110 protein-coding genes (1 of these 110 cut by a window edge) are annotated in these 111,391 nt (G+C 71.3%); 61 read left to right on the forward strand and 49 right to left on the reverse strand.

The annotated features are described in order from the left end of the window. Positions 1-101: 101 nt before the first annotated feature. On the reverse strand, positions 102-1,070 hold the full coding sequence (locus tag BCL76_RS21355; protein ID WP_258309827.1) for a hypothetical protein: 969 nt from the start codon (positions 1,068-1,070) through the stop codon (positions 102-104). Between the two features lie 92 nt (positions 1,071-1,162). On the opposite strand from BCL76_RS21355, the gene BCL76_RS21360 reads away from it, so the two are divergent. The 4 genes from BCL76_RS21360 to BCL76_RS21375 all read left to right on the forward strand — a co-directional run bounded on the left by BCL76_RS21360 (position 1,163) and on the right by BCL76_RS21375 (position 6,629). Further along, a complete protein-coding gene (locus tag BCL76_RS21360) occupies positions 1,163-3,454 on the forward strand; it encodes a HAMP domain-containing protein (RefSeq protein WP_309136861.1) in 2,292 nt (763 codons plus the stop codon). 3 nt (positions 3,455-3,457) lie between these two features. Continuing rightward, on the forward strand, positions 3,458-4,981 hold the full coding sequence (gene pgsB, locus BCL76_RS21365) for a poly-gamma-glutamate synthase PgsB (RefSeq protein ID WP_258309828.1): 1,524 nt from the start codon (positions 3,458-3,460) through the stop codon (positions 4,979-4,981). Continuing rightward, positions 4,978-5,460 carry a poly-gamma-glutamate biosynthesis protein PgsC/CapC gene (locus BCL76_RS21370; RefSeq protein ID WP_030009641.1) on the forward strand — a complete coding sequence of 161 codons (483 nt, stop codon included), beginning with the start codon at positions 4,978-4,980 and terminating at the stop codon, positions 5,458-5,460. The genes pgsB and BCL76_RS21370 overlap by 4 nt, the downstream gene beginning before the upstream one ends. Positions 5,461-5,558: 98 nt before the next feature. Beyond that, entirely contained in the window at positions 5,559-6,629 is a 1,071-nt protein-coding gene (locus tag BCL76_RS21375; RefSeq protein ID WP_109781075.1) for a C40 family peptidase, read from the forward strand. A gap of 181 nt (positions 6,630-6,810) precedes the next feature. Here the strand turns inward: BCL76_RS21375 and BCL76_RS21380 are convergent, their stop codons facing one another. Continuing rightward, positions 6,811-7,509, reverse strand: a complete 699-nt coding sequence (locus tag BCL76_RS21380; protein WP_030763371.1) for a SigE family RNA polymerase sigma factor — start codon at positions 7,507-7,509, stop codon at positions 6,811-6,813. Positions 7,510-7,698: 189 nt separating this feature from the next. On the opposite strand from BCL76_RS21380, the gene afsQ1 reads away from it, so the two are divergent. From afsQ1 to BCL76_RS21395, 3 genes are read left to right on the forward strand one after another with little or no spacing between them, the layout of a single operon-like run. Next, positions 7,699-8,376 carry a two-component system response regulator AfsQ1 gene (gene afsQ1, locus BCL76_RS21385; protein WP_063754818.1) on the forward strand — a complete coding sequence of 226 codons (678 nt, stop codon included), beginning with the start codon at positions 7,699-7,701 and terminating at the stop codon, positions 8,374-8,376. A 53-nt stretch (positions 8,377-8,429) separates the two neighbouring features. Continuing rightward, positions 8,430-9,860, forward strand: coding sequence for a sensor histidine kinase (locus tag BCL76_RS21390; RefSeq protein WP_258309854.1), 1,431 nt, complete (start codon positions 8,430-8,432; stop codon positions 9,858-9,860). Continuing rightward, entirely contained in the window at positions 9,853-10,488 is a 636-nt protein-coding gene (locus tag BCL76_RS21395; protein ID WP_109781077.1) for a hypothetical protein, read from the forward strand. Before BCL76_RS21390 ends, BCL76_RS21395 begins: the two co-directional genes overlap by 8 nt. 195 nt (positions 10,489-10,683) lie before the next feature. On the opposite strand, the gene BCL76_RS21400 is transcribed toward BCL76_RS21395, so the two are convergent. The 3 genes from BCL76_RS21400 to BCL76_RS21410 all read right to left on the reverse strand — a co-directional run bounded on the left by BCL76_RS21400 (position 10,684) and on the right by BCL76_RS21410 (position 13,783). After that, positions 10,684-12,342: a phospho-sugar mutase gene (locus BCL76_RS21400; RefSeq protein WP_109781078.1), complete on the reverse strand. Its 1,659-nt coding sequence runs from the start codon at positions 12,340-12,342 to the stop codon at positions 10,684-10,686. Between the two features lie 28 nt (positions 12,343-12,370). Then, positions 12,371-13,177: a purine-nucleoside phosphorylase gene (locus BCL76_RS21405; protein WP_030763378.1), complete on the reverse strand. Its 807-nt coding sequence runs from the start codon at positions 13,175-13,177 to the stop codon at positions 12,371-12,373. 168 nt (positions 13,178-13,345) lie between these two features. Continuing rightward, positions 13,346-13,783 carry a gamma-glutamylcyclotransferase gene (locus BCL76_RS21410; RefSeq protein ID WP_030012228.1) on the reverse strand — a complete coding sequence of 146 codons (438 nt, stop codon included), beginning with the start codon at positions 13,781-13,783 and terminating at the stop codon, positions 13,346-13,348. Between the two features lie 173 nt (positions 13,784-13,956). Between BCL76_RS21410 and BCL76_RS21415 the strand changes: the two genes are divergently transcribed. From BCL76_RS21415 to BCL76_RS21425, 3 genes are all read left to right on the forward strand, one after another. Further along, positions 13,957-15,396, forward strand: a complete 1,440-nt coding sequence (locus tag BCL76_RS21415) for an NAD(P)H-quinone dehydrogenase (RefSeq protein WP_030712437.1) — start codon at positions 13,957-13,959, stop codon at positions 15,394-15,396. Between the two features lie 175 nt (positions 15,397-15,571). Further along, positions 15,572-16,522 (forward strand): DeoR/GlpR family DNA-binding transcription regulator, encoded by a 951-nt coding sequence (locus tag BCL76_RS21420; RefSeq protein ID WP_109781079.1) that lies wholly within the window; start codon positions 15,572-15,574, stop codon positions 16,520-16,522. Positions 16,523-16,832: 310 nt separating this feature from the next. Next, a complete protein-coding gene (locus BCL76_RS21425) occupies positions 16,833-18,143 on the forward strand; it encodes a CHAP domain-containing protein (protein ID WP_181382647.1) in 1,311 nt (436 codons plus the stop codon). A 91-nt stretch (positions 18,144-18,234) separates the two neighbouring features. On the opposite strand, the gene BCL76_RS21430 is transcribed toward BCL76_RS21425, so the two are convergent. Next, entirely contained in the window at positions 18,235-19,998 is a 1,764-nt protein-coding gene (locus tag BCL76_RS21430) for an acetyl/propionyl/methylcrotonyl-CoA carboxylase subunit alpha (protein WP_109781081.1), read from the reverse strand. Between the two features lie 607 nt (positions 19,999-20,605). Here BCL76_RS21430 and BCL76_RS21435 point away from each other — a divergent pair. Together BCL76_RS21435 and BCL76_RS21440 are read left to right on the forward strand one after the other, a co-directional pair. Then, on the forward strand, positions 20,606-22,141 hold the full coding sequence (locus BCL76_RS21435; RefSeq protein ID WP_109781362.1) for an MFS transporter: 1,536 nt from the start codon (positions 20,606-20,608) through the stop codon (positions 22,139-22,141). Between the two features lie 133 nt (positions 22,142-22,274). Then, on the forward strand, positions 22,275-22,772 hold the full coding sequence (locus BCL76_RS21440; protein WP_258309829.1) for a hypothetical protein: 498 nt from the start codon (positions 22,275-22,277) through the stop codon (positions 22,770-22,772). Here the strand turns inward: BCL76_RS21440 and BCL76_RS21445 are convergent. From BCL76_RS21445 to BCL76_RS21455, 4 genes are all read right to left on the reverse strand, one after another. Beyond that, on the reverse strand, positions 22,753-23,376 hold the full coding sequence (locus BCL76_RS21445) for a nucleoside triphosphate pyrophosphatase (protein WP_109781363.1): 624 nt from the start codon (positions 23,374-23,376) through the stop codon (positions 22,753-22,755). The genes BCL76_RS21440 and BCL76_RS21445 overlap by 20 nt on opposite strands. Positions 23,377-23,417: 41 nt before the next feature. Next, positions 23,418-23,552 (reverse strand): morphogenic membrane protein MmpB, encoded by a 135-nt coding sequence (gene mmpB / locus BCL76_RS39875; protein ID WP_258309830.1) that lies wholly within the window; start codon positions 23,550-23,552, stop codon positions 23,418-23,420. 80 nt (positions 23,553-23,632) lie between these two features. Next, positions 23,633-23,842 (reverse strand): acyl-CoA carboxylase epsilon subunit, encoded by a 210-nt coding sequence (locus BCL76_RS21450; protein ID WP_109781082.1) that lies wholly within the window; start codon positions 23,840-23,842, stop codon positions 23,633-23,635. An 18-nt stretch (positions 23,843-23,860) separates the two neighbouring features. Further along, entirely contained in the window at positions 23,861-25,456 is a 1,596-nt protein-coding gene (locus tag BCL76_RS21455; RefSeq protein WP_109781083.1) for an acyl-CoA carboxylase subunit beta, read from the reverse strand. Between the two features lie 131 nt (positions 25,457-25,587). Between BCL76_RS21455 and BCL76_RS21460 the strand changes: the two genes are divergently transcribed. The 5 genes from BCL76_RS21460 (at position 25,588) to hutH (ending at position 31,604) form a co-directional block, all read left to right on the forward strand. Further along, positions 25,588-26,454, forward strand: coding sequence for a biotin--[acetyl-CoA-carboxylase] ligase (locus BCL76_RS21460; protein ID WP_109781084.1), 867 nt, complete (start codon positions 25,588-25,590; stop codon positions 26,452-26,454). Positions 26,455-26,650: 196 nt separating this feature from the next. After that, positions 26,651-27,814 (forward strand): adenylate/guanylate cyclase domain-containing protein, encoded by a 1,164-nt coding sequence (locus tag BCL76_RS21465; RefSeq protein ID WP_109781085.1) that lies wholly within the window; start codon positions 26,651-26,653, stop codon positions 27,812-27,814. 97 nt (positions 27,815-27,911) lie between these two features. Beyond that, the gene (locus tag BCL76_RS21470; RefSeq protein ID WP_109781086.1) at positions 27,912-28,715 is read left to right on the forward strand and encodes an enoyl-CoA hydratase/isomerase family protein; all 804 of its coding nucleotides are present in this window, start codon (positions 27,912-27,914) and stop codon (positions 28,713-28,715) included. 124 nt (positions 28,716-28,839) lie between these two features. Continuing rightward, positions 28,840-29,955, forward strand: a complete 1,116-nt coding sequence (locus BCL76_RS21475) for a GGDEF domain-containing protein (RefSeq protein ID WP_109781087.1) — start codon at positions 28,840-28,842, stop codon at positions 29,953-29,955. 107 nt (positions 29,956-30,062) lie between these two features. Continuing rightward, a complete protein-coding gene (hutH, locus tag BCL76_RS21480) occupies positions 30,063-31,604 on the forward strand; it encodes a histidine ammonia-lyase (RefSeq protein WP_109781088.1) in 1,542 nt (513 codons plus the stop codon). Positions 31,605-31,669: 65 nt separating this feature from the next. On the opposite strand, the gene BCL76_RS21485 is transcribed toward hutH, so the two are convergent. Beyond that, the gene (locus BCL76_RS21485) at positions 31,670-32,056 is read right to left on the reverse strand and encodes a hypothetical protein (RefSeq protein WP_109781089.1); all 387 of its coding nucleotides are present in this window, start codon (positions 32,054-32,056) and stop codon (positions 31,670-31,672) included. Positions 32,057-32,163: 107 nt separating this feature from the next. Here BCL76_RS21485 and BCL76_RS21490 point away from each other — a divergent pair, with 107 nt between their 5' ends. The 3 genes from BCL76_RS21490 to BCL76_RS21500 all read left to right on the forward strand — a co-directional run bounded on the left by BCL76_RS21490 (position 32,164) and on the right by BCL76_RS21500 (position 35,140). Continuing rightward, on the forward strand, positions 32,164-32,505 hold the full coding sequence (locus BCL76_RS21490) for a hypothetical protein (protein WP_052873263.1): 342 nt from the start codon (positions 32,164-32,166) through the stop codon (positions 32,503-32,505). Positions 32,506-32,639: 134 nt separating this feature from the next. Beyond that, positions 32,640-33,908: a L,D-transpeptidase gene (locus BCL76_RS21495; protein WP_109781090.1), complete on the forward strand. Its 1,269-nt coding sequence runs from the start codon at positions 32,640-32,642 to the stop codon at positions 33,906-33,908. 227 nt (positions 33,909-34,135) lie between these two features. Continuing rightward, on the forward strand, positions 34,136-35,140 hold the full coding sequence (locus BCL76_RS21500; RefSeq protein ID WP_181382649.1) for a GNAT family N-acetyltransferase: 1,005 nt from the start codon (positions 34,136-34,138) through the stop codon (positions 35,138-35,140). Here the strand turns inward: BCL76_RS21500 and BCL76_RS21505 are convergent. Continuing rightward, positions 35,130-36,014 (reverse strand): helix-turn-helix transcriptional regulator, encoded by an 885-nt coding sequence (locus tag BCL76_RS21505; RefSeq protein ID WP_109781092.1) that lies wholly within the window; start codon positions 36,012-36,014, stop codon positions 35,130-35,132. The two genes, BCL76_RS21500 and BCL76_RS21505, sit on opposite strands and share 11 nt — an antisense overlap. 162 nt (positions 36,015-36,176) lie before the next feature. Between BCL76_RS21505 and BCL76_RS21510 the strand changes: the two genes are divergently transcribed. Further along, complete coding sequence (locus BCL76_RS21510) at positions 36,177-37,241, forward strand: NAD(P)-dependent alcohol dehydrogenase (RefSeq protein WP_109781093.1); 1,065 nt, start codon at positions 36,177-36,179, stop codon at positions 37,239-37,241. Between the two features lie 144 nt (positions 37,242-37,385). Here the strand turns inward: BCL76_RS21510 and msrA are convergent, their stop codons facing one another. From msrA to BCL76_RS21530, 4 genes are all read right to left on the reverse strand, one after another. Then, the gene (gene msrA, locus BCL76_RS21515; RefSeq protein WP_030712379.1) at positions 37,386-38,054 is read right to left on the reverse strand and encodes a peptide-methionine (S)-S-oxide reductase MsrA; all 669 of its coding nucleotides are present in this window, start codon (positions 38,052-38,054) and stop codon (positions 37,386-37,388) included. Between the two features lie 78 nt (positions 38,055-38,132). Beyond that, the gene (locus BCL76_RS21520) at positions 38,133-39,293 is read right to left on the reverse strand and encodes a hypothetical protein (RefSeq protein ID WP_109781094.1); all 1,161 of its coding nucleotides are present in this window, start codon (positions 39,291-39,293) and stop codon (positions 38,133-38,135) included. Next, the gene (locus BCL76_RS21525) at positions 39,290-40,888 is read right to left on the reverse strand and encodes a M48 family metallopeptidase (RefSeq protein WP_109781095.1); all 1,599 of its coding nucleotides are present in this window, start codon (positions 40,886-40,888) and stop codon (positions 39,290-39,292) included. Before BCL76_RS21525 ends, BCL76_RS21520 begins: the two co-directional genes overlap by 4 nt. A gap of 196 nt (positions 40,889-41,084) precedes the next feature. After that, a complete protein-coding gene (locus BCL76_RS21530; protein WP_109781096.1) occupies positions 41,085-42,191 on the reverse strand; it encodes a hypothetical protein in 1,107 nt (368 codons plus the stop codon). 74 nt (positions 42,192-42,265) lie between these two features. Here BCL76_RS21530 and BCL76_RS21535 point away from each other — a divergent pair, with 74 nt between their 5' ends. Beyond that, positions 42,266-43,423 carry a cystathionine gamma-synthase gene (locus BCL76_RS21535; protein ID WP_030765172.1) on the forward strand — a complete coding sequence of 386 codons (1,158 nt, stop codon included), beginning with the start codon at positions 42,266-42,268 and terminating at the stop codon, positions 43,421-43,423. A 313-nt stretch (positions 43,424-43,736) separates the two neighbouring features. Here the strand turns inward: BCL76_RS21535 and BCL76_RS21540 are convergent, their stop codons facing one another. Genes BCL76_RS21540 through BCL76_RS21550 form a run of 3 tightly spaced genes read right to left on the reverse strand, consistent with a single transcriptional unit; the run spans position 43,737 to position 44,989 of the window. Further along, positions 43,737-43,991: a hypothetical protein gene (locus BCL76_RS21540; RefSeq protein ID WP_109781097.1), complete on the reverse strand. Its 255-nt coding sequence runs from the start codon at positions 43,989-43,991 to the stop codon at positions 43,737-43,739. After that, positions 43,988-44,410, reverse strand: coding sequence for a sigma factor-like helix-turn-helix DNA-binding protein (locus BCL76_RS21545; protein ID WP_109781098.1), 423 nt, complete (start codon positions 44,408-44,410; stop codon positions 43,988-43,990). The genes BCL76_RS21540 and BCL76_RS21545 overlap by 4 nt, the downstream gene beginning before the upstream one ends. A 57-nt stretch (positions 44,411-44,467) precedes the next feature. Further along, positions 44,468-44,989 carry a MarR family winged helix-turn-helix transcriptional regulator gene (locus tag BCL76_RS21550; RefSeq protein WP_030009956.1) on the reverse strand — a complete coding sequence of 174 codons (522 nt, stop codon included), beginning with the start codon at positions 44,987-44,989 and terminating at the stop codon, positions 44,468-44,470. Between the two features lie 173 nt (positions 44,990-45,162). On the opposite strand from BCL76_RS21550, the gene ilvA reads away from it, so the two are divergent. The 3 genes from ilvA to BCL76_RS21565 all read left to right on the forward strand — a co-directional run bounded on the left by ilvA (position 45,163) and on the right by BCL76_RS21565 (position 48,405). Then, positions 45,163-46,395 carry a threonine ammonia-lyase gene (gene ilvA, locus BCL76_RS21555; protein WP_109781099.1) on the forward strand — a complete coding sequence of 411 codons (1,233 nt, stop codon included), beginning with the start codon at positions 45,163-45,165 and terminating at the stop codon, positions 46,393-46,395. A gap of 121 nt (positions 46,396-46,516) precedes the next feature. After that, positions 46,517-47,539, forward strand: a complete 1,023-nt coding sequence (locus tag BCL76_RS21560) for an ATP-binding cassette domain-containing protein (protein WP_109781100.1) — start codon at positions 46,517-46,519, stop codon at positions 47,537-47,539. Next, positions 47,536-48,405 carry an ABC transporter permease gene (locus tag BCL76_RS21565; protein ID WP_109781101.1) on the forward strand — a complete coding sequence of 290 codons (870 nt, stop codon included), beginning with the start codon at positions 47,536-47,538 and terminating at the stop codon, positions 48,403-48,405. Before BCL76_RS21560 ends, BCL76_RS21565 begins: the two co-directional genes overlap by 4 nt. A 129-nt stretch (positions 48,406-48,534) precedes the next feature. Here the strand turns inward: BCL76_RS21565 and greA are convergent, their stop codons facing one another. Both greA and BCL76_RS21575 read right to left on the reverse strand, forming a co-directional pair. Next, the gene (greA, locus tag BCL76_RS21570) at positions 48,535-49,032 is read right to left on the reverse strand and encodes a transcription elongation factor GreA (RefSeq protein ID WP_030765152.1); all 498 of its coding nucleotides are present in this window, start codon (positions 49,030-49,032) and stop codon (positions 48,535-48,537) included. A 138-nt stretch (positions 49,033-49,170) separates the two neighbouring features. Then, the gene (locus tag BCL76_RS21575; RefSeq protein ID WP_109781102.1) at positions 49,171-49,584 is read right to left on the reverse strand and encodes a DUF4307 domain-containing protein; all 414 of its coding nucleotides are present in this window, start codon (positions 49,582-49,584) and stop codon (positions 49,171-49,173) included. A gap of 107 nt (positions 49,585-49,691) precedes the next feature. On the opposite strand from BCL76_RS21575, the gene mca reads away from it, so the two are divergent. Both mca and BCL76_RS21585 read left to right on the forward strand, forming a co-directional pair. Beyond that, a complete protein-coding gene (gene mca / locus BCL76_RS21580) occupies positions 49,692-50,573 on the forward strand; it encodes a mycothiol conjugate amidase Mca (protein WP_109781103.1) in 882 nt (293 codons plus the stop codon). Between the two features lie 2 nt (positions 50,574-50,575). Next, positions 50,576-50,809, forward strand: a complete 234-nt coding sequence (locus tag BCL76_RS21585) for a hypothetical protein (RefSeq protein ID WP_109781104.1) — start codon at positions 50,576-50,578, stop codon at positions 50,807-50,809. 346 nt (positions 50,810-51,155) lie between these two features. On the opposite strand, the gene BCL76_RS21590 is transcribed toward BCL76_RS21585, so the two are convergent. Next, entirely contained in the window at positions 51,156-54,437 is a 3,282-nt protein-coding gene (locus BCL76_RS21590; RefSeq protein ID WP_181382650.1) for a tetratricopeptide repeat protein, read from the reverse strand. A 152-nt stretch (positions 54,438-54,589) separates the two neighbouring features. Here BCL76_RS21590 and BCL76_RS21595 point away from each other — a divergent pair, with 152 nt between their 5' ends. The 3 genes from BCL76_RS21595 (at position 54,590) to BCL76_RS21605 (ending at position 59,339) form a co-directional block, all read left to right on the forward strand. Further along, a complete protein-coding gene (locus BCL76_RS21595) occupies positions 54,590-55,354 on the forward strand; it encodes a DUF4344 domain-containing metallopeptidase (protein WP_109781106.1) in 765 nt (254 codons plus the stop codon). Between the two features lie 126 nt (positions 55,355-55,480). Next, complete coding sequence (locus BCL76_RS21600; RefSeq protein ID WP_109781107.1) at positions 55,481-57,139, forward strand: recombinase family protein; 1,659 nt, start codon at positions 55,481-55,483, stop codon at positions 57,137-57,139. A gap of 133 nt (positions 57,140-57,272) precedes the next feature. Then, positions 57,273-59,339 carry a thioredoxin domain-containing protein gene (locus BCL76_RS21605; protein ID WP_109781108.1) on the forward strand — a complete coding sequence of 689 codons (2,067 nt, stop codon included), beginning with the start codon at positions 57,273-57,275 and terminating at the stop codon, positions 59,337-59,339. An 86-nt stretch (positions 59,340-59,425) separates the two neighbouring features. Here BCL76_RS21605 and trhA read toward each other — a convergent pair whose 3' ends face one another. Further along, positions 59,426-60,139 (reverse strand): PAQR family membrane homeostasis protein TrhA, encoded by a 714-nt coding sequence (trhA, locus tag BCL76_RS21610; RefSeq protein WP_030765123.1) that lies wholly within the window; start codon positions 60,137-60,139, stop codon positions 59,426-59,428. A gap of 220 nt (positions 60,140-60,359) precedes the next feature. Between trhA and BCL76_RS21615 the strand changes: the two genes are divergently transcribed. Next, positions 60,360-62,186: a phosphoenolpyruvate carboxykinase (GTP) gene (locus tag BCL76_RS21615; protein WP_109781109.1), complete on the forward strand. Its 1,827-nt coding sequence runs from the start codon at positions 60,360-60,362 to the stop codon at positions 62,184-62,186. A 110-nt stretch (positions 62,187-62,296) separates the two neighbouring features. On the opposite strand, the gene BCL76_RS21620 is transcribed toward BCL76_RS21615, so the two are convergent. The 4 genes from BCL76_RS21620 to BCL76_RS21635 all read right to left on the reverse strand — a co-directional run bounded on the left by BCL76_RS21620 (position 62,297) and on the right by BCL76_RS21635 (position 66,795). Further along, the gene (locus BCL76_RS21620; protein ID WP_181382652.1) at positions 62,297-62,911 is read right to left on the reverse strand and encodes a hypothetical protein; all 615 of its coding nucleotides are present in this window, start codon (positions 62,909-62,911) and stop codon (positions 62,297-62,299) included. Continuing rightward, complete coding sequence (locus BCL76_RS21625) at positions 62,898-64,457, reverse strand: substrate-binding and vWA domain-containing protein (protein ID WP_109781364.1); 1,560 nt, start codon at positions 64,455-64,457, stop codon at positions 62,898-62,900. The genes BCL76_RS21620 and BCL76_RS21625 overlap by 14 nt, the downstream gene beginning before the upstream one ends. A 62-nt stretch (positions 64,458-64,519) precedes the next feature. Then, positions 64,520-65,704, reverse strand: a complete 1,185-nt coding sequence (locus tag BCL76_RS21630) for a toxic anion resistance protein (RefSeq protein ID WP_109781111.1) — start codon at positions 65,702-65,704, stop codon at positions 64,520-64,522. After that, positions 65,701-66,795 carry a substrate-binding domain-containing protein gene (locus tag BCL76_RS21635; RefSeq protein WP_258309831.1) on the reverse strand — a complete coding sequence of 365 codons (1,095 nt, stop codon included), beginning with the start codon at positions 66,793-66,795 and terminating at the stop codon, positions 65,701-65,703. Before BCL76_RS21635 ends, BCL76_RS21630 begins: the two co-directional genes overlap by 4 nt. Positions 66,796-66,932: 137 nt before the next feature. Between BCL76_RS21635 and BCL76_RS21640 the strand changes: the two genes are divergently transcribed. Next, the gene (locus BCL76_RS21640) at positions 66,933-67,361 is read left to right on the forward strand and encodes a hypothetical protein (protein WP_146228409.1); all 429 of its coding nucleotides are present in this window, start codon (positions 66,933-66,935) and stop codon (positions 67,359-67,361) included. A 48-nt stretch (positions 67,362-67,409) separates the two neighbouring features. On the opposite strand, the gene BCL76_RS21645 is transcribed toward BCL76_RS21640, so the two are convergent. From BCL76_RS21645 to BCL76_RS21655, 3 genes are all read right to left on the reverse strand, one after another. After that, positions 67,410-68,063: an RDD family protein gene (locus BCL76_RS21645; RefSeq protein ID WP_109781114.1), complete on the reverse strand. Its 654-nt coding sequence runs from the start codon at positions 68,061-68,063 to the stop codon at positions 67,410-67,412. Between the two features lie 209 nt (positions 68,064-68,272). Further along, positions 68,273-68,665 (reverse strand): SCO4983 family protein, encoded by a 393-nt coding sequence (locus tag BCL76_RS21650; RefSeq protein WP_109781115.1) that lies wholly within the window; start codon positions 68,663-68,665, stop codon positions 68,273-68,275. 123 nt (positions 68,666-68,788) lie between these two features. Next, positions 68,789-70,000, reverse strand: coding sequence for a pyridoxal phosphate-dependent aminotransferase (locus tag BCL76_RS21655; protein ID WP_030765097.1), 1,212 nt, complete (start codon positions 69,998-70,000; stop codon positions 68,789-68,791). Between the two features lie 303 nt (positions 70,001-70,303). Here BCL76_RS21655 and BCL76_RS39055 point away from each other — a divergent pair, with 303 nt between their 5' ends. From BCL76_RS39055 to BCL76_RS21665, 3 genes are all read left to right on the forward strand, one after another. Continuing rightward, positions 70,304-70,453, forward strand: a complete 150-nt coding sequence (locus tag BCL76_RS39055; protein WP_181382653.1) for a hypothetical protein — start codon at positions 70,304-70,306, stop codon at positions 70,451-70,453. A gap of 13 nt (positions 70,454-70,466) precedes the next feature. Further along, entirely contained in the window at positions 70,467-70,700 is a 234-nt protein-coding gene (locus BCL76_RS21660; protein ID WP_146228410.1) for a hypothetical protein, read from the forward strand. A gap of 89 nt (positions 70,701-70,789) precedes the next feature. Then, a complete protein-coding gene (locus BCL76_RS21665) occupies positions 70,790-71,266 on the forward strand; it encodes a macro domain-containing protein (RefSeq protein WP_109781117.1) in 477 nt (158 codons plus the stop codon). A gap of 10 nt (positions 71,267-71,276) precedes the next feature. On the opposite strand, the gene BCL76_RS21670 is transcribed toward BCL76_RS21665, so the two are convergent. Further along, positions 71,277-71,636, reverse strand: a complete 360-nt coding sequence (locus BCL76_RS21670; protein WP_109781118.1) for a hypothetical protein — start codon at positions 71,634-71,636, stop codon at positions 71,277-71,279. Positions 71,637-71,827: 191 nt separating this feature from the next. On the opposite strand from BCL76_RS21670, the gene BCL76_RS21675 reads away from it, so the two are divergent. Further along, complete coding sequence (locus tag BCL76_RS21675; RefSeq protein WP_109781119.1) at positions 71,828-72,379, forward strand: GNAT family N-acetyltransferase; 552 nt, start codon at positions 71,828-71,830, stop codon at positions 72,377-72,379. A 35-nt stretch (positions 72,380-72,414) separates the two neighbouring features. Here BCL76_RS21675 and BCL76_RS21680 read toward each other — a convergent pair whose 3' ends face one another. The 5 genes from BCL76_RS21680 to BCL76_RS21700 all read right to left on the reverse strand — a co-directional run bounded on the left by BCL76_RS21680 (position 72,415) and on the right by BCL76_RS21700 (position 77,242). Further along, a complete protein-coding gene (locus tag BCL76_RS21680) occupies positions 72,415-72,867 on the reverse strand; it encodes a nitroreductase/quinone reductase family protein (protein WP_109781120.1) in 453 nt (150 codons plus the stop codon). A 188-nt stretch (positions 72,868-73,055) separates the two neighbouring features. Continuing rightward, positions 73,056-73,241: a hypothetical protein gene (locus tag BCL76_RS21685; RefSeq protein WP_030712263.1), complete on the reverse strand. Its 186-nt coding sequence runs from the start codon at positions 73,239-73,241 to the stop codon at positions 73,056-73,058. A 75-nt stretch (positions 73,242-73,316) separates the two neighbouring features. Then, a complete protein-coding gene (locus BCL76_RS21690; protein ID WP_109781365.1) occupies positions 73,317-74,333 on the reverse strand; it encodes a YdcF family protein in 1,017 nt (338 codons plus the stop codon). A 23-nt stretch (positions 74,334-74,356) separates the two neighbouring features. Then, positions 74,357-75,940: an N-acyl-D-amino-acid deacylase family protein gene (locus BCL76_RS21695; RefSeq protein WP_109781121.1), complete on the reverse strand. Its 1,584-nt coding sequence runs from the start codon at positions 75,938-75,940 to the stop codon at positions 74,357-74,359. 9 nt (positions 75,941-75,949) lie between these two features. After that, complete coding sequence (locus tag BCL76_RS21700) at positions 75,950-77,242, reverse strand: amino acid deaminase (protein ID WP_109781122.1); 1,293 nt, start codon at positions 77,240-77,242, stop codon at positions 75,950-75,952. Positions 77,243-77,482: 240 nt separating this feature from the next. Between BCL76_RS21700 and BCL76_RS21705 the strand changes: the two genes are divergently transcribed. Together BCL76_RS21705 and BCL76_RS21710 are read left to right on the forward strand one after the other, a co-directional pair. After that, entirely contained in the window at positions 77,483-78,235 is a 753-nt protein-coding gene (locus BCL76_RS21705; protein ID WP_109781123.1) for an IclR family transcriptional regulator, read from the forward strand. Continuing rightward, positions 78,232-78,642, forward strand: coding sequence for a RidA family protein (locus tag BCL76_RS21710; protein WP_109781124.1), 411 nt, complete (start codon positions 78,232-78,234; stop codon positions 78,640-78,642). Before BCL76_RS21705 ends, BCL76_RS21710 begins: the two co-directional genes overlap by 4 nt. Before the next feature lie 63 nt (positions 78,643-78,705). On the opposite strand, the gene BCL76_RS21715 is transcribed toward BCL76_RS21710, so the two are convergent. Beyond that, complete coding sequence (locus BCL76_RS21715) at positions 78,706-80,043, reverse strand: M14 family metallopeptidase (protein ID WP_109781125.1); 1,338 nt, start codon at positions 80,041-80,043, stop codon at positions 78,706-78,708. A gap of 126 nt (positions 80,044-80,169) precedes the next feature. After that, entirely contained in the window at positions 80,170-81,873 is a 1,704-nt protein-coding gene (locus tag BCL76_RS21720; protein WP_109781126.1) for a chitinase, read from the reverse strand. A gap of 421 nt (positions 81,874-82,294) precedes the next feature. Between BCL76_RS21720 and BCL76_RS21725 the strand changes: the two genes are divergently transcribed. Genes BCL76_RS21725 through BCL76_RS21785 form a run of 13 tightly spaced genes read left to right on the forward strand, consistent with a single transcriptional unit; the run spans position 82,295 to position 92,088 of the window. After that, positions 82,295-83,197: a hypothetical protein gene (locus BCL76_RS21725; RefSeq protein WP_109781127.1), complete on the forward strand. Its 903-nt coding sequence runs from the start codon at positions 82,295-82,297 to the stop codon at positions 83,195-83,197. Between the two features lie 48 nt (positions 83,198-83,245). Next, complete coding sequence (gene cpaB / locus BCL76_RS21730; protein ID WP_109781128.1) at positions 83,246-83,947, forward strand: Flp pilus assembly protein CpaB; 702 nt, start codon at positions 83,246-83,248, stop codon at positions 83,945-83,947. A 7-nt stretch (positions 83,948-83,954) separates the two neighbouring features. Further along, positions 83,955-85,229, forward strand: coding sequence for an AAA family ATPase (locus BCL76_RS21735; RefSeq protein ID WP_109781129.1), 1,275 nt, complete (start codon positions 83,955-83,957; stop codon positions 85,227-85,229). A 3-nt stretch (positions 85,230-85,232) separates the two neighbouring features. Then, entirely contained in the window at positions 85,233-85,595 is a 363-nt protein-coding gene (locus tag BCL76_RS21740; RefSeq protein WP_109781130.1) for a TadE/TadG family type IV pilus assembly protein, read from the forward strand. Position 85,596: 1 nt separating this feature from the next. Further along, positions 85,597-85,983: a TadE/TadG family type IV pilus assembly protein gene (locus BCL76_RS21745; RefSeq protein ID WP_258309832.1), complete on the forward strand. Its 387-nt coding sequence runs from the start codon at positions 85,597-85,599 to the stop codon at positions 85,981-85,983. Between the two features lie 2 nt (positions 85,984-85,985). Beyond that, entirely contained in the window at positions 85,986-87,329 is a 1,344-nt protein-coding gene (locus tag BCL76_RS21750; RefSeq protein ID WP_109781132.1) for a CpaF family protein, read from the forward strand. Next, a complete protein-coding gene (locus tag BCL76_RS21755; RefSeq protein WP_109781133.1) occupies positions 87,326-88,264 on the forward strand; it encodes a type II secretion system F family protein in 939 nt (312 codons plus the stop codon). Before BCL76_RS21750 ends, BCL76_RS21755 begins: the two co-directional genes overlap by 4 nt. A gap of 13 nt (positions 88,265-88,277) precedes the next feature. Beyond that, a complete protein-coding gene (locus BCL76_RS21760; RefSeq protein ID WP_109781366.1) occupies positions 88,278-89,168 on the forward strand; it encodes a DUF5936 domain-containing protein in 891 nt (296 codons plus the stop codon). Further along, positions 89,168-89,860, forward strand: a complete 693-nt coding sequence (locus BCL76_RS21765) for a response regulator (protein WP_109781367.1) — start codon at positions 89,168-89,170, stop codon at positions 89,858-89,860. Before BCL76_RS21760 ends, BCL76_RS21765 begins: the two co-directional genes overlap by 1 nt. Positions 89,861-89,901: 41 nt before the next feature. After that, entirely contained in the window at positions 89,902-90,168 is a 267-nt protein-coding gene (locus BCL76_RS21770; RefSeq protein ID WP_258309833.1) for a hypothetical protein, read from the forward strand. After that, on the forward strand, positions 90,168-90,830 hold the full coding sequence (locus tag BCL76_RS21775) for a pilus assembly protein TadG-related protein (RefSeq protein WP_109781135.1): 663 nt from the start codon (positions 90,168-90,170) through the stop codon (positions 90,828-90,830). The genes BCL76_RS21770 and BCL76_RS21775 overlap by 1 nt, the downstream gene beginning before the upstream one ends. A 30-nt stretch (positions 90,831-90,860) precedes the next feature. Then, positions 90,861-91,445: a hypothetical protein gene (locus tag BCL76_RS21780; protein WP_109781136.1), complete on the forward strand. Its 585-nt coding sequence runs from the start codon at positions 90,861-90,863 to the stop codon at positions 91,443-91,445. A gap of 4 nt (positions 91,446-91,449) precedes the next feature. Then, entirely contained in the window at positions 91,450-92,088 is a 639-nt protein-coding gene (locus BCL76_RS21785; RefSeq protein WP_109781137.1) for an OmpA family protein, read from the forward strand. A gap of 6 nt (positions 92,089-92,094) precedes the next feature. Here BCL76_RS21785 and BCL76_RS21790 read toward each other — a convergent pair whose 3' ends face one another. The 4 genes from BCL76_RS21790 to BCL76_RS21805 all read right to left on the reverse strand — a co-directional run bounded on the left by BCL76_RS21790 (position 92,095) and on the right by BCL76_RS21805 (position 94,257). Then, positions 92,095-92,619, reverse strand: coding sequence for an NUDIX hydrolase (locus BCL76_RS21790; protein WP_109781138.1), 525 nt, complete (start codon positions 92,617-92,619; stop codon positions 92,095-92,097). Positions 92,620-92,686: 67 nt separating this feature from the next. Further along, positions 92,687-93,031, reverse strand: a complete 345-nt coding sequence (locus BCL76_RS21795) for an SCO4225 family membrane protein (protein WP_109781139.1) — start codon at positions 93,029-93,031, stop codon at positions 92,687-92,689. A 130-nt stretch (positions 93,032-93,161) separates the two neighbouring features. Continuing rightward, the gene (locus BCL76_RS21800) at positions 93,162-93,635 is read right to left on the reverse strand and encodes a carboxymuconolactone decarboxylase family protein (protein ID WP_109781140.1); all 474 of its coding nucleotides are present in this window, start codon (positions 93,633-93,635) and stop codon (positions 93,162-93,164) included. A gap of 94 nt (positions 93,636-93,729) precedes the next feature. After that, positions 93,730-94,257 (reverse strand): TetR/AcrR family transcriptional regulator, encoded by a 528-nt coding sequence (locus BCL76_RS21805; RefSeq protein WP_109781141.1) that lies wholly within the window; start codon positions 94,255-94,257, stop codon positions 93,730-93,732. 102 nt (positions 94,258-94,359) lie between these two features. Here BCL76_RS21805 and BCL76_RS21810 point away from each other — a divergent pair, with 102 nt between their 5' ends. Continuing rightward, positions 94,360-94,785: a nuclear transport factor 2 family protein gene (locus BCL76_RS21810; RefSeq protein WP_109781368.1), complete on the forward strand. Its 426-nt coding sequence runs from the start codon at positions 94,360-94,362 to the stop codon at positions 94,783-94,785. Between the two features lie 97 nt (positions 94,786-94,882). On the opposite strand, the gene BCL76_RS21815 is transcribed toward BCL76_RS21810, so the two are convergent. Continuing rightward, on the reverse strand, positions 94,883-95,464 hold the full coding sequence (locus tag BCL76_RS21815) for a TetR/AcrR family transcriptional regulator (RefSeq protein ID WP_109781142.1): 582 nt from the start codon (positions 95,462-95,464) through the stop codon (positions 94,883-94,885). 140 nt (positions 95,465-95,604) lie between these two features. Here BCL76_RS21815 and BCL76_RS21820 point away from each other — a divergent pair, with 140 nt between their 5' ends. After that, complete coding sequence (locus BCL76_RS21820) at positions 95,605-97,191, forward strand: MDR family MFS transporter (RefSeq protein ID WP_109781143.1); 1,587 nt, start codon at positions 95,605-95,607, stop codon at positions 97,189-97,191. A gap of 270 nt (positions 97,192-97,461) precedes the next feature. Here BCL76_RS21820 and BCL76_RS21825 read toward each other — a convergent pair whose 3' ends face one another. Further along, entirely contained in the window at positions 97,462-97,848 is a 387-nt protein-coding gene (locus BCL76_RS21825; RefSeq protein ID WP_258309834.1) for a hypothetical protein, read from the reverse strand. A 263-nt stretch (positions 97,849-98,111) separates the two neighbouring features. Here BCL76_RS21825 and BCL76_RS21830 point away from each other — a divergent pair, with 263 nt between their 5' ends. Beyond that, positions 98,112-98,975: a polysaccharide deacetylase family protein gene (locus BCL76_RS21830; RefSeq protein ID WP_109781144.1), complete on the forward strand. Its 864-nt coding sequence runs from the start codon at positions 98,112-98,114 to the stop codon at positions 98,973-98,975. 145 nt (positions 98,976-99,120) lie between these two features. Then, on the forward strand, positions 99,121-99,450 hold the full coding sequence (locus BCL76_RS21835; RefSeq protein WP_109781145.1) for a hypothetical protein: 330 nt from the start codon (positions 99,121-99,123) through the stop codon (positions 99,448-99,450). Here BCL76_RS21835 and BCL76_RS21840 read toward each other — a convergent pair. Then, positions 99,441-100,613 (reverse strand): serine hydrolase domain-containing protein, encoded by a 1,173-nt coding sequence (locus BCL76_RS21840; RefSeq protein WP_109781370.1) that lies wholly within the window; start codon positions 100,611-100,613, stop codon positions 99,441-99,443. The genes BCL76_RS21835 and BCL76_RS21840 overlap by 10 nt on opposite strands. Before the next feature lie 206 nt (positions 100,614-100,819). On the opposite strand from BCL76_RS21840, the gene BCL76_RS21845 reads away from it, so the two are divergent. After that, positions 100,820-101,446, forward strand: coding sequence for a hypothetical protein (locus BCL76_RS21845; RefSeq protein ID WP_109781146.1), 627 nt, complete (start codon positions 100,820-100,822; stop codon positions 101,444-101,446). 162 nt (positions 101,447-101,608) lie between these two features. On the opposite strand, the gene BCL76_RS21850 is transcribed toward BCL76_RS21845, so the two are convergent. The 3 genes from BCL76_RS21850 to BCL76_RS21860 form a co-directional block, all read right to left on the reverse strand. Then, entirely contained in the window at positions 101,609-102,895 is a 1,287-nt protein-coding gene (locus BCL76_RS21850; RefSeq protein WP_258309835.1) for an extracellular solute-binding protein, read from the reverse strand. A gap of 332 nt (positions 102,896-103,227) precedes the next feature. Beyond that, positions 103,228-103,845, reverse strand: coding sequence for an SMI1/KNR4 family protein (locus tag BCL76_RS21855; protein WP_030712131.1), 618 nt, complete (start codon positions 103,843-103,845; stop codon positions 103,228-103,230). A gap of 59 nt (positions 103,846-103,904) precedes the next feature. Beyond that, on the reverse strand, positions 103,905-104,273 hold the full coding sequence (locus BCL76_RS21860; RefSeq protein WP_109781147.1) for a DUF192 domain-containing protein: 369 nt from the start codon (positions 104,271-104,273) through the stop codon (positions 103,905-103,907). Positions 104,274-104,371: 98 nt separating this feature from the next. Here BCL76_RS21860 and BCL76_RS21865 point away from each other — a divergent pair, with 98 nt between their 5' ends. After that, on the forward strand, positions 104,372-105,145 hold the full coding sequence (locus tag BCL76_RS21865; RefSeq protein ID WP_109781148.1) for a prepilin peptidase: 774 nt from the start codon (positions 104,372-104,374) through the stop codon (positions 105,143-105,145). A gap of 142 nt (positions 105,146-105,287) precedes the next feature. Here the strand turns inward: BCL76_RS21865 and mgrA are convergent, their stop codons facing one another. Next, the gene (mgrA, locus tag BCL76_RS21870; protein ID WP_109781149.1) at positions 105,288-106,325 is read right to left on the reverse strand and encodes an L-glyceraldehyde 3-phosphate reductase; all 1,038 of its coding nucleotides are present in this window, start codon (positions 106,323-106,325) and stop codon (positions 105,288-105,290) included. Positions 106,326-106,454: 129 nt separating this feature from the next. Between mgrA and BCL76_RS21875 the strand changes: the two genes are divergently transcribed. The 4 genes from BCL76_RS21875 to BCL76_RS21890 form a co-directional block, all read left to right on the forward strand. Then, entirely contained in the window at positions 106,455-107,216 is a 762-nt protein-coding gene (locus BCL76_RS21875) for an isoprenyl transferase (protein ID WP_030011184.1), read from the forward strand. A 312-nt stretch (positions 107,217-107,528) separates the two neighbouring features. Further along, the gene (locus BCL76_RS21880) at positions 107,529-108,845 is read left to right on the forward strand and encodes a PhoH family protein (RefSeq protein WP_109781150.1); all 1,317 of its coding nucleotides are present in this window, start codon (positions 107,529-107,531) and stop codon (positions 108,843-108,845) included. Positions 108,846-109,259: 414 nt separating this feature from the next. Then, positions 109,260-109,964: a lytic transglycosylase domain-containing protein gene (locus BCL76_RS21885; RefSeq protein WP_258309836.1), complete on the forward strand. Its 705-nt coding sequence runs from the start codon at positions 109,260-109,262 to the stop codon at positions 109,962-109,964. Between the two features lie 135 nt (positions 109,965-110,099). Next, on the forward strand, positions 110,100-111,391 hold the 5' portion of the coding sequence (locus BCL76_RS21890; protein WP_109781151.1) for an AI-2E family transporter. 103 nt of this gene lie beyond the right edge of the window; the window shows 1,292 of its 1,395 coding nt (coding positions 1-1,292); it begins with the start codon at positions 110,100-110,102; its stop codon lies beyond the right edge, outside the window.

Consider the following 111,391-nt stretch of genomic DNA (forward strand, 5'->3'; position numbering starts at 1 on the left):
CCCGAGTACGTCCAGTACACGGGCGCCCCTCCGCCTTGCGATGCACCGCACCGGACGACCCGGGCTCACCCGACAAGATCCGAAAGAGACGGCCTGACCCCTCAGCGGCGGGACCAGCGCTCCGTCAGGGTGGTGAGTGCGGCCGTGGCCCGGTCGAGGCCGCGGTCGTCGCCCCGGAGCGTCTTGTTCAGCTCGACGTGCAGGAAGCGGGACCGCCGGTCGGCGGCGGTCCGGCCCTGTTCGTTCTCCCGGCCGGCGAGCTTGCAGCGCGCGGAGTACGCCGTGCACACCTCCAGGCCGTCCCGCCGCAGCGCGGCGGTCAGCAGTTCGGCGTCCGCTACGGCGCTGTCGCCGGCTCCCGTGGAGACCACCGCGTCGCGGCCGCGGAACGACTCGTCGGCGAACCCGTGCAGCTGGACCCCCGGCAGGTTCCGCCGGGCCAGTTCCTCCACCACCCCGTGGAAGATCGAGTCGTCGCGGTGCGCCACGTCCGCCGCCCCGTCCTCGCCCGCGTCGCGGTGGGCCCCCGCGAGCACGAGCACCCCGCCGGGCGCGCTGCGCAGCACCCGTGCCCCCAGGAGTTCGGTGCGGGCGTCGGCGACGGGGTGGGGGACCTGGACCGACCAGCGCGCGGGCTCCTCCAGGTCGACGTACACCCGGCCCCAGCCGCGGCTGGTGTGGCCCGATTCACTCACCGCGTCCGCCACCTCGGCGTACCGGCGTCCGGTGGCGGAGTCCGTGACCACGCGGAGGGTGAAGTCGATCTCGGCGAGGCCGGTCCGGGCCGCTTCCGGATCCCCGTCGAGCAGGTGGGCGAACGCCTTGGTGAACGCCGATCGTTCCTGCTCGGTGGGGGTGCGGTAGCCGCCTTTCGCGCCGAAGCCGGCGGTGAGGTCGGCGATCCGCCGCTCCAGGTCGGTGCCGGCGGTGCGCTGGGGGGCGGGACCGGCCTGGCGGGCCGGGGGTGCGCTTCCCGGGCCCGACGGCCAAAAAGCCCAAACGGCACAAAACGCGACGAAGGTGCCGCACAGAACCGCGATCGTTATCCGCCTGGTCCGTGGAGCGTTCATAGTCGTACGAAAATAGCGGAGTGATGTCTTCCGTTTTTCATCACGCCCCCTAGGCCGCACCGGCTCCAGGACAGACCGAAGAGGAGCCCGCGTTGGCCGCGTTGCGACCGAAGCGGCGGCACCGGACCCGCCGTCGGGCCGACATGTCGCTGCTGGGCGGCATCCGCCCGCCCATCGCGGCCCTGTCCGCCGTGCTGCTGGCCCTCGCCGCCCTCACCGCGTTCCAACTCGGTCACGTGGGCCGGGAGAGCGTACCGCCGGCCGTCCGCACCTCCCAGCAGTACTTCGCCGAGGACGGTGCCATCGCCCTGCGCGCCTCCCTGGACGAGAGCATCACGGACATCGGCCGGACCGCCTCCCTGTTCCGCTCCGGCGAACCGGTCTCGCCCGACTCCGTGCTCGACAAGCTCGGCAGCGTCTACCAGAAGTGGCGCGGCACGGCCGTGATCGAGATCAAGTCGGGCCGACTGGAGGCGCAGCGCGGCGAGAACCTCCCGCTGACCGCCCTCGACCTGACCACCCTCGACGGGGACTCCGGCCTCGCCCCCCGCATGGTCCGGCTGGAGAACGGCGAGACCCGCCTGCTCACCCTCGCCCTGCTGTCCTGGCCCGACCGCCCCCAGCAGCTCCTGGTTGCCTCCAGCAGCCTGAAGGTCCCGGGCATCAGCCTCGGCAGGTCCCGCGCGATCGCCGTCCTCGACTCCTCCGGCCAGGTCCTCGGCAGCGACGGCGTCGGTGGGTCCGGGCAGGAGCGGAAGCAGCTCGCGAAGTTCGCGAAGACCGTCGCCCAGAAGGCCGACCGGCACCCCCTCCAGGCCAAGGAACCCGGCTCCGGCGGCTTCGCCGGCGTCAGCGGCAGCCTGCTCGGGGACGTCGAGGACGGCCACCGCTCCGTGGCCGGCTACGCGAAGCTCACCGGTTCGCAGCCCGGCGTGGGCACCGACGCTACCGCCCTCGGCCTCACCGTCGTCTCCTTCGTCGGCGTCACCGAGGAACGTTCGGCCGCCGTCGACTCCTTCTTCTGGATCGCCGCGTCCGCCGCCCTGCTGGTGCTCGGCGCACTGGCCGTCGCCCTGCTCGTGACCACCGTCCAGCGCCCGCTGCTCCAGCTGTTCCTGGAAAGCCGCCGGATCGGCCGCGGCGACCTGAACCGGCCGGTCACCCTGCCCAAGTACGGCGAGGCCGCCCGCATCGGCGCCGCCCTCGACCGACTGCGCCGGCAGCTCCTCGGCGAACCCGCGGCGCGGACCGAGGGCCCGCACGGCGGCCGCCGCTCCCGCATCGGCACCCGCGCCCTCCTCGCGGTGTGCGGGACCCTGCTCCTGGTGTGGTCGGCGCCGCTGCTGCTGACGCTCAACCGCGCGGGGGCCTCCGTAGCCGTGCCCAGGTCGATCGTCGACGACCAGCGCGAACGCACCGACACCCTGGCCGACCGGGTACGCCGCGCCCTCAACGAAGGACACGCCGACCTCACCTCCGTCGCCTCCGTCATCACCGCCGAGAACACCCCCGGCGAGCTGACCGAGCTGCTGGAACGCACCCGCAACCAGCACGGACGCTACGCGTCCCTCTACGTCCTGGGCGCCGACGGCACCGTCCTCGCCCGCACCGGCGGCGCACCCCACCACCCCGCCGGCCGAGGCCCCTCGAAACAGCCCGTCACCCTCGTCGACAGCGGCAACCGGCCGGTCATCACCGAGTACGCCGAGGCACCCGGCCTCGCCGGCGCCGCCGTGGTCGGCGAGCTGCGCATCGACTTCCTCAACGCCCTGCTCAAGCGACCCGGCCTCGGCGAGGTCCGCGTCGTCGACGCCCAGCACCGGGTGATCGGCGGCAACAACGGCTACCTGGCCTTCGCCCCGCTGTCGGACACCGATCTCGACGCCCTGGTGAACGCCGCGAACGAGAAGGGCGCCCCGAACGACAAGGCGGCGAAGGGCCCGCACGCCAGGAGCGCCCTGATCCGCAAGGGCGACCTCGCCGTCGCCGCCGCCGCGCCGATGACCGGTGGCGGCGTGGCCCAGCCGCTGGGCTGGACCGTCGTCACCCGGCAGCCGGCCAAGGGCCTGGAGATCGCCGCGTACACCGCGCAGAACCGCACCGTCCTGGCCGGACTGCTCGGCCTCACGGGCGCCGCGGCCTGCCTCGGCTGGCTGCACATCATCGTGGTGCGCCCGTTGCGCGACCTCGCCCGCCGCGCGGAGGCCTTGGCCGACGGCGACCGCCGCACCGTCGTCTACCCGACCCACCACGACGAGGTCGGCGCCGTCGCCCGCAGCCTCGAAGTCGTCCGCCATCAGCTGCTGGAACAGCGCAAGCGGGACGCCGTCGGTGGCGCCACCGCCCCGACGCCCGGCCCCGCCACCCCGGCCGGAAGGACCTGACCCGTGCTCTTCCTCTACTGCGTGCTGCTCTTCAGCTGCCTGGTCATGCTCGTCGCGGGCGTCGTCGAGCAGCGCCGGCACTACGCCAACCTCGCGCACATACCGAACCGGGTGCTCGTCAACGGCATCCGCGGCAAGAGCTCCATCACCCGGCTGTGCGCGGGAGCCCTGCGCGGCGGCGGGCTGGTGACGGTCGCCAAGACCACGGGCACCGCGGCCCGCTTCATCCACCCGGACGCCACCGAGGAGCCCGTCCACCGGAAGTTCGGCATCGCCAACGTCGTCGAGCAGATCGGCATCGTCCGGCGCGCCGCCGCCTACCGGCCGCACGCGCTGGTCATGGAGTGCATGGCGGTCATGCCGGCGCTCCAGGAGATCAACCAGTCGAAGCTGATCCAGTCGACCATCGGCGTGCTCTGCAACGTCCGCGAGGACCACGTCGCCGAGATGGGCCCCACCCTCGACGACATCGCCCGCTCCCTGTCGCGCTCGATGCCGCACGGCGGAATCTGCGTCACCGCCGAGAAGGAACGCTTCCACGTCCTCCAGGAGGAGGCCGACGCGCGCAACTGCACCCTCGTCTACGCCGACCCCGACACGGTCGGCGACGACGAGCTGCGCGGCTTCAGCTGGTTCACCTTCAAGGAGAACGTCGCCATCGCGCTCACCGTCGCCGAGCTCCTCGGCGTCGACCGCGAGACCGCCCTCCAGGGGATGTACGACGCCCCGCCGGACCCCGGTGTGCTCTCCGTCGAGCGGTACGTGGCCCCCGGCGGCAAGCGCGTCCGCTTCGCCAACGTCTTCGCCGCGAACGACCCCGAGTCGACGCTGATGAACATCAACCAGCTCCTCGAACTCGGCGCCGTCGACCGCCCCCTCAACGTCGTGATCAACTGCCGCCCCGACCGCGTCGAGCGCAACGGCCAGATGGGCGCGATCGTTCCGGACCTGATGCCCGACAAGGTCTTCGTCATCGGGCACCCGGCCAAGAGCGCCATCGACGCGATCCCGGCCGAGTGGCGCGGGCGCGCCGTCGACCTCGGCGGCGACCAGCGCGACGGCGAGGAGTTCATGAACGAGCTGCTCGGCCACCTGGGCGAGAGCTCCTCGCTGGTCGCCATCGGCAACATCCACGGCCAGGGCGAGATCCTCCTGGAACACCTGGCGGAACTCCCCGGCTTCGAGGACGAGCCCGACCCCGAGGAAGCCCACGGGGCGGCCCGGGACCACGAGGGCGCCGTTCCCCGGCAGGCCGCGCCGGTGCAGCCGCCGTACGTGCCGCACCTCGACCCGTACGCCGACCTCACCGCCGCCCAGGAGGCCCGGTACGCGCAGCCCCCGGTGCCACGGCAGTACGTCCACCCGCCGCAGCAGCAGGCGCGACCGGCCCCGCAGGGCCGGCCGCCGCACGAGGGGCAGGGCCCGTACCCGCCGCAGCCACGGCCGCCGCACGAGCGGCCCTGGCCGCCCCACCCGTACGAGCCCCACCCGAACCCGCAGTGGCAGAGCCCAGGAGAACCCCGTTGATCCCCGCAGTCCTCACCCCCGAGATCGCCGCGATCGGCATCGCGCTGGGCCTGCTGTTCTCCCTGCTCTGCTACCTGACGACGAACCTCTCGCCCGGCGGCATGATCACCCCCGGCTGGCTGGCGCTCACCCTCATCGAGGACCTGCAGCGCGCCGCGCTCGTCGTCGGCATCACCGCCCTGACGTACGCGCTCACCCTGGTCACCCAGAAGTTCGTCATCCTCTACGGCAAGCGCCTGTTCGCGGCCGTCGTCCTCATCGGAGTCCTCCTCCAGGCCACGGTGGTGATCGTGCTCCAGATGAAGTTCCCGCTGCTGTACGCGAACCAGACCCTCGGCTTCATCGTCCCCGGACTGATCGCGTACCAGCTCGTGCGTCAGCCCAAGGGCGCCACGCTGCTCGCCACCGGCTCCGCGACCCTCATGACGTACGTCGTCCTGACCTCGGGCATCCTGCTCGGCTTCATGCCGCACGCCTGACCGACGCCCGACGCCCGCCGCCCGACGCCCGACGCCCGACGCCCGACGCACGCCCGACCGTCGCCGGCCCGACCACCCGCACCGCCCGGAGCACACCGATGACCGCCAAGCCCGCCCGCCGCACCCACCCCGTCCTGCACGCCGCCGTCGTGGCGGTCCTGCTGGCCGGCAGCACGTACTTCACCTACGAGCTGCGCAAGGAGGAGCAGGCCAAGGCCCCCGCGGTGCTGCACGTCACCGACCGGGCGCACCAGGTCGGCGCCCAGGAAGGCGCCCAGAAATGGGAGCGGCTCAAGAACCCGGAGCGCTCGGTCCTGCGCGGCGCGGACGGCGCCGTCCTCGCCACCTTCACCGACGGCGCGCGCACCGCGTCGCTCACCGGCAAGAGCCGCACCTTCACCGAGCCGGCCACCACCGCCACCCGCGTCGTCACCGAGACCTGGGTCCGCCTGCTGCCGGAGAGCTGGCGAAACGGCGCGGAGCGCGAGCGCTGGTTCCAGGACTGGTTCAAGAAGTACTACGGGAGCGAGGAGGACGACCTCTTCGCCATCGCCTTCCAGTACGGGGACCAGGCACCGGTCAAGAAGGACGCGGCCGGCGTCCAGTACGCGGGCGACGCCGCCTTCGGTCCGCTCAACCCGAACGGCTCCGAGGGCAACGACCTCCGCCTGGAGCAGTCGGACTTCTACGACTACCTCGGCATCCCGTACACCTTCCGCAACGGCACCACGGAACGGCCGGAGAAGGCCAAGTACCGGGCCATGGACTGTTCCGGCTTCATCCGCACGGTCTTCGGGTACCGCGGCCGCTTCCCCCTGATGGCCTCCGACACCGCGGGCAACGGACTGCCGCGCACCGCCAACGGGATGGCCCGCTCCAAGGTCGGGGTGGACATCCTGGCCCTGGGGGGCGTGGGCGCGCAGGACCGGCCGGCCTCCGTCGACGTCCTCCAGCCGGGCGACCTGGTGTTCTTCAAGCTCGACGCGCGCACCGGCGAGCGTCTCGACCACACCGGCATGTACCTCGGCAACGACACCGACGGGCACAAGATCTTCATCTCGAGCCGCGAAGAGGCCAACGGGCCCACCATCGGTGACAAGGGCGGCGCCTCCCGCCTCGACGGCAACGGTTACTACGCCGCCGCCCTGCGCAGCGCCAAGCGCCTGTGACCCGACCGTCCGCGCGGCCCGCCGACCGCCTGCCCGCCGACCCGCCGGCCCGCGTACCGGGCATATGAAAAGGCGGGACCAGGCGGACCCCCGTCCGCTCGATCCCGCCTTTTCCCCCGCGGCCCCCGCCCCACCCCCGTAGGACGGGCCCCCTGGCCCGATGGCTTCTGTCTGGGCCGCGTTACGCGACCAGCTCCTCGAAGGACTCCGCCTCGTCACGGCCGAAGCTGAGCGCCTCGTCCTCCCGCAGGCGGCGCAGCGAGCGCCAGATGCTCGACTTCACGGTGCCGACGCTGATGCCGAGGATCTCCGCGATCTCCGGGTCCGTGCGGCCCTCGTAGTAACGGAGCACCAGCATCGTGCGCTGCGGCTCCGGGATCCGGGTCAGGGCCTGCCACAGCACCGCGCGCAGCTCCGTACCGCGCATCGCGTCCGTGTCGGAGGCCGTCTCCGGCAGCTCCTCCGTCGGGTACTCGTTCAGCTTCCGCCGACGCCACGCGCTGATGTGCAGGTTCGTCATCGTGCGGCGCAGGTAGCCACCGACGGCCGCCTTGTCGCTGATCCGGTCCCAGGCGCGGTACGTGGAGAACAGCGCGCTCTGCAGCAGGTCCTCGGCCTCGTACCGGTCACCGGTGAGGTGGAAGGCCGTCGCGTACAGGGCGGCACGCCGCTCCTGGACGTACGCCGTGAACTCCGCCTCGGAGATGGAGGGAGCGGTCCGCTCGGCGGTGGGAACCGCCTGGTACTGGTTTGCGTCAATGGCTACGACGTGGGCCGGCCGGGGACGGGCGACCGCCACCGTACGGACACCCGCCCGGCGGTTCACATCGTGCAGCCGCGTGACAACCGCGCTGGTGGTGGTGCTGTGCAGCGTGTTCATCTCGCGCCCCCCGTCGTGGAGTGTGTCTGCTTCGGTCCGTTGTGCGTTGATGAAAAGATTGCCCCGCCGACTTAACCGGGGTGTCCGTCGACTGTCACAGCCGTGTCACAGCGACTTCTGACAGGACACCGACAGGATCACGTCGCGCGACGGTCGAGTTCCCGACGGCCGATGGGTCAGAATGAGCGCGTGCCTTTCCTGTTGCTGATCGAGGACGACGACGCCATCCGCACGGCCCTCGAACTCTCCCTGTCTCGCCAGGGCCACCGTGTGGCCACCGCGGCGACGGGCGAGGACGGCCTGAAACTGCTGCGCGAGCAGCGGCCGGACCTGATCGTGCTGGACGTGATGCTGCCCGGGATCGACGGCTTCGAGGTGTGCCGGCGGATCCGGCGCACCGACCAGCTGCCGATCATCCTGCTCACCGCGCGCAGCGACGACATCGACGTGGTCGTCGGACTGGAGTCCGGAGCCGACGACTACGTGGTCAAGCCCGTCCAGGGCCGGGTCCTCGACGCCCGGATCCGGGCCGTACTGCGCCGCGGCGAGCGCGAGTCGAGCGACTCGGCGAGCTTCGGCTCCCTGGTCATCGACCGGGCGGCCATGACCGTGACCAAGAACGGCGAGGACCTGCAGCTCACGCCGACCGAGCTGCGGCTGCTGCTCGAACTGAGCCGTCGGCCCGGGCAGGCGCTCTCGCGCCAGCAGCTGCTGCGGCTGGTCTGGGAGCACGACTACCTCGGTGACTCGCGGCTCGTCGACGCCTGCGTGCAGCGGCTGCGCGCCAAGGTCGAGGACGTGCCGTCCTCGCCCACCCTGATCCGTACCGTGCGGGGTGTGGGCTACCGCCTGGACTCCCCGCAGTGATCCGGTCGTTGCTCGCGGGCCGGCGCTGGACCAGCCTGCGGCTGCGGCTCCTCATGGTGTTCTGCCTGGTCGCGCTCACGGCGGCGGTCTCGGCCTCCGGCATCGCCTACTGGCTCAACCGGGAGGCCGTCCTCACCCGTGTCCAGGACGCCGCCCTCGGCGACTTCCGGCAGGAGATGCAGAACCGGGCCGCCGCGCTGCCCGCCGATCCCACCGCCGAGGAGCTGCAGCGCACCGCCGAACTGATGGCGGGCAGCAGCCCCGGATACAGCGTGCTGCTGGTGCAGGTGGGCAAGGACAACCGGCAGATCTTCGGCGCGGCGGGGCCCGACTCCTTCGGGCTGGCCAACGTACCCAAGTCCCTGCAGAACGCGGTGAACGACCGGCAGAAGACCACCGCCGCGAACGACTCCGAGTACCACGTCTACTGGCAGCGGACGAAGCCGCGCGGCAATCCGTACCTGGTCGGCGGGACGCGCGTGGTGGGCGGCGGACTGACCGGCTACATGTACAAGTCCCTCGCGCAGGAGCGCGACGACCTGAACGCGCTCGGCTGGTCGCTGACCATCGCCACCTGTCTCGCCCTGCTCGGCTCGGCCCTGCTGGCGCAGGCCGCGGCCCGTACCGTGCTCAAGCCCGTGCAGCGGCTCGGGGACGCGGCGCGGCGGCTCGGCGAGGGCGAGCTGGACCACCGCCTCGACGTGTCGGGCACGGACGAGCTCGCCGACCTCTCGCACACCTTCAACAAGACGGCCGAGGCGCTGGAGAAGAAGGTCGCCGACATGAGCGCGCGGGAGGAGGCCAGCCGGCGCTTCGTCGCGGACATGTCGCACGAACTGCGGACGCCGCTGACCGCGCTGACGGCGGTCGCCGAGGTGCTGGAGGAGGAGGTCGAGGACCTCGATCCGATGATCGCACCGGCCGTGGCGCTGGTCGTCAGCGAGACCCGCCGCCTCAACATCCTGGTGGAGAACCTGATGGAGGTCACCCGCTTCGACGCGGGCACGGCCAAGCTGGTCCTGGACGACGTGGACGTCGCCGACCAGGTCACGGCCTGTATCGACGCCCGGGCCTGGCTCGACGCGGTCGAACTCGACGCCGAGCGCGGCATCGTGGTCCGCCTCGACCCGCGCCGCCTCGACGTCATCCTCGCCAACCTCATCGGCAACGCCCTCAAGCACGGCGGCTCGCCGGTCCGGGTGTCGGTGACCGTGGAGGGGGAGTGGCTGGTGATCGCGGTGCAGGACAACGGGCCGGGCATTCCCGAGGAGGTCCTGCCGCACGTCTTCGACCGGTTCTACAAGGCGAGCGCGTCGCGGCCGAAGTCGGACGGCAGCGGGCTCGGCCTGTCGATCGCCGTGGAGAACGCGCACATCCACGGCGGCGACATCACCGCCGCCAATGTGTCGGGCGGTGGGGCGCTGTTCACGCTGCGGCTGCCGGTGGACGTGGGAAAGGTGCTCGCGGGTGACGAGGATGCGTAGGGCTCTGCCGGTCGTCCCGGTGGTGCTGGCCCCGTTCGTCGCGGCCCTGCTGCTCGCGACGTCGGCCTGCGGGATCCGGGCGACGACCGTGCCGGTGGACGTGGGCCCGGCGCCGTCGCGGGTGTCCTGCGACACGCAGGAGCAGCCGAGCGGGGTGCAGGGCTTCCGGGCCACGGTGGAACTGGTCTGCGGATCGCAGCTGGTGGGCGTGGAGCGAGTGGTTCCGGTGCCCGAGAAGAAGCCCGTACGCGACCCGCTGGCGATGGTCGCGCAGGCCCTGCTGGAAGCGCTGGAGCGGACGCCGAGCTCGGAGGAGCGGGACGCCGGCTTCACGAGCGAGGTCCCGCTCGGGCTGTCGGCGGGCGCGCCGAGGCCGGGCGACCCGGCGGGCACGGTACGGCTCAGCCGCAAGCCGGAGGACCTGCCGCCGGTGGCCCTCTCGCAGATCGTGTGCACGCTGGCGGGCAGCGAGGCCCTGAAGGCGACCCCGGGCCCGGTGATCCTGGGCGGCCCGGACGTGGATCCGCCGCGGGCGTGGGAGTGCACCGACGCGGTCCGCTCCCGCCCGGAGTCGGTACCGACCCTGGGCGAACTGGCGACCCCGGCCCCGACCCCTAAACCTTCCTGACACCGCCGGCGTACCTCCGCGCCTCGACGTCGGCGGGGCCGGACATGCGAAGGCCCGGTCCCGCCGGACGGGGCGGGACCGGGCCGGGCAGGGGCCGAAGCCCCGGCCGTGCGCCCGACGGACGGAGTCCGGCGCAGCGGCGCGAAGCCGGTGAGGCCCCCTGGGGCCGAGGCGCGCGAGCGCCGCGGGGAGGAATCAGATGCCCATGGCGGCCGAGAGGTCCTTCTTGATCGCGTCGAGGACCTCCTGGCCGCGGACGCGGGCCGAGGCCAGGTCGCAGGCTTCGGCCACCGGGACCACGACCTCCAGGTAGCACTTCAGCTTCGGCTCGGTACCCGACGGGCGGGCGATGACCCGGGCCTTGTACGCGCCGTCCAGGTAGTAGCGCAGGCCGTCGGTGGGCGGGAGGGACTCCGTGCCCTTGGACAGGTCCTCCGCCGAGACCACCCGCAGCCCCGCCAGGGACACCGGCGGCTGCGCGCGCAGCGCCGCCATCGCGTCGGCGATGATCGACAGGTCCGAGACGCGCACCGACAGCTGGTCGGTGGCGTGCAGCCCGTGGGCCATCGCCAGGTCGTCCAGCAGGTCGGTCAGCGTGCGGCCCTGTTCCCCCAGCACCGAGGCCAGCTCCGCCACCAGCAGGGCGGCGGTGACGCCGTCCTTGTCACGGACGCCCTCGGGGTCCACGCAGTAGCCGAGCGCCTCCTCGTAGCCGTAGCGCAGGCCCTCGACGCGGGCGATCCACTTGAAGCCGGTCAGGGTCTCCTCGTAACCGACGCCCGCCGCCTCCGCGATCCGGCCCAGGAGGCTGGAGGAGACGATGGACTCGGCGAAGACGCCCCGCGCGCCCTTGTGGACCAGGTGCGCCGCCAGCAGCGCGCCGACCTCGTCGCCGCGCAGCATCCGCCAGCCGTCCGCCGTGGGCACGGCAACGGCGCAGCGGTCCGCGTCCGGGTCGTTGGCGATCACGATGTCGGGCCGGACCTCGGCGGCCTTCGCGAAGGCCAGGTCCATCGCGCCCGGCTCCTCCGGGTTCGGGAACGCCACGGTCGGGAAGGCCGGGTCGGGCTCGGCCTGCTCGGCGACGAGCACCGGCTCCGGGAAGCCGTGCCGGGCGAAGGCCGCCATGACGACGTCCTTGCCGACGCCGTGCATGGCCGTGTAGACGGTCCGCACGCCCCGGGGGGAGCCGGGGGTCAGGACGGCGTCGGTGCGCGCCAGGTAGGCCTCCAGGACCTCGTCGCCGAGTTCCTGCCAGCCCGACTCGGGGCGCGGTACGTCGGCCAGCTTCTCGACCGCCGCGATCTGCGCCGCGATCTCGGAGTCGGCCGGGGAGACGATCTGCGAGCCGTCGCCGAGGTAGACCTTGTAGCCGTTGTCCCGGGGCGGGTTGTGGCTCGCGGTCACCTCGACGCCGGCGACGGCGCCGAGGTGCCTTATCGCGTACGCGAGCACGGGGGTCGGCAGGGGGCGGGGCAGGAGGGCCGCGCGCAGCCCGGCGCCGGTCATGACGGCCGCGGTGTCGCGGGCGAAGTCCGCCGACTTGTAGCGGGCGTCGTAGCCGACGACGACCAGGCCGCCGTCGTGGCCCTGGGCCTTCAGGTAGGCCGCGAGGCCCGCCGCGGCCCGGATGACCACGCCGCGGTTCATCCGCATCGGGCCGGCGCCGATCTCACCGCGCAGTCCGGCGGTGCCGAACTGCAGGGTGCCCGCGAAACGGTCCGCGAGCTCCGCCGTGTCGCCGGCCTCGATGAGCGCGGCCAGTTCCGCGGCCGTCTCCGGGTCCGGGTCCTCGGCCAGCCAGGCCTGCGCCCGGATGATCAGATCGTCCTGTGCCTGTGCCTGTTCCTGCACTGCTTCCGCCTTAGCTCTCGTACGTCGATCAGATGCGGGCGAGGACCTGCGTCAGCAGTGTGCCCATGCGGGCGGCCGAGTCACGGCCGGCCTGGAGGACCTCTTCGTGGTTCAGCGGCTCGCCGGACAGGCCCGCCGCCAGGTTGGTGACCAGGGAGATGCCGAGCACCTCGGCGCCGGCCTCACGGGCGGCGATGGCCTCCAGCACGGTGGACATGCCGACCAGGTCGGCGCCCATCACGCGGATCATGTTGATCTCGGCCGGGGTCTCGTAGTGCGGGCCGGGGAACTGGACGTAGACGCCCTCTTCGAGGCTCGCGTCGATCTCCTTGCACATCGCGCGCAGGCGCGGCGAGTACAGGTCGGTGAGGTCGACGAAGTTCGCCCCGACGATCGGCGAGGTGGCCGTCAGGTTGAGGTGGTCGCTGATCAGGACGGGCTGGCCGGGCTTCATGCCCTCGCGCAGACCGCCGCAGCCGTTGGTCAGGACGACGGTCTTGCAACCGGCGGCGACGGCGGTGCGCACGCCGTGGGCGACGGCGGCGACGCCGCGGCCCTCGTAGTAGTGGGTCCGGCCGAGGAAGACCAGGGCGCGCTTTTCGCCGATCTTGTACGAGCGGATCTTGCCGCCGTGGCCCTCGACGGCGGCGGGCGGGAAGCCGGGCAGCTCGGTGACGAGGAACTCGGCCTCGGGGGCGCCGAGCGCCTCTGCGGCGGGGGCCCATCCGGAGCCCATGACGAGGGCGACATCGTGGGTGTCCACGCCGGTCAGCTCACGCAGGCGGGCGGCTGCGGCGTCGGCGGCGGCGAAGGGGTCGGTAACAGATGCGTTCACGCGGACGAGCGTAACCGCTTTCCGCCTACGCGCGTAGATGGCACAGCTCACGGTGTTCGGATCGTTGCCTTGTCGTTTCCGCCGAAACGTCCCCGTGGCGGCGCGGCACCGTTGCGGGGACTCCGCCCCCGGACCCCCGCGTCTCGAACGCCGGCGGGGCCGGAACGCTCAACAGGGGCGCTTGCGGATTTCCATCACGTAGTCGTGCGGGGCGCCCGCGGATTCGGCGGCGTCGGCGATCTCGCCCAGGTAGCGGGCCGAGGGCAGACCGCCCTCGTAGCCGTTCAGCACGTACACCCAGGCCGCCTCCTCGCCGTCCAGCGTGTGCACACGCACCCGCATCCGGCGGTAGATGTCGAGTCCGACACCCTCCCAGCGGTCCATCGAGTCCTCGTCCAGCGGCGCGATGTCGTACAGAGCGACGAAGACCTGGTGGCGCGGGGCTTCGACGATCGTGGCCAGAGCGCCCTCCCAGCCCATCTGCTCGCCGCCGAAGGTCAGCCGCCAGTCGTTGATCCAGCCCGTGCCGCGCAGCGGCGAATGCGGAGCGCGGCGCGTCATCAGCCGCGGGTCGAGGTTGCCGGCGTACGCGGCGTAGAGCGACATGTGGTCGAGAGTACGGGAGGGGTGCCGGTGCACGCGTGCCCGGATGGCGGGACCGGGCGCGAAGCACCTTGAAGCGTGCGGGACAATGGAGCACGGAATGCATCCCCCGGGGAGACCCCCCGGAACACCGGCCGGGGCGGCAGCCGGCCGGGTAGACGTGAGGCGGACTTTTCGTGACCCGGATCGTGATCATCGGCGGCGGACCCGGCGGGTATGAGGCAGCCCTGGTGGGGGCCCAGCTCGGCGCGGAGGTGACCGTCGTCGACTGCGACGGTCTGGGCGGGGCATCGGTGCTGACCGACTGCGTACCCTCCAAGACTTTGATCGCGACCGCCGAGGTGATGACGACCTTCGACTCCTCGTACGAGGAGCTCGGCATCGTCGTCGCGGACGACACCCCGCACATCGAGCAGGCCGCGCGCGTCGTCGGCGTGGACCTCGGCAAGGTGAACCGACGCGTCAAGCGCCTCGCGCTCGCCCAGTCGCACGACATTACGGCCTCCGTCACCCGGGCCGGCGCCCGCGTGGTGCGCGGCCGCGCCAAGCTCGGCGGACCGCAGGGCATCGACGGCACCCGGGACGTCATCGTCACGGCCGCCGACGGGTCCGAGACGATCCTGACCGCCGACGCCGTCCTGATCGCGACCGGCGGCACCCCGCGAGAGATCCCCGACGCCATGCCCGACGGCGAGCGGATCCTGAACTGGACCCAGGTCTACGACCTCGACGAGCTCCCCGAGGAGCTCATCGTGGTCGGCTCCGGTGTGACCGGCGCCGAGTTCGCCGGCGCGTACCAGGCCCTCGGCTCCCGGGTGACCCTGGTGTCCTCCCGCGACCGCGTGCTGCCCGGCGAGGACCCGGACGCCGCCGCCGTACTGGAGGACGTCTTCCGGCGCCGCGGCATGAACGTCGTCGGACGCTCGCGCGCCGAGTCCGCCAAGCGGGTGGGCGACCGGGTCGAGGTCACCCTCTCCGACGGCCGCGTGCTGACCGGTACCCACTGTCTGATGGCGGTCGGCGCGATCCCCAACACCAAGAACATGAACCTGGAGGAGTCCGGGGTCCGGCTCAAGGACTCCGGGCACATCTGGACCGACAAGGTCTCGCGCACCTCCGCGCCCGGCGTGTACGCCGCCGGTGACGTCACGGGCGTCTTCGCGCTCGCGTCGGTCGCGGCGATGCAGGGACGCATCGCGATGTACCACTTCCTCGGTGACGCGGTGGCCCCGCTGAACCTCAAGACGGTCTCCTCCAACGTCTTCACCGACCCGGAGATCGCCACCGTCGGTTACACCCAGGCGGACGTGGACGCCGGCAAGATCGACGCCCGCGTGGTGAAGCTCCCGCTGCTGCGCAACCCGCGCGCCAAGATGCAGGGCATCCGGGACGGCTTCGTGAAGCTGTTCTGCCGTCCGGGCACCGGGATCGTCGTCGGCGGCGTGGTCGTCTCCCCGCGCGCGAGCGAGCTGATCCACCCCATCTCGATCGCCGTCGACAACAATTTGACGGTCGAGCAGATCGCAAAAGCGTTCACCGTGTACCCCTCGCTCTCGGGCTCGATCGCCGAGGTGGCCCGTCAGCTGCACACGCGGAAGGCCGCCGGGGAGGCGTAGACCCCGCTAACCGCCCCATGCCGTAAGGGGTTTGGGGCGGTGCGTCGTTTCGTGGCGAGATGTTCACGCAACTCTCGGGCCGCGTATACCACTAGTAGCCCCACCTTATGGACAACTTCGGTATTCCGGCGCAAAGAGCTGAAAGCAGACGGTCGTTGGGGTTACTGTCAGTTTCGTGTTCGCTGCAGAACGTCGCCAATTGATCCTCGAAATGGTGCGGGCCAACGGAGCGGTTTCGCTCCGGGAGCTCGCCCGCGTCGTCCAGACCTCCGAAGTGACCGTACGGCGGGACGTGCGGGCACTGGAGGCAGAAGGACTCCTCGACCGCCGACACGGCGGTGCGGTATTGCCGGGCGGTTTCACGCGGGAGTCCGGCTTTCCGCAAAAGTCCCATCTCGCGACGGCGGAGAAGACCGCCATTGCCGATGTCGCCGCCTCCCTCGTCGAAGAGGGCGAGGCCGTCGTCGTCGGCGCGGGCACCACGACCCAGGAGCTGGCCCGTCGGCTCGCCCGTGTGCCCGGACTGACCGTCGTCACCAACTCGCTGCTCGTCGCCCAGGCCCTGGCCCACGCCAACCGGGTGGAAGTGGTCATGACCGGCGGCACCCTGCGCGGGTCCAACTACGCCCTCGTGGGCAGCGGAGCCGAACAGTCCCTCCAAGGACTGCGGGTCTCGCGGGCCTTCCTGTCGGGCAGCGGTCTGACCGCCGAGCGCGGGCTGTCCACGTCCAACATGCTGTCCGCCAGCGTGGACCGGGCGCTGGTCCAGGCCGCGGCGGAGGTGGTGGTGCTGGCCGACCACACGAAGCTCGGTACCGACACCATGTTCCAGACCGTGCCCACCGATGTGATGACGCGTCTGGTGACGGACGAGCCGCCGCCGCACGACGACCGGGCGGGTACGGAGCTGCAGGCGCTGGCGGACCAGGGCGTGCAGATCACCGTGGCCGGCGGGGCCGTGCCCTCCGGGGGCGTGGACGGGATGCAGGGGCGGCGGCCGCGCCGCGAGTCGCCGCTGCCGGTGCAGCGGCGGGGCGGTCCGACGGCGCAGCTGCGCGCGGCGGGCATGATGCCGGAGCCCCAGCCGGGGGATCGGGCACGGGTCGCCGACATGCGCCGCCGTTAGCCGCAGGACCCCGGCCGCCGGCCGTTGTGGGCCGTGCCGATCATGCCGGGCTTTTCGGAGCCCGGCCCGATCGGGCCTTCCGTCGTCCGTCACCGAATCCGCTCTTCGAAGGACTAGCTCGTCCGGGTGAATTCATCCGGTTGTCCGATCTGATCACACGGTGGGCTCCAGGATGCTCCAGCGCCCTGGAGTCGTGTGACCGCACGGCGGGAGGGGCCTGAAGGAGGGTTCGATGACCGTGCTCCCGTCCGGCATACCACCCCTACGCGACCGGAGACTGCCGGTTGCCCGCCACGTACTTCGTCGTGTCGTGAGCGTCCTCGTGACGGTCCTGCTGACGTCCCTGTTCTCCGCGGCGGCCGTACCGTCCGCGTCCGCCTTGAGCGACGACTACCCCGCGAAGTGGCGAAACGTCCCCATGGACTCGGTGTCCGACGACTGGGGCATGTTCAACCGGGAGTGCACCAGCTTCGTCGCCTGGCGCCTGCAGAGCCGGAACGGCTTCGGCATGCCGTTCCACGCCGACGCCACCGACTGGGGGAACCGGGCCAGGGCTCTGGGCTTCCACGTCGACAACATCCCCGCCAAGGGCGCCGTCGCCCTGGGGGTGGGACACGTCGCCTGGGTGGAGTCCGTCGGCAACGGCACGGTGACCATCGAGGAGTACAACCACGGCTACGACGGCACGTACAACGCACGTACCGTCCCGACGGGCGCGTTCCAGTACATCCACTTCAAGGACCTGGCGGACGTCCCTCCGCCACCGCAGTCCGCACCGGCCGCTCCGGCCGGAATCGCGGTGTTGGCCCATGGCTCACGGGTGGTCCTCCAGTGGAGCGCCTCGGCCGGCGCCACCGACTACCAGGTCAGCCGGAACGGCACCCTCCTCGCCACGGTGACAGGCACCCGGTGGCTCGACGTCCAGGTGTCGCCGCATCAGGACTACGCCTACTCCGTCGTCGCCCGCAACGCCGCCGGCGTCTCGGCCGCCGCCACCCGGTACGTGCAGAACGACGCGGACTCGGCGGACCTCGCGTACCTGTCGACGAAGGACGGGCCCGCGGAGTGCGGGCGAGCCGGGGACCAGGGTGCGCAGAAGCTGGTCTGCAGCGTGTTGAAGCCCACCGGTTGGGTCACCGCGTACTCCGTGCCGAACGACTGGGGTTATGCGTCGGATCGGTCGTGGTTGGCGAATGCGGACGGGTCGGTGTCGTACTGCCGTCGGGTGGGTGCGGGCGATCAGGTCCTGTGCGATCGGTTCGACGGGAGTACGTGGACCTCGTCGATGTCGCCGCACTTCGACCTGGGTTATCACGAGAATCGGGCGTATCTGTCGACGAAGGACGGGCCTGCGGTGTGTGGGCGGGCCGGTGATCAGGGCTCGCAGGGGTTGGTCTGCAGCGTGTTGAAGCCCACCGGTTGGGTCACCGCGTACTCCGTGCCGAACGACTGGGGTTATGCGTCGGATCGGTCGTGGTTGGCGAATGCGGACGGGTCGGTGTCGTACTGCCGTCGGGTGGGTGCGGGCGATCAGGTGTTGTGCGATCGCTTCGACGGGAGTGCGTGGACCTCGTCGATGTCGCCGCACTACGACCTCGGGTACCCGGACACGTTCGCGTAGCCGGGCCGGGGCCGCATCGCGGACCTGAACGAAGAACGCCGGCGGGGCTGGATTGCTCCAGCCCCGCCGGCGTCTCAGGTGGTGCGGGACGTCAGTCCTTGATCTCGCAGATCGTCGCGCCCGAGGTGACCGACCCGCCGACCTCGGCCGTGAGGCCGACGACGGTGCCGGAGCGGTGCGCGTTCAGCGGCTGCTCCATCTTCATGGCCTCGAGTACGACGACCAGGTCGCCCTCGTTGACCTGCTGGCCCTCCTCGACCGCGACCTTGACGATCGTGCCCTGCATCGGGGACGCCAGGGTGTCGCCGGAGGCGGCCGGGCCGGACTTCTTGGCCGCGCGGCGCTTCGGCTTCGCACCACCGGCGGCGGCCGTGCGGGCCAGGGTCATGCCCAGCGACGACGGGAGCGAGACCTCGAGACGCTTGCCGCCGACCTCGACGACCACCGTCTCGCGGCCCGGCTCGTCCTCGATGTCGTCCGCTGCCGGGGCCGTGAACGCCGGGATCTCGTTGACGAACTCGGTCTCGATCCACCGGGTGAAGACGGTGAACGGGCTGCCGTCGGTCGGGGCGAACGCCGGGTCGGCGACGACCGCACGGTGGAACGGGATGGCCGTGGCCATGCCCTCGACCTCGAACTCGGCGAGCGCGCGGGCGGCGCGCTGCAGGGCCTGCTCGCGGGTGGCACCCGTGACGATCAGCTTGGCCAGGAGCGAGTCCCAGGCCGGGCCGATCACGGAGCCGGATTCGACACCCGCGTCGAGGCGGACGCCCGGGCCCGACGGCGCGGCGAACTTCGTCACCGTGCCGGGCGCCGGGAGGAAGCCACGGCCCGGGTCCTCACCGTTGATGCGGAACTCGATGGAGTGGCCGCGCAGGACCGGGTCCCCGTAGCCGAGCTCCTCGCCGTCGGCGATGCGGAACATCTCGCGGACCAGGTCGATGCCGGAGACCTCTTCGGTGACCGGGTGCTCGACCTGGAGGCGGGTGTTGACCTCCAGGAAGGAGATCAGGCCGTCGGCGGAGACGAGGAACTCGACGGTGCCGGCGCCGACGTAGCCGGCTTCCTTCAGGATCGCCTTGGAGGCGGCGTACAGCTCCGCGTTCTGAGCCTCGCTCAGGAACGGCGCCGGGGCCTCCTCCACGAGCTTCTGGTGGCGGCGCTGCAGCGAGCAGTCACGGGTCGACACGACGACGACGTTGCCGTGCGAGTCGGCCAGGCACTGGGTCTCGACGTGGCGGGGCTTGTCGAGGTAGCGCTCGACGAAGCACTCGCCGCGGCCGAAGGCGGCGACGGCCTCACGGACGGCGGACTCGTAGAGCTCCGGCACCTCTTCGAGGGTGCGGGCGACCTTCAGACCGCGACCGCCACCACCGAAGGCGGCCTTGATGGCGATCGGCAGGCCGTGCTCCTCGGCGAAGGCGACGACCTCGTCGGCCCCGGAGACCGGGTCCGGCGTACCGGCGACCAGCGGAGCCCCGGCGCGCTGGGCGATGTGACGGGCGGCCACCTTGTCGCCGAGGTCACGGATGGCCTGCGGCGGCGGACCGATCCAGGTCAGGCCGGCGTCGAGCACGGCCTGGGCGAAGTCGGCGTTCTCGGACAGGAAGCCGTATCCGGGATGGATGGCGTCCGCACCGGAGTCGGCTGCGGCCTGGAGGACCTTGGAGATGTCCAGGTAGCTGGCGGCCGGGGTGTCACCGCCCAACGCGAAAGCTTCGTCGGCCGCGCGGACGTGCAGAGCGTCCCGGTCCGGATCGGCGTAGACGGCTACGCTCCCGATCCCGGCGTCCCGGCAGGCCCGAGCAACGCGGACAGCGATTTCGCCACGGTTGGCGATGAGCACCTTGCGCACGATGGCTCCCTCCTTGAAACAAGCTGAGTTTAGGGACAGCCCACACGGCCTTTCGACCCTTCCCCGGTGGTGACCTTGCCCACACACAGTGTGATGCGAGGGTCGATCCGGCGGAGAACCCTTGTGGCGCCCCAGGTCAGGGGGATCCCCGACTGCACAGTAACCCCGTCATGTATCCAAGGTCTCTGTCCCCCCGGTCAGCGGCCCCGGGTGATTCTTTGTCGAGTCCCTACGAACGGCTCATGGTTTCTTTGCGGTCGTGAGAGGAGTTGCCCCCTTGTTTACCGATTGGTAGCCCGGTCGTCCCGCAGGCGAACAGGGACAACACCGTACCCACAGCGAGGTGGCCCGCACGGGCCCGGGCGGGCGGCAGCGCGCCGGGCGTGTCCTACGGATGGACGACAGCGGGTCCCGCGATCGCGCGCCGGCGGGGACACCGACGAGTTGACAACCCGGGCGGGCCGAACGGCGTCCTACAGGCGGCGTGGAGGAACGACGACCAGCGAGACGAGGACGAGTCGATGGCCTTGGCAGGTTTCTTACGGGGGCCCCTCCCCGGCCGATCCGGCACGGCGGAGGTCGGGTGTCGCACACCGGCCGTCGAAGCGTGAGCGCCGGGACGAAGGCGCCCGAGGACCGGGCCGGACGCCGGGTCCTGTCGGCGGCGCTGTTCGCGAGCGCCCCGGCCGAGGTGCTCGACTTCCTGCTGCCGCTGTGGGCGGGGTCGGCGCTCGGCGCCGGGGCCTTCGGGGTCGGCGCGCTGATCGCCTTCGAGGCGGTGCTGTCGCTGATCGTGCGCCCGTTGGCCGGGGAACTGGCCGACCGTTTCGACCAGCGGCGGGTGGCCGTGGCCGGCGCGGGTCTGTACGCCCTGTCGTTCGCGGGTTACGCGCTCGCCGACTCGCTGGTGGCGGCCTTCGTCGCGGCGGGCCTGGGAGGCGCCGGTGGGGCCCTGTTCTGGGTCGCCCTACGCGCCTGGACCGGGCAACGGTCCCAGGAGGGCGACCGCACCTCCGCCTACGGCAAGCTGCTGTCCGCAGAGGGTCAGGGCGCCCTCGTCGGCTACCTGGTGGCGTTCTCCCTGCTGGAACGCGGTGGCTATGCGCTGCTGTTCTGGCTGGGCGGCGCCGCCTGCGCGGTGGCCGTGGTCGCGCTGCTGCGCGGGCCCTGCCCGGAGCGGGCCGGCGTCCCTCCTCGCGCCACGGCCGCGCGCCGGGAGCGGTGGGGTGCCGCGGAGCGGCGGCTGCTGCCGTTGATGGTGGTGTCGGCGGTGACGGCCGCGGCCGAGGCCGGTCTGTGGATGCTCCTGCTGCTGCGGCTGCAGTCGGACCTGGAGCTGTCCCCGAACGAGATCGCGCTGGTCCTCGCCCCCGGCTTCCTGGTGTTCGTCCTGCTACCGGCGCACGCGCACCGCCTCACCGGGCGGCTGGGCCGTACACGGGTCATGGTCGCCTCGTTCGTGGCGAACACGTTGTTCGCCGCGGGCCTCGCGGTCGTCTCCGCACCGCCGGCCGTCGCCGCCCTGTGGGCCGTGGCCGCCGCCTGCTTCGCCGCGCAGATCCCGGTGGAGCAGGCGACCGTGGCGGCCGCCTCCGGCGGGCGGATCGGCCGGGCCATGGGCCTGTACGAGAGCGCCCGCCTGGCCGGCGTCGTGGCCGGGCCACTGGTGATGGGGGCGCTCTACCAGGAGGCCGGCTGGGTCGCCGCCTGCGGGGCGGCAGCCGCCACCTCGGCCCTGGGCGCGCTCGTGGTGCCGTACGCGGTCCGCGCACTGGGCCTGCCGGAGCACCGTGGGGACGGGAAGACGGACGGGAAGACGGACGGGGAGAGGGACATGGGCGAGCGGGAGCCGGCGCGGCCGCCGGCGGCGGAGGGCGTCCTCGGGCCGAAGGCCCACGCCCGCAAGGAGCGGCGGGACTGGTGCGTCCACACGGCCGCCTTCGCGCTGGGGCAACTGGTCCTGTGGGTCCTGGACTCCAGCTGGCTCGTGTGGCAGATCACGGACGCCGCCGTGCCCGACGACCGGCGCGGACCGCTGGTCTGGGTCGGCCGGATCTGGCTGACCGTCTGGGTGATCGACACGCTCTGGTCCTGGTCGTACACCCTGTGGCCGCGGGAGAAGAAGCCGAAGTCGTCGTCGTAGCGGCGCCGTACGGCGGTCCATGGGGCGCGAGGGGTCCGCAAAGCCGGGTGGGCGGATGTCTTGCCCGCCGGGCTACCCGTTAGTAGCCTCCAGGCGTCGAACGGGCTTGTGACACGTGGGGGGTGGCGGCATCGTGCTGCGAAGACTCGTGGCCGGACTGGCCGCGATCGTGCTCGTCGTGGAAGCGGCGCTGCTCGTGCTCGTCCACATCGTGCTGGGCCGGACCACGGCGAACCAGTCGATGTCGATAGCGGGCAGCGATCCGGCTCTCATGTCCAAGGCGACCTACGCCATGGGGGCGGGCATGGGCGCCTTCCTCGTGCTGTGCGCCGTGATCGCCGCCGTCACCGCGATCCGCGACCGCGCCCCGGGCCGCTTCGGCCGCGTCGTGCTCATCAGCGGCGCCGTCACCCACGGGGTGCTCGGCATCCTCTCCGTCGCGCTGGTCGGCTGGGCCGCCTTCGCGGCGACGATGCTGATCCTGTGTCTGCTCGTCCTGACCCTGACGTCCTACGCCGCCCGTCCGGGCGGCAGCGGCGGCGGCGAGGACGAGGCGGGCGACGCGGGCGAGGACACCCCGCCGCTGCCGCCCACGCCGCCGTTCGGGGAGCTCAAGCCCACAAGTCCGTGATGGACACGTCCAGTTCGCCCAGCAGGGCACGCAGCAGCGGCAGCGACAGGCCGATGACGTTGCTGTGATCCCCGTCGATGCCGTCGATGAACGGCGCCGACAGCCCGTCCAGGGTGAACGCCCCCGCCACGTGCAGGGGCTCCCCGCTCGCCACGTACGCCGCCACCTCCGCGTCCGTGGGTTCACCGAACCGGACCGTCGTCGAGGCCGTGGCCGAGACCTGACGGCCGTTCGCCGTGTCGATCACACAGTGCCCGGTGCGCAGCACGCCCGACCGCCCGCGCATCGACTTCCAGCGCGCGGTGGCCTCCTCGGCGTCCGCCGGCTTGCCCAGCGCCTCGCCGTCCAGCTCCAGCACCGAGTCGCAGCCGATCACCAGGGCGCCCGCGGCCTCGTCCAGCCCCGCCACGACGGCGGCCTTCGCCTCGGCCAGCGCCAGCGCCAGGGCGGCCGGCTCGTCGTGGTTCAGGGTGTCCTCGTCGAAGCCGCTGACGATCACGTGCGGGGCGAGCCCGGCCTGCCGCAGCAGGTTCAGCCGGGCGGGGGAGGCGGAGGCGAGGACGAGCGTGCGCCCGGTCGTCGAGGGCTCAGGTGTCGCAGTCATGGTGGCCATCGTAGGCGCGGCCCGCACCCCGTCACCGCCCCCTAGAAGCGGCCCACGCCCAGGACGTACACCACCACGAGCATGGCGAGGGCGAGCACCACGGTCAGCCGCCGGATCATCGCCTGCGCGTCGCGCATGTCCTTGGGCGGCTCGTTCTTCGGGTCGGACCAGAGCATGCCTCGATCCTGGCCCGGGAAAGGGTGTGGCGCCTGAGTACGGGTACTCAGGCGCCACCCGTCCGTTCACACCGGTTCGGCTACGCGGGCCAGTAGGTACGGCCCCAGGCCCGCGGCCCCGGATGCGGAACCCGCCGCCGGGCCACCCGGGCCGGCGCCGACCACTCGTCCGCGGGCGCCGGGGCGAGCGGCGGCGCCATGGCCAGCATCGCCGCCCGCGCCTGGACCACCGCCAGAGCGGCGGCCAGCTCCTCCGGGGTCGGGTTGCCCTTGACGACCTTGATCACCACAGAGTCCTCCTGGAGGGGCTAGAGCGGAATGTTGCCGTGCTTCTTCGGCGGCAGGGACTCCCGCTTGGTACGCAGCTGCCGCAGCCCCTTCACCACGTGCGCCCGGGTCTCGGACGGCATGGTCACCGCGTCGATGTACCCGCGCTCGGCCGCCGTGTACGGGTTGAGCAGCGCGTCCTCGTACTCGGTGATGAGCCGGGCCCGGGTCTCCTCGGCGTTGCCCGCCGCCTCCGCCTCGGCGATCGCGCGGCGGTGCAGGATGTTCACGGCACCCTGCGCGCCCATGACGGCGATCTGCGCGGTCGGCCAGGCCAGGTTCAGGTCGGCGCCGAGGTGCTTGGAGCCCATGACGTCGTACGCGCCGCCGAAGGCCTTGCGGGTGATGACGGTGATCAGCGGAACGGTGGCCTCGGCGTACGCGTAGATCAGCTTCGCGCCGCGTCGGATGATTCCGTTGTACTCCTGGTCGGTGCCCGGAAGGAAGCCCGGGACGTCCACGAAGGTGAGCACCGGGATGTTGAAGGCGTCGCAGGTCCGCACGAACCGGGCGGCCTTCTCCGAGGCGTCGATGTCCAGGCAGCCGGCGAACTGCATCGGCTGGTTGGCGACGACACCCACCGGGTGGCCCTCGACCCGGCCGAAGCCGGTCAGGATGTTCGGCGCGAAGAGGGCCTGCGTCTCCAGGAACTCCGCGTCGTCGAGCACGTGCTCGATCACGGTGTGCATGTCGTACGGCTGGTTGGCGCTGTCCGGGATCAGCACGTCGAGCTCGCGGTCGGCGTCGGAGACCTCGGTGTCCGCCTCCTCCGGGAAGGCCGGCGGCTCGGAGAGGTTGTTCGACGGCAGGTACGCGAGCAGTGACTTCACGTACTCGATGGCGTCCTTCTCGTCGCCCGCCATGTGGTGGGCGACGCCGGACGTGCTGTTGTGCGTGCGCGCCCCGCCCAGCTCCTCGAAGCCGACGTCCTCGCCGGTGACCGTCTTGATGACGTCCGGGCCGGTGATGAACATGTGCGAGGTCTGGTCGACCATGACCGTGAAGTCGGTGATGGCCGGGGAGTACACGGCGCCGCCCGCGCAGGGTCCGACGACCAGGCTGATCTGCGGGATCACGCCGGACGCGTGGACGTTGCGGCGGAAGATCTCGCCGTACATGCCCAGCGCGCTGACGCCCTCCTGGATCCGGGCGCCACCGGAGTCGTTGATGCCGACGAGGGGGCATCCGGTCTTCAGCGCGAAGTCCATGACCTTCATGATCTTCTGACCGTAGGTCTCGCCGAGGGCCCCGCCGAAGACGGTGAAGTCCTGCGAGAACACGGCCACCGGGCGGCCGTCCACCGTGCCGTAGCCGGTGACGACGCCGTCGCCGTAGGGCCGGGTCTTCTCCAGCCCGAAGTTGGTGGACCGGTGCCGGGCGAACTCGTCGAGCTCGACGAAGGATCCCTCGTCCAGCAGGAGGGCAACCCGCTCACGCGCCGTCAGCTTGCCCTTGGCGTGCTGCTTCTCCACGGCGCGGGCGGAGCCGGCGTGGGTGGCTTCGTCGATGCGGCGCTGCAGATCCGCGATCTTGCCCGCGGTGGTGTGCATGTCGATCGGCTCTGACGGATGTGACATCGGGGTCGCGGCTCCCTGCGTGGTGTCAACTGCCTGGTCAATTGATTGACTACTGCTGGCTACTGGTGCGTAGCGTATCGGCGGGCATGGCGCTCGGCAGTGCGGCGTTTGACACACCTACATTGGGTTGCATGACGCCATCAGATGCCTCAGCAGGAGCTTCCGCCGGTCGCTGGTCGAGCCTGGACCGCCCGCCCCTCAATGTCGCAGCCCTCCAGCGGGCGCTCGTCACCGGGGACGGGCTGTGGACCTCGCTGGAGGTCGTGGGCAGTACCGGGTCCACCAATACCGACCTTGCCACTCGGGCGGCGAAGTTGCCCGAGGGAGCCGTGCTCGTCGCCGAGGAGCAGAGCGCCGGGCGCGGGCGGCTGGACCGGAGCTGGGTCGCGCCCGCCCGCTCCGGACTGTTCTTCTCCGTCCTGCTCAAGCCGGGCGACGCGGTGCCGCAGGAGCGGTGGGGCTGGCTGACCCTGCTGGCCGGGGTGGCCACCGCGACCGGGCTGTCCCGGGCGGCCGGCGTGGACACCGCCCTCAAGTGGCCCAACGACCTGCTGGTCACCGTGGACGGCGAGGAGCGCAAGACCGGCGGGATCCTCGCCGAGCGGGTCGAGGACGGCGTGGTCCTCGGGATCGGGCTCAACGTCAGCCTGACCGAGGACGAGCTGCCGGTACCGGCAGCGGGGTCGCTGGCCCTGGCCAAGGCCTCCGTGACCGACCGGGACCCGCTGCTGCGGGCCGTCCTGCGGTCCCTGGAGGAGTGGTACGGGAACTGGCGCGCGGCGGCCGGCGACCCGGCGGCCAGCGGCCTCCAGGAGACCTACGCGGCGGGCTGCGCGACCCTGGGCCGGCACGTGCGCGCGGAGCTGCCCGGCGGGCGCACCCTCACCGGAACGGCCGAAGCGGTGGACACCGATGGCCGGCTGGTGATCCGTACGGCCGAGGGACAGCACGAGACGGTGGGCGCGGGCGACGTCATCCACCTGCGTTCCGTGCACTGACACGGGTCAGGGGTGCCGGGTGCGGCGCCGCTCCGGGGCCGCGGCCCCGGACCCCGCACCCAGGTCGCGGGCGGGCCGGATATGGGGAGGGGGAGTGAGCTACGGCACACCTGCCGTATGGTTTAGGCGATCCCGGTGCTCGTGGTGATCAACCGGTTCGCAGGGCAGTGCGCACGGAATGGACAGGAGGCGGCCCTTGACCGTCGACGACCCTACGGCCGGCGCGTCCGCCGGTGGCGGCTCCGCGTCCGGCCCGGGCACCCCGATCGGCCGTGACCAGCACACCCCGCACCACGAGGTCGATCACACGGCCCAGCCGACGGCGGATCCGCTCGCCATCCGGCTGGAGCAGCTGATCCTCGGTGCCGAGCGCCGGTACACGCCGTTCCAGGCCGCCCGCAGCGCGGGCGTGTCCATGGAGCTGGCCTCGCGCTTCTGGCGGGCCATGGGCTTCGCCGACATCGGGCAGGCCCGCGCGCTGACCGAGGCCGACGTGCTGGCCCTGCGCCGGCTGGCCGGTCTGGTGGAGGCCGGGCTGCTGTCCGAGCCGATGGCCGTGCAGGTGGCGCGGTCCACCGGGCAGACCACGGCCCGGCTGGCGGAGTGGCAGATCGACTCGTTCCTGGAGGGGCTGACGGAGCCGCCGGAGCCGGGCATGACCCGTACGGAGGTCACGTACCCCCTGGTGGAGCTGCTGCTGCCCGAGCTGGAGGAGTTCCTCGTCTACGTGTGGCGGCGGCAGCTGGCGGCCGCGACCGGGCGCGTGGTGCAGGTGGCCGACGACGACGAGATGGTCGACCGGCGGCTCGCGGTGGGCTTCGCCGACCTGGTGGGCTTCACCCGCCTGACGCGGCGGCTGGAGGAGGAGGAGCTCGGCGAGCTGGTCGAGTCCTTCGAGACGACGGCGGCGGACCTGGTGGCCGCGCACGGCGGCCGACTGATCAAGACCCTCGGTGACGAGGTGCTGTACTGCGCCGACGACGCGGCGACGGCGGCGGAGATCGCGCTGCGGCTGATCGAGACGATGGAGCTCGACGCGCAGATGCCCGAGCTGCGGGTCGGGATCGCCTTCGGCACGGTGACCACCCGGATGGGCGACGTCTTCGGGACCACGGTGAACCTGGCCAGCCGGCTGACCTCCATAGCCCCCAAGGACGCGGTCCTGGTGGACGGGGCGATGGCCGAGGAACTCTCCCGGACCGGGGCCGCTCCGGTGTCGGAGAAGGAAGCCGAGACGGCGCCCGACGAGGGCGCGTCCTACCGCTTCGCGCTGCAGCCGATGTGGCAGCGGCCGGTGCGTGGGCTCGGAGTCGTGGAGCCCTGGTCGCTGACGCGGCGCAAGCGGGCGGGCACCGGCTAGGCGGCGTCACGCGGTACCGGACACCGGCGGGCCCTGCCCGTCGCGGCCGACACCCCCTAGGATCCCCGGGTAACGTTCGTTAACCGGGAGGGTTCCTATGGCGTCCGAGGCCGTGTCCGAGTCGGAGTTCGTGGCGGTACGCCGCCACGAGGGCGGGGTCGCCGAGCTGGTCCTCGACCGCCCCAAGGCGATGAACGCGGTGTCGACCGCGATGGCCCGTGCCCTCGGTGCGGCCTGCGCCGAGCTGTCCGCCGACCGGTCCGTACGCGTGGTCGTGCTCTCCTCGACCTCGGAGCGGGCCTTCTGCGTCGGGGCGGACCTCAAGGAGCGCAACTCCTTCTCGGACACCGAGCTGGTCCGGCAGCGGCCGACCACGCGCGGCGCGTACGGGGGCGTGCTGGCGCTGCCGATGCCCACGATCGCGGCGGTGCACGGGTTCGCGCTGGGCGGTGGCTTCGAGCTGGCCCTGGCCTGCGATGTGATCGTCGCCGACGAGACCTCGGTGGTGGGCCTGCCCGAGGTGTCGGTGGGTGTCATCCCCGGCGGTGGCGGTACGCAGCTGCTGCCGCGCCGGGTGGGTGCGGCGCGGGCCGCGGAGCTGATCTTCACCGCGCGCCGGGTGGAGGCGACCGAGGCGCTGTCCCTGGGGTTGGTGGACTCGGTGGTCCCGGCCGGCCAGGACACCGCGGAGGCGCTGGCGCTGGCGTCCCGGATGGCCGCGAACTCCCCGGTGGGTCTGCGGGCGGCCAAGCGGGCGCTGCGACTGGGCCATGGGATGGACCTGGAGGCCGGTCTGGAGATCGAGGACGCGGCCTGGCGGACGGTGGCCTTCTCGGGTGACCGGGTGGAGGGCGTCGCGGCGTTCAACGAGAAGCGCAAGCCGAACTGGCCGGGGGAGTAGCCGGTCGGGCGGCCCCCGTGGGGCCGCCCGGACCCCTTGCTGTCGATCACTCTTGGTGATCTTGATGGTACCGAATGTCGCGCTCATTGTCCCCAAATCGGACAAAAGTCCCTAACCTGGGGTGATGGGAGTTGACGGGCGGCTACGGGCCGTGGTGGGACTCGCTCAGGCGATGGCCGCGGCCTGCGCGCCGCGGGACAGTGTGCGGGCGGCCGCGCGAGGCGCGCGCGTGGCACTGGACGGCTCGTTCGCCGCGATCTCCGCGTGGGAGCGGGAGCGGGGGCGCCTGCGGGTGCTCGTGAACGAGGGCGAGCGGCGGGCGGGCGAGGAGGAGTTCCCCGAGGACGAGTCCTATCCCGTGCACGACTTCCCCGAGATCACCGAGTTCCTGCACGAGCTCTGGGTGGGCGGCGGCGGCCCGCACGCCTGGGTGGAGAGCGCCGCGGGTGACCGGCCGGGGCGGCGCGGGGACGCCCTGCGCCGCCGTGGCCGCGGGACCTGCGTGGTCGCGCCCATCGTGCTCAGCGGCCGCGCCTGGGGCGAGCTGTACGTCGCCCGGGACGAGGGGCTGCCCGACTTCGACGAGGACGACGCCGACTTCGCCACCGTGCTCGCCGCCGTGGTCGCGGCCGGTCTCGCCCAGAACGAGCGGCTGGAGGAGGCCCGGCGGCTCGCCTTCACCGACCCGCTGACCGGGCTCGCGAACCGGCGGGCCGTCGACATGCGGCTCGACGAGGCCCTGGAGGAGCACCGGCGGACCGGGGCGGTCGTCAGCCTGGTCGTCTGCGACCTGAACGGGCTGAAGAAGGTCAACGACACCCTCGGCCACGCCATGGGCGACCGACTCCTGGAGCGGTTCGGGTCGGTCCTGAGCCTGTGCGGGGCGATGCTGCCGGGAGCGTTGGTGGCCCGGCTCGGCGGTGACGAGTTCTGCCTGGTCGGGGTCGGCCCGACGGCGGACGAGATCGTGCGCGTCGCCGAGGAGGTGTGCACCCGGGCGGCCGAGCTGGAACTGGGCGAGGGGGTGGCCTGCGGCGTGGCCTCCACCGGGGACCCGATCGGCCTGGTGAAGTCCTCCCGGCGGCTGTTCCGGCTGGCGGACGCCGCCCAGTACAAGGCCAAGGCCGCGCGCTCGCCGAAGCCCGTCGTGGCGGGCCGGGACACCGCGGTGGTCCGGCTCGCGGACGCCGCCGCCGAGGAGGCTCCCGGGGAGCGGCGCCGGTTCCGGGGCCGCCAGTGACCGACCGCCCGCGGCATCGGCGCGTAAGGGGTGCGGCCGCGTCGCGATCGTGACGATTCAGCCTAGTGACATGAAGCGATTCAATCCGTAGGGTGCTGAATATGGATATGCACACTGTCGTGGTGGGGACGTCCGGGACCACCGCCGAGGACGTCATCGCCGTAGCCCGCGGCAACGCACGCGTCGAGCTCTCCACGGAGGCCCTCGATGCCCTCGCCCGGGCCCGCGAGATCGTCGACGCCCTCGCCGCCAAGCCCGAGCCCGTCTACGGCGTGTCCACCGGGTTCGGTGCGCTCGCCTCCCGGCACATCAGCCCCGAGCTGCGTGCCCAGCTCCAGCGCAACATCGTCCGCTCGCACGCCGCCGGCATGGGCCCGCGCGTCGAGCGGGAGGTCGTCCGCGCGCTGATGTTCCTCCGCCTCAAGACCGTCGCCTCCGGTCACACCGGCGTCCGCCCCTCCGTCGCGCAGACCATGGCCGACGTGCTCAACGCCGGGATCACCCCCGTCGTCCACGAGTACGGCTCCCTGGGCTGCTCCGGCGACCTCGCGCCGCTGTCCCACTGCGCGCTCGCCCTCATGGGCGAGGGTGACGCCGAGGGCCCGGACGGCACCGTCCGCCCCGCCGGCGAACTGCTCGCCGAAGCCGGCATCGAGCCCGTCGTGCTCCGCGAGAAGGAGGGCCTCGCCCTCCTCAACGGCACCGACGGCATGCTCGGCATGCTGGTCATGGCGCTCGCCGACCTCGGCAAGCTCTACACCAGCGCCGACATCACCGCCGCGCTGACGCTGGAGGCGCTGCTCGGCACCGAGAAGGTGCTCCAGCCCGAACTGCACGCCATCCGTCCGCACCCGGGGCAGGGTGCCTCCGCCGCGAACATGGCCGCCGTCCTGAAGGGCTCCGGGCTGGTCCGGCACTACCAGGAGGAGACCGCCCCGCGCGTGCAGGACGCCTACTCCGTGCGCTGCGCCCCGCAGGTCGCCGGCGCGGGCCGCGACACCATGGCGCACGCCGCCCTGGTGGCCTCCCGTGAGCTGGCCGCCGCCGTCGACAACCCGGTGGTGCTGCCCGACGGGCGCGTGGAGTCCAACGGCAACTTCCACGGGGCCCCGGTCGCCTACGTGCTGGACTTCCTCGCCATCGCCGCCGCCGACCTCGGTTCCATCGCCGAGCGCCGCACCGACCGGCTGCTCGACAAGAACCGCTCGCACGGTCTGCCGCCGTTCCTGGCGGACGACGCCGGCGTCGACTCCGGTCTGATGATCGCCCAGTACACGCAGGCCGCCCTGGTCAGCGAGATGAAGCGGCTCGCGGTGCCGGCCTCGGCCGACTCGATCCCCTCCTCCGCCATGCAGGAGGACCACGTCTCGATGGGCTGGTCGGCCGCGCGCAAGCTCCGTACCGCCGTCGACAACCTGACGCGGATCATCGCCATCGAGCTCTACGCCGCCACCCGCGCCATCGAGCTGCGCCACGGGCTGACCCCGGCCCCGGCCAGCCAGGCCGCGATCGCGGGCGCCCGCGCGGCGGGTGTGCAGGGTCCCGGGCCGGATCGTTTCCTCGCCCCTGACCTGGCCGCCGCCGACGAGTTCATCCGTACGGGCGGCCTGCTGGCCGCGGTGGAGCCGGTGACGGGTCCGCTCGCCTGACGCCAGGCCGCGTACGCGTCGAAGGGCCGCCCCGGGATCCGTCCCCGGGGCGGCCCTTCGCGTGTCTACAGCGCGTGCGAGCGGCGGATCGAGAAGGCCACGAAGCCCGCCCCGACCCCGAGGAAGAGGGTGCCGCCCAGGAGGTAGGGGGTGGTGTCCACCGATCCGGTGTCGGCGAGCAGGGACAGCGGGCGCGAGGCCGGCCCGGAGGCCGTTCCCGTGACCGAACCGGGCGCGTCGGAACCGGAGCCGGAACCGGAGCCGGAATCGGAATCTGCGGCGGCGGAGCCGGTCGCGTCGGTGGCCGTCCCGGCGGCGTTCGCGCCCGCGGGCACACCGGAGCGGGTCTCCTCGACACCGGCCGAGGTGGCACCCGCCGAGGGTACGAACCACAGGGCGGCGAGGAGGGTGGTCGCTCCGAGAGCGGTGAGCAGCGGTCGGCGTGCGGACACGGTGCGATCCCCCTTGTGGCAGCAGCGAATTGGCCGTGTGCGGTGATGCTACGGAAAGGGGCGGGTCGTGGGAAAGTCGGGGCTTCCGCGGGCTTACTCTCCGTCGTATGAACTCTTCTGAGACATCACGTTACGTACGACTTCGGGTGGATTTGGTACTGGAGGTGCCCGACGTCCAGGCACTCACCGGAGCCGCGCTCGCACACATCAAGGCCGACGAGTTCATGCCGGACGAGGAGCGCGGCCACGCCGAGTCCGCCGTCCGCGAGGACGAGTCGGAGGCCCTCGCCTACCTCGTCGACCCCACCGACCTGGTCGCGGACATCCCCGGGGTGGAGCTCGCGCAGGCCTCCTGGAGCAGCGAGCCCGTCGAATACGACCCCGAGTCGATGGAGTGGGACCTGGACGAGGAAGATGGGGACTTCGACGAGGAACCCGACAACGCCTGACCGTGTGGTGGACCACATCCGAACGGAATGTGGAACCGCCCGGTGCCGTTAATGCGTTGTCAGGACCAGGCAGGGGGTGTGCCCCCTGCCGGGCCAACCCCGGGGACGGCCAGCCTCCGGGGTATCCGGCAACGATGGAGTGGCGTGTGAGGACGGACAGTAAGCGGCGGAGGCGGTCCCTGGTGGCCATATCCGCCGTTCTCGGTGGGGTACTGATGCTCACGGCGTGCGGCGGCGAAGACGACGCGAAGCCCAAGGGCGGCGAGTCGGGCAAGGCCCAGGCGGACGTCGACGCGGCAGCGGCCAAGGACGCCTCGAAGGCGAAGATAACCATCACGCCGAAGGACGGGGCCACGAACGTCGGCCTCAACGACGCGGCCAATGTGGCCGTCGCCGACGGCACGCTCACCCTGGTCGAGCTGAAGACCAGCGAGGGCGCGGCCGTGGCCGGCAAGATCGCCGCCGACGGCAAGAGCTGGAAGCCCGACGCCGCTCTGAAGCGCTCCACGAAGTACGCCCTGGCGGCGACCGCCAAGGACGCCGACGGCAAGGAGGCGCACGAGAACGCCTCCTTCACCACCGTCTCCCCGGAGAACAGCTTCATCGGCTCGTTCCTCCCCGACGACGGTCAGACGGTCGGCGTGGGCATGCCGGTCTCGATCACCTTCAACAAGCCGATCCAGGACAAGAAGGCCGTCCAGGCGGCGATCTCGGTCACCTCCACCAGCAACCAGGAGGTCGTCGGCCACTGGTTCGGCGCGCAGCGCCTGGACTTCCGCCCGGAGAAGTACTGGGACGCGAACTCCACCGTCACGATGAAGCTGGCGCTGGAGGGTGTCCAGGGCGCTCCCGGCATCCAGGGCGTCCAGAACAAGACCGTCACCTTCAAGATCGGCCGCAGCCAGGTCTCGCAGGTCGACGTGAAGAGCAAGAAGATGACGGTCACCCGGGACGGCGCGGTCCTCAAGACCATCCCGATCTCGGCGGGCTCCCCGGACAACCCGACCTACAACGGTCAGATGGTGATCTCCGAGAAGTTCAAGGAGACCCGGATGGACGGCTCCACCGTCGGCTTCAAGGACAGTGAGGGCAAGGGCGAGTACGACATCAAGGACGTCCCGCACGCCATGCGCCTGTCCCAGTCCGGCACCTTCATCCACGGCAACTACTGGGGAGCCGACTCGGTCTTCGGCAGCGCCAACACCAGCCACGGCTGTGTCGGCCTGAACGACGCCAAGGGCGCGGGCGACCCGAACCAGCCCGCCGCGTGGTTCTTCGACAACTCGCTCATCGGCGACGTGGTCGAGGTGATCAACTCCCCGGACAAGGTCATCAAGCCGGAGAACGGCCTCAACGGCTGGAACATGGCCTGGGCGGAGTGGAAGGCCGGCTCGGCCGCCTGACATCCCGAACCACCGCACGCACCGGACGGCGGGGACTCCTCACGGGGTCCCCGCCGTCCGGCGTTCGGCCGGGGAACGGCAGGATGCGGCCCGAGTGGATCATCCGGTGCCGTGCCGTGCCGTGCCGTGCCGTGCCGTGCCGTGCCGTGCCGTGCCGTGCCGTGCCGTGCCGTGCCGGGCGTCGCGACCCCGTGAATCCTGCCGGTCACGGAACTAAGGTCCCCGGTATGACCATCCGCGCCCTGTCGCTGCCCCCGACCGACACCGAGACAGACGACTGGATCGCGGTCCTCGCCGCCGCCCAGGCCGCCGACCGGCCGCAGGGCCCACCGCCCGCCCGGACGGAGGTGGCCGGCCGGCTGCGCGTCACGCCGGCGCACGGCCGCGCCGCGCTCTGGACCACGGACGAGGGGACGGGCGTGGCCGCCCTGGTCCTGTTCAAGGACGAGGCCAACGCGCACACCGCCTTCCTCGACCTGATCGTCGTACACCCGGACGCCCGACGCCGGGGCCTGGGCCGGGCCCTGTGGGAGCAGGTCCGGGCCGAGCTCCTCGCCCACGGCCGGACCTCGGTCTCGACCGTGGTGGACCTGGGCGGACCGGGGCAGGCGTTCGCGGAGTCCCTCGGCTTCGAGAACGTCCTGCCCATGGCCTGGTACGAGCAGGACGTGACGCGGCAGCAGCCGGCCACGGGCACCCCCGACGCCACCCCCGGCCGTGCCGCGGGCGAGGTCCCGGTTCCCGTCGCCCCGGGCTACGAACTGCGCGCCTGGCACGGCCTGGTGCCGGACGACTGGGCCGCCCCGCTCGCCACGGCCCACGGGGCCATGCAGGACGCGCCCATGGGCGACATCGACGAGAAGATCGAGGCCTGGACGCCGCAGCGGCTGCACGCCGCCCACCGGCTCGTCCTGGACCGGGGCGGCGAGATCACCACCGCCGCCGCCGTGACCCCGCAGGGCGAGGTGGCCGCGTACACGGAACTGGTCCTGCCCGACCCGACCGGCCCGCGCGCCCTCCAGTACGACACGGTCGTCGCCCCCGCCCACCGGGGCCACGGGCTGGGTCGCACGGTCAAACTGCACATGCTGGAGCAGGCTCGCCACCGGTACCCCGCCCTGCGCCGGATCGCCACCACGGTGGCGGACGAGAACACCCCGATGCGGGCGGTGAACGAGAGCCTGGGCTACCGCCTCGACCGCCCCGCGGCGTACTACCAGCTCACCCTGTAGCCGCCGGGTTCCGCGCCCCGGCCCCCTCCGCCGGGGCCGACCACGACGCCAGCAGACGCAGGGCGTCCGCCGACGGGGAGCCGGGGGCCGCGTGGAAGGTGACCAGGGACTGCGCCGGGTCGTCCGGCAGCTTCAGCGTCTCGAAGGACAGCCGCAGTTCACCCACGATCGGGTGCCGCAGCAGCTTCTCCCCGTGCGTCTTGTCCGCCACCGTGTGCGCCGCCCACAGCCGCCGGAACTCCTCGTTCTTCACCGACAGCTCCCCGACCAGCGCCGACAGCTGCGGGTCGTCCGGGTGCTGGCCCGCGTACATCCGCAGGTTGCTCACCACCTCGCACGCCCGGCACTCCCACTCCCCGTACAGCTCCGCCGTCGCCGGATCCAGGAACACCAGCCGCACCAGGTTCCGTTCGGCGGCCGGCAGCGCCCCGAAGTCCCCGAAGACCGCGGCCGCCAGCCGGTTCCAGCCGATGACGTCCTGTCGGTGCCCCACCAGGTAGGCCGGTACCCCGCACATCGCGTCCATCAGCGTGCGCAGCTCCGGACGCACCTGCTGCGGGCGCCGGCTGAGGCGGCGCCGGTGAGCCTTCGGCCGCGCCAGGTCCATCAGGTGCGCCCGCTCGCTCCCGTCGAGGCGCAGGGCCCGCGCGAGCGCCTCCAGGACCTCCACCGACACGTTGTGCCCGTCGCGCTGCTCCAGCCGCGTGTAGTACGCGACCGACACCCCGGCCAGCTGCGCCAGTTCCTCCCGGCGCAGCCCGGGCACGCGCCGGCGGCGGCCGTGGTCGGGCAGGCCCACGTCCTCGGGGCGCAGCCGCGCACGGCGGGAGCGGAGGAACTCGCCGAGGCAGGCTCGCTGATCAAGCTGGTCCATCCCGCCAGTATCCCCGGACCGCCCGCCGCCGGGCAGGCGTGAGCCTGACCCCACCAGGCGTAGGTTCGCCGGTCGTAGGCAGAACAGGTGGATGGTTGTCCGCCGGGCGAGGCGGCAGCGTGGGGGTCACCACAGACCCACGCCGTTTCGAGGAGCACCCCCATGTCCGTCACTCAGGGCACCCAGGGCACCCAGGTCGCCGCGTACGCCGCCCCTGCCGCCAAGGCCCCGCTGGAGCGCACCACCATCACGCGCCGTCCCCTCGGCGAGCACGACGTCCTCATCGACATCAAGTACTCCGGCATCTGCCACTCCGACATCCACCAGGTGCGCGACGGCTGGGGCGAGGGCATCTACCCGATGGTCCCCGGCCACGAGATCGCCGGTGTCGTGTCCGAGGTCGGCCCGGCCGTCACCCGGTTCTCCGTCGGGGACCGGGTGGGCGTCGGCTGCTTCGTCGACTCCTGCCGCCGCTGCGAGTACTGCCTGCGCGGCCAGGAGCAGTACTGCGTCGAGGGCATGACCGGCACCTACAACGCGCTCGACCGCGAGGGCGAGCCCACGTACGGCGGCTACTCCACCCACCTCGTCGTCGACGAGAAGTACACCCTGCGCATCCCCGACGGCCTCGGCCTCGACGTCGCCGCCCCGCTGCTGTGCGCCGGCATCACCCTCTACTCGCCGCTGAAGCACTGGCAGGCGGGCCCCGGCAAGCGGGTCGCGGTCGTCGGCCTCGGCGGGCTCGGTCACCTCGGCGTGAAGATCGCGCACGCGCTCGGCGCCGAGGTCACCGTCCTGTCGCAGACGCTGCGCAAGCGGGAGGACGGCCTGAAGCTGGGCGCCTCCCACTTCTACGCCACCGGCGACGAGGCCACCTTCGAGGAACTGGCGGGCCGCTTCGACCTGATCGTGTCCACCGTCTCCGCGCCGATCGGGCTGGACGCGTACCTGGGCCTGCTGAAGGTCGACGGGGCGCTGGTGAACGTCGGCGCCCCGGAGGAGCCCGTCGCGCTCAACCTCTTCTCCGTCATCGGCGGCCGCAAGACCCTCGCCGGATCGATGATCGGCGGGATCGCCGAGACCCAGGAGATGCTGGACTTCTGCGCCGAGCACGGACTGGGCTCGGAGATCGAGCTGATCGCCGCCGGACAGATCAACGAGGCGTACGAGCGGGTCCTGGCGAGCGACGTGCGCTACCGCTTCGTGATCGACGCGTCGACGATCTGAGGGCCGGGAGCCCCGTCCTCGCCCCCGCCCCGCCCCCGCCGCCGTGCACCGTCCACAGCTCGTGCGGCAGCAGCGGGCCGGGCGGCCTGTGCTGCCGCCACAGACGGGTCAGCTCCTCGTGCGCGGGGTCGACGGCGGGGTCGCTCACGCCCCCGGGGCCTTGGCCACGCCGATCGGGCAGGACACTCCCGTGCCGCCGATGCCGCAGTAGCCGCCCGGGTTCTTGTCCAGGTACTGCTGGTGATGTGCCTCTGCCGGCCAGAAGGGGCGCTCCGCCGCCGGCAGCACCGCCGTGGTGATCGGGCCGTAGCCCGAGGAGGCCAGGACCTGCTGGTAGGCCGTGCGGGAGGCCTCCGCCGTCTCCTGCTGCTCGGGGGAGTGGGTGTAGACCGCCGAGCGGTACTGGGTGCCCACGTCGTTGCCCTGGCGGAAGCCCTGGGTGGGGTCGTGGGACTCCCAGAACAGCTTCAGCAGCGCGGCGTAGGAGACCTGGGAGGGGTCGAAGACCACGCGGACCACCTCGGTGTGGCCGGTCAGGCCCGAGCAGACCTCCTCGTAGGTCGGATTCTCGGTGAAGCCGCCCTGGTAGCCGGCCAGCGTGGTCCACACACCGGGGGTCTGCCAGAACTTGCGCTCCGCACCCCAGAAACAGCCCAGACCGAAGTCGGCGACTTCCAGGTGCGCGGGGTAGGGGCCGGACAGCGGGTTGCCCAGCACGGTGTGCCGGTCGGGCACGGCGAACAGCGGCTCCGCGCGGCCCGTCAGGGCCTCCTCGCGGGTGGGGAGCTCGGGCGTACGGCGGTACGAGAACATGGATTCCCTCCTTGTGGGAGTGACAACGTGCGGAGGGCGGGCCGGGATTCCCCGACCCGCCCTCCGCCGACCCTCGGATCAGAGACCCGGGGTGGTCACGCCCACCGCCCAGTCCCGGGCGTAGAGGTACCGGCTCTTCGGCGAGCCCGCGTAGGTCCACGGCAGGGCGCCGATGTACCCGTCGATGTGTCGGAACTGCTCGACGGCCTCCGCGTCGCGGTCCTGCCAGAACAGCAGGTACGCCAGGATGTGCCGCATGCCCACCGTCCCCGGGTGGTCGTCGCCCGCCGCAGCCAGGTCCAGCAGCGCCGCGTCGACCGCCGCGACGATCTCCGGCTCCTTGAAGAACGTCTCCGCGGCCAGGTCGTCCTCGTGCGTCTCCTGCTCGAAGTACGCGATCAGCGGCAGCCGCGAGAACAGCTCACCGGGCGCCCCGGCCGCCGCCGACTCCCGCGCGAAGGCCAGCGCCAGCTCGTGCGAGCCGCGCCACTTGCGGCACCAGTACTGCAGGGCGCTGACGTGCGCCCACAGCACCTTCGGATCGCGCTCGACGATCTGCGCCCACAGCTCGTGGTACCGCTCGTGCGAATAGCCCAGGCCCTGCCCGATCGGCTGCTCCACGATGTACGGGGTCGGGTCCGCCGGGTCGGCGAGGCGCTGGGCCGCGTGGGCCGCCTCCTGCGCCTTGACCAGCAGTTCGCGGAAGAGCCGGAACTGCTCCTGCGTGGTGCGGCTGCCCGACTGGGAGCCGCGGACGTTCCACGCCACCTGGATCGCGGTGTCGGCGTCGACCAGGGCCGCCGTCGGGTCCGTGGGCCGCGCCGCACGCCAGGCCAGCAGCCATGCGTCCTCCTCGGCGGCCGCCTCGGCCAGCGGGCGGACCCGCTCCATGCGCTCGTGCCAGTTCTTCCCGGCCGCCTCGACGTACGCGGCCGCCGCCTCCCAGTCGCCCGACCGGACCGCTTCCAGGACGGCGGTCCGCTCCGGCGGCACCGGAGCGGGGTTCTCGGTGTCGAGGTCGGCCTCGGCCACGAATCCCAGCGCGACGACCGCCGCCGCCTTCTCGGCCTTCTCCTCGGCCTTGACGGCCGCGGCGTCGGCGTTCAGGGATTCGGTCCGGCCCTCGATGACGGCGATCTCCGCCTCCAGGCGCTTCGCCTTGCGGATGTAGTAGACGCCGCGCAGGAACTTGAACGCGCCGAAGAGCAGCACGGCGCCCAGGATGTAGAGGCCGATCACGGGGCAAGCACCAGCTTTCGCAGGGGTTCGGTGTCGGGCAGGTCGGCCACGGCCGAGTCCAGGGCCTGGCCCAGCCGGTCCTCGAAGCCGTCGGCGGGGTAGCGCAGCGAGGCCGAGTCGGACCACGACAGCTGCCAGCGGGCGGCGCCGCGGGCCGTCAGCTCGACGGTGATCAGCTGGTTCAGGGCGCGCCGGACGACCGGGCGGGCGAACTCGCGGGCCGTGCGGCCGGTGGCGGCCTGCGCCTCCTCGGACTTCGGGAACCGGTCGGCGATGCGCCAGCGCACCGCCGGGTCGGCGTCGAAGGCGTCCAGCACGGCGTCGAGCCCGGGGCCCGCGCCCTCGGCGGCGAAGGCCTCGCGGAGCTCCTCCGCGCCCTGGCCGACGTACACGGTCATGGACTCGTGGACGAGGTCCTCCCAGTCGACGCGCTTCAGCGCGAGCGCCTCCGGGGTGAGGACGACCTGCTCCAGCGCGGCCAGGGCCGCGTCGGCGTCGGCCAGCAGCTCCAGGGCCGGCCGGGCGGCCTGCCCGCCGCGGCCGTCGTCGGGCAGGGCCTCGATGCGGGCCACGCGCTCGGCGAGCGCGGGGTGGGAGTCGTAGGGGGAGGTGGGCTCGGTCGACAGTTCCTGGCGCAGGTCGTCCAGGTCGCCCGAGCGCGCGTCCAGGAGCCGGCGCAGGCCGCCGAAGACCTCGCCGGGGCGGGGCAGCAGGCCGGCGTTGACGCCGAGGGTGGCGTACGAGCCCATGTAGAAGTCGTGGGCCGAGTCGAGGGCGTTCAGCTCGCGCAGCGCGGACGCGGCCGAGTCACGGCCGGCGACCCGCACCGAGGCGAGGTCGGCGGCGAGCTCCTGGCGGCGGGAGGTGGAACGGGTGGCACGCATGTAGAAGTTGCCGTACGCGATGTAGATCTTGGCCATGGCGCGGTACATCGCACCCTCGCCCGCGGTGTCGACGCCCTTGGCCTTCTTGCCCTTGGCGATCCGCTTCTCGTCCTTGCGCTCCTGCTTCGCGCGCTCCTTGGCGACCTTCTTGTCGGCGCGGTCGTGGAAGTAGCCGATGGTGCGGATCAGCTGGGCCCGGCCGCGGGCGATCAGCGGCGTGAGGCGGGTGTCGAAGTTGGCGTAGTGACCCATCTCGTGGGCGAGCACCGCGCGCATCTGCATCTCGTCCAGGCCCGTCATCAACGGCAGGCCGAGGTAGAGGCGGCGGGTGCCGGGGCGCAGGCCCAGCAGCTTCGCGTCCTCGGCGACGGCCGCGTTCACCTCGTCGATCAGCACGATCTCGTCGGGGGCGCGAGTGCCGACCTGCTGCGCGATGTCACGTACGACCGCCCATAGCTCGGGCTCCTGCGCCTCGCTGACGGTGACGCCTGCCAGGGGCTCGCCCTTGGGGGTGCGCAGCATGAACATGCCGCGCACGATCGGGACCGTGAGGACGACGGAGGCGAGGAGCAGCTTGGCCACGATCGGGCCGTGCAGCGTGGTGACCACGGCGTAGTCGATGCCACCGAGCGCGGCCAGCAGGAACACGCCGAGCAGGTAGAAGCCTGCGAGCAGGACGAGGGCGCGCAAGGCGCGCAGTGAAGCGCCCATATGGACAGATCCCCCCACGGGAACGAAAAAGGAATGGGTGGCACGGCAGAACGCCGCCACCGCCGCATCATGCGGCCTGCGATTACTTACAGCAACCTTATTCGTAGGGGATCGCCACCGGCCCCCGGGGTGGGCCGCCCGGGCCCGCCGGGCGAAGCCGGGGGATCCGGCGGCCCACCCGGCGACCCGCGGAGGGTTACGGCTTCAGCGTCGCGGGCGACCCGCCGTTGGCCTCGTACCCCGCCACCGCCATCGCCCGGTACACGGCGTACGCCGCCGCCGGGTTCTCCGCCTCCGTCCACGGCAGCGCGCCCACGTAGCCGTCCACGTGCCGCACCTGCTCCAGCGCCTCCGCCCAGCGCTCCATGCAGACCAGGAACATCAGCAGCAGGTGCCGTACGTGCGCCACCATCGGGTCGTCCGCCCGCGCCGTGTGCACCGCGTACAGCGCGCCCTCCACCGCCCGCGTGACGACCGCGCCCCGGTAGAAGCTCGGGCTCAGCACGACGTCGGGCTGGTTCTCGCGCAGCGCGAACAGCGGCAGGGCCGCCAGCAGCGAGCCCTGCGGAGCGCGCGCCGCGGCCGCGTGCGCGAAGGCGTCGGCCTTCTCCCGCGAGCCGTGCCACTGCGCGCCCCAGTAGCGCAGCGCCGCGAGATGGGCGCCCATGTGCTCGGGGGCCCGGTCGATGACCTTCGCCCACAGCTGGTCGAACTCCGCCTCCGGGTAGGCCAGTCCGCGCGCGATCGCCAGTTCGGTGATGTACGGGACCGGGTCCCCCGGAGCCAGCAGCGCGGCCTTGCGGCACGCCTCCCGGGCCTCCTCCAGGATGATCCGGTGGTCCTCGGAGCCCACGCCGCCGGACTGCCGCCACGCCTGCTGCACCAGCAGCTCCGCGTGCACCTGCGCGCCGCCCGGGTCCTTCTCCGCCTCCAGCCGCCAGGCCTTCAGCCACTGCGCGCCCTTCCCGGGCTGCGCCATCAGTTCCAGGGCCGCGGCCCCACCGAAGGCCTGCACGCGCTGCCAGCGCCGCTCGCCCTCCCGCGGGGTTCCGGCGAGCAGCTGCGAGGCCGCCTGCCACCGACCGGTGAGCCGCACGTTGTCGAGGGCGTCCATCAGGTCCTGGTCGGGCCCGGGGACGCGGATGTCGAGCTCTTCCTGCCGGTCGAATCCGTAGTTCGCCGGGTCGGCGGCGTCCGGGCTCTCCGGCGAGACCAGGCGGATACCGCCGCGCCGGCGCCGGATGTACGGACCGAGAATGAACACGATCATGAGCATCGCGAACACGAACCACAGAATCTCCATACCTCCAGCGAACCAGACCGAGGGGGGAGCAGGCCAATAGGGGGCCATGCCCCGGGCGGGCATAGCATCGGACCATGAGCGACGACAGCCACGAGCACCAGAGCTTCGAGACCCGCGCGATCCACGCGGGCAACACGGCGGACCCGCTGACCGGCGCGGTCGTACCCCCGATCTACCAGGTATCCACCTACAAGCAGGACGGCGTCGGAGGACTGCGCGGCGGCTACGAGTACAGCCGCAGCGCCAACCCGACCCGGACCGCGCTGGAGGAGAACCTCGCGGCCCTGGAAGGCGGCCGGCGCGGTCTCGCCTTCGCGTCCGGGCTCGCCGCCGAGGACTGCCTGCTGCGTACGCTGCTCGCCCCGGGCGACCACGTGGTCATTCCGAACGACGCGTACGGCGGCACCTTCCGCCTCTTCGCGAAGGTCGTCTCCCGCTGGGGCGTCGAGTGGTCGGTGGCCGACACCTCCGACCCCGAGTCGGTCCGGGCGGCCCTCACCCCGAAGACGAAGGTCATCTGGGTCGAGACCCCCTCCAACCCGCTGCTCGGCATCACCGACATCGCCGTCGTCGCCGACATCGCGCGGTCGGCCGGCGCCAAGCTGGTCGTGGACAACACCTTCGCCTCGCCGTACCTCCAGCAGCCCCTGGCGCTGGGTGCGGACGTGGTCGTCCACTCGCTGACCAAGTACATGGGCGGGCACTCCGACGTGGTCGGCGGCGCGCTGGTCGCCGCGGACGCGGCGCTGGGCGAGGAGCTGGCCTACCACCAGAACGCGATGGGCGCGGTGGCCGGTCCCTTCGACTCCTGGGTCGTGCTGCGGGGCATCAAGACCCTGGCCGTGCGCATGGACCGGCACGCGGAGAACGCGGGCAAGGTCGTCGAGCTGCTCCAGCGTCACCCGAAGGTCACCAAGGTCCTCTACCCGGGCCTGCCCGAGCACCCGGGGCACGAGGTCGCCGCCAAGCAGATGCGCAACTTCGGCGGCATGATCTCCTTCCAGGTCGCCGGTGGCGAGGAAGAGGCGGTCGCGGTCTGCGGCCGCACCAAGATCTTCACCCTGGCCGAGTCCCTGGGCGGCGTCGAGTCCCTGATCGAGCACCCGGGCCGGATGACGCACGCGTCGGTGGCCGGCTCGGCCCTGGAGGTCCCGGCGGACCTGATCCGTCTGTCGGTCGGCATCGAGAACGCCGACGACCTCGTCGCGGACCTGACCCAGGCCCTGGGCTGACCCCGGCCCCCGCCGGCCCCCACCAGGGCCGGCGGGTGCCGCTGTGCCAGCCCCGCCGGCCCATCAGGCTCACACCGGCCCTCTTCAACCTCGGCCCGGCACATCCAGCTTCGCCGGGCCCAATGCCAGCCTCGCCGGCGTTTGAGGCGCGGGGTCTGGGGCGGAGCCCCAGGGAACCCGGCTCCGCCGGGCACCGGGCTCCGCCCGGACCCGCGCCTCAAACGCCGGCGAGGCTGAATGTGCCGGCCGAGGCTGAAGATGGCCGGCGAGGCTGGATGTGCCGGCCGAGGCTCGGCGTAGCCGGGCGGCGGGGTCACCAGCCCTGGAGGGGTGGGGAGATGCCCGTCGGGGGTCGGGTCCAGGGGTGGGTGAGGGAGGCCCACACCACGAAGGCCACCGCGGCGGCGAAGAGCACGGCCCAGCCCAACCGCCGCAGCGCCCGCCGCCGGCGCAGCAGGCGGCCGCCCCGAGCCGCGGCGCCCGCCGCCAGCCCCGTCGGCACCGGCGGGTACGGGCCCTCCAGGAGCCGCCTGACCTGGGCTTCCTTCCGGTCCGGGAGGCCGCTCACGCCGCCTCCCGGTTCCGCAGCGCCTCCACGGCCCGGTTGCACAGCACCCGTACCCGCTCCACCGGCATCCCGAGCTGCGCCGCCGTGACCTCCTCCGCGACCCCTTCGTAGAGCCGCAGGACGAGTACGAGCCGCTCCGGCGGGCTCAGTCGGGCGAGCAGGCCGGCGCCGCCGTGGTGGTGCCGGCCGCTCCGGGCGAAGGCGGCGCACAGCTCCTGGCGGGTGAAGTCGTACGGGTCGTCCCCGCGCAGCCGCCGCCAGTTCGCGTACGTCCGGGCCAGTGCGCCCGCCAGCAGCCGCCGGGCCGAATCCGGTTCGCCGGTCAGCAGGACCGCGACATGCAGGAGACGCCCGGCCGCACCCGCGACGAAGGCTTCGAACTCCGCGTAGGAGCCCGCCTGTTGATCAACCACCCGCATAGTCCACATAGTGCGGGCAGCGGGGCCGCCCAGGTCAAGAGGACGGACGGACTCCGCTCAGGAGGCGGGACCGGCTTCGGCCACGGCCGCCATGAGCTCCGACAGCGACAGGTTGAAGCGGGTCAGCAGACCGGTGAAGGATTCCCGCTCGCCCTCGCTCCAGCCCTCCGTCACCCGGGCCATCAGCTCGCGCCGCGAGGAGCGGACCTCCTCCAGCCGGGCCAGCCCCCGCGGGGACAGCGCGAGCACCACGGCCCGCCCGTCCTCGGGGTGCGAGGTCCGCTTGACCAGACCGCTGTCGACCAGCGGCGCGACCTGCCGGGTCACCGTGGAGGAGTCGATCCCCATGCCGCCGGCGAGCGCCTTCACGCCCATCGGGCCTTCCAGGTCGAGCCGGTTCAGCAGGAGGTAGGCGGCGCGGTCCATCGAGTTGCGGGCCTGGCCCACACCGCCCAGACGGGTCTGCTCGGCACGGCGGGCGAAGACCGCCACCTGGTGCTGGAGCGCGTCGAGGAGACCGGCTCCGGCGGGCGCGTCGGGCGCCGCGGGCAGATCGGAATTGGCCGGGGTGGAAGGCATGGCCGTGGGCTCTCTTCGCGTGGGTCCGACAAGGTTGGGGGACAGAGTACGCGGCCGTGCGGCGGCTCGTACGCCTCGTACAAGAACTGATACGGCCGGTTCGGGCCCCCGCCCCGCGGGTGTCCCGGATGGCGAGATATCGCCCCTCCTGCGCGCCCTGCGAGACTGACGGCATGAACTACCGCGTGCCCCCGCCCGTCCCCCAGGTCATCCTCGACGACATCCGGGGGGCTCAGAAGATGCTCTCGGGCGTCTCCCGGGTCACCGCCATGGAGGGCAGCCGGCACCTCTCCGCGCTCACCGGCTCTCCGGTGCACCTCAAGTGCGAGAACCTCCAGCGCACCGGATCCTTCAAGCTCCGCGGCGCCTACGTACGCATCGCCGGCCTGCGCCCCGAGCAGCGGGCCGCCGGCGTCGTCGCCGCGAGCGCAGGCAACCACGCGCAGGGCGTGGCGTTGGCCTCCTCCCTCCTCGGGGTCCGCTCGACGGTGTTCATGCCGGTCGGGGCTCCGCTGCCGAAGGTGGCCGCGACCCAGGAGTACGGAGCCGAGGTGCGCCTGCACGGGCAGGTCGTCGACGAGACCTTCCTGGCCGCCCAGGAGTACGCGGACCGCACCGGCGCGGTGTTCATCCACCCCTTCGACCACCGCGACATCATCGCGGGGCAGGGCACCGTCGGTCTGGAGATCCTGGAGCAGTGCCCGGAGGTACGGACGATCCTCGTCGGGATCGGCGGCGGTGGTCTCGCGGCCGGCGTCGCGGTCGCCGTGAAGGCGCTGCGGCCGGACGTACGGGTCATCGGGGTGCAGGCGGCGGGCGCGGCCGCGTACCCGCCCTCGCTCAAGGCCGGGCACCCGATCTCGATCGACGAACCGATGACGATGGCCGACGGGATCAAGGTCGGCCGCCCCGGCGACGTCCCCTTCAACATCATCGCCGAGCTCGTCGACGACGTGCGCACGGTTTCCGAGGACGACCTCTCCAGTGCCCTGCTGCTGTGTCTGGAGCGGGCCAAGCTGGTGGTCGAACCGGCCGGGTGCAGCCCGGTCGCGGCCCTGCTCAGCCGGCCCGAACTGTACGGCGGCGGACCGGTGGTGGCCGTCCTGTCCGGCGGGAACGTCGATCCGCTGCTGCTCCAGCGGATCCTGCGACACGGCATGGCGGCGGCGGGCCGGTACCTGTCCCTGCGGTTGCGCGTGGCCGACCGGCCCGGCGCCCTGGCCGGGCTCCTGGCGGTGTTGTCGGTGGTGGATGCGAACGTGTTGGACGTGAGCCATGTGCGGACGGACCCGCGGCTGGGGCTCACGGAGGTGGAGGTGGAGCTGCACCTGGAGACGAAGGGCCCCGAGCACTGCGCGGAGGTCGCGCGTTCCCTGCACGGCGCGGGATACAAGGTGATGTCCTAGCGTCCCCCGTTCGGCGCGTCCCCCGTTCGGCCGAGCAGGACCCGCCCCGCGCCCATAGGATTTGCGTAGAAATGCCCTGAATATTCTGATTCTACTGGCCCGATTCACTGGGAGAATCCCTATGCCAGGCGCTATCTACGCCGAAGGTCTGGTCAAGACCTTCGGCGATGTACGGGCTCTCGACGGCGTGGACCTCGATGTCCCCGAAGGCACCGTCCTGGGTCTGCTCGGCCCGAACGGCGCGGGCAAGACCACGGCCGTACGCGTCCTGACCACCCTCCTGCGGCCCGACAGCGGCAAGGCCGTCGTCGCCGGCATGGACGTCTTGGAGCATCCCGACGAAGTCCGCCGCGCCATCGGCCTGTCCGGCCAGTTCGCGGCCGTCGACGAGTACCTGACCGGCCGCGAGAACCTCCAGATGGTCGGCCGGCTCTACCAGATGAAGGCCAAGGCGGCCAAGGTCCGGGCCGCCGAACTCCTCGAACGCTTCAACCTCTCCGACGCCGCCGACCGCACGGCCAAGACCTACTCCGGCGGTATGCGTAGGCGCCTGGACCTCGCGGCCGCCCTCGTCGTCAGCCCGCCCGTGATGTTCATGGACGAGCCCACCACCGGACTCGACCCCCGCAACCGCCAACAGCTGTGGGGCATCATCCAGGAGCTGGTCGCCGGCGGCACGACCTTGCTCCTGACCACCCAGTACCTGGAGGAGGCCGACCACCTCGCGCACGACATCTGCGTGGTCGACCACGGCAAGGTCATCGCCCGCGGCACCTCCGACCAGCTCAAGGCCCGCACCGGCGGCGAGCGCGTGGAGGTCGTCGTCCACGAGCGGCAGCACATCACCACCGCGCGCGAGGTGCTCGCCGGCTTCGGCAAGGGCGAGACCACGGTCGAGGAGCACACCCGCAAGCTGACCGTGCCCGTGTCGGGCGGCGCCAAGCTGCTCGCCGAGGTCATCCGCGAACTCGACGGCCGGGGCATCGAGATCGACGACATCGGCCTGCGCCGCCCCACCCTCGACGACGTGTTCATCTCCCTGACCGGGCACGCGGCCGAGAAGGCCGTGGAGGACAACGGCGACGCGCAGGCCGCTCCCGGGGCCAAGGGCCGCAAGGCGGCCCGGAAGGAGGCGGCGAAGTGACCGTCACGTCCCCCGACCCGGGCACCTCCCCGAACGGCGCACTCGCGGCGCCCCGTCCGCGCGGCGGCGTCGTCCAGAGCGTCAACGACTCCCTCGTGATCGCCAAGCGCAACGTCATCCGCCTCAGCCGGATCCCCGAGATGGTCATCTTCGGGCTGATCCAGCCGGTCATGTTCGTGGTGCTGTTCAGCTTCGTCTTCGGCGGCTCGATGATGATCGGCGGCTCGACCAGCGCCATCGACTACCGGAACTTCCTGATGGCCGGCATCTTCGCCCAGACCGTCACCTTCGCCACGGCGGGCGCGGGCGCGGGCATCGCGGACGACATGCACAAGGGCCTGATCGACCGCTTCCGATCGCTGCCCATGGCCCGTGGCGCCGTCCTGACCGGCCGTACCCTGGCCGACCTGATGCAGACCGCGCTGACCATGGTGGTCCTGGCGATCGTCGCCCTCCTCGTCGGCTGGCGCACCCACACGAGCGCCGGCGAGGTGCTGGCCGGTTTCGGTCTGCTGCTCCTGCTCGGGTACGCGTTCTCCTGGATCGGCGCCCTGATCGGGCTGTCCGTACGGACTCCGGAGGCGGCCACCTCGGGCGGGCTGATCTGGCTGTTCCCCGTCACGTTCATCTCGAACGCGTTCGTCCCCACGGAGAACATGGCGAGCTGGCTCCAGCCCATCGCCGAATGGAACCCGTTCAGCGCCACCGTCCAGGCCTGCCGCGAGCTCTTCGGCAACCCGGGCGTGTCCCCGTCCGACGCCTGGCCGATGGTCCACCCCGTCTGGGCCTCGCTGATCTGGTCGGCCCTGATCATCCTGGTGTTCCGCACCCTCGCGGTCCGCAAGTACCGCGGAGCGGACGGCTGAGCCGCGCGGCCCCGTACCGACGCGGCCCCGTACCGACGTACCGACGCAGCGACGCGCGATGCCCGGCCGGAAGGGTCCGGCCGGGCATCGCGCGTCGTCTGTCAGGAAGAAAAAGGTGACCGAGGGTGATCAGCCGGTGAAGGGCTTGACGTCCAGGATCTTGACCGAGGCCTTCTTGCCGTTCGGCAGCTCGTACTCGGCGTCCTCGCCGATCGCCTTGCCCATGACACCGCTGCCCAGCGGGGACTGGGGGGAGTAGGTCTCGAAGTCCGAGGACGCGTACTCGCGCGAGGCCAGCAGGAACTCCATGGTGTCGTCCTCGTCGCCGTCGAAGGCGATCTTGACGAGCGTGCCGGGGGCCACCACGCCGTCGGACGCGGGCGCGGTGCCGACCTTGGCGTTCTCCAGGAGCTGCGTGAGCTGGCGGACCCGGAGCTCCTGCTTGCCCTGCTCCTCCTTCGCCGCGTGGTAGCCACCGTTCTCACGCAGGTCGCCCTCCTCGCGGGCGGCTGCGATCTTCGTGGCGATCTCCGTGCGGGCGGGACCAGAGAGGTAGTCCAGCTCCGCCTTCAGCTGGTCGTACGCCGCCTGGGTCAGCCAGGTGACGCTTTCGCTCGTCTGGGTCACGGGTGCTCCTCGTCGGTACAGGGGACTACAGGCCGCCAGCGGCGGACGAAACCACGAGCCTAACAATTCGGGAAGAAAAGGGGGAGGACCCCACAGGCTCATTGCCTCGCGGGGCGCGACTTCAATCCTTTTCGGACGTCAGTGGGCGGAGGGCGCCGGCCGGCACCCGACCAGCTCGATCACCGCGGCCCTGCGGGTGGTCTTCAGGGTGACGAGCTCGTCCACCCGCGACGATGCCTGCGCGAAGGTGAAGTCGGCGCGCCCCACCTCGGCGTGCTCCTTGTCCTGCGAGCTCAGGGAACAGACACCGGTGATCGAGGACTCCTTGCGGACCTCCAGGTGCACCTTCACCTCGGTGTCCGAAATCACCTGGAACTTGATCACTTCGGCGCTCACGCTCTGTCCCGCGACGTAGTCCCAGCCGATCCAGCCGACCACGCCCAGCAGCACCGCACCCAGCACCGATCCGATGATCTTGAGCTTCCGGTCCGCACGCTCGTCCGCCGACCGGCCGTACCGGCCCTCGGGCAGTCCCTCGCGCACCGCGCTCATGATCGTTCCTCTCGCCGGGGACGGCTTGGTCACCCCTGGAATTTTCCGCCCCCCAGTTCGGTCACTATAGGAGCTGAGTGTCGCGCCGAATCGCAGAGGATCCTGTTTTGACCGAGCAGCTTCGACTGATGGCCGTCCACGCCCACCCCGACGACGAGTCGAGCAAGGGCGCGGCCACCATGGCCAAGTACGTGTCCGAGGGGGTTCCCGTGCTGGTCGTCACCTGCACCGGTGGCGAGCGCGGCTCGGTCCTGAACCCCAAGCTCCAGGGCGACAAGTACATCGAGGAGAACATCCACGAGGTACGCGCCAAGGAGATGGACGAGGCGCGCGACATCCTCGGCGTCGAGCAGGAGTGGCTCGGCTACGTCGACTCCGGCCTCCCCGAGGGCGACCCGCTGCCCCCGCTGCCCGAGGGCTGTTTCGCGCTCGCGGACGTCCACGAGGCCGCCGGTGAGCTGGTGAAGAAGATCCGCGCCTTCAAGCCGCAGGTCGTCACCACCTACGACGAGAACGGGGGCTACCCGCACCCCGACCACATCATGACCCACACGATCTCCATGCTGGCCTTCGACAGCGCGGCCGACACCGAGAAGTACCCGGAGAGCGAGTACGGCCCGGCCTACCAGCCGCAGAAGCTCTACTACAACCAGGGCTTCAACAAGCCGCGCACCATCGCCCTGCACGAGGCGCTCCTCGCGCGCGGCCTGGAGTCCCCCTACGGGGAGTGGCTGGAGCGGTGGAAGGAGTTCGAGCGCAAGGAGCGGAACCTGACCACCCACGTGCCCTGCGCCGACTTCTTCGAGATCCGTGACAAGGCGCTCATCGCGCACGCCACGCAGATCGACCCGGACGGCGGCTGGTTCCGCGTCCCGATGGACATCCAGAAGGAGGTCTGGCCCACCGAGGAGTACGAGCTGGCGAAGTCGTTCGTCGACACTTCCCTCCCCGAGTCCGACCTCTTCGCGGGCATCCGGGAGAATGCGTAGCTATGAGCGCTACGCAGGCAGCACTGACCCAGCTCCTCCCGCTGGCGGGTGACACGTTCGACAAGAACAAGGTGACGCCCGGCCTCCTCGGCTTCATCGTCTTCGCGGCCCTCGCCATCGGCGTGTGGGCCCTGATGAAGTCCATGAACCGGCACATGGGCCGGGTGAACTTCGAGGAGGCCCCGGATCCCGCGGCCCCGGCCGCCCCCGGCACGGACGCCGCCCGGACCCCGTAAGGCGGAGCCGGGCCCGGTGCGGCCCGCAGGACCCTCGCGCACACGCCGGCGCCCCGGCCGGGAGAACCGGCGGGGCGGCGGCCTCGGCGCGTGCCCGCCCACGCGGAACCGACCCGGGGCATGCCCTTCGGGTCAGGCCGGGCTCGCGGTGCCCGGCACGCACGCTCGCCGCGTCGTCGTCGGTCGCCGACCTCCCAGCCACCGCCGGGAGGCGCCCCTCGCGTCCACCGCCTCCTCCTCCTCCTCGCGAGCGCACGCGCCGGACACCGCTCCCCGATCCGGCGCGATCCGGCCGACCGAAAGGCACGCCGTGGGCCGGGCCGGGAAGGGCCGGGTCGTGGTCGCGTCAGGCCCGCGGCACGCCCATGACCTCCCGCGCGTGCAGATTCGGCACCAGGCCCAGCCGCCACGCCTGCCAGCCCTCCGCCGGATCCACGCCGCGGCCCAGGATCACCCCGTACGTCTCCAGGCAGTCCTCCAGCCGGCCGTCCCGCGCCGGATGCGGAGCCTGCGCGAGGCGCCCCAGCTCGGCCCGCGCCTCCTCCGGCGCCGCCGGCACCGCGTACGGCAGCATCGTGCACCGCAGGAACCGCGCCCAGTCCTCCCCGCGCCGGTCCCCGTACGCGATGAACAGCCGCACCGCCTCCTCGCACAGCCCCAGCGCCTGCGACAGCCGGCCGTTGCCCGCGTCGATCACCGCCAGCTCCAGGCACGTCCACGCCTCGCCGTGCGCCAGCCCGATCCGCCGGAAATCCGCCCGCGCGTCCACCAGCAGCTGACGGGCGAAGCCGGAGTTGCGCAGGTTCCCCGTCTGGGCCGCCCGCTGGTCCCGCGTCACCCGCCCCGAATGGTGACGGGCGTAGGCCAGCCCGTACACGTCCCGCATCCGCGAGAACATCGTCCGCGCCCGCTCCAGCTCCCGTACCGCCTCGTCGCGCTCGCCGCCCACCTCCAGCGCCTGCCCGAGGTAGTACTGCGTCCATGCCTCCCCGCGCGCGTCCTCCGCCTCCCGGTGGCGGGCGAGGGCCTCCCGCAGCCCCTCCACCGCCGGCCCCGGATCCCCGTCCACCACCCGGGCCCGGCCCAGCTGCGTCAGCGCCCAGGCCTCACCACGGTCGTCGCGGGTGCGCCCGTACAGGTCCAGAGCCAGCCGCAGCTCCACCTCCGCCCGCTCCACGTCCCCGTACCGCAGGTGCACCTGCCCCAGCTGGAAATGCGCCCACGCCTCCCCGTGCACGCTCTCGCTCTCCCGGTGCAGCGCCAGCGAGGTCTCCAGCAGCCGCGCCGCCTCCGCCAGCCGCGCCCGGTCCCGCTCCACCGCCGCCAGCGCGTGCAGGCCCCAGGCCCGGTCACCCGCCAGTTCCGACGGCTCCTGCAGCTCCAGCGCCTCCCGGATCCGTACCGCCGCCTCCGGAAGGTTGCCCTGGTGGTGCAGGGTGATCCCGAGCGAGATCAGGGCCATCGCCGCCGCGGCCTCCTGATCGGCCTCCATGTACTGGTCCACCACCGAGGCCAGCGTGGTGCGGGCCTTGTCCAGCTCGCCCAGCTGGCGCGCCGCGATACCGGTACGCCACTGCACCGACCGCACCAGCCGCCCCTGCTGTCCCTTCAGCCCGTTGTGACCCGCCGCGACCACCTGCGTCAGCTCATCGATCTCACCCAGCCGGTACAGGTCCCCGCGCAACAGACAGAAGTCGCACAGCGCGCCCAGCAGATCCAGCACCGCCTGCTGGTCCACGCCCTCCGAATGCCGCAGTGCCGCCGTGATGAAGCTCGACTCGTCGTCCAGCCAGCGCAGCGCCGCGTCCAGCGAGGCGAACCCGTGGACCCCGACGGGCCCCTTGAGGACGTTCGCCCGCGTCGACATCTTCCCGTCGACCATCCGGATCACCGAGTCCGCCAGACCCGCGTAGTCGCGGATCAGCCGCTCGTGCGCCGCCGCGGCCTGCGCCCGGTCCTCGTCCGCCGCCGCCCGCGCGGCCGCGTACGAGCGCACCGCGTCGTGCATCCGGAACCGCTGGCCGCGCACCCGCTCGATCAGCCCGGCCTCCCACAGCTCCTCCAGCGTGCGCAGCGCCGCCGCCTCCGGTACGTCCGCCAGCGCGGCCGCCGCCGCACCACCCAGCGACGCCCGCCCGGCCAGCGGCAGCCGCCGCAGCAGCTGTCGGGCGGGCTCGGCCAGCCGCGCGTCCGCCGCCCGCAGCGCCGCCTCCACCGGCTGCGCGCCCGTGCCGTCCGTCAGGACCCGGCCCTCGCGCGCCGGCGGAGCCAGCAGCCGCAGCGCGAGCGGGAGACCGCCGCTCAGCTCCACCACGGCGGCCAGGTCCTCCTCCGCCGGGCCCGCGGTGCCCGCCGAGGTACCCGCCGGGCCCGCCGAGGTACCCGCCGGACCCGCCCACGCCGTCCGGAGCAGCTCCGCCGACTCCTGGCGCGCCAACCGCTCCACCGGCAGCTGGTACACCCACGCCGCCAGATCCGCCGGCAGCTCCAGCGGCTCCCGCGCCGTCACCAGCACCAGGCTCTCCGAACGCTCCGGAACCAGCATCCGCACCTGCGCCGCGTCCACCGCGTCGTCCAGCAGCACCGTCACCGGCAGCCCCTGCAGATGCTGGTGGTACAGCTCGCCCAGGCGTCGTACCTGCTGCTCCGCCGACGCGCCCTCACGGAACAGCAACTGCTCGCGGGGCGCACCGAGCCGGTTCATCAGGTGCAGCAGCGCCTCCCGCGTGGCCAGCGGCGCCTCCCCGGACGCCTCGCCGGCCGAACCGCCCCGCAGGTCCACCACGCACGCGCCCCGGAACTGGTCCCGCAGCGCGTGCGCCGCCTGCAGGGCCAGGGCCGTACGTCCCACCCCCGGCTCACCGTGCAGCACCACCACCACCGGCCGGGTCTCCGTACTCGCCCGCGCCGCCTGCACCCACTGCGCGATCCGCGTCAGCTCCGACCGCCGCCCCGCGAACACCTCCGCCGGAGCCGGCAGCTGCCCGAAGGAATGCTCCAGCACACTGCGCCGGCGCGCCTCCGCGCTGCGGTCCGTGCCCCGCAGCCGCGGAGCCGGTCGCGCCGCCGCCGGCCGGGCCACGGGCCGGGCCGCCCGGGCCGCCGCGGCCACCGCACGCTGCTGCTCCAGGAACGGGCGTATCCCGCGCACCTCCAGCGCCGACAGCCACTGCAGGCGCAACTGCTCGGGCCCGCCCGGCCGGCCCCGCTCCCCGGCCCGCCGGTTCGCGGCCGGCAGGTGCAGCGCCGTCACCTTCACCACCGTCGCCACCGCGCCGGAGATCCCCACCACGGCCCCCGCGGTCAGCGCCGTACCGGCCGCGACGCCCAGCGACAGGTCCGCGCCCACGGCCGCGGCCGCCGCCACCGCCGTCACCAGCATCGCCGTGGAGGGGTTGCCCCGCCGGAAGGCCTCACCGAGCGACTGGTCCCCGGCCGCCGCCTCGTCCAGAGCCCGTACGTACGCCTCGTACTCCGGCGCCGCACTCGCGGCGAGCGCGTCGAGCGCCTCCCGGCCCCGAGCCAGCAGCGTCGCCCGGTCGATGCCCGTACCCGTTCCCCGCTGCGCCGCGTCGTCCACGACCCGCTCCAACAGCCGCTCGGCCTCACCGCGATGGCTGTCCCGCATCGGCATCCCCCTCAGAGAGCTCCGGCAACGAGCCCCAAGTGTCCTGCGGGACTCCTCCGAGCGCGAGGGAATCTGAGCTAGTTCAGAGGGAAGTGCGCACTCTCTCCTACAGTCGGGTCGAAATCAGTCAACTGGCATATCCGGAGGGCAACATGACGTCACGTCGCTCACGCACGGCGCTGATCTGGACCCTGTGCGCGACGGCGCTGCTGTCGTCGTCGACCGGATGCGAAACCCCGCCTCCCGCACGGGGGTTCGTGGCCCGCCACGAGAAACCGGACGAAGCCGACCGCGACAACGCCGACCTGATCGAGCGGCGCCAACTCCTACGGCTCGTCACCGCGGACCTCGACGCCTACCTCGACGTCCCCCACCGGATCACGGTCGTCGCCCGCTCCTGCGGGGGCGAGGGCAGCGGCTACGACCCCGAGACCCACCGGATCGAGCTCTGCTACGACGACCTGACGCAGGACCGCGAACGGCTGGAGGCGGCCGACCACCGCCCGGCGGACGAAGCCCTCTCCGAGATCGTCCGGGAGACCCTCCACCACGAGGTGGGCCACGCCCTCGTCGACGCCCTGGACCTCCCCGTCCGCGACCAGGGCCGCGCCGAGGAGGACGCCGCCGACCGCTTCGCCCAGCTGATGCTCCTGCGCTCCCCGGACGGCGACCGCACCCTGCTGACGGCGGCCCGCGCCTACGACCTCGCGGCGGCCGCCGACCCCACCCCCGACCCCGACGACGAACATGCACCGGACCCGGCCCGCGCGGAATCCCACCGCTGCGCCGCCTACGGCGCGGCCCCGGCCCGCCACCCGGACCTCGCGACACCGGCCCGCGCGAACTGCCCCCGCACCTGGGCCACCACCCGCGACACCTGGACCGCCGACCTGGCCCCGCTGCTCAGGAGGGGGTGACCGTGCGAGCCGTTCGCCCGTTCGCCCATTCATCCGTAGAGGGGTGAGCCGTGCCCCATTCTTGGAAAGTCGGTATCCAAGGTCCAGTAGCTCCCTACATTCTCCCGAGAACAGAGGGGGTGCGGGGTGCGCGAAGATCACGCGACGCTGACCGCGTTGGGGTTCAACTCTGACGAACTGGAAGCCATGGGGCTGAGCAAGCCCGCGACGGCGGAGCCGGTGGGGCTCGTGGATGCGTACCTCCGGCGGAGTAACAAGAAGGAGGATCTTGCCGCCATCCGGGGACATCTCCGGGATCTGGTGCGCTGGGCCCAGGCCGAGGGAATGCAGATCCGCCACGTCTGGTTCGAACAGCTCTCGGCGTCCAAGGCCTACGTAAGGCGGTGGGAGTTCGAGAAGGCCACACAAGCGATTGTGGATGGCAAGTCCAAAACGCTCGGTGTGTGGAAGGCGGACCGCTTCGACAGACGCGGGATGGGGGCGGTCGGGCGAATGCTCGACGAGTTCGACCGCCGCCAGGCACGTCTGGTGTCCGTCTCCGAAGGCCTGGACTCCGCAAACGGGGGACGCTTGGTGTTCGCGATCCTGAGCGAGAGTGCCAGACAAGAAGCCAAGGACATCGCGAAGCGGGTCAAGAACGGCCACGACGCACACAAGGCGGAGGGCCGACGCGGAACGGGCAAACCCCCGTTCGGGCTCTACAGCGCACCGGGGAGCGGAAAGGTCGAACCGCACCCGGGCGAGTATGGGACCGCCCGCCGGCTGGCGGACATGCTGTTGGACAAGAAGACCACGAAAGTCACCGCACATGCGCTCAACGCAGCGGGTCACCGGACTCGCAGCGGAGCCACCTGGTCGCCGACCGCGGTGAGCAAGCTCGCCCAGTCACCGCTCTTCGCAGGCATGGTCCCAGTTCGGCGTCGCAGGACGGACGAGTACGGGAACTCCCTGGATAGTTGGGAGGGGTACGGCGAACCCTTGCGGGACGGCAAGGGTGAGATCGTCATGTGTGGTGCGGGAGTGGTGACTCCGGCTGAATGGTTCAGGATCAAGGCGTTCGTCGCCGAGCGGACCGATGATCGCCGGGCCAAGGGAAAGCGCGAAGCGAAGTACCTGGGCACCGGCAGTTATCGCTGTGGACGGATGCGGGACAAGGACGGGGCCGGAACGGCCGAGCCGTGCGGCAGCCCGCTGAGCCACCGGGGCGGGCGCTACCGGTGTGAAGTCCGGCAAACACGCGGCAAGTCGATCTGTGAGGGTGTCGTCACGCTGGCCGAACGGATGGATCACGCTGTGGGACAAGCGTGGGTCGACCACATCGCCGGCCTTGCACCGGACGATCCTGTGATCACCGAGATGGCGCGTCGCTGGTTCGCTTTCGCGGACCCGGAAGCGCAGGCGAAGAAGGCGGAGGCTCAGAGGGCACTTGAGGCGGCTCAGAAACGGGTGAAGAAGCTCGAGGACGACTTCTACGTCTACGGGAAGATGGACGAGGAGCGGTTCGAGGAGTTGAGCGAGGGCCAGCGCATCCTCCTCGAGAGCCTGAACACCACCCTGGAAGTAATGGCGGTCGAAGCCGGTCCGGCGCCCCTCGGGCGGATCGAGAGCCTGAGGGAGGCCTGGGGGAAGGCAGACATGATGGACAAGCGCATGTTGCTGAAGTGCGCGCTCGGGGAGCAGGGCATCAGGGTCAAGGCGGCGACCCGACAGGGGGATCCCACGCCGATCCTCGCGCGCCTCGAGTTCGACTGGCTTTCGAAGACGGATGCCACCGGCTGCGCATGACGTTACGTCACGGCGTCCGGCCCTCGATCCCGGGCCGTTCGCCTCTTGGCCCACGAACCGGTGGTGACGCATCGATCGCCGCCACGCCTCGGGAATCGGACCGGTCGCCGCCGGGTGCGCGAGGATAGGGCCTATGCCCAACCGACTCGCACACGCCACGTCCCCGTACCTCCTGCAGCACGCGGACAACCCCGTCGACTGGTGGCAGTGGGAGCCCGCGGCCTTCGACGAGGCGCGCCGGCGAGGCGTTCCAGTATTCCTGAGCGTCGGATACAGCAGCTGCCATTGGTGTCATGTCCTCGCCCACGAGTCCTTCGAGGACGAATTGACCGCCGCGTACATGAACGAGCACTTCGTCAACATCAAGGTGGACCGCGAGGAACGTCCCGACGTGGACGCCGTCTACATGGAGGCCGTGCAGGCCGCCACCGGACAGGGCGGCTGGCCCATGTCGGTCTTCATGACCGCGGATGCCGAGCCCTTCTACTTCGGCACCTACTTCCCGCCCGAGCCCCGGCACGGCATGCCCTCTTTCACGCAGGTCCTCGAAGGCGTGTACGCCGCGTGGACCGGCCGTCGCGAAGAGGTGGGAGAGGTGGCGCGGAAGATCACGGGCGATCTGGCCGGCCGCACGTTCAGCTCCGAAGGTACGGGGAGGCCCACGGAGGAGTCCCAGGCCGGTGCCCTGCTCTCCCTGACGCGTGACTACGACCCGACCAGCGGGTGGTTCGGCAGCGGTGACACGAGGTTCCCTCCGAGCATGACCGTGGAGTTCCTTCTCCGTCACCATGCCCGGACGGGGTCCGAGGGGGGCCGCGAGATGGCCGAGGGGGCATGTGAGGCCATGGCCCGTGCCAGTTTGTTCGACCAGGTGGGAGGCGGGTTCCACCGCTACGTGCTTCGTCAACAGGCCGGTGGCGCTTTGGTACCGCACTTCGAGAAGATGCTCTATGACAACGCGCTGCTGTGCCGGGTCTACGCCCACCTGTGGCGCGCCACCGGGTCGGATCTCGCGCGTCGGGTCGCGCTGGAGACCGCCGATTTCATGGTCCGGGAGCTGCGCACCGATCAGGGCGGCTTCGCCTCCGCGCTCGACGCCGACAGCGAGGACCCGCTGACCGGGGAGCACGTCGAGGGGGCCTACTACGCCTGGACGCCCGCCCAGCTGCGCGAGGTGCTGGGCGAGGCCGACGGGGAGGTGGCCGCCGGGTACTTCGGAGTGACCGAGGAGGGGACCTTCGAGCACGGCACGTCCGTGCTGCAGCTGCCCCAGGACGGGCCCGCGGTGGAGGCGGGCCGGCTCGCCGGGATCAAGGAGCGGCTGCTGGCCGCGCGGGGGCGGCGGCCCGCGCCCGGCCGGGACGACAAGATCGTGGCCGCGTGGAACGGGCTGGCGATCGCCGCCCTCGCCGAGTGCGGGGCGTACTTCGAGCGGCCCGACCTGGTGGAGCGGGCGACGGAGGCCGCCGATCTGCTGGTGCGCGTGCACATGGACGGCCGGGCGCGGCTGTCGCGCACCAGCAGGGACGGCCGGGTCGGCACCAACGACGGGGTGTTGGAGGACTACGGCGATGTGGCGGAGGGCTTCCTGGCGCTGGCGTCCGTGACCGGCGAGGGGGTCTGGCTGGAGTTCGCCGGGTTCCTCGTCGACCTGGTCCTGGACCGGTTCACCGCCGAGGACGGATCGCTGTACGACACGGCGCACGACGCCGAGAAGCTCATCCGCAGGCCGCAGGACCCGACGGACACCGCCGCCCCCTCGGGGTGGACGGCCGCCGCGGGCGCGCTGCTCTCGTACGCGGCGCACACCGGCTCGCAGGCGCACCGTACGGCGGCGGAGCGGGCGCTCGGGGTGGTGCAGGCGCTCGGGCCGCGGGTACCGCGCTTCATCGGGCACGGGCTGTCGGTGGCCGAGGCGCTCCTCGACGGGCCGCGCGAGGTGGCGGTCGTGGGCGATCCCGAGGACGCGGCGCTGGCGCTGCTGCACCGGACCGCGCTACTGGGGACGGCGCCCGGGGCGGTGGTGGCGGCCGGACTTCCGCGTGGGGCGGACGGCGGTGGCGGCGAGTTCCCGCTGCTCGCCGAGCGCACCCTCGTGCACGACCTGCCGACGGCGTACGTGTGTCGACATTTCGTCTGCGCGCGGCCCACGACGGATCCGGTCGAGCTGGCGGAGCAGTTGGGCGCGGTCCGCCCCTGAAGCCGGATCGGACGACGCGACGCGACGGGACCCCGCCGCCGCCCCCCCGGCGGGCGTTCCGGTCGCGGGCCCGTCCCGCGACCGACTCAGTGCTGGTACGCGGCCAGCGAGATGCCGACGTAGTGGGCCACGAAGGCCGCGAGGGTCAGCGAGTGGAAGACCTCGTGGAAGCCGAAGAAGCGGGGGGAGGGGTTCGGGCGCTTCATGCCGTAGATGACCCCGCCCACGCTGTACAGGAGGCCGCCGACGATCACCAGCACCAGGACGGCGATCCCGCCGGTGCGCATGAAGTCGGGCAGGAAGAAGACCGCCGCCCAGCCCATGGCGATGTAGCAGGGGGTGTAGAGCCAGCGCGGGGCGCCGACCCAGAAGACCCGGAAGGCGATGCCGGCGGCCGCCGCGATCCACACCGCCCACAGCAGGGTCCGCCCGGTGGAGGGCGGGAGCAGCAGGACGGTCAGCGGGGTGTAGGTACCCGCGATGATCAGGAAGATGTTGGCGTGGTCGAGCCGCCGCAGGATGGCCTCGCCGCGCGGTCCCCAGGTGCCGCGGTGGTAGACCGCGCTGACGCCGAAGAGCAGGCAGGCCGTGAGGATGTAGACGCCGCACGCGACCCGCGCCCGGGTGGAGTCGGTGAAGGCCATCAGCACCAGGCCCGCGACGACCACGGCCGGGAACATCCCGAGGTGCAGCCAGCCGCGCAGCAGCGGCTTCTCCTCCAGGGCGGTCTCGGCCGCCTCCAGGGCCTCGACGACCGGTGTGGCCTCGGCGGCCGGGACGGCGGCGGCATCAGAAGTCATGCGCGCCATGCTACCTACGGGTCCGTAGGTTTCCGTTAGTGGTCTTTACGGAAGATTGACGGACGTGGCAATGCTCACGTGAGAGGCCCTCTGGACATATGCGCACATCCACCGGATGATCAGATGAGTGCGGTCGACACCGGATGAGCGGAGCGCGAAGCGTCCGGGTCGCAGCCCCCACGGGGCCTACACCAAACAAACCCCTCAACAAGGAGCAATCGTGGCGCGCGACAACGCGGCTCCCACCATCCCGACGACTCACCAGGAGCTCATCTCCTGGGTGGACGAGATCGCAGCCCTCACCCAGCCGGACCGCGTCGTCTGGTGCGACGGCTCCGAGGCCGAGTACGAGCGCCTGTGCGAGGAGCTCGTCGCCAAGGGAACGTTCAAGAAGCTCGACGAGACGAAGCGCCCGAACTCCTACTACGCCGCCTCCGACCCCTCCGACGTCGCGCGCGTCGAGGACCGGACCTTCATCTGCTCCGAGAAGGAGGAGGACGCGGGCCCGACGAACCACTGGAAGGCTCCTTCCGAGATGAAGGAGATGTTCTCCGGCGAGAAGGGCATCTTCCGCGGCTCCATGAAGGGCCGGACGATGTACGTCGTCCCGTTCTGCATGGGCCCCCTCGGCTCCGAGCTCTCCGCGATCGGCGTCGAGATCACCGACTCCGCCTACGTCGCGGTCGCCATGCGCACCATGACCCGCATGGGCAAGGCCGTCCTCGACGAGCTCGGCACCGACGGATTCTTCGTCAAGGCCGTCCACACCCTCGGCGCTCCGCTCGCCGAGGGCGAGGCCGACGTGCCGTGGCCCTGCAACACCACCAAGTACATCTCGCACTTCCCCGAGACCCGCGAGATCTGGTCCTACGGATCCGGCTACGGCGGCAACGCCCTCCTCGGCAAGAAGTGCTACGCCCTGCGCATCGCGTCCGTCATGGCCCGCGACGAGGGCTGGCTCGCCGAGCACATGCTGATCCTCAAGCTCACCCCGCCGGCCGGCGAGGGCGAGACCAAGTACGTCGCGGCCGCCTTCCCGTCCGCGTGCGGCAAGACCAACCTGGCCATGCTGGAGCCCACGATCTCCGGCTGGACCGTCGAGACCATCGGCGACGACATCGCCTGGATGCGCTTCGGCGAGGACGGTCGCCTCTACGCGATCAACCCCGAGGCCGGCTTCTTCGGCGTCGCGCCCGGCACCGGCGAGCACACCAACGCCAACGCCATGAAGACCATGTACGCGAACACCGTCTTCACCAACGTCGCGCTCACCGACGACGGCGACGTGTGGTGGGAGGGCATGACCGAAGAGGCGCCCGCGCACCTCGTCGACTGGAAGGGCAACGACTGGACTCCGGCCTCCGGGACCCCGGCCGCCCACCCCAACGCCCGCTTCGCCGTCCCGGCCTCCCAGTGCCCGACGATCGCCCCCGAGTGGGAGGACCCCAAGGGCGTCCCGATCTCCGCGATCCTCTTCGGCGGCCGCCGCGCCTCCGCCGTGCCGCTGGTCACCGAGTCCTTCGACTGGAACCACGGCGTCTTCATCGGGTCGAACATCGCCTCCGAGAAGACCGCCGCCGCGGAGGGCAAGGTCGGCGAACTGCGCCGCGACCCCTTCGCCATGCTGCCGTTCTGCGGCTACAACATGGGCGACTACATGGGTCACTGGGTCAAGGTCGGCGCCGACAAGGACCAGGCCAAGCTCCCGAAGATCTACTACGTGAACTGGTTCCGCAAGAACGACGCGGGCAAGTTCGTGTGGCCCGGCTTCGGCGAGAACAGCCGCGTCCTGAAGTGGATCGTCGGCCGCCTCGACGGCACCGCCGAAGGCGTCGAGACCCCCATCGGCATCCTGCCGACCAAGGAGTCCCTCGACCTCGACGGCCTGGACCTCCCGGCCGAGGACCTCGACTTCCTCCTCACCGTCGACAAGGAGGTCTGGCGCGAGGAGGCCGCCCTGGTCCCCGAGCACCTCAACACCTACGGCGACCACACTCCCAAGGAGCTGTGGGACCAGTACCACGCACTCGTGGAGCGCCTGGGCTGAGCCAGGACGCGCCCTGAAGAAGGGCCATCGAACGTGGGAGCCCCCGACCAAGCGGCGCCCACCGCTGTGGGAGCCCCCGACCAAGCGGCGCCCACCGCAGCACCGGCCTGTCAGGAAGAGCGTCCGCGCTCCTCCAGATAGGCCGTGTGCGTCTGCTGACGGCGGACCTCTGCTTCGCGGAGGTCCGCCGTCACTCTTTCCGCCTCCGCGTACAGCAGGTCCAGCTGACGCTCCAGATGGCGCTCCGGGGACTCCCCGCCCGGAGTCAACCGGCTCCACCAACGCGTCCGGTTGTACGTGTCCACGCACTCCGGAACGTCCCGCCGGATCGCCCGGGACAGCGCGTGCACCGCCTCCGGCTCGCCGGCCAGGACCTCCGCCACCCAACCCGGCTCCAGCAGCGCCCCGTACAGCTCCAGCAGTGCGGCCCACCGGTCTTCCGTCGTCGCCGGCAGCTCCACCTCGCCCAGGTACTCACCGAGCCGTGTGAAGTCCGCGCGCAGCGCGCCGACCTCCTCGCTCGGGTCGAAGGGCGGCGGCGCCACCCGCTCCGGCGGGGCGATCAGCGCGCCCGCCCCGTACAGCCCGGCGATCACCAGCGGCCCGTACGCGCCGGCCGCCCCGGCGAGGGTCAGGCCCACCCCGACCACACCGCACGCGGACCCCGTCAGGTTCTTGCGCGACTCCAGGTACCCGAGCATCCGGCGCGCCCTATTGGTAGCCACGGATCTCCTCGAAGGCTCCGGCCAGCGAACGGTTCCCGCCGGTGGCGTCGAAGAGCCGCCCGCCGGTCAGTTCGGTGATGTGGGTGAGCTCCTTGCGGTCCGAGTCCCCGAACAGCACCGCGAAGACCGGCGTCTGCCGCTGCGCGGGCGGCAGGGCCGCGTAGAAGGAGTCGAAGTGCCCGGCCCCGACCCCCTCGGTGTTCTCGCCGTCCGTCATCAGCACGATCGAGGTGAAGGCGTCCGCGCCGCCCTTGCCCAGGTGCTGGTACGCCGCCTCCAGACTGCCGTACACCGCCGTACCCCCGTCCGGCTCCAGCGACTTCACGTCCCCTCGGATCGCGTCCAGGGCCGGCCCCGGATTGCCGGGTTCCACGACGTGCGTCCGCACCTTCTTCACCTTGGACCCGAAGGGCAGCAACGTCACCTCCTCACGGTCGCGGAACCGCTGCCCGGTACCCGAACTCCCCGAACCCGTCAGATCGGTGAGCGCCGCCTTCAGCCGCCCGATCCGGTCCTCCTCGCTCATCGAACCCGAGGTGTCCAGCACGTACACCGTCCGTGAGGGCCGGCGCAGCTCGTTCTCGTAGCCGGCCAGCAGCCCGTCCGCCACCGAACGCGACCCCGGGAAGGGCAGCTCGCGCCGCTTCTCCGGGTCCAACCCGGCGGCCGGCGTCACCCCGGCCGCGACCGGGCGGCGGAAGGTCTGCTCGGTGATCGCCTTCTGCGCCTGCGGGCCCGTCAGATACTCCGTCAGCGCCCGCCCCGAGTCACGCGCCCCGGCCGGGGCCGAGGTCAGCAACGTCAGCGGATAGTGGGCGGTGACCACACCGTCGCGCGGCCGGATCACCGTCAGCGGAGCCCCGGCCCCCTTGGCGTCCCGGTTCATCGACAGCAGCACCGACTCGTAGTTCACGAGCGCGTCCACGTCCCCGCGCTTGGCGTAGGCGGTCGCCAGCCAGCCCGAGGAGCCCGAGGTCAGCTTCTGCCCGGCGAAGAACTCCTTCAGCCGGGGCGTGGCCGCCCGCACGTCCGCGTCGCTCAGCGCCGCCTGCGCGCCCGACAGCCCCGAGGCCACCGACACCAGCGCCGAGAAGCCGGAGTTGGAACGCACCGGATCCGTCATCCCGTACGTCAGTTTCCCGGCGGCCACCGCCTCGTGGACCGCCGGCCAGGTGACCTCCCCGGGCTGCCAGCCGAGCCGGGCCAGCGCCTCCGGCCGCACCCCGAGCGCGACCGGCGAGGACATCACCGGGGTCTCGCTGGAGAGCTTCCCGGCCGCCTCCGGCCGCAGCCGCAGGTAGTCGTTGGAGGAGAGCCAGATGGCGTCGTACTTGCCGTCCGCCGCCCCCGAGGCGACCTGCTCGGCGGCGTCCAACGTCCCGGACCAGGTCAGCTCGACGCTGACGCCGGTGGCGGCCTTCGCGGCCTTCAGGATCGGTTCCATGTCACCGAGCTCGCTGGAGGCCAGCACCCGCAGGTGACCTTCCTCGTACCTCGACCGCGTGGGCTCGGCGGGCCCGTCGGCGGTGCAGCCCGTCGCGGCCATCAGCCCGGCGAGGGCGAAGCCGATCCAGGCCCGTCGGCGCGGGCCCCGCCCGCGGGCGGCGCTCACAGCGCACCGCCTTCCAGGGAAGCGGCACCGCGGGTCCGCGCGAGGTGCGCCGAGGCGCTCTGCAGCTCGCCGGCCAGCGACTCCACCGTTGCCGCCATGTTCTGCGTCGCCTGCACCTTGAACGTGTCGATCGCGTCCAGGGTCTTGTAGATCTGCGCGAAGGCGGTCCGCAGGGTCTCGACGCCCACCGCCGGATCGGCCGCGATCCGCTGGATCTCGCCGCTCTGTGTGGACAGCATCTCCGCGTTGCCCCGGATCAGCTCCTCGGTGGTCCCCCTCAGGGCGTCGACCTGCTCGATCACCTTGCGCTGGTTGTCGAGGGCCGACGCCAGCATCACGGCGATCCGCAGCGCGGACACGGTGGTGGTGGCGGCCCGGTCGACGCCCTTGATCAGCTCGTCGTTGTTGCGCCGGACCACGTCCATCGCCAGATAGCCCTGCGCGCAGACGGCCAGCTGCGTCAGCAGGTCCTGGTGCTTCTGCCGGACCGGGAAGAGCACGTCCGCGCGCAGCGCGTCGGCCGCACCCGGATCGGTGTGCTCCGCCTCGGCGATCCGCTGCTCGACGGCGCCGTCCAGGGCCTCGGTCAGGACCGCGTACTCCTGGAGCTTGCCCATGGTCTCCCACAGGCGCGAACGCTCGGTGTGCAACGCCGCGTTGTCGCGGCGCAGCTCGTCCTGGCCGCCGCGCAGCGAGCCCACGATCTTGTTGAGGGTGGCCTGGGAGGAGGCGTACTTCGCCACGTGGTCGCGGAACCTGTTGCCGCCCGGCAGCTTCGCGAGCAGCTTGCGGGCTCCCTTGGCGGGTGTGTCCCGCGGGTCGAGGTCCTCGACCGTGCGCCGCAGCTCCACGAGGGAGCCCGCGACCCGGGCCTGGGCGTCGCCGCCGTCGGAGCCCAGCGAGCGTACGGCCCGCTCCAGCATCCGGTTGGACTGCTGGGCGGCGCTGCGGATGTCGCCGGCGCCGAGACCGGCTATCTCACCGATGCGCTGCGCGAACTCGGGGGAGCGGGCGTCGATCGCGGCGAGCGAGCCCACGTACTCCCCGGCCCGGCGGGCCATCTCCTCGCGGACGCCGTCCTGCAGCGGGACCAGCCCGGCGGCCTGCTCCTTGCGTACGGGGGCGACGGGCTCCGGCGGGCTCAGCCGGAAGGACGTGTCCTCGGGCGGTGTCGTTGTCATGGCGTGTCCCCCTGGCCCTTGGCGCGCTGGGCCAGCGCCATCAGGATCTTGACGGTGGGTGTGCCGACCTGGCGGATGCCGGTCAGCCCCGTGTTGAGGTAGGCGGTGTGCGGCGCCGTGGCCGCGGTGAACTCGGCCACGCCCTCCTGCGGGCGGAACCCGCGGAGCACGGCCAGTTCGCGCAGCTTCGGATCGGTGGCGAGGAGGGTGCCCAGCTCCTTCGCCTGCTCGGTCAGCGGCACGAAGGTGTGCGCCGAGTTGACGGTGGTGTCCGGGTAGAGCACGACCATGTCGCCCGGATCCTGGTGCTGCATCAGCAGCGAGGCCACCTGGGACTCGTACACCAGGATCAGCGGTTCGCCGCTGCCGCTGATGAAGGCCCGGAAGGGGTCGTCGGTGCTGGGCTCCAGCGCGCCCTGGACGGAGATGAGCTTGCGCATCAGGGGCGCGGTGCGGGCGATGCCGGCGTCGTCGGCGACCACGGTGTTGCCGTTCGCGACGTTGGACGTGGCGGCGAGGAAGAGGGCGCCGGAGTTGGAGGAGGACGGGTCGGTGGTCTTGATGAACACCGTGCCGGTCAGCTCGGCGTAGGCGGAGGAGCCGGGCAGCTGCTGCCAGGTGCGGTCCTCGCCGGAGTCCTTGAGGAAGGGGCCCATGAGCAGGGTCCCGGAGTTCTTGCCGGTCATCCTGGCGAGGCCGTTGTCGGCCAGCACCTTGGCGGCGCCCTGCCGGGCGATGACGACCAGGGGGGAGAAGAACGGCTTGGTCTCCTGGACCCCCTTGAGTCCGGCGGCGGCCGCGACCTCCTTGGCGGGTTCACTGCTGCTGGGGAAGGCGAAGTCGAACTCCTTGAGGGCGAGCTGGTCCATCGCCCAGGAGCCAGAGGTCTCCGTCTTCACGGTGTAGCCCTTGGCGGCAAGGGCCTTGACGACGTCGGGGTCGCGGAAGAATTCGGACTTCTCCGAGCCGATGACGCCACGCACGGTCTTCGTTGCCGTGGTTTCTGGGTGATCCTGCCCCTGGAATGCGACGACGTAGAGCACGCCGCCGATCAGGAGGAGGCCCAGGACGATTCCTAGGATGCGTCTCACGGGTGCAGCGTGCTCGCGGAAACCCACATTCCGCGCCAAGTTGAATGAACGTCAGGTGTCCAGGCGGTCCCACTTCGAAATGCTGTGTGAGCCCTCGGGTGCTGGTGGGCGGGGCGGCGGCCCGGGAGGATCAGGACATGGCTGTGAGCACGTTGAAATGGCAGGGCTGGCTGGTCGGCCTGGTGACGGTGGCCGGGCTGCTGGTGTTCGCCCCGCTGGGTCTGTACGTGTGGGCGAGCGGCGGCGATCCGCCGCAGGCGCCGCCGCGGGCGGCGGTGGAGGACGTACGCGTCACCGGGTGCCGCATCGATCCGGCCAGCCGCCGGGTGGTGGCCGCCGTGGAGGCGACGGGGCGGGCCGAGGGCCCCGGCGCGTACGTCGTCACGGTGGAGTTCCGCGACCGCGCCGAACCGGACCCGCGAGGGCGGGCCGCCCAGGCGTTGGTGAAGATTCCGGGCGTGGCCCCGGGCGCGACCGAGTACGGGGAAGCGGTCGGCCCGGTGTGGCCGGTGGCGACGGTGCCCTGGTGCGGGGTCGCCGGCGCGGAGTTCGCGCGGACTCCCTGAGCGGAGGCAGTGCGCGGCCGGTCGCCACCGGTCCTCACCGTGCGGCGATCAGCCGTTCTTGTTCACCTTGATGACGACGGTGCTGCACACCTTGTCGGCGAAGGTCTGCTTCTTCTCGTCCCACAGCGGCCACAGGTAGCCGATGTAGCAGGCGGCGCCGTCGAGGAAGTGCGCCAGCCGGCGGACGAACGCCATGCCGAAGCCGAGCGTGGCCCCGTCCATCTCACGGTGCACGCTGGTGCCGACGATCTTCTTACCGATCGTCTGGCCGGTGGTGCCTTCCTTGTACACCTGGAAGATGCCCATGCCGAGGGCGTAGAGCATGCCGACCAGGCTGAGGACGCCGGCGATCGCCTCGGTCGACTCGTCGGTGGCGATGGCCGCGCCGATACCGATGAGCGCGTACATCGGGCCCGCGATGATCAGTGCGTCGAGCAGGGTCGCGCCCACGCGCAGACCCCAGTGGGCGAGCGGCGGCATCCCCGAGCCCGGCATGCCCGGCGCGGGCATGCCCGGCGGCGGGTACGCGCCGTACGGCGGCGGGGTCTGCTGCGGGTAGCCGTACTGCGGGGCGGCGCCCTGCGGCGGCTGCTGGGGGTAGCCGTACTGCGGGGGCACGCCCTGCGGGGCCTGCTGCGGGTGGCCGGGCTGCCCCTGCGGAGGCTGCTGGCCGTAGGGGTTGTTGGGGTCGCCGAAGCTCATGGGCGAGTCTCTCCAGAATGCTCGAACGGGGACGGAGCGGAGAGGAGGAGAACGACCATGTGGAGCGGCCTCCCCCGTGCTGCCGCGATCTTTCAGCCATCATCGTGTTCGGAGCACGGGGTTCTGTCCAATTTCCGCCGCTGCCGCAGGCGCTCGGCGCGGAACGTGGCACCCGATCCGGAGCCTACGCGGCCCCGGACCGGGGCCGTCTAGAGGGCGCCGGCCAGGTCCGAGGACTTCAGGGCGGCGGCGTGCGCGTCCATGCGCTCGGCGGCGAGGATCGCGACGGTGGTGTCGGCGCGCGACGCGGCGACGAGGAGCGCGCGGGCGGCGAGGTCGTGCGCGCGCCGGTGCAGCGCGGCGGTGTCCTCGGGGGAGCGGCGCGGGGCGCGGGCGGGCCGGCTCCCGCGCAGTCGTGCGACCTGGGCGGCGATCTCGGCCGCGCCCTCGTCGAGCCCGAGCTCGTCGGTGACGGCGAGCAGCGCCGCGAGGTGGCCGGCGAGCTGGATGTCCAGCGCTTCGCCGCGGCTGCTGTGCGGGTAGTCGGCCGGAGTGGCGCCCATGCGGTGGACGACCGGCTTCGTGCGGATCGGCTCGTACATGAGGTGGCCTCCTGCGTGGTCAGGAGACCATCCTACATTGGATCGGTTCTAAAGTTGAGGTGAATCCTGTTGCTGGGGGCTGCGTCTCGCCGGCTGGACTCCGGCGAGACGCACCGCTCGTGGTTACAGCTGGCTGTAGCCGTCGAGGAAGTTCCCGATCCGGGTCACGGCGTCGGCCAGATCCTTGGCGTTCGGCAGGGTCACGATCCGGAAGTGGTCGGGCTCGGGCCAGTTGAAGCCCGTACCGTGCACCACCATGATCTTCTCGGCCCGCAGCAGGTCCAGGACCATCTGCCGGTCGTCCTTGATCTTGTAGACGGACGGGTCCAGTCGCGGGAAGGCGTACAGCGCGCCCTTCGGCTTGACGCACGTGACGCCCGGGATCTGGGTGAGCAGGTCGTACGCGACGTTGCGCTGCTCCAGGATCCGCCCGCCGGGCAGGACCAGGTCCTCGATCGACTGCCGGCCGCCGAGCGCCGTGGCCACGGCGTACTGCGAGGGCATGTTCGCGCACAGACGCATGTTCGCCAGGACCGTGAGGCCCTCGATGTAGCAGGCGGCGTGCTTCTTGGGGCCGCAGACCGCCATCCAGCCGGACCGGTAGCCGGCGACCCGGTAGTTCTTCGAGAGCCCGTTGAAGGTCAGCGTCAGCAGGTCGGGGGCGATGGCGGCGGTGTTGTGGTGCACGGTGCCGTCGTAGAGGATCCGGTCGTAGATCTCGTCCGAGCAGACGACCAGGTTGTGGCGGCGCGCGATGTCGGTGAGTCCGCGCAGCATCTCTTCGTCGTAGACGGCGCCGGTCGGGTTGTTCGGGTTGATGATGACGATCGCCTTGGTGCGATCGGTGACCTTGCGCTCGATGTCGGCGAGGTCGGGCATCCAGTCGGACTGCTCGTCGCAGCGGTAGTGCACGGCCGTACCGCCGGCCAGCGACACGGAGGCGGTCCACAGCGGGTAGTCCGGTGCGGGGACCAGGACCTCGTCGCCGTCGTCGAGCAGCGCCTGCATCGACATCTGGATCAGCTCGGAGACGCCGTTGCCGAGGTAGATGTCCTCGACGTCCAGGTCGATGCCCTTGGTCTGGTAGTGCTGCATGACCGCGCGGCGCGCGGAGAGCAGCCCCTTCGCGTCACCGTAACCGTGGGCGGAGCCCAGGTTGCGGAGCATGTCCTCAAGGATCTCCGGAGGGCACTCGAAGCCGAAGGCCGCGGGGTTGCCCGTGTTGAGCTTGAGGATGCGATGACCTGCTGCTTCGAGCCGCATCGCCTCGTCGAGCACGGGGCCGCGGATCTCGTAACAGACATTGGCGAGTTTGGTTGACTGGATCACCTGCATGACGGGAGCTTACGGTCCCGGGTGCGGGCGTGACGTGTGTTTTCGAAGAGAGGTTCGCGGGGCGGTTTGTCCCACTTCGGGTAATGGGTGGGTGGGGAAGTGGTCCCCCCTTGGAATCCGGGGCCGCGCCCGCGTTCCGACCTGCGGAATGAGTGGGCGGCGGGTCGGGGCGAGCGCATGGTGTTGCGCTCGTCACCCCAGGTGGCCGGGTGGATCGGGTGCGACCGGGTAGGCCGCATTGAGTACCCCGGATGAGTACGCGCACTCATGTGGCCCTCGGTGCCTCGGTGGAGGCTGGGCGGCATGAACCAGGGCGAGTGGAAGCCGGCGGACCACCGCCGGCGTACCGAACGGGTCGCCGCGGTCGTGGTGGCCGCGGCCGGCGCCCTCATGGCGGCAGGAGCGCTCTTCGTCGCGTTCTTCCTGCTGGTGTACGTGTACAGCGGCAACTGAGGAGCGCGGGACAGTGGTTTTCGTAGTCGGTGACATGGAGATCGCCACGGTCGGCACGGATGGCGACGACCGGGCGATCGAATTCCTGGTCAGGCCGGAAGGGGTGTTGGAGGAAGCCCGCTTCGCGATCTTCCGCGAACACGACCAGGGCTGGGAATCGGCCCGCCTCACCATCGACCCCCAGGCGGGCAGCGTCCCGCTGGCGGCGGTGGAATGGGCGGTGGAATTCGCCCGCGAGTACCTGTGACCGCGCCCTCTCCGGTCCCGCCCGCCGCGCCCGCCGCGCTCGCCCGGCTCGCCCCTCGGCCTGTCGGACCTCGCGCATAGGGTTCGGGCATGAAGGAGCTGAGGATCATCGCCGGGGATGCGACGAGTCCCCAGGCCAAGGGGCCCAAGGTCGTCGCGCATGTCTGCAATGACCTCGGGGGGTGGGGTAAGGGCTTCGTGCTGGCCGTTTCGAAGCGCTGGGAGGAGCCCGAGGTCGCGTACCGGGCCTGGCATCGGGGGCGCAGCGGGAACGACTTCGGGTTGGGCGCCGTGCAACTGGTGCGGGTGAAGCCCGACGTGTGGGTGGCCAACATGGTCGGTCAGCGCGGCATGAGGACCGGGAGCGCAGGGCCGCCCATTCGCTACGACGCCGTGCGGCGCTGCCTCACCGCGCTCGCCGACCGCGCCGTCGAGCTCGGGGCGAGCGTTCACATGCCACGCATCGGGTGCGGGCTCGCGGGCGGTACGTGGTCGCGGATCGAGCCGCTGATCACCGAGGCGCTCTGTGCGCGCGACGTGGACGTGACCGTGTACGACCACGGGTGAGCGGTGCTCCTCAGAGACCGGCGGCCGGCCAGTTTCGGACCGGCCAGGCCGGCGTCGGGATCCTGGGTGCGCGGCGCCGGTGGGCCTCGAAGGCGAGCAAGGCGGCTCCCGCGGCGACCGTCGCGAGGAACGGCAGCGCCCAGGCGGCCGACTGCCAGGCGCCCCCGATGTCCAGGGCGACCACCAGTGCCGCCCCCGGAGCGGCGGCGACGACCAGCAGCAGCGCGATCCTGACCCGGAGCGGCAGCTTGCGGCTCGCCGCGGCGGTCGCGAGGCCCAGGGCCGCGCTCGCGGTGAGGACCACGGCCAGGCCCACGAGAGCGACGGCAAGGACGAGGACGGCGCCGATGAGCAGCAGGACCAGGCCCATCTCGTGCCCACCTCCGGTCGTGTGGCAACCCGTCGCGAGGGCGGGCGGATCCGTATGTCCGCTGCCCGGCGGGTTCGCCGAAGCACATACTGTCAGAGGCGTTGAACGTGTTCAATACCGCCCTCGGTGTCACCCGTAGGCCCTGGTGTCGGCGGCGGGGTCCGGCGGTGGGGGCGTGACACGATCGCGGGATGCAGTACCGGTACGCCACCGAGGCCGACGCGCCCGCCATGGCCGAGCTCTTCGCGGCCAACCACCACGACGCGCTGACGGAACGGCAGCGGGCGGAACAGGGTTTCGTGCAGGGCCGCTTCGACGTCCCCGCGCTGCGGGCGATGGCCGGAGCGCGCGAGCTGCTGGTCGCGGACGACGCGGGCCGCGTCGCCGGGCTGCTCGCGCTGTCCGAGCCCACGACCCTGGCCGACCCGTCGCCGCCGGTCGCGGGCCTGCTCCGGGCACAGGAGGCGCTGGAATGGCAGGGGCGTCCGCTGGCCCGGGCGCGGTGGCTGCTCTACGGGCCGGTGGTGGTCGACGCCGCGTACCGGGGGCGTGGCGTGGCCCGGGCGCTGTTCACCATGGCCGTGGCGGCGGCCTCGGAGCGCGCCGAAGCCGTGGTCGCCTTCATCGAGGCCGGGAACGTGCCGTCCTGGAAGGTGCACGTCGACGGATTCGGCATGGTCCCGCTGGGCGAGTACGACGTGGGCGGACGCACGTACAGCGCGGTCGCCGCCCCGACGCACTAGCGGCGCCCTGCCGTCTCCTGCCGATCGGGCTCGGGTCAGCCCACGCGCTCCAGGATCACCAGCGGGATCTCGCGGGGTCGGGCCGCGGCGCGGTCGTCCTCGAACGGGGGCCACAGGGCCGTCATCATCTCCCAGTACACCTCCCGCTCCTGGGGCGTGGCGGTACGCGCCGACGCCGTGAAGGTGGCGGAGCCGACCTGGAGGCGGACCTCCGGGTGCGCGGTGAGGTTCCGGTACCAGCGGGGGTGGTCTGGGGCGCCGTAGGCGGAGGCCAGGACGATGTGGCGGTCTTCGTCCTCGCCGTAGATCAGCGGGGTGCGGACGGCGCGGCCGCTCGCGCGGTCGAGCGTGCTCAGCAGGAGGGTGGGGACCCCGTGCCAGAGGTGCCCGTCGGCGCCCGCGGTGCTCACGTAGGCGCGTACGTGGTCGAGCCGTGGGCCGGGTCGCGGGTCGGTGGGGTGGTCCCAGTCGACATCGAGTGCGTGCATTTTTCCTGTCCTTAGGGTCGTGTCCCCCTTGCGGCTAACGAGCATTAACGATTCTGGATGCGCGCCCGCGACCCGCGCCGGAGCGCCGGGGCGCCGGACATCGGACGACCCCGCCCCGGGGGGCGACCCCGGGGCGGAGTTTCGGCAGCATCCGTGGCGCGCCGCGGCCGTGGGCCCGTACCGGGCACCTACGGCAGGTAGCGCTCGATGACCTGCGGGCCCTCCTTCTCCATCAGCTGACGGGCCTTTTCGATCCGCTCCGGAGTCGGGTCGTGGCCGGTCACCATCACGAGGTCCTCGGGGTCGTACGGTCGCTCGCCGCCCGTGAAGAGCCGGTCCGACCGTGTGGGCTGCTCGTCGGGTTCACTGACCATCGCGTACCTCCTACGGTTTTCCCCTGGCCCCATGGTCCGACCACCGCCCCATGAACGCACTTCGAACCGCGCGGGTCAGACGAGGACCGCGGCCAGCGTGCCGAGCGCACCGAAGACGGTGAGCAGCGCGCAGATCGACAGGTTCACGATCCGGTGCTCCCAGAAGATCGCGACGAACTCGCGGATGGTGGCGCTCGGCCAGTAGTACTTGGCGGTGGGGGAACCGAGCACCTGCCCGTTGACGCCGGTCTTGCGGGCCAGCATCGCCGCCCGGAAGGCGTGGAAGTTGTTGGTGACCACCACACACCGGTAGGCCGGGTCGTGCGCCGTCATGATGTCCCGGCTGAAGAGCATGTTCTCCTCGGTCGTGGTGGAGCGGTCCTCCAGCACGACGTGCTGCTCGGGCACGCCCTGGGCGATCAGCCAGTCCGCCATCGCCCGGGCCTCGGAGACCTTCTCGTCCGAGCCCTTGCCGCCCGAGACGAGCAGCATCGGCGGCCGACCGTTCCGGGCCAGCTGGGCCTCGTAGATCTGCTGTCCCTTGCGCAGGCGGGAGGCCAGCAGCGGCGGCACGCGGTCGCCACCGACCAGGCCCGAGCCCAGCATCACCACGTGGTCGACGTCGCCGCGCACCTTGATCCGGCCGTAGAGGAAGGCGTAGCCGAGGAAGCAGAAGAAGACGAAGGAGATGTAACCGGCGACCACGGTGAGTGTTCCGGCGATCCCGCCGAGGAGCGGGGAGCCGACCACGCCGACGAGGACCAGCAGCGCGATCAGCCCGAAGATCGCGAGGCCGGCGAGCATCGACAGCAGGTTGGCCGGCCGGAAGCCCTCCTTGCGGATCATGATCAGCCCGTTGCGGACGAGGAAGACGCCCAGGGCGAGGGTGGCGAACGCCGGTGAGGCGAAGGCGATCACGACGACCGTGACGGCCGCCCAGGTGGGCAACTTGCCGACCTGGAGGAACAGCGCGGAGAACAGGCTGAGGAAGGTCAGCCCCAGGAGCACGGCGTTGCTGAACCGGCGCCGGTCCTGCCGGACACTTGCGCAGAACGCGAGGAAGAGCAGGGCGGCGAGGGCGAAGGCGACCATGCCGACCATCGTAGATGTCCGATCTACCGAAGATCGCGGGCGGTTCGGCGCACCGAGCGTCCGGCCAGCACGTCCGTCCGGCGCCCGTCGCGCATGACGAAACGCCCGTCGATCAGGACGTGCGGAACGCCGGTCGGCGCCGCGCGTGGCCGCTCGTACGTCGACCCGGCCGCCACCGTGTCCGGGTCGAACAGCACGAGGTCGGCGCGGTACCCCACGCGGACCAGGCCCCGGTCGGGCAGCCGCAGCCGCGCCGCGGGCCGGCCGGCCAGGTGCGCCACGCACTCCTCCAGGGAGAGCAGGCCGAGTTCGCGGACGTAGTGGCCGAGGTAGTGGGGGAAGGTGCCGTAGGCGCGCGGGTGCGGCTTCGCGCCCTGGAGGATGCCGTCGGAGCCGCCGGTGTGGACGCGGTGGCGCATGATCGCCCGGACGTTCTCCTCGTCCCCGACGTGCTGGAGGATCGTCGGCGCGAGCCGGTCGCCCAGCAGCAGCCGGCGGGCGCTCTCCCAGCCGTCCAGGCGCCGGCCGACGTACGCGCCGTGCGCGGGGTCGGCGGTGCCCGAGATCTCGATCGTCGACCAGTCGACGGGGACGCCGTGACAGCCGTCGGCGCCCTCGACCTCCAGCGCGTGGCGGATCCGCTCGGCCTGGGCGTCGTCCCGCAGCCGGGCCAGGACCGCCTCCGGCCCGCCCTCGTTCGCCCAGCTCGGGAGGAGCGCGACGAGGGTGGTGCAGCCGGGGGTGTACGGGTAGCTGTCGAGGGTGATGTCGACCCCCTCGGCCAGGGCCGCGTCGAGCAGGGCGAGCAACTCGGAAGCCCGGCCCCGGTTCTCGCCGAAGTTCATGGTGGCGTGCGCCAGGTGCAGGGCGCAGCCGGCCTCCCGGGCGAGGGCGACCATCTCGGCGTAGGCGGCGAGCGCGCCGTGGCCGTAACTGCGGTGGTGCGGGCAGTAGTAGCCGCCGTACCGGGCCACGACCCGGCACAGCTCGGTCAGTTCGGACCCGGTGGCGTACATGCCGGGGGTGTAGGTGAGGCCGGAGGACAGCCCGACGGCGCCCTGGGCCAGACCGTCGGCGACGAGCCGGCGCATCCGGTCCAGCTCGGCCGCGGTCGCGGGCCGGTCCGCCCAGCCGAGGGCGTAGGCGCGGACCGTGCCCTGGGGGACCAGGTAGGCGGCGTTGACGGCCACCCCCCGACCACCGTGCGCCCGGTCCAGCCGGTCGAGGTACTCGCCGACCGTGCGCCAGTCGAAGTCGATGTCGTCGCCGGAGCCGTTCCAGCCGGCGATCGCGGCCCGCACCTCACCGAGGGTGCGGTCGTCGACGGGCGCGTACGACAGGCCGTCCTGGCCGAGGACTTCGAGGGTCACGCCCTGCGCGGCCTTCGCGCTGTGGTCCGGGTCGCGGAGCAGGGCGAGGTCGCTGTGGGCGTGCATGTCCACGAAGCCCGGGGCGAGGGCCAGGCCGTGCGCGTCGAGGGTGCGCCGCCCGCCGCCCGGGAGCCTGCCGATCTCGACGATCCGGCCCTCGTGGACCCCGACGTCCGCCGTGTACGAGGGACCGCCCGTGCCGTCGACGACGCGGGCCCCCCGGATGACCAGGTCCACGACCGGCGCCTAGAAGAAGGTGCGCACGTAGTCGGTGACGGCGCCGTCGGCCTCCACGACCGGGATCAGCGGCCACTTCTCGAAGATCGTGCACGGGTGGGACATGCCGAGCGCCACCCAGTCGCCCACCTGCACGTCCTCGGGCGAGTCGGTCTCCAGCCAGGCGTGCTGGTCGGACAGTTTGACCACGCGGACACCGGCGGCGGGGCGCTCCTCGCCGGTGAGGGCGTCGCGGACCAGCTCGGCCTCGGGCAGGCCCAGGTCGTAGGCGATGTCCCGCTTGCCCGCGTTGACGAAGGCCTGGGTGGGGGAGGGGCGGGAGACGACCTGGGTCCACAGCCGGAACGCGGGACGCAGGCCGCCCTCCTCCGGGTGCCGGTTGAAGGGGGTCAGCCGGGTGTACCAGCCGTGGTCGTGGGAGACGTACGCGCCGGAGCGCAGCAGCTTGAGGACCGGGCGGGAGAGCTCCGGGAGCTCGGCGAACACGTCGGCGACCGCGTCGAACCAGGACGAGCCGCCGGCGCTGACGACGATCTCGTCGAGGTCCGCGGGGAACCGACCCGCCTCGTCGAACTCGACGGCCAGCGCGGTGAGCCGGCGCAGGTACGCGTGGACCGACTCGGGGTCGGCATCGGGCACCTCCGCCTCGTAGCCGGCGATCCCGACGAGACGCAGGGCGGTGGCGGCGCCCACGGCGTCGGCGACGGCGCGGCAGTCCTCGTCGGTACGGGCCCCGGTCCGGGCGCCCTCACCGGCGCCGAGCTCGACGACGACGTCGATGCGGGCGGCCGGCGTCCGGCCCTGGAGGGCGCGGTCCATGAGCTCGACCCCGCGTACGGAGTCGACGTAGCAGACGAAGTGGAAGTCCGGGTCGGCGGCGAGCTCGTCGGCGACCCAGCGCAGGGCGGCGGGATCGACGAGCTCGTTGGCCAGGAAGATCCGCCCGATGCCGAAGGCGCGGTAGACGCGGGCCTGGTGGGGGACGGCGGCGGTGATGCCCCACGCGCCGTATTCCAGCTGGCGCCGGAAGAGCTGCGGGGACATGCAGGTCTTGCCGTGCGGGGCGAAGGCCAGGTCGTGCCGGGCGGCGTAGGCGCCGAGCGCGGCGAGATTGTGCTCCAGCGCGTCCGCGTCGAGCGTCAGGACGGGGGTGGTGAAGCCGCCGGTGTACAGATCCCGCCGCTCGGCGGCGAGCCGGCCCACCGTGAGGCCCTGCGCCTGGGCCTCCGGGGGAAGTCCCTTGAACCGGTGGTCGACCGGCTCGTCGGCGAGGTCCTTGACGGGATCGCTGTCGCTGGCCATGCGGTGCCTCCGTGTTGCGCTTTGTGCAACAGTCGTTGCGTGTGTTGCTGCATGCTGTCTAACATCCGGGGTGACGGTGGGTCAACGCTGCCCGGTGCGGCGCCGCCCCCGAGTCCCCGCGCCTCAAACGCCGGCGAGGCTGGTATTTGAGCCTCGCCGGCGTTCGAGGCGCGGGTCCGGGCGGAGCCCGGTGCAGCGGCGGAGCCGGTGTTGGCAGTGACGGTCACGAAAGGACGCGGCATGAGCCAGTCGGTGGAGCGGGCGCTCGCGGTGCTGCCGCTGCTCGCGAAGGGGCCCGCCGGACTCGGCGAAGTGGCCGACGAGCTCGACGTGCACAAGAGCACCGCGCTCCGCCTCCTGCGCACCCTGCACGAGCGCGGCTTCGTCTACCGCCGCCCCGACGGCCGCTACCGCCTCGGCGCGCAGCTCTTCGCCCTCGCCGCCGAGGCCATCGAGAACCTGGACGTCCGGGAGATCGCACATCCCTACCTCGTCGAGCTGAACCGGGCCACCGGGCACACCGTTCACCTCGCCCTCCACCAGGACGACGAGGTCGTGTACGTCGACAAGGTCGACAGCCGCTACCCGGTCCGCATGTACTCCCGCATCGGCAGACCCGTGCCCCTCACGGTCGCCGCCGTGGCCAAGCTGCTCCTCGCCGACCTGCCCGAGGTCGAGCTCCGGGCCCTCGCCGACCGGATCGAGTACCCCCGCTACACCGCCCGCTCCACCCCGGACGCGGCGGCCTTCCTGCGCGAACTGGACCTCGTACGGGCGCAGGGCTGGGCCACCGATCTCGGGGGGCACGAGGAGTCCATCAACTGCCTCGGGGCGCCCGTGCGCGGGCCGGACCGGCGGGTCGTCGCGGCGCTGTCGATATCCGCGCCCGGCGTGGTGGTCCCCGCGGAGGGGCTGCTCGAACTGCTGCCGCAGGTGCTGCGTACCGCCGAAGCCATCAGCCAGGACTACTCAGGAACCCAGGAGAGCCCGTGAGCGAGAAGATCGCCGTCACGCCCGACACCCACACCACCCCGCCCGCGAAGTTCTCGCACGGCGTGCGGAAGGGGAACCTCCTCCAGGTCGCCGGCCAGGTCGGCTTCCTCCCGCACGTCGACGGGCAGCCGCCCACCCCCGCCGGGCCGACCCTGCGCGAGCAGACCCTCCAGACGCTGGAGAACGTCCGCTCCGTCCTGGAGGCCGGCGGTGCGGGCTGGGACGACGTGATGATGATCCGCGTCTACCTCACCGACACCGGGCACTTCGCCGAGATGAACGGCATCTACAACGCCTACTTCGAGGAGCAGGGCCTGAAGGAGGCCCCCGCCGCCCGTACCACCGTGTACGTGGGCCTGCCGGCCGGGCTGCTCATCGAGATCGACGCCCTCGCCGTCCTGGGCTGAGGCCCGACGCGCGGGTGGGGCGCCCCCCTGGCGGTGGGGCGCCCCTTTCACACGCTCAGCCGGTCACGGCGTCGCGCAGTACTGGGCTTCCTTGCCGATCGAGCGGTACATGCAGTCGGCGTTCTCCAGCAGTTGCAGCACCGCGTCCTTGTTGCGCGTGGTCTCGCGGTCGATGACCTCGTCCGGCGGGTAGAAGCCGCCGCCGCCGCTCTCCGGGTACATCTCGAAGGTGTAGGAGAAGATCTTCTGGTTGCCCCACAGCCAGTCGTCGATCGTCCCGTCCGTGATGTACAGGTCGCTCGACTGCTCCGGCGTGTAGCCGTTGCTCGCCGCCATGCTGGTGCCGATCTTCTTGTAGACGGCGAGGTCGTCGGCGGTCAGGCCCGGGGCGGTGTCGTTGTAGGTGTAGCCGAACGGCCACAGGACGAGCTCGCTGTAGGTGTGGAAGTCGATGCCGGCCTTGATCTGCTGCTTGCCGCCGACGATCCGGCTGCGTACGAAGTCGGCGACGACCTTGACCTCGGGCGCCGACTCGCCGGCCGCGCCCCGGTAGGTCTCGGAGCTCTTGCTGCTGCTGGAGCCGCCGCAGCAGCCGAACTTGTAGTTCCAGTTGCGGTTCTCGTCCGTGCCGACGTAGGAGGAGCCGGCGTTCGGCTGCCGGTTCTTGCGCCAGGAGCGGTAGGAGCCGGTGGCGATGTCGTACTCGCCGCCGTCCGGGTTGAGGTCCGGGATGATCCAGATCTCGCGGCCGTTGACCGCGCTCGCGACCCGGGAGTCGCTGGTGTACTTGGAGGTGAACTCCTTGAGCAGGTACAGGGCCATCTCGACGGTCAGGTGCTCGCGCGCGTGCTGGTGGGCGGTGAAGAGCACCTCGGGCTCGGCCTCGTCCGTCGCGACGTTGTCGCTGATCTTGATGGCGATGAGGTCCCGGCCTTGGTACGACTTTCCGATCACCTGCTTGCTCGCGATCGCGGGGTACTGCGCGACGAGCTGGTTGATCTCCGCCGTCGCCTCGGCGTAGTTGTGGTACTTCGAGTCCGCCGAGGGGAAGTCCATCGGGCTCGCCGCGATGCCGGGCAGCGAGCGGTCCGGGGGTCCGGGCAGGGGCGTCAGCCGGTAGCCGAGCTCCTTGAGCTTCTTGGCCTGCATGGTGTCGGCGCTGACCACGACCGTGTGGTCGTCCACCTCGTCGATCGAGACGCCCGTGCGGAGCAGGGCGGTGCGGTCGGCGGCGGTGGAGGGGCCGTGGATCCGGTACTGGACGATCGCCTCGTCCTGGGTGGCCGTGGAAGGGGTGGGCGGAGGGGAGGCCGTCGCGCTCATGCCGTAGGCGGGTGCGCCCAGCGCGAGCGCCAGCAGGGCCGCCGTGAGGGTGGCCCTTCGGCGGGTATGGAGCCGCATGCGTTCTCCTGGGTGGGGAGTGTGGGGGTAGCCGTGCGGACGCGCACAGCGTGCTCTCGTGGCATGTCCCGGTCAAGGACACGCTGTGTCGGCCGAACCGATTCCGGCCACCCCCACAGGTACCGCCTACGGGAGCCCGTGGACCTTGGGACCCACCGAGTTCGACCAAGCACTACCCGCCTTGGCGTCCCAGTTCGTCGACCAGGTCATCGCCCCGCGCAGCCCCGGGTAGGTCTTCGACGGCTTGAAGGAGCCGCAGCTCGTCCCCCTGGTCAGGCAGTCCAGGGCGTTGTTCACGACGGTCGGGGACACGTAGCCGCTGCCGGCGCCGCTGGGCGAGGCCGGGACGCCGATGCCGACCTGCGAGGGGTCGAGGCCGCCCTCCAGCTGGATGCAGGCCAGTGCGGTGAGGAAGTCCACCGAGCCCTGGGAGTAGACCTTGCCGTCGCAGCCGTTCATCGAGCCGCTGTTGTAGTACTGCATGTTGACGACGGTGAGGATGTCCTTGATGTTCAGCGCCGTCTTGAAGTAGCCGCCCTGCGGGGACTGCATGTCGATCGTCTGCGGGGCCATGGTGATGACGAGCGAGGAGCCGACCTTGGCGGACAGCGAGCGCAGGGCCTGCGTCATGTAGGTGGGGTTCAGGCCGTTCTCGAGGTCGATGTCGATGCCGGAGAACCCGTACTGCTGCATCAGGGCGTACGCGGAGTCGGCGAGGTTGTTCGCGGACGTCGAGTCGTTGACCGAGATGGTCCCCTTCTCGCCGCCGATCGAGAGGATGACCGACTTGCCGGCCGCCTTCTTCGCGGCGATGTCGGCCTTGAACCGGTCCACCGTGTAGCCGCCGAGGCCGGCCGAGTCGAGGTTGAAGGTGATGGCGCCGGGTGTGGTGGTGGCGTCGGCGAAGGAGACGGCGATGATGTCGTACTGCGCCGAGACGTCGGAGATCTTCTGGACGGTCGCGCCGTTGTCGAAGTTCTGCCAGTAGCCGGTCAGGGCGTGCTTGGGGACGGCCGGGCCGGGGCCCGGACCGGGGTCGGTACCGGTGGTGGTGCCGGTCACCGGGGCGGACCTCGGGCCCTCGCCCGCCGCGTTGTACGCGCTCACCTGGAAGGAGTACGAGGTCGCGGCCGTGAGCCCGGTGATCTGGGTGGAGGCGGCGCCGCCGGTCACGGTCTTCACGCGGACGCCGTCCTGATACACGTAATAGCCGGTGGCCGAGCCGACCGCGTTCCACGAAAGGGTGAGGGCGTTCGCGCTCTGGCCGGAAACGGCCGGCCCGGCCGGGGCCCCGGGGACCGACGGGCCGGGGTCGGTGCCGCCTCCGCCGTCCGGGCCGAAGACGCTGAACTCGTCGACGACGTAGGCCGGCTGGCCGTACCAGCCGTGCGTGTAGACGGTGACCTGGGTGGTGCCGGGGCCGGTGGTGAAGGTGGTGGAGAGCTTCTGCCAGCCGGTGCCCGACCCGGGCGTCCAGGTCGAGACGTCCTGGGTGCCGGTCCCGGTCGCGCCGAGATAGACGTAGCTGCCCTGGACCTGCGTGCTCAGCGTGTACGTCGAGTTCGGCTTGACCGTGACGGTCTGGCTGCAGCGGGCGTTGTCCTGGCCCGCCGGGGTGGCCTTCAGGGCGCCGGATCCGGCGTAGACGGGAGAGGAGACGGAGGTGCCCGTTCCGCCCGTGCAGGACCAGTTGGCCAGGCCCGACTCGAAGCCGCCGTTGCGGGCGACGTTCACGTCGGCGGCCTGTGCGGTACCGGCGGCGAGCGCGGACAGGGCGCCCGCGGTCAGGGTGACGGCGATGGGGAGGGCGAGGGAGCGTATGCGGTTCACGTGGGCTCCGGTGGGGGGAGGGAAAGGGGTGTGGAAAGGGGCGGACCGAGTGGGGTGGGTCCGCTTCCAGGCGTTGACTGCCAAGTTGGTCCAGACCAATCCTCGTGTCAAGAGTCTTCGCGACGTGGCTTGAAACGGCCCGCTACGCGATCCCTGTTGTCCGGGTTTCCGCCGCCTGTGACGCGTGCTGTTAGCACGGGAATCCGCAAGGCCCTGCCCCGCCAGGGGTGACGCGGATATGGTGCTGGAGCAAGGGGGGAGCGGGTCGATCGGATGCGGTCGCGCAGTGCGGGCGCGGACGCGGGTAGTCCGTGACGACTCCGCGTCGAGTCCGCGTCAGGTCCGTGCCGAGCGCGCGCCGGGCACGTGAAGTGCCCGCGGCGTACTGGGCGTACGGGGGCGTACGTGGGGGAACGGGGGAATGCGCGTGCCGACCGCCATCGCTGTCACCAGCGCCGATCTGGTACTTCCGGCCCCTGACCGGCACACACCCGGCGCCGCCTTACTGCACCCGCCCGAGCAGCTCGACCTGGAGGGCGCGCTCGCCGAGACGGGCGCCGTGCTGGAGCGGCACGGCCACCTCGTGGCCCTCGTACCGCCGTGGCTGCCGCGCTCCACCGTCCAACGGCTGCACACCGTACGCGCCATCCTGGAAACCGACCGGATCGCGCTCCTCGGCATCGATCTGCCGCCGCTGGGAACGGCCCTGCTGGCGCGTCAGCTGCGCCAGCTCAGCGTCTGCGACTTCAGCCCCGGAATCATCGCCTCCGCGGCCCGGCTGCTGCCCCACTACATCTACGCGGGCGCCCTGCTGGGCTCGGTCGCCAAACTCGACCGGGTCCGGGTGCCGGTCGGCCTCGGCGCCCACGCCAGATCCTGGTCGCCGAGCGCGCAGTTCGCCGTCATGGCCCACCCGAAACCGCACCTGGCGAAGCTGGGCACGAACTCCCAGGGCGCGCACGGCCCCCGCGGCGCCGTACTGCCCGCCGGCCCCGAGTTCGCCACGCACCTCACCTTCGCCCGCGGCCAGCTCGCCTCCGACTGGGTCACGGCCGAACTGGCCCCCGCCTGGCAGGTGCAGGGCGTCCTGGAGAACCCGCTGCCGGCCTCGTCCCCCGGCTGGTGGGGCACCCCGAAGCTGGTCGAGTTCGCCGCCGGCATCCCGGACCTGTCCGTGCTCTACCAACTGGTCGCCTCGGTCCGCCGGGAGGAGTGCCGCTGGTGCGGCCTCGAACTCATCGGCGACCGCTGCGGCTTCTGCGCGGCGCCGCTCACCGCACCGCCGCCGCCCACGCCCGCGCGCACCGCCCGTTCCAGACCCTGATCACTCGAACGCACGAATGAATGAAGAACGGCGAGGTAGGTAAGGCCCATGAACTCACGCCAGCGCCGCGGCGTCATCCTGCTGCTCCTGTCGGTCCTGTGCGCACTGGGGGCCTTCGCCGGAGTCCTCGTGGTGATCGGCGACGTCAATTCCAAGGTCGGCGCCGAGGTCGTCGCCTACCGGGCCAAGGGCGACATAGCCCCGTACAGCCCTTTGTCGGCCGCGCAGTTCGAGGAGGTCAGGATCCCCGAGCGGTGGCTGTCCGACACCGCCGTCTCCGACCTCGGCGCGCTCAAGGACAAGATCGCGCTCACCACCCTGAAGAAGGGGTCGTTGCTCCAGGCGGACATGTTCGTCGACCGGCCGCAGCTGCAGCCCGGTGAGCAGGAGATCGCCATCATGATCGACGCGGCCACGGGCGTGGCCGGGAAGATCACCTCCGGCGCCAAGGTCAACATCCTCGCCACCTTCAAGGGGGCCAAGGACACCGACCCCTCGCGGTCGGTGATCATCGTGGCCAACGCCCGGGTCCTGGGCGTCGGCAAGCTCACCGCCCTGGACAAGGACACCGATCGCAAGGGCCCCGCCGAGGCCGTTCCGATCACCTTCGCCCTGAGCACCAAGGACACCCAGCGCGTCGCCTACGCCGAGTCCTTCGCGGAGCACGTACGCCTGGCCCTGGTGGCCCCCGGCACCGATTCGGCGCCCGCCCCGGGCGACCGCACGTACACCCTCGACGGGGACAGGTGAGGCCCGGATGACCACCCGAATCCTCCCCGCGGTCGGCGACCCGGACGCCGCGCGCGCCATCGTGACGCTGCTCAGCCAGCTGCCGGCCGCCGAGCCGGCCGCCCCCGTCCCGGACGCGACCACGCTCCTGGACACCCTGGCCCGTCTCGCCGCCGACTCCATCGACGAACTCCCCGAGGTCGTCCTCGTCCACGAGCGGATCGGCCCGGTCCCCGCCCTGGAACTCATCCGGGAGGTCGCCCTGCGCTTCCCGGCCGTGGGCGTCGTCCTGGTCTCCTCGGACTCCGGCCCCGGGCTCTTCTCCGCCGCCATGGACTCGGGCGCGCGCGGCCTGATCGGCCTCCCGCTCTCCTACGAGGAACTCGCCGCCCGTGTCCAGGCCGCCGCCCAGTGGTCCGTGGGCGTACGCCGCCACCTCGGCGGCGGCGCCTCCGCCGACGTCTTCACCGGTCCGGGCGGCCGGGTCGTCACGGTCACCGGAGCCAAGGGCGGCGTGGGCACCACCTTCACCGCCGTGCAGTTCGCGCTGGCCGCGGCCGCCTCCGGGCGGCGTACCGCACTGGTCGACCTGGACCTCCAGGCGGGCGACGTGGGCTCGTACCTCGACGTGCAGTTCCGGCGCTCGGTCGCGGACCTCGCCGGGATCCAGGACATCTCCCCCCGGGTCCTCCAGGACGCCGTCTACGACGACGCCTCGGGTCTGGCGCTGCTGCTGGCCCCGGCGGACGGGGAACGCGGCGAGGAGGTCGACGACCGGGCCGCCCGGCACATCGTCGGAGCCCTGCGCAGCCGCTACGAACTCGTCGTCGTCGACTGCGGCACCCAGGTCACCGGGGCCAACGCGGCCGCCGTGGAGATGGCGGACGTGGCGGTGCTGGTCACCACCCCGGACGTGGTCGCGGTCCGGGCGGCGAAGCGGATGGTCCGGATGTGGGAACGGCTCCAGGTGCGCAAGGCGGAGGACACCGCGATGGTCGTCAACCGCTGGAGCAAGCACACGGAGATCCAGCCCGCCCTGATCGAGAAGATCACCAAGACCCGCGCCACCCGCACCCCGGTCCCGGCCGCGTTCAAGGAACTCCAGGCCGTGGTCGACGCGGGCCGCGTCCAGGACCTCGACAACCGCTCGACGGTCAAACAGGCCCTGTGGACCCTGGCCGGCGAACTGGGCCTGCTGTCGACCCCGGACCCCACCCCGACCGCCGCCACCGCCCCGGGCGCCTCGCTCGCGGTCCGCGCGTCGGGCCCGGTGGCCCGCCTGCGCCGCGGCCGGGAGGGCTGACGCATGCCCGCCCGCAGACCGGGGCGCGGGGACCGGGGCCAGGTGGCGATCGAGTTCGTGGGCACGGTGCCGCTGATCCTGCTGCTGGTGGCGGCGGTGTGGGAGTGCGTACTGATCGGCTACGCCTTCTCCCTGGCGGGCAACGCGGCGGACGAGGCGGCGCGGGCGGGGGCGGTGGGGCGCTCCTGCGAGGAGGCGGCCCACGCGCACGTCGGTTCCGCGTGGAACATGGGCGTGGAGTGCGGGACGTCCGGCGAGGTATCAACGGCCAAGGTCACCCTGAACCTTCCGATCATCATTCCGGCTCTGAACATCGGCGTCCCCATCGTGGGTGAGGCCGGCTCCTCGCATGAGGAGGAGGACTGACATGGATCGGCTGCGCAACCGGCGCTCGCTCCTGACGAAGGACCGGGGGCAGGCAACCCTGGAGTACCTCGGCTTCCTCCCGATCATGATTTTGGTCGCGCTCTGCGGCATCCAGCTGGGCTGGACCGCGTACGTCGTGCAGCAGGCGCAGACCGCAGCGCGTACGGCGGCACGCGTGGAGGCCCGCAAGCCGGACGCGGGAACGGCGGCAGGCCTGGCGGCGATCAAGGAAAGCCTGCGTCCCCGTGCCTCGATCGCCATCAGCAAGCCAGGGGACGCCGTCACGGCAACAGTCCGCATCTCGATCAAGTCCATCGTGCCGGGCGTGGGCGAACAGTCCGTCACGCGCACGGCCACCATGCCCAACGACGACCCGGAGGGACCCTGACCATGAGCCTTCGTTCCAGGGTCAACACCCCCGACGAATCGCACAGCCCGCGTGAGGACGGCCGGTTGATCTCCTCCTACCGCGCCAAGCTGCTGGAGGAGATCGATCTCGCCGAGATGTCCGCGCTCGCGCCGGCCGAGCGCCGGGCGCGCCTGGAGCGCGTACTCGGCCACATCATCAGCCGCGAGGGACCCGTCCTCTCCACCGTCGAGCGCGCCCAACTGATCCGTCGCGTCGTCGACGAGGCCCTCGGGCTCGGCGTCCTCGAACCGCTCCTGGAAGACGCCTCGATCTCCGAGATCATGGTCAACGGCCCCGACCACATCTATGTGGAACGCGCCGGCCGCGTCGAACAGCTTCCCATCCGCTTCGCCTCGCACGAACAGCTGATGCAGACCATCGAGCGCATCGTCTCCACCGTCAACCGGCGCGTGGACGAGGCCAATCCGATGGTCGACGCACGCCTGCCCAGCGGCGAGCGCGTCAACGTCATCATCCCGCCGCTCTCCCTGACCGGCGCCACCCTCACCATCCGCCGCTTCCCTCGCGCCTTCACCCTGCACGAGATGATCGCCCTCGGCTCGCTCGACGAGCAGATGCTGATCCTGCTGTCCGGGCTCGTCGGGGCGAAGATGAACGTGATCGTCTCCGGGGCCACCGGCACCGGCAAGACCACCCTCCTCAACGCCCTCTCCGGCCTGATCCCCGAGGGCGAACGCATCATCACCATCGAGGATTCGGCCGAACTCCAGCTCCAGCAGGCCCACGTCATCCGCCTCGAATCGCGTCCCGCGAACGTGGAGGGCAAGGGCCAGATCACCATCCGCGACCTCGTACGCAACTCCCTGCGCATGCGCCCCGACCGCATCATCGTCGGCGAGGTCCGCGGCGGCGAGACCCTCGACATGCTCCAGGCGATGTCCACCGGCCACGACGGCTCGCTGGCCACCGTCCACGCCAACAGCTCCTCGGACGCGCTGATGCGCCTGCAGACGCTCGCCTCCATGTCGGAGGTCGACGTGCCCTTCGAAGCGCTCCAGGACCAGATCAACAGCGCGGTCAACGTCATCGTCCAGCTGACCCGCTTCGGCGACGGCTCGCGCCGCATCACCGAGATCTCGATCCTCGACTCTCACGGGCATGAGCCCTTCCGCATCACCACCGTGTGCCGCTTCGCCGCGCAGCCCATGGGAGGGGACGGGCGGGTGCACGGCCACTTCCTGTACTACCCACTTCCCCGCCTTGTCGCGGAACGCCTGTACATGAACAACCAGCCCATCCCGCAGGCCTTCGGCGTCGCACCCGAAGACCCCCTGACCGCCCGCATCACCCGGACCGCCTTGTGAACCCACTGATCCTTGCCACTCTCGGCGTCACGCTGCTGGGCTGCGTATTCGTCGTCGTGGGCCTCCAGGCGTACTTGGCCGGCCGTGCCCAGCGCGCCGCCCTCATCGAGCGCCTGTCCGCAAGCGGAGTCCCCGAACCCCTGGGACGTGTACGCCGCTTCCGGAAGGTCGACCGCCGACTGCGCAAGACTGCCTTGGGCCGCCGCATCGAGATCAAGCTCGGGGTGACCGGCCTGGACCTGACCGTCGGCGAGTACTTCGTCTACATGTGCGCGGCGATCGCCGGGATATGGCTCATCTCGGCCTCCTTTCTCGCACCCTTCTTCGGACCGGTCGCCGGTCTCATCGGAGTGTGGGCTGCCAACGCCTTCCTCAACTGGCAGCGGGCGCGCCGCACCGAACGCTTCATCAACCAGCTTCCGGACCTCGCCCGTATCCTCGCCAATGCCACTCAGGCCGGCCTCGCCCTGCGCACGGCCATCGGCATAGCGGCCGAAGAGCTCGAAGCCCCCGCCGGCGAGGAACTCGCGCGCGTCACGGACCGGCTCGCCGTCGGCCACTCAATCGAAGAGGCACTCGGTGAGATCTCCGAACGGTTGCCCTCGCGCGAGCTGGTCGTACTCGTCTCCACCCTCGTGCTGTCCGCCCGTGCGGGCGGCGCGATCGTGGACAGCCTCCGCAACCTGACGGTGACCCTGGAACAGCGCAAGGAGACGAGGCGCGAGATCCGCACCCAGCTCTCCCAGGTCACTGTGACTGCCTACCTGGTACCGATCCTGGGCGTCGGCTCGCTGCTCCTCGTCGACACGATGATGCCGGGCGCCTTGGACCGGATGACCGGCTCCGTCATCGGGCAGACCGCCGTCCTGGTCGCCCTCGGCCTCTTCGCCCTCGGCTTCGTCCTCATCCGCCGCCTGTCCAAGATCGACGTATGAGGAGGCGGCGATGATCGCACTGCTCCTGGCCCTGGCCGTGGCCCTCTCGGTCCTCGGCGCCTTCCACGGCATCCGGCTCTACCGCGCCGACGTCAAACTACCCACCGACCTGGCCCTCGCCCTGGAGGTCGGCGCCACCCGCACGACGGCCGTCGGCTCCCTGGTCGACCGGATGGGCATCCGCTACGCCCCGCTGATACTGCGCCTGATGGGCCCTGACCGGGTGGCACGCAAACGCCGACAGATCGACTCCGCAGGCAACCCGTCCGGCCTGACCATCGACCGCTACGCCGCGCGTCGCGCCGTCTACGCCCTCCTCGGCGGGGTCGGCGCCTTCGCCATGCTGATCAACGGTCAGCTGATCCTGGCACTGCTCATGGTCGCCTTCGGCTTCTTCTGGATCGAGGTCGGGCTCTGGTCGGCGATCCGGATCCGCCGCGACCACATCGAGCGGACCCTGCCCGACTTCCTCGACGTCCTCGCGGTCGTGGTCAGTGCCGGGCTCGGCTTCCGGCCGGCGCTGGAGCGGGTGGCGGACAAGTACAAGGGTCCGTGGTCCGACGAGATCCGGATCACCCTCCAGCAGATGGCCATGGGAGTCAGCCGCCGCCAGGCCTTCGACGAGCTGCGCCGTCGCAACGACAGCGAACAGGTCGCGCAGTTCGTGACGGCTCTCCAACAGGGCGAGGAACTCGGTTCGCCGATCGTCGAGACCTTGATCGCGATTGCCGAGGACATGCGCCGAACAGACGCCCAGAACGCCCGCCGGCGGGCGGCGCGAGCCGTCCCTCGGGCGACGCTGGCCGTCACCATGTTCATGCTGCCGGGCACGATGATCCTCCTGATCGGCGGGTTCGTGTACGGGGCGAACGTCGACTTCGGCGCGATGTTCGGGGGCCGGTGATGGCGGCGTTGACGCGCGTCCTGATCGCAGACGCCAACCCGGTCGTACGTGCGGGCCTCGCCGCTTTGCTGACCGCGGCCACGGACATGGAGGTGGCGGCGACCGCCTCGGACGGCCGAGAGGCCCTCCACCTGACCCGGGAGCACGCCCCGGACGTGGTCCTGCTGGACGTACGCATGCCCGGCGTGGACGGTATCTCGGCTCTGCCGCACCTCGTACAGCTCGCCTCCGTACTGATGTTGACGTACAGCCAGGAAGCCGAGATCGTGCGGGAGACCTTACTGCTGGGCGCGGGAGGCTATCTGGTTCACGGTGAATTCACGCCGGACCACCTGGTGGCGGCGGTACGGGACGTACGGGCGGGCAGGGCGCACTTCAGCCCGACGGCGGCGAGTGCGGTACTCGCCGCACTGCGCACCTCTTCGCATCCGCAACGAACTGTGGCACAGTCTATGCAGGGGCACCGTCTCAACCGCCTTGCATTTGGGCTGAGTTCGCGTGAGGAGGAGGTCATGGACCTCATCGCGTCCGGAATGAGCAACCAGCAGATCGCGGCCACCTGCTTCATCAGTGAGAAGACGGTCAAGAACCACATCAACCGGATCTTCGCGAAGCTCCGGAGCGCGACGCGAAGCGAGGCGATAGCGCGTTGGCTGGGAACCGCCCGTCCGGGGGTGGCAGGCCATGGGTAGACGGAGTGCGCAGTGGGTCCGTATTTGGGTCCCGGGGCCCTTTGCAACTGCTGGTGTCCGGTCGTACCGTCCGCGAATCGACATCGGCGCCGGCCCTGGAGGGGACCACCATGCAGAAGCCAAAACTGCTCAAGGCGATCGTCGAACGGCAGAACAAGCATGGTCGGGATCAGGGCCAGACGGTCTTCGAATACCTGGGGATCATCGTCATCATCGTGCTGATCATCGGCGCGATCGTGGGGTCGGGCCTCGCAGCCGCCATCGCGAACGCCATCACGCAGGCACTGGCGGACATCACGGCGAACTGATGGGCGCCGCGCGGTCGCGTGACGAAGGGCAGGCCTTCCCTATCTACGTCGTGGCGGTGACGGGGCTGCTCTTCGCCGCGTTCGCGTTCGTAGTCGTGGGCATGGCCGGCGCTACCCGCAGCGATGCACAGGGCGCCGCAGACGCGGCGGTGCTCGCCGCCGCACGCGAAGTGCGGGACAACGCGTTCGACGGGATCAACCTGCTCACTCTCACCCAGGACGACTGGGAACAAATTGTCACGGGAGACCGCCTGGTCGGCGCGGGCGCCTGTGCGAAAGCCGATGTCTTCGCCGGCACGAACGACGCCACGGCGGTGATGTGTCAAGCGAATCTGCCGGAGTTCAAGGTCTCGGTGAGGACCAACGGCACCGTTGGAGACTCGGTGATTCCTGGGAGTGAGGGAGTCCACGGAACGGCAGAGGCCAAGGCTGTGATCGAGCCGCGTTGCTCTCTGAAGCCGGCACCCAGCCCGTCACCCAGCGCGTCACCGAGTCCGTCACCGAGCCCATCGGTCCCGCCTGGTGGTGGCGGTGGTGCCGGAACGCCTCCCTCCGTCGGATTCCGCTGCAAGGGTGGTGCGACATTCACGTTCGACCCGACGAAGCCCGGCTCGTTGACCCAGCTGGCGAGGAAGCTCTTCAGCGTGCGACTGGCCGATTGACAGCGATCTAGAGACAAGGAAGCGGCGTACATGAGCATTCGGCAGAAGGCGGAGGTCCGTGGGGGAGCGGCCGTCGCGGTTGCGGCGGTCTTGGCCCTCGTGCTCGTCGGATGCGGCAGCAGTGAGAAGCCGAAGGATGCAGAGAAGCCCTCGGCCTCCCAGAGCCAGGGAAGTGCGTCCCAGAAGTCGACTCCGGCGACTGGCGGCAGCGTAGCGCCGCCTGAGGTGATCGCGACGACGCAAGGCCAGTCCGGAATCGTTTTGGAGATCAATTCGGCCGAGCGCGACCAGGACGGCTATCTGACCGTCAACGGGCAGATCAAGAACACCGGATCCACGCCCTTCGCACAGACGGCAGCCTGGCGAGGTGATGAGAAGACGGCCAGTCCCGCATCGGTCGCAGGGGCGACCATCGTCGACAATGCCGGGAAGAAGCGCTATTACGTTCTGCGTGACACCGAAGGTCGGTGTGCATGCACCACTGGCCTCATGGTGATCAAGGCGGGAGAGTCCGTGCCCTTCTTCGCGCAGTTCCCCGCCCCGCCGACCAGCACGACAGATGTCGTCTTCGGTCTGCCGACCTTTGCCGCGGCTACCATCAAAATCTCCGGGTGACCCCATGACCACACGCCATCGCACCACCGCTTCCACGGTTGTCGTCGGTCTCGTCATCGCCGGCACCCATCTGATCGGCGCGACCAGCGCCCACGCCGATGACGTCACGCCCTCGGTGCCCCCGGGCACGGAACCGTCGGCATCCGCGCCCGTCGCACTCAAGCCGGACTCGCCCCGACTGAAGCTCCCTCAGGGCGGCACGCTCGCGCCTCCCAAGGTGCTCGACCTGGTCGAGGTCGTCGAGGACCTCGGTGGCGAGCAGCGGCGGCAGGAGACCAATCAGACCGTCATGATGGCGCTGCAGTCCGAGGTGTTGTTCCCGGAGAACAGTGCCGTCTTCAACGCGCAGGCCGCCGCTCGGATCCAGGCCATCGCCAACGAGATCAACACGCAGAAGGCCACCCGCATCCGTGTCTTCGGGTTCACCGACGACCAAGGCAGCTACGAGCACGGCCAGGAGCTGTCCAAGCAGCGCGCCGACGCCGTGCAGGCCGAGTTGGCCAAGACCGTCACCAATCCCAGCGTCGTCTTCGACGTCCGCGGCTACAGCGAGGACTACCCGATCGCCGACAACAGCACGGAGGAAGGCCGCAAGAAGAACCGCCGCGTCGAGATCACCTTCCCCCGCAGCGCGGGCGGCTAGGAGCTGTCAGATCCATCGGAAATTGGAGTCGTTCAAGCTGGGAAGCATGGCCGAAGAGGCATCGACTCGTCGGTCGGAGTCGGCGAGATCGGCGATGGGAACCGGCGGGAAGACGTCGAGATCCCGCGTTTCCTCGTAGGGGAGCCAGACGATGTCTCCGCGGCCAACGGTGTCGTCGTCCTCGAACGTCTTCAGCTTCGTGCGGACGTCCGGGCGGAGGCGGACCCGGTAGACCATGTGCAGTTTGCGTGGGGGACTGGAGCCGGGCCGGGTGACCATGGCGTCCAGAAGCCAGGTGAAGCCGGGTGGGCTTTCGAGGTCTTCCGGGGTCAGACCGAGTTCTTCCTCGAGTTCCCGTTGCAGCGCGTCGGGAAGGGGTTCGGCGGGTTCCACGTTGCCGCCCGGCAAGGAGTAGTGGGTCATGCCCCGGTCATTGGTCCGGCGGATCAGGGCCACGTCCTGACCGTCGAAGACCAGGGCTGCGACACGGATCTTGATCCGGTGAAACGCGGGCAGTTCGCCGTTCGTCATACGTCATCCCTTCCACGAGCCGGCACGACGGCAACCACCCCGTCCAGGCGGTTGGAGCCTACCGAGCTCATGATCGGCCGGTCGGCGGGCGGGGGGTGTCGCGGCGGAGGCGGCCGCGGGAGGCTTCCACGATCGTGCCGAGGGCGAGCGACTGGACGAGTACGCACAGGACGAGCTCGGTGATGAGGAGCCACGCCGAGGGCCCGCCGCCCCCGGGGTCCGTGCCGTGGGCCCATCCCACGAGCAGGATCAGCGGGAACGCGCACAAGGCGGGCAGGACCCATACGAAGCCGGGATCCGGGGCGAACAGCGTGACGGCCGTCGCGAAGGTCACGGCGGCGCCGACGAGGCCCAGGTAGATCAGCGAAGCCGGGTTCGCGAAGGTCAGGCGGACGAGCGTGCGTGCGGACATCGATACCCCCGGGGTAGGTGGACTCCCTCCATGGTCGGGAGTGCTCGGGGGCTTGTCGTGAGTACCCGTACCCAGAACGGTGCGTGGGGAGCCGGCCCCTCCCCTGTCGGGGCCGGCCCCGGTGACCCGCTCAGCCGAACTGGCCCGGCTGGTAGTCGCCCGCCGGCTGCTGGACGATCACGTTCAGGCGGTTGTAGGCGTTGATCAGGGCGATCAGCGACACCAGTGCCCCCAGCTGGTCCTCGTCGTAGTGCTTGGCCGCGTCGGCCCAGGCCTCGTCCGTGACGCCGCCGGCCGCGTCGGCGATGCGCGTGCCCTGCTCGGTCAGCTCCAGGGCCGCCCGCTCGGCGTCGGTGAACACCTTCGCCTCGCGCCAGGCCGCGACCAGGTTGAGTCGAACCGCGTCCTCCCCGGCGTGCGAGGCGTCCTTGAAGTGCATGTCGGTGCAGAAGCCGCAGCCGTTGATCTGGCTGGCCCTGAGCTTCACCAGTTCCTGCGTGGCGTGCGGCAGGGTCGACTCCGAGACGGCCTTGCCCGCGGAGTTGAGGTACCGGCCGAACTTGGTCGCGACCGCGTTGCCGAAGAGGTTGAGGCGCGCTTCCATCGTGATCTCCTTGCCGTGTCGACGGTTACACAGCTCTGACAGAAATCGCGGCCCGGATGTGACAGCCCGACGAGCCGATTCGATGTGACCCGCGTCACTTGACCAGGAGGATTTCCGCGATCTCGCGGGCCCGGTGGGCCGGCTCCGGGCCGGGAGCGAGTGCGGCGACCGTCGTCGCCCCCTCGGTCAGGATCAGGAGTCGGTCGGCGAGGGTGGGGTCGGAGGTCAGGTCGACCAGCAGGGCGTGGAGTTCCACCTTGTGGACGCGGACGATCTCCGGGGCCGCCGCGCCGAGCTCTCCGTACGCGTTGAGGAACGCGCAGCCCCGGAAGTCGGGCTCGGTGAACCAGTCCGCCAGCCACTCGAAGACCGCGAGCACCCGCTCCCGCGGCTGCGTCGGGGTCGAGGTCGCGGCGCGCAGCGAGTCCAGCCAGCGCCGGTCGCGGCGTTCCAGGTAGGCCGTGACCAGGGATTCCTTCGCCGGGAAGAGCCGGTACAGGCGCTTGAGGGGGACGCCGGACGCGGTGCGGATCCGGTCCATGCCGACGGCCTGGATGCCGTGCCGGTAGAACAGCTCCTCCGCCGCGTCCAGGAGTCGGGTGCGGGCCTCTTCGTCGTCCATGCGGGCAGCGTAGTCCAGATCGGCCTTGCACGGAGAACGATCGTTCTCTATCGTCCACATCAGTGCGAGAACGAGCGTTCTCCCTGTCGAGAGGTGACCGTCATGACCGACGCCCCCGCCGTGCGACCGCCCCTGCCGCCCTTCACCGAGGAATCCGCGCGCATCAAGGTCCAGGCCGCCGAGGACGCATGGAACAGCCGCGATCCCGAGCGTGTCGCCCTCGCGTACACGGAGGACTCGGTCTGGCGGAACCGCGACCGCTTCCTCACCGGCCGCGCCGAGATCCGGGCGTTCCTCGCCGACAAGTGGGAGCGCGAGCTCGACTACCGGCTCCGCAAGGAGCTGTGGGCGGTCACCGGCAACCGCATCTCCGTGCGCTTCGAGTGCGAGTGGCACGACCTCGCCGGCCAGTGGTGGCGCAGCCATGGCAACGAGCAGTGGGAGTTCGCGGACGACGGCCTGATGCGCCGTCGCGAGGCGAGCATCAACGATGTGCCGATCGCCGCCGAGGACCGCCGACTCGCCTGAGTCCGTAGCCCGCAGCTCGTGGCCGGCGGAGCAGTCCGTAGCCCGTAGCACTCCGCCCTCCGTCTCCGCCCCGACGCTCGGCGCGCGAGGCGGTGGGTCAGGAGTGGTCGTGGTGGGCCTGGGTGATGAGGTCCGTGGCGACCTTCAGGGCGGCCAGACGGGTCTCCTCCGGATCGCCCTCCACGTGCTGGAGGAACATCATCCCGGCGTGCAGCGTGAAGAGCGCGCTGACGCAGCGCACCTGGTCCTCGAGCGGACCGTCGTCCGTGCGGAGCAGTTCCACGAGGGTGAAGAGGCGCTTCTTCACCGTCTGGCCGATGGGGAGTTCACGCGTCGTCGCCTGGTTCTCCTGCATGAAGCGGTACAGCACGGCGCCGCTCGCCATCGCCTCGCTGTAGCGGCGCAGCACCTCACGCTTGGTCTCCAGCGTGCGGGGCCGGCCCTCCGCCCATGTGATCAGCTCGTCGATGGGCCGTGTCAGGTCCTCGAAGATGCTGATGATGATGTCTTCCTTGGTCTTGAAGTGGTAGTACAGCGCCGCCTTCGTGACCTCCAGCCGCTCCGCGATCTCGCGCAGCGACGTCTTCTCGTACCCCTGCTCGGCGAAGAGCTCCAGTGCGACGTCCTGGATGCGCTGACGCGTGTCGCCACGGCGTCGCTGCGGACTGCTGCTGGACATGGCTCTCCCCAATTACTTACTTGACGCCCGGCTAGTTGCGGGTCTACCGTCCCCAGTGTAGTGAACTAGCCGGGCGGCAAGTAAGTGCCGGTGCGGGACAGAGTGCGAGAAGCAGGGCCGGTAGGGCCAGGGGAGTGGACATGGTGGACACAGTCAAGCCTGCGGGGACCTCGGAGGAGGTGAAGCCGCGCAGCGTACGGGTCGTCCTCATGGCGCTCATGATCGCGATGCTGCTGGCGATGCTCGACAACATGATCATCGGCACCGCGATGCCGACGATCGTCGGCGAGCTCGGCGGTCTGGAGCACCTCTCGTGGGTGGTCACCGCCTACACGCTGGCCACCGCGGCCTCGACCCCGATCTGGGGCAAGATCGGCGACATGTACGGGCGGAAGGGCTCCTTCCTCACCTCGATCGTCATCTTCCTCATCGGCTCCGCGCTCAGCGGCATGGCCCAGGACATGGGCCAGCTGATCGGCTTCCGCGCGATCCAGGGCCTCGGTGCCGGTGGTCTGATGGTCGGCGTCATGGCGATCATCGGCGACCTCATCCCGCCCCGTGAGCGCGGTAAGTACCAGGGCATGATGGCCGGCGTGATGGCCCTCGCCATGATCGGCGGCCCGCTGGTCGGCGGCACCATCACCGACCACATGGGCTGGCGCTGGTCCTTCTACATCAACCTGCCGCTCGGCGCGGTCGCGCTGGCCATGGTCACCGCCGTGCTGCACCTGCCCAAGAAGCGGGCGCAGGGCAAGATCGACTACCTCGGTGCAGCGCTGCTGACCATCGCCATCACCTCCACCGTCCTCGTGACGACCTGGGGCGGCAACGAGTACGCGTGGGGCTCCCTCGAGATCCTCGGCCTCATCGCCGTCGGCGTCCTGTCGACCGCCGCGTTCCTCTACGCGGAGACCAAGGCCGCCGAGCCGGTCATGCCGCTGCACATCTTCCGCAGCCGCAACTTCACCCTGATGTCGGTGATCGGGTTCCTCGTCGGCTTCGCGATGTTCGGCGGTGTGCTCTACCTCCCGCTGTTCCAGCAGTCGGTGCAGGGCGCCTCCGCCACCAACTCGGGTCTGCTGCTCCTGCCCATGCTGCTCTCGATGATGGTCGTCTCGCTGATCGCGGGCCGTGTCACCACCAGCAGCGGCAAGTACAAGATGTTCCCGATCGCCGGCGGCGCGCTCATGGTCGTCGGGATGTTCCTGCTCGCGACCATGGACACCGACACCACCCGCCTGATGTCCGGCCTCTACATGGCCGTCCTGGGCGCCGGTCTCGGCTTCCTGATGCAGATCACCATGCTGGTCGCGCAGAACAGCGTCGACATGAAGGACATGGGCGTCGCCTCCTCCTCGGCGACCCTCTTCCGTACGCTCGGCGGCTCCTTCGGCGTGGCCCTGATGGGCTCCCTCTTCACCTCCCGGGTCACGGACACCATGACCGAGCGTCTGGGTCCGGAGGCCGCCAAGGCCTCGGGCTCCGCCCAGCTGGACGCCGCGAGCCTGGCCAAGCTGCCCGAAGCGGTCCGCGACGCCTACCAGCACGCGGTGGCCGCCGGTACGCACTCGGCGTTCCTGCTCGGCGCGGCCATCGCCGTACTGGGCTTCGCGGCCGCCTGGTTCGTCAAGGAGGTTCCGCTCCGCGGCGCGGGCCCGGCCGCCCCGGCCGGTACCGCGGACGGCGAGAAGGTGGCTCCGGCCGCGCAGGAGTCGCTCGCGCACTGACCGGGTACGTACCGCCGCGCCGGCAACGGCGTCGGCACCTGTACCTGTACCTGTACGAGCACCCGCACCACCAGGAAGGCGGCACCACCGGGACGACCGGCGGTGCCGCCTTCCGGCATGTCCGGGCGCCACCGGCGTGCCGGACGCCGCGGACCGACCGGAGTGCGGGAGGGCCTGGGTGCCGAGTACCCGAGGTGCCGGAGTGCCCGAGGTGCCCGAGGGGCTCGGGTGCCGGGCGTCGCGGGCCCGGCAAGATCCGGACGAGACGGCCTAGCCGGGGTCGTCGGTCTCCCAGGGGTGCACGAAGGCGTCGGGGCGCAGTCCCCACGCGTCGAGCACCACGCGCAAGGCGGCCTCGTCCGCCGCGTCGGCGGACGCGACGAGGACCGCGCCGATGTCGTGGTCGAAGCCGTCGATGCGCGCGCCGTCGTACTCACGGTGCCGCACGCGGAAGCTGCGGCCCCTGTCCGCGCGCACCCACCCCTCGTCCCGCGCCCGGGCGTCGGACCGTCCGTTGTCGGGGGAGATGTCCACGAACGCGCGGCGGCCCGGGCGGGACGCCGGGACCTCCGTCACCAGTTTCCGGCCGAGGCGCAGCGTGGTCAGCTTGTCCACCGCCCAGTCGGCTCCGTCGTCCGTCGAGTCCTTGGCGTCCATGGGGAGCATTCTGATCGAGCGGCGGACCGGTGAACCTCGGTGCGCATACGCCGATTTGGGGTCCGGAGCGCGCGGCGCCCGAAGGCGCGCCCGTTTCGGGTGTGTTCGGGTGGGCAGGTATGCAACTCCACAAAGGACTAAAGTCCCATCGATCCCAACAGCCCCATAACAGGGAATTTATGGGCTATTTGGTTGGAACTCCTCGCCGGCGACGAACGTCCTGATCCACAGGACGCTCGCACAGCGGATGGGGAGGACAGTTCATGGGTTTCTTGGCGCGCGCGAACAAGAAGGGCTTCCGGGCCGGTGCCGTCGTCGTCGCCTCGGCCACCGCCGTGGCGGCGACCGCGTGGGGTGTGGCAGCCCTGGTCGGACCGGGCGGAACCGCCGCCTCCCGGCAGAACGTGGCCCGGCCGGGCGCCACCGACAACTCCGGCCGTGGTGACGACGGTCGGCCCGGACAGCAGGCCCAGCAGATACCCGAGGGCATAGCCCACGCGTCCGAGAGCGGCGGCAACGCCGTCAACATCACCATCGACGACGGCCCCGACCCCCGCTGGACCCCGAGGGTGCTGGACGTCCTTCGGCGGCACGACGTCAAGGCGACCTTTTGCATGGTCGGACCGCAGGCCAAGGCCCACCCCGACCTGGTGAGGAAGGTGGTCGCGGCCGGACACCGGCTCTGCGACCACACCATGAACCACGACACGGCCATGGACAAGAAGCCGGTCGCCTACCAGGAAGCGCAGATCCTGGAGGCGAAGAAGCTGATCGAGGAAGCCGCGGGCGGCGGCGCGAAGGTCGACTACTACCGGGCCCCCGGCGGCGCGTTCACCCCCGACAGCCGGCGCATCGCCGCCGCGCACGGCATGCGGCCGCTCGGCTGGAACGTCGACACCAAGGACTTCGACAAGCCGGGCACGGCCGCCATCGTGAACGCCGTCAAGCGCGAGATCGGCAACGGCCCGACCGTGCTCTTCCACGACGGCGGCGGCAACCGCGCCCAGACCGTCGACGCCCTCGACCAGGTGCTCACCTGGCTGAAGGAGCAGGGCCGCCCCACCGGCTTCCCCGTCCGCACCACCCCCGACGCCCCCGCCGCCGGGACCGCTTCCGACGCACCCTGACAGGGCCCAGGCCCGCCCTGACAGGCCCCTGGCCCGCCCTGACACGCCGTCCGCCGGGCGAACGGGTGACGGTCGACGACGCGGACCCGCCCGCGTTGTTCCCTGGTCGGGCACGGACGAACGTACGCCCGACCAGGAGGCTCCTGTGGCCATCGCCCCCGCCAGACTGTCCGACCCGGTGGTCGGCGCCCTCGTCGCCGCCGTCAACGCGCACGACAAGGACGCCTTCCTCGCGGTCCTGACCGCCGACGCGACCATGTCCGACGACGGCTCCGACCGCGATCTGCAGGACTGGAACGACCGGGAGATCTTCGACTCCGGCGGTCACATGGACGTCCAGTCCGAGTCCGACGGCGGCCGCACCCTGCTCGTCAACTACCGCAACGACACCTGGGGCGAGATGCGCACCACCTGGCGCTTCGTCATCGCCCCCGGCGGCGGCCGGATCAGCCGCTTCGAGACCGGTCAGGCCTGAGCGGACTGCGGCCCCCGCGCCACGCCCAGCACCGCCGCCGTCAGCCGGTCGTTCTCCGGGGCCCGCCCGCCGGGGAAGCCGAAGCGGCGGCGCGTGTAGCCGTACGCGATCCCCGTGGCCGGGTCGGCGAAGCCCTGGGCCCCCGCCGCGCCGCAGTGCCCGAAGGCCCCGGGGCCCACCGCGGGCTGCTGCTCGAAGCCCAGCCCGAAGTGGTCGAACTCCCCGGTCACCGCGTCCTGGCCCGGGGTGTGCAGCCGCGCGAACTCGGCGGCCGTGTCCGGCTCCAGCAGTGGCGCCCGGCCGTCCATCACACTGATCGCCGCCGCGTACAGGCCCGCGACACCGCGCGCCGAGCCGATGCCGCCCGCCGAGGTCGGGCCGAGCTCGCGGGTCCTCGGGTGGTTGGCGTGGGCGACCGGGTCCATCGGCGGCTCCCGGTGCGCGTTGAAGGCGACCGCGAGCAGTTCCGGCAGCGGCCCCGCCGCCTCCCGCGCCGCCCGCTGGGCGGGCGTCGGCAGCATCTCCAGCACCGGCTTCCACCGGCCCTGCTGCGAGGCCGGCAGGCCCATGTAGAGGTCCAGTCCGTACGGGGCGCGCACGCGCTCCTCGTACAGCTCCTGGATCAACCTGCCGGTCGCCCGTCGGACCACCTCGCCGGTCAGCGCGCCGATCACGAACGCGTGGTAGCCGTAGGCCTCGCCCGGCTCCCAGAACGGCTTCTGCGCGACGAGCCGGGCCGCGATCGTCTCGTCGTCCGCGATCTCGTCGTGGTCGAGGCCCTCGTCCGTGCCGATCAGCCCGGACCGGTGCGCCAGCAGCCCGCGCAGCGTCAGCCGCTCCTTGCCGTCCCCGGTGAACTCCGGCCAGTACGAGGACACCGGGCGGTCCAGGTCCAGTACGCCGTCCTGCACGAGCAGCGCCACCACGAGGTGCGCCGCGCCCTTGGTGATGGAGAAGACCCCGCTGACGGTGTCCCCGTCCGTGTCCTCGCCCGCCCACAGGTCGACCACGCGCCGGCCCCGGTGGTGCACCACGAGCTGGGCCTCGGGGGAGTGCGGCTCGGCCGCCACGAAGGCGGCGAACTCCTCCCGCACCGGCTCCCAGCCCGCCGCCACCGTGCCGCCCACGCCGCCGCCCTTGTCGCCGCCCACGCCACCGCCCATGTCGCCGCTCAGGCCGTCGCCCGTGCCACCACTCACGTACTCGCCCATCGGATCCCCCGTCGATCGCCGCATCGGTCTGTTCTCGGACGGGGTAACGAGAGCTGATCATCAGGTATTTCCACGGCCACCGGAACCGCGCGCTCCCGTACGGGTGAAAGCGCGCCCGGCGTCGTTCCGGCCCGCCGCGGGACCCCGTTGGTCCGGGTATGAAGCGCACCCGCATCGCCGCTCTCGCCCTCGCCACCGCCTCCGCCGCCCTCGCGCCGCTCCTGGGCCAGGCCGCCACCGCCGCGGAGGGCGGGGCGTACCTCCAGGACCCGGCCGGCGGCGAGAAGTCCATGAAGTCGATGTGGACCAAGGACGAGATGCACAAGGTGGAGGGGCAGCTGCGCTTCCACCCCGGAGTCCAGTACAAGACGGTCACCCGCCCGGGGCCCGCGGCTGCGCCGGACTACGAGCGCCGCTCCGGCGACCCCAAGACCCTGGCCTGGCTGCCCTCGTACGAGTTCGCCTGGTCGGTGTCGGACTCGACGCTGGTGAAGAAGGCGGTGACGGTCAAGGAGGGCGCGCACCCGATCGTCGTGCACGCCGTGCTGCGCGACGCGGACGGGGTCAGGGTCGGGGAAGTGCGCAAGGAGCTGGCGGGGAAGCCGCCGACCGGGCGCGAGAAGGTCGCGGGCGGCAAGCGGATCGCCTGCGACACCGGGGAGTACACGGTGGAGTGGTCGCTCACGCGCTCGGGATACGGAACGCTGGGGGGCACGCTGCGCTGGGACTCCAGCTGCGAGCAGTACCGGACGGCGTTCGCCTCGGACCACGGGCCGCAGCGCTGAGCGGCTGAGGGGGAGGGTCCGGGTGGAGGCCGGTCGCCCCGTGCACCTTGTGGGTGCTCGTCGGGCGACTGGGCCGAGGCCTTGGATCAAGTGCCGTAGTGGCCATGCTGCCGCACAGGGTGGTCTGCGGCAGGGGTCGAAGGTCCCGTGTCGAGGAAATTCTCAGTGCTTCTTGGAGGCCTGGGCGGCCTGTTGGGCGATGTCCTCCAGAACGCCCTTCGGGCTGCCGGTCGGTTCCACCGCGCGTCCGATGTTGCGCTTGATGGTGTCGCTGACCGTCAGCCAGGCCGGGTCGTTGACCGGGTAGAGCTGGGCGCCGCGCAGCGCGTTCAGGAACTGCGTGTCGTTCTTGTCCAGGCCGCCGCCGGCCGGGGTGCGCGAGGCGGTGACGGTGGACGGCAGCAGGTGGTAGCGGTCGGCGAAGTCCGACAGGTTCTTGTCCTGGTAGATGAACTCCAGGAACGTGCCGATCTCCGCGCGCTTGCCGTTCTGCTTGAAGGCCATCATCCAGTCGGCGACACCGACGGTGGGCGGCGGCACCCCGGTGCCGAGGTTGTCCGAGACGGGCATCGAGGTGGTCGAGACGACGATGCCCTTGGTGCGCGCCTCGTGGGCGAGCGAGGGATAGCCGTTGACCATGCCGACCTCGCCGCGCAGGAAGGCGGCGAAGGCGTCGGCGCGGTTCAGCTCCGACGGCGGGGTCGGACCGGTGAGTCCGGGACCGACCATCTCGCGCTTGACCCAGTCCCAGGTCGCGATGTTCTGATCCGAGGCCAGGCTGTAGTTGCCGGCGCTGTCGGCGTAGCCACCGCCGTTGCTCAGCTCCCAGATCAGCGCCTCGGCGTGCGCCTCCTCCGGGCCGAGCGGCAGGGCGTAGGGGTACTTCACACCCTTGTCCTTGAGCGCCTTGGCGTCGGTCTTGAGGTCGGCCCAGGTCTTCGGGGGCTCCTTGATGCCGGCCTTGGCGAAGAGCGCCTCGTTGTAGAAGAGCAGACGGCTGCTCGCCACGAAGGGCAGGCCGTAGAGGCTGTTGCCGACCGAGCCCGCGTCGGCGAGCGGCTGGAGGAAATTCGCCTCGGCGGTGACCGAGAGGAGTTCGTCCGCGGGATACAGCTTTCCCTGGGCCGCGAAGTCCGAGTAAGAACCCATCAGGGCCACATCCGGCGCCTTGCCGGCCTTGACCATACGGGAGACCTCGCGGTCGATGTCGGCCCAGGGCAGGAGCTTGACGTCGAGCTTGATTCCGGGGTTCGCCTCGTTGAAATCGGTCGCCATCTTCTCCCAGTAGGGCTTGGAACTGGTGGCCGGGCTGTCGCCGTATTCGGCGGCGACCAGGTGCAGCGTGGCCGCGTCACCTGCGTCGTCTGCGGAGCCACCACATCCGGCCAGTGGTATCAACAGACCGAGCGCGGCCGTGGTGGCGGTCGCGCCGGAAATTCTTCGTCGCACGGGTGTATTCCCCTGATTTTCTTTTGGATCCCGTTATTACTTATGAGTTGCTCCGGGCGGAGGTGTCCCTCGATGGCCCGTTGGCCGGAATTCTCTCCTGACGGAGGGGTGGTTGATTCCATTGGGGGTCCACTTGTGTTCAATGCTCCAAGTGGGTCTTTTGTTTATGGTGTTTTCCGATATGCGATCCGAATACTGGACGCGCGTAGACATGCCGAAAAGCCCGCTCCGGTCTCGGAACGGGCTCTGAGGGCTCTGAGTGCGTTGCGGGCGCCACGGGCGCCACGGGCGCCACGGGCCTTCGCGGGGCGCCGGTGCGGTCGCCGGGTCGGTCAGTCGGCGAACTCGCCCGCGTACGGGTCGGGCTCGCCCGTCTCGGGGTTCCGGCCCTCCTGCCAGCGCCGCTGGGCCTTGCGCCAGTGCACGAAGCTGAGGTGGCCGCCGTCCCAGAAGGTGATGCTGACGGGGCTCACGTCGAACTCGTCGGAGCACAGTCGGTAGAGGAACTCGGCCATGCCGTACGGATACACCGCGAAGGAGTCGGCGGTGTGCCGCCCGCAGACCAGGACCGGCCACCGGTCCGGGTCGGGGTCCGAGGTGAGCCAGCACAGGATGTCCGACCCGCCGGTGACCCCCCAGGCGATGATCGACTCCGGGTCCACGTCGAAGGCGGAGCGGCCGCCCTCCGCCTCCCAGGTCTGCCGTGCGTTGCCGGTCTCCTCGGCCATCCCGGCCGGGTCCCACTGGAGCCCGGGCTTGGGCAGCGGCAGCAGGATGCTGGCCTCGCCGTTGATGGAACCCGCGCCGAACCGGCCCATGAAGGCGATGAAATCGGCCGGGAACCGGGTCCCCCAGACGGCCTCCACCGCCGGCCAGTCGATGTCCTCGTCGGCGCCGTGCGTCGCCGGCATGATCTGCTCCAGCGCCTTGATCCGCGCGTTCTCCGTCATGCCGCTCCCCTGATGCCCCAGCTCAACCGCCCCAACCTACTGCCAGTGGGGGGCCTCGCCTAGCGGGGCGTGAGACGCCCCGGTACGTCCACCTCGACGGTGGTTCCCGGCCGCAGGCCCCAGCCCGCCATGGCGCCGGCCGCCGACTCCAGGACGTGCCGGGAGCGCGGCCGCGGCAGTCCGAGCCGGCCCGGCACCATCGTGACCACGGCGAGCACCCCGAACTCGCGGTCGAGGTACGCCACATCGATCGCGAACCGCATCCGGAAGGTGTGCACGCTCGCCGCGGGGGTCAGCAGCATCGCGCCGTCGATCCCGTCCCGCCCGAGCAGGCCCCGGGTGCGGGCCCGGTAGGACGCGGCGACCTCCAGAGGGATGCGGTGCGCGCCGGCGTGCAGTGTGCCGTGGCCGTCCTGCCAGTTCGCCATGTCGGCCAGCGTAGGGGGTGCCGCTGCGCGGAGCCGTCCCCCACCGACCCTTTCCCGGAAGCCCCGCGCGGCCGCCCCGTCGGCGCTACCGTCGCCGCATGGGTGTCGCCCTGATCGTTCTGGCCGCCGGATACGGCGCCGCCGCGGGATGGCTGCTGCCGCGTGCCGCGTACCGGTTCTCCGTCGAGCCCGGGGAGCCTTGGCGCGACCGCTGCCCGCAGGGGCACCCGGTGCGCGGCTGGCTCGGACCGGCCCGCTGCCGGGTTCCCGCGGAGGCCGTCGTGCGGGGCCCGGGCGGCCGGCCCCCCGAGTACGCCGCGCCGCACGCCTACGGGAGGCGCGCCGTCCGCCTCGCCGCCCTCGCCGGGGCGCTCTGCGCCGTGCTCGCGGCTGCCGTCGGGGCGCGGCCCGAGGCGCTGCCCTACGTGGGGCTCGCCCCGGTGGTCGTGCTGCTCTCGCTCGTGGATCGCGCCGTGCACCGGCTGCCGGACGTGCTGACCCTGCCGCTCGCCGTCGCCGTCGCCGCCGGACTCGGCGCGGCCGCCCTCCTGCCCCGCGCCGGAGGCGACTGGCGGCTCGCGCTGCTGGGCGGCGGCGCGCTCGGAGCGGCGTACCTGTTGCTCCATCTGATCAACCCCGCCGGCATGGGCTTCGGAGACGTCAAGTTGGCGCTCTCGCTGGGGGTCGCTCTTGGGTGGTACGGGTGGGGGGTATGGTCCGCCGGGGCCTTCCTCGGCCTGCTCTACGGAGCCCTGTACGGGGTGTACGTGCTCCTACGCAGCCCCGACGAGCGGAATCAGGGGTACGCGTTCGGCCCCTTCATGGCGGCCGGAGCACTCACCGGAGTGCTGCTGGGTGGTTTCGGAGCGTAATCATTCTGCGCCGATGCACGCAGCATGCTTTACGAAGGGTTATGGTGGAACCCCCCCCTCGGGCCGGTCCGTATCCCCCCCACGGACCGGCCCGTTTTTTGTTTTCCGGCTTCCCGGCGGTGCTGCGCGACAAATGCGCAGGTCAGCCGCGTTGGGCCCAGATGTTGGTGCCAGGGGTGGAGACCGCGAGGGAGTCGATCTCCTTCAACTCGGCCTCGGTGAGCGGCGCGGACGCCAGCGCGGCCACGTTCTCCTCCAGCTGCGGCACGCTCGACGCACCGATCAGGGCCGAGGTCATCCGGTCGTCGCGGAGCACCCACTTGAGCGCCAGCTGGGCCAGGGACTGCCCGCGGCGGCCCGCGATCTCGTTCAGACCGGTCAGTCGGCGGAGCACCTCGTCCGAGAGCAGGTCCGGGTTCAGCGACTTGCCCTGCGCGGCGCGCGAGTCCGCCGGGATGCCCTTCAGGTACTTGCCGGTCAGCATGCCTTGCGCGAGCGGCGCGAAGGAGATGCAGCCCATGCCGGCGTCCTCCAGGGTGTCCAGCAGCCCGTCCTCCTCCGTCCAGCGGTTGATCATGGAGTACGAGGGCTGGTGGATGAGCGGGCGCACGCCCATCTCGCGCAGGATCCGCACGGCCTCGGCCGTCTGCTCCGCCGTGTAGGAGGAGACGCCGACGTACAGGGCCTTGCCCTGCTGGACCGCGGACGCGAGGGCGCCCATGGTCTCCTCCAGCGGGGTCTCCGGGTCGAAGCGGTGCGAGTAGAAGATGTCGACGTGGTCCACACCCATCCGCTTCAGCGAGGCGTCGAGCGAGCTGAGCAGGTACTTGCGGCTGCCCCATTCGCCGTAAGGCCCGGGGTGCATCAGGTAGCCGGCCTTGGTCGACAGGATCAGCTCGTCGCGGTAGGCCGCGAAGTCCTGCGCAAAGATCTTGCCGAAGTTCAGCTCGGCCGATCCGGGCGGCGGCCCGTAGTTGTTCGCCAGGTCGAAGTGGGTGATGCCGAGGTCGAAGGCCCGGCGGAGGATCGCCCGCTGGGACTCCAGGGACCGGTCGTCACCGAAGTTGTGCCAGAGGCCGAGGGAGATGGCGGGGAGCTTGAGGCCGCTGTGGCCGGTGCGCCGGTACTCCATGGAGTCGTAGCGCGAGGGCTCTGCCCGATAGGGATTGGTATCAGTCACGTTGTCCTCCCTATCACGGAGTTGTGACAGACCGAGTTGGGTACCCCATCCCGGGGCGCAGTAATGTGGCGGACTCGGGGGTGGGACCGCATTTCGCACGGGGGCAAGGCACGGAGGGGCTGGAAGATCGTGAAGCTGCGCGACCTGGTGTACAGGCTTTACGCACGCCGGGTGGAAGGCCGCCTCGACCATGACGCGGCGCCCAAGCACATCGGCGTCATCCTGGACGGAAACCGCCGCTGGGCGAAGGCGTCCGGAGGGACGACGGAGCAGGGCCACCAGGCCGGCGCCGACAAGATCTCCGAGATGCTGGGCTGGTGCACCGAGACGGACGTCGAGGTCGTCACCCTGTGGATGCTCTCCACGGACAATCTGGACCGGCCGGAGGTCGAGCTCCGCCCGCTGCTCAACATCATCGAGAACACCGTCCGGGGCCTCGCCGCGGACGGCCGCTGGCGGGTCCACCACGTCGGCAACCTCGACATCCTGCCCGCGCGGACGCAGAACGTCCTCAAGGAGGCCGAGCAGGCCACCCACGACGTCGACGGGATACTCGTCAACGTCGCCGTCGGCTACGGCGGCCGGCAGGAGATCGCCGACGCGGTCCGCTCGCTGCTGCTGGAGCACGCGCGCAAGGGCACCTCCTTCGAGGAGCTCGCCGAGATCCTCGACATCGACCACATCGCGGAGCACCTCTACACGCGTGGCCAGCCGGACCCGGACCTCGTCATCCGCACCAGCGGTGAGCAGCGACTGTCCGGATTCATGCTGTGGCAGAGCGCGCACAGCGAGTACTACTTCTGCGAAGTCTTCTGGCCGGCCTTCCGCAAGGTCGACTTCCTGCGGGCCCTGCGCGACTACGCGGCCCGCCACCGGCGCTACGGCACCTGATACCTCGTAGGTCACGGCAGGCCCCGCCACCCCTCCCCTCGAAGCCTTCACCAGGGATTCACCGAGCGTCCGTCATATGCCATGGCATGGCCTGGCCTGTTCGGGGAATATCCCTTTCAGGTCGATGCCCGATCCACGGGTGTCGAGTCTCAGCGGACGGCATGGGGTCGTCCGCCCGGGAGGCCCTTTGCACCAGGACGCACGTGCGGTTCGCACGGACGGAGTGGAGGGCCGGAAATCGGCCCTGGCATGGGTGCCGATGACCGGTCCGGTCTTCATGGCCCGACCTCTTCCGAGGGGGTACGTCCTTCCGTGGTGACCAGCACTAAGAGCCGCCTGCAAGACAGGCGGACCTACGTCCTCGACACCAGCGTCCTGCTGGCAGACCCCAATGCGATCTCCCGTTTCGACGAGCACGAGGTCGTGCTCCCGATCGTGGTGATCACCGAGCTGGAGGCAAAGAGGCACCATCCCGAACTCGGCTATTTCGCGCGCCAGGCCCTGCGCCTGCTCGACGACTTCCGGGTTCGCAACGGTCGCCTGGACGCCCCCATCCCGCTGGGCGATCTGGGCGGCACCCTGCGCGTCGAGCTCAACCACTCCGACACGAGCGTCCTGCCCGCCGGCTTCAGGTTGGGGGACAACGATTCGCGGATCCTCGCGGTCGCCCGCAACCTCCAGGCCGAGGGTTACGACGTCACGGTGGTCTCGAAGGACCTGCCGCTGCGCATCAAGGCCTCGTCCGTGGGGCTGCTCGCCGAGGAGTACCGCGCGGAACTCGCGATCACGGACGCCGGCTGGACGGGCATGAGCGAGATCGGCCTCTCCGGGGAACAGGTGGACCTCCTCTTCTCGGAGGACCGCCTGTACGTGCCGGAGGCCGCGGAACTGCCCGTGCACACCGGACTGGTCCTGCAGTCCGAGCGCGGCAAGGCCCTCGGCAGGGTCACGGCGGACGGCAACGTGAAGCTCGTCCGCGGTGACCGGGAGGCCTTCGGGCTGCACGGCCGCAGCGCCGAGCAGCGCATCGCGCTGGACCTCCTCCTCGACCCCGAGATCGGGATCATCTCGATGGGCGGCCGGGCCGGCACCGGAAAGTCGGCGCTGGCGCTCTGCGCGGGGCTGGAAGCGGTCCTGGAGCGCAGGCAGCACCAGAAGGTGATGGTCTTCCGGCCGCTGTACGCGGTGGGCGGTCAGGACCTCGGCTATCTGCCCGGGGACGCCTCCGAGAAGATGAGCCCCTGGGCGCAGGCGGTCTTCGACACCCTCTCGGCGGTCGCCGGGCGCGAGGTCATCGAGGAGGTGCTGAACCGCGGGATGCTGGAGGTCCTGCCGCTCACGCACATCCGGGGTCGCTCGCTGCACGACGCCTTCGTGATCGTGGACGAGGCACAGTCGCTGGAGCGCAATGTCCTGCTGACCGTTCTGTCCCGAATTGGAGCTAATTCGCGGGTCGTTCTGACCCACGATGTCGCCCAGCGGGACAACCTGCGGGTCGGTCGGTACGACGGAGTCGTCGCCGTGGTCGAGAAGTTGAAGGGCCATCCGCTCTTCGCCCACATCACGCTGACGCGCTCGGAGCGCTCCCCGATCGCCGCCCTGGTCACCGAGATGCTGGAAAACCTCTGAGGGTCGTATCGGTCAAAAACCCCATAGCGGGAAGGTGAGTTGGCGCCGCCCGGCAAAGGTCCGAGAGCCTAGCCGGGCGGCGTCGTGCTGCACAGGTCTTTTCTCGAATCGGCGGCGACATGCCAGGTGTGACCTTTCACACGCAACGGAGAATTGCCTTGCGGTGTCGCGTTCCGGCAGAGTCTGGTTTCCGTCAGGCCCCGCATACGGCACACCTGTATCTCCCGTGAGGTACGCGCAGCACCACAACTCCACAGTCGAACGCCGTATGCCGCCCGGAGTTTCACGCGGCGGCCCCCGCAAGGGGGTTGCCCACGGGCCCGCGCCTCCAGTGACCGTAGAACCACGGAGGCCAGAGTCGAGGGCACTCTTGCGCCCGCGCGGTCACTGCGGACGCTGCTGGAAGGACACCGTGTGAGCCGGATCTCGGTCCGGGGGTTCGCCGTGGCTTCGGCCACCGCGGTCACCACCGTCGGCGCAGTCGTAGGCGTTGCCACCGGCGACCCCACGAACGATCTCGAGACGACCGCGTCCGGCGCGACTCTCCTTGCCGACATCCCGGTCGGCGACCAGGCACAGGTCCAGAGCGCGTCCCTGACGCAGCAGGCCGATGCCATCGCCCACTCCGCCGATGTCGACGCCAAGCGCTCCGCCGAGGAGGCCGCGCGCGTCCAGGCCGCCGAGGACGCCAAGGCCAAGAAGGCCGAGGCCGAGAAGGAGAAGGCCGAGTCCGAGGCCAAGCTGAAGAAGGAACGCGAGGAGAAGGAGCAGGTCGCCAGCCGCTCCGCCGCTCGCGACGCCGGCGACTTCGCCCCACAGAGCTCCTACACGGTCGCTCAGGTCAAGGCCATCGCCCAGCAGATGGTCCCGGCCGGCCAGTTCCAGTGCTTCTCGAACATCATCAACCAGGAATCCACCTGGAACTACAAGGCCGTCAACTCGTCCTCGGGCGCGTACGGTCTGGTCCAGGCGCTGCCCGGTTCGAAGATGGCCTCGGCCGGCGCGGACTGGCGCACCAACCCCGCCACGCAGATCAAGTGGGGTCTGAACTACATGGAAGACCGCTACGGCAGCCCCTGTGCCGCCTGGACCTTCCACCAGGCCAACGGCTGGTACTAGAAAGCCCGCGCCGACGCAAGCGTCGCGGCACCGTACAACCCGGGGGAGCCCCGCACCGTCCTACGGTGCGGGGCTCCTCGCGTGTACGGTCTGCGAGGTGAGCCCGTAGACCGGGGGCGGGGGAAGGAAAGCGATATGGCGAAGAGGGAAGGCTGGCTCGGCCGGCTCGGGAACAAGCTGAACCGGATGGAGGCGCGGCTCAACGAGCGGCGCGCCGAGGTCGAGGCCGAGACCAGGGGCGACCTGCCGGGCCCCGCAGGGCCCGAGCGGGCGACGGCGGACGTGTCCGCCGAGGCGCCCGCCGCCGCGACCGTTCCCGCGCCGCCCACGTACCCACCCGTGGTCCCCGCACCCCATCTCGCCGCCCCGGCCACACCCGTGCGCCCCGACCCGGCGAGCGTCGTCCCCTGGGGGATGCGCGTCGCCGCCGAGGCCAGCTGGCGGCTGCTGCTGCTCGCCGGGATGCTCTGGGTGCTGATGAAGGTGATCAGCGAAGTCCGCCTGGTCGTCCTCGCCTTCGCCGCCGCCATGCTCGTCACGGCCATGCTCCAGCCTTTCGTGGTCCGGCTGCGCAGACTGGGCCTGCCGCGCGGTCTGGCCACGGCCGTCACCGCGATCCTCGGCTTCGTGGTCATCGGGCTCGTCGGCTGGTTCGTGGTCTGGCAGGTCATGGAGAACCTCGACGACCTCTCCGACCGGGTCCGCGACGGCATCAACGAACTCAAACTCTGGGCACTGGACAGTCCGTTCCACGTGACCGAGAAGCAGATCAACGACATCGCGAAGAACCTCAGCGAGACCATCGGCACCAACACCGAGCAGATCACCTCCGCCGGACTGCAGGGCGTGACGGTGCTCGTCGAGGTCCTGACGGGCATTCTGCTCGCGATGTTCTCCACGCTCTTCCTGCTCTACGACGGCAAGCGCATCTGGAACTGGGCGCTGGGCCTGGTCCCGTCCGCCGCTCGCGCCGGTGTCGCCGGTGCCGGACCGCGCGCCTGGCGCACGCTGACCGCGTACGTGCGCGGCACGGTCATCGTCGCCCTCATCGACGCCATCTTCATCGGCCTCGGCATCTACTTCCTGGACGTGCCGATGGCGGTGCCGCTGGCCGTCTTCATCTTCCTGTTCGCCTTCATCCCGCTCGTCGGCGCCGTGGTCTCGGGAGCCCTCGCGGTGGTCGTGGCGCTCGTGACCCAGGGCGTGTTCACCGCCCTGATGGTGCTGCTGGTGGTGCTGGCGGTGCAGCAGATCGAGGGCCACGTGCTCCAGCCCTTCATCCTCGGCCGGGCCGTAAGGGTGCACCCGCTCGCGGTGGTGCTCTCGGTGGCCGCCGGCGGCATGATCGCGGGCATCGGCGGGGCGGTCGTCGCGGTGCCGCTGGTGGCCGTCACCAACACGGTGGTGGGCTATCTGAAGGCCTACTC

Origin of the sequence: Streptomyces sp. CG 926 (genome assembly GCF_003148825.1) — a bacterium.
Lineage (GTDB): Bacteria > Actinomycetota > Actinomycetes > Streptomycetales > Streptomycetaceae > Streptomyces.

What these genes read in the sequence shown, in the direction of transcription:
- BCL76_RS21355 (WP_258309827.1), bottom strand. Translation starts at nt 1,070, where the DNA reads ATGAACGCTCCACGGACCAGGCGGATAACGATCGCGGTTCTGTGCGGC.
- BCL76_RS21375 (WP_109781075.1), top strand. Translation starts at nt 5,559, where the DNA reads ATGACCGCCAAGCCCGCCCGCCGCACCCACCCCGTCCTGCACGCCGCC.
- BCL76_RS21380 (WP_030763371.1), bottom strand. Translation starts at nt 7,509, where the DNA reads ATGAACACGCTGCACAGCACCACCACCAGCGCGGTTGTCACGCGGCTG.
- BCL76_RS21390 (WP_258309854.1), top strand. Translation starts at nt 8,430, where the DNA reads ATGGTGTTCTGCCTGGTCGCGCTCACGGCGGCGGTCTCGGCCTCCGGC.
- BCL76_RS21395 (WP_109781077.1), top strand. Translation starts at nt 9,853, where the DNA reads ATGCGTAGGGCTCTGCCGGTCGTCCCGGTGGTGCTGGCCCCGTTCGTC.
- BCL76_RS21410 (WP_030012228.1), bottom strand. Translation starts at nt 13,783, where the DNA reads ATGTCGCTCTACGCCGCGTACGCCGGCAACCTCGACCCGCGGCTGATG.
- BCL76_RS21445 (WP_109781363.1), bottom strand. Translation starts at nt 23,376, where the DNA reads ATGACTGCGACACCTGAGCCCTCGACGACCGGGCGCACGCTCGTCCTC.
- mmpB (WP_258309830.1), bottom strand. Translation starts at nt 23,552, where the DNA reads ATGCTCTGGTCCGACCCGAAGAACGAGCCGCCCAAGGACATGCGCGAC.
- BCL76_RS21455 (WP_109781083.1), bottom strand. Translation starts at nt 25,456, where the DNA reads ATGTCACATCCGTCAGAGCCGATCGACATGCACACCACCGCGGGCAAG.
- BCL76_RS21460 (WP_109781084.1), top strand. Translation starts at nt 25,588, where the DNA reads ATGACGCCATCAGATGCCTCAGCAGGAGCTTCCGCCGGTCGCTGGTCG.
- BCL76_RS21470 (WP_109781086.1), top strand. Translation starts at nt 27,912, where the DNA reads ATGGCGTCCGAGGCCGTGTCCGAGTCGGAGTTCGTGGCGGTACGCCGC.
- BCL76_RS21475 (WP_109781087.1), top strand. Translation starts at nt 28,840, where the DNA reads ATGGGAGTTGACGGGCGGCTACGGGCCGTGGTGGGACTCGCTCAGGCG.
- hutH (WP_109781088.1), top strand. Translation starts at nt 30,063, where the DNA reads ATGCACACTGTCGTGGTGGGGACGTCCGGGACCACCGCCGAGGACGTC.
- BCL76_RS21490 (WP_052873263.1), top strand. Translation starts at nt 32,164, where the DNA reads ATGAACTCTTCTGAGACATCACGTTACGTACGACTTCGGGTGGATTTG.
- BCL76_RS21495 (WP_109781090.1), top strand. Translation starts at nt 32,640, where the DNA reads ATGGAGTGGCGTGTGAGGACGGACAGTAAGCGGCGGAGGCGGTCCCTG.
- BCL76_RS21500 (WP_181382649.1), top strand. Translation starts at nt 34,136, where the DNA reads ATGACCATCCGCGCCCTGTCGCTGCCCCCGACCGACACCGAGACAGAC.
- BCL76_RS21505 (WP_109781092.1), bottom strand. Translation starts at nt 36,014, where the DNA reads ATGGACCAGCTTGATCAGCGAGCCTGCCTCGGCGAGTTCCTCCGCTCC.
- BCL76_RS21510 (WP_109781093.1), top strand. Translation starts at nt 36,177, where the DNA reads ATGTCCGTCACTCAGGGCACCCAGGGCACCCAGGTCGCCGCGTACGCC.
- msrA (WP_030712379.1), bottom strand. Translation starts at nt 38,054, where the DNA reads ATGTTCTCGTACCGCCGTACGCCCGAGCTCCCCACCCGCGAGGAGGCC.
- BCL76_RS21525 (WP_109781095.1), bottom strand. Translation starts at nt 40,888, where the DNA reads ATGGGCGCTTCACTGCGCGCCTTGCGCGCCCTCGTCCTGCTCGCAGGC.
- BCL76_RS21530 (WP_109781096.1), bottom strand. Translation starts at nt 42,191, where the DNA reads ATGGAGATTCTGTGGTTCGTGTTCGCGATGCTCATGATCGTGTTCATT.
- BCL76_RS21535 (WP_030765172.1), top strand. Translation starts at nt 42,266, where the DNA reads ATGAGCGACGACAGCCACGAGCACCAGAGCTTCGAGACCCGCGCGATC.
- BCL76_RS21545 (WP_109781098.1), bottom strand. Translation starts at nt 44,410, where the DNA reads ATGCGGGTGGTTGATCAACAGGCGGGCTCCTACGCGGAGTTCGAAGCC.
- BCL76_RS21550 (WP_030009956.1), bottom strand. Translation starts at nt 44,989, where the DNA reads ATGCCTTCCACCCCGGCCAATTCCGATCTGCCCGCGGCGCCCGACGCG.
- ilvA (WP_109781099.1), top strand. Translation starts at nt 45,163, where the DNA reads ATGAACTACCGCGTGCCCCCGCCCGTCCCCCAGGTCATCCTCGACGAC.
- BCL76_RS21560 (WP_109781100.1), top strand. Translation starts at nt 46,517, where the DNA reads ATGCCAGGCGCTATCTACGCCGAAGGTCTGGTCAAGACCTTCGGCGAT.
- BCL76_RS21575 (WP_109781102.1), bottom strand. Translation starts at nt 49,584, where the DNA reads ATGAGCGCGGTGCGCGAGGGACTGCCCGAGGGCCGGTACGGCCGGTCG.
- BCL76_RS21585 (WP_109781104.1), top strand. Translation starts at nt 50,576, where the DNA reads ATGAGCGCTACGCAGGCAGCACTGACCCAGCTCCTCCCGCTGGCGGGT.
- BCL76_RS21590 (WP_181382650.1), bottom strand. Translation starts at nt 54,437, where the DNA reads ATGCGGGACAGCCATCGCGGTGAGGCCGAGCGGCTGTTGGAGCGGGTC.
- BCL76_RS21595 (WP_109781106.1), top strand. Translation starts at nt 54,590, where the DNA reads ATGACGTCACGTCGCTCACGCACGGCGCTGATCTGGACCCTGTGCGCG.
- BCL76_RS21605 (WP_109781108.1), top strand. Translation starts at nt 57,273, where the DNA reads ATGCCCAACCGACTCGCACACGCCACGTCCCCGTACCTCCTGCAGCAC.
- trhA (WP_030765123.1), bottom strand. Translation starts at nt 60,139, where the DNA reads ATGACTTCTGATGCCGCCGCCGTCCCGGCCGCCGAGGCCACACCGGTC.
- BCL76_RS21625 (WP_109781364.1), bottom strand. Translation starts at nt 64,457, where the DNA reads ATGGCCGCGACGGGCTGCACCGCCGACGGGCCCGCCGAGCCCACGCGG.
- BCL76_RS21630 (WP_109781111.1), bottom strand. Translation starts at nt 65,704, where the DNA reads ATGACAACGACACCGCCCGAGGACACGTCCTTCCGGCTGAGCCCGCCG.
- BCL76_RS21640 (WP_146228409.1), top strand. Translation starts at nt 66,933, where the DNA reads ATGGCTGTGAGCACGTTGAAATGGCAGGGCTGGCTGGTCGGCCTGGTG.
- BCL76_RS21645 (WP_109781114.1), bottom strand. Translation starts at nt 68,063, where the DNA reads ATGAGCTTCGGCGACCCCAACAACCCCTACGGCCAGCAGCCTCCGCAG.
- BCL76_RS21650 (WP_109781115.1), bottom strand. Translation starts at nt 68,665, where the DNA reads ATGTACGAGCCGATCCGCACGAAGCCGGTCGTCCACCGCATGGGCGCC.
- BCL76_RS21655 (WP_030765097.1), bottom strand. Translation starts at nt 70,000, where the DNA reads ATGCAGGTGATCCAGTCAACCAAACTCGCCAATGTCTGTTACGAGATC.
- BCL76_RS39055 (WP_181382653.1), top strand. Translation starts at nt 70,304, where the DNA reads ATGAACCAGGGCGAGTGGAAGCCGGCGGACCACCGCCGGCGTACCGAA.
- BCL76_RS21665 (WP_109781117.1), top strand. Translation starts at nt 70,790, where the DNA reads ATGAAGGAGCTGAGGATCATCGCCGGGGATGCGACGAGTCCCCAGGCC.
- BCL76_RS21670 (WP_109781118.1), bottom strand. Translation starts at nt 71,636, where the DNA reads ATGGGCCTGGTCCTGCTGCTCATCGGCGCCGTCCTCGTCCTTGCCGTC.
- BCL76_RS21675 (WP_109781119.1), top strand. Translation starts at nt 71,828, where the DNA reads ATGCAGTACCGGTACGCCACCGAGGCCGACGCGCCCGCCATGGCCGAG.
- BCL76_RS21680 (WP_109781120.1), bottom strand. Translation starts at nt 72,867, where the DNA reads ATGCACGCACTCGATGTCGACTGGGACCACCCCACCGACCCGCGACCC.
- BCL76_RS21685 (WP_030712263.1), bottom strand. Translation starts at nt 73,241, where the DNA reads ATGGTCAGTGAACCCGACGAGCAGCCCACACGGTCGGACCGGCTCTTC.
- BCL76_RS21690 (WP_109781365.1), bottom strand. Translation starts at nt 74,333, where the DNA reads ATGGTCGCCTTCGCCCTCGCCGCCCTGCTCTTCCTCGCGTTCTGCGCA.
- BCL76_RS21700 (WP_109781122.1), bottom strand. Translation starts at nt 77,242, where the DNA reads ATGGCCAGCGACAGCGATCCCGTCAAGGACCTCGCCGACGAGCCGGTC.
- BCL76_RS21705 (WP_109781123.1), top strand. Translation starts at nt 77,483, where the DNA reads ATGAGCCAGTCGGTGGAGCGGGCGCTCGCGGTGCTGCCGCTGCTCGCG.
- BCL76_RS21715 (WP_109781125.1), bottom strand. Translation starts at nt 80,043, where the DNA reads ATGCGGCTCCATACCCGCCGAAGGGCCACCCTCACGGCGGCCCTGCTG.
- BCL76_RS21725 (WP_109781127.1), top strand. Translation starts at nt 82,295, where the DNA reads ATGCGCGTGCCGACCGCCATCGCTGTCACCAGCGCCGATCTGGTACTT.
- cpaB (WP_109781128.1), top strand. Translation starts at nt 83,246, where the DNA reads ATGAACTCACGCCAGCGCCGCGGCGTCATCCTGCTGCTCCTGTCGGTC.
- BCL76_RS21735 (WP_109781129.1), top strand. Translation starts at nt 83,955, where the DNA reads ATGACCACCCGAATCCTCCCCGCGGTCGGCGACCCGGACGCCGCGCGC.
- BCL76_RS21740 (WP_109781130.1), top strand. Translation starts at nt 85,233, where the DNA reads ATGCCCGCCCGCAGACCGGGGCGCGGGGACCGGGGCCAGGTGGCGATC.
- BCL76_RS21745 (WP_258309832.1), top strand. Translation starts at nt 85,597, where the DNA reads ATGGATCGGCTGCGCAACCGGCGCTCGCTCCTGACGAAGGACCGGGGG.
- BCL76_RS21750 (WP_109781132.1), top strand. Translation starts at nt 85,986, where the DNA reads ATGAGCCTTCGTTCCAGGGTCAACACCCCCGACGAATCGCACAGCCCG.
- BCL76_RS21765 (WP_109781367.1), top strand. Translation starts at nt 89,168, where the DNA reads ATGGCGGCGTTGACGCGCGTCCTGATCGCAGACGCCAACCCGGTCGTA.
- BCL76_RS21775 (WP_109781135.1), top strand. Translation starts at nt 90,168, where the DNA reads ATGGGCGCCGCGCGGTCGCGTGACGAAGGGCAGGCCTTCCCTATCTAC.
- BCL76_RS21780 (WP_109781136.1), top strand. Translation starts at nt 90,861, where the DNA reads ATGAGCATTCGGCAGAAGGCGGAGGTCCGTGGGGGAGCGGCCGTCGCG.
- BCL76_RS21785 (WP_109781137.1), top strand. Translation starts at nt 91,450, where the DNA reads ATGACCACACGCCATCGCACCACCGCTTCCACGGTTGTCGTCGGTCTC.
- BCL76_RS21790 (WP_109781138.1), bottom strand. Translation starts at nt 92,619, where the DNA reads ATGACGAACGGCGAACTGCCCGCGTTTCACCGGATCAAGATCCGTGTC.
- BCL76_RS21795 (WP_109781139.1), bottom strand. Translation starts at nt 93,031, where the DNA reads ATGTCCGCACGCACGCTCGTCCGCCTGACCTTCGCGAACCCGGCTTCG.
- BCL76_RS21800 (WP_109781140.1), bottom strand. Translation starts at nt 93,635, where the DNA reads ATGGAAGCGCGCCTCAACCTCTTCGGCAACGCGGTCGCGACCAAGTTC.
- BCL76_RS21805 (WP_109781141.1), bottom strand. Translation starts at nt 94,257, where the DNA reads ATGGACGACGAAGAGGCCCGCACCCGACTCCTGGACGCGGCGGAGGAG.
- BCL76_RS21810 (WP_109781368.1), top strand. Translation starts at nt 94,360, where the DNA reads ATGACCGACGCCCCCGCCGTGCGACCGCCCCTGCCGCCCTTCACCGAG.
- BCL76_RS21815 (WP_109781142.1), bottom strand. Translation starts at nt 95,464, where the DNA reads ATGTCCAGCAGCAGTCCGCAGCGACGCCGTGGCGACACGCGTCAGCGC.
- BCL76_RS21820 (WP_109781143.1), top strand. Translation starts at nt 95,605, where the DNA reads ATGGTGGACACAGTCAAGCCTGCGGGGACCTCGGAGGAGGTGAAGCCG.
- BCL76_RS21825 (WP_258309834.1), bottom strand. Translation starts at nt 97,848, where the DNA reads ATGGACGCCAAGGACTCGACGGACGACGGAGCCGACTGGGCGGTGGAC.
- BCL76_RS21830 (WP_109781144.1), top strand. Translation starts at nt 98,112, where the DNA reads ATGGGTTTCTTGGCGCGCGCGAACAAGAAGGGCTTCCGGGCCGGTGCC.
- BCL76_RS21840 (WP_109781370.1), bottom strand. Translation starts at nt 100,613, where the DNA reads ATGGGCGGTGGCGTGGGCGGCGACAAGGGCGGCGGCGTGGGCGGCACG.
- BCL76_RS21845 (WP_109781146.1), top strand. Translation starts at nt 100,820, where the DNA reads ATGAAGCGCACCCGCATCGCCGCTCTCGCCCTCGCCACCGCCTCCGCC.
- BCL76_RS21855 (WP_030712131.1), bottom strand. Translation starts at nt 103,845, where the DNA reads ATGACGGAGAACGCGCGGATCAAGGCGCTGGAGCAGATCATGCCGGCG.
- BCL76_RS21860 (WP_109781147.1), bottom strand. Translation starts at nt 104,273, where the DNA reads ATGGCGAACTGGCAGGACGGCCACGGCACACTGCACGCCGGCGCGCAC.
- BCL76_RS21865 (WP_109781148.1), top strand. Translation starts at nt 104,372, where the DNA reads ATGGGTGTCGCCCTGATCGTTCTGGCCGCCGGATACGGCGCCGCCGCG.